This window comes from Chryseobacterium daeguense DSM 19388, assembly GCF_000430825.1.
GTDB classification, from domain to species: Bacteria; Bacteroidota; Bacteroidia; order Flavobacteriales; family Weeksellaceae; genus Chryseobacterium; species Chryseobacterium daeguense.
In genome coordinates this window covers 115344-230686 of the sequence record NZ_AUMT01000002.1, presented here as the reverse complement: position 1 = coordinate 230686, position 115343 = coordinate 115344, and the positions used below count along the sequence as shown (strand labels likewise).

General features: G+C 35.9%; 111 protein-coding genes, 3 tRNA genes and 1 pseudogene (2 of these 115 cut by a window edge). 62 read left to right on the top strand and 53 right to left on the bottom strand.

The window, feature by feature from the left end:
- Nucleotides 1–153, top strand: the end of a protein-coding gene (locus H560_RS0103565) for a DUF5686 family protein (protein ID WP_034752162.1). It extends 2373 nt beyond the left edge of the window; 153 of the gene's 2526 nt are visible here — the last part of the coding sequence; its start codon lies off the left edge, out of view; it ends in the stop codon at nucleotides 151–153.
- Between the two features lie 53 nt (nucleotides 154–206).
- Here the strand turns inward: H560_RS0103565 and H560_RS22900 are convergent, their stop codons facing one another.
- From H560_RS22900 to rplU, 3 genes are all read right to left on the bottom strand, one after another.
- Nucleotides 207–383, bottom strand: coding sequence for a bacteriocin-like protein (locus H560_RS22900; RefSeq protein WP_155844949.1), 177 nt, complete (start codon nucleotides 381–383; stop codon nucleotides 207–209).
- Between the two features lie 125 nt (nucleotides 384–508).
- Nucleotides 509–766, bottom strand: coding sequence for a 50S ribosomal protein L27 (gene rpmA / locus H560_RS0103555; protein WP_002984034.1), 258 nt, complete (start codon nucleotides 764–766; stop codon nucleotides 509–511).
- Between the two features lie 12 nt (nucleotides 767–778).
- Nucleotides 779–1363, bottom strand: a complete 585-nt coding sequence (gene rplU, locus H560_RS22660; RefSeq protein WP_081413918.1) for a 50S ribosomal protein L21 — start codon at nucleotides 1361–1363, stop codon at nucleotides 779–781.
- Between the two features lie 184 nt (nucleotides 1364–1547).
- On the opposite strand from rplU, the gene H560_RS0103545 reads away from it, so the two are divergent.
- A complete protein-coding gene (locus H560_RS0103545; RefSeq protein ID WP_027378759.1) occupies nucleotides 1548–2432 on the top strand; it encodes a neutral zinc metallopeptidase in 885 nt (294 codons plus the stop codon).
- 179 nt (nucleotides 2433–2611) lie between these two features.
- Nucleotides 2612–3709 carry an acyltransferase family protein gene (locus H560_RS0103540; protein ID WP_027378758.1) on the top strand — a complete coding sequence of 366 codons (1098 nt, stop codon included), beginning with the start codon at nucleotides 2612–2614 and terminating at the stop codon, nucleotides 3707–3709.
- Here H560_RS0103540 and H560_RS0103535 read toward each other — a convergent pair.
- Nucleotides 3706–3936 (bottom strand): hypothetical protein, encoded by a 231-nt coding sequence (locus H560_RS0103535; protein WP_155844948.1) that lies wholly within the window; start codon nucleotides 3934–3936, stop codon nucleotides 3706–3708. The two genes, H560_RS0103540 and H560_RS0103535, sit on opposite strands and share 4 nt — an antisense overlap.
- 150 nt (nucleotides 3937–4086) lie before the next feature.
- On the opposite strand from H560_RS0103535, the gene miaE reads away from it, so the two are divergent.
- The 3 genes from miaE to H560_RS0103520 all read left to right on the top strand — a co-directional run bounded on the left by miaE (nucleotide 4087) and on the right by H560_RS0103520 (nucleotide 6917).
- Nucleotides 4087–4668, top strand: a complete 582-nt coding sequence (miaE, locus tag H560_RS0103530; RefSeq protein ID WP_027378756.1) for a tRNA-(ms[2]io[6]A)-hydroxylase — start codon at nucleotides 4087–4089, stop codon at nucleotides 4666–4668.
- Between the two features lie 27 nt (nucleotides 4669–4695).
- Nucleotides 4696–5313: a DUF502 domain-containing protein gene (locus H560_RS0103525; protein ID WP_034752161.1), complete on the top strand. Its 618-nt coding sequence runs from the start codon at nucleotides 4696–4698 to the stop codon at nucleotides 5311–5313.
- A gap of 227 nt (nucleotides 5314–5540) precedes the next feature.
- Nucleotides 5541–6917 (top strand): tryptophanase, encoded by a 1377-nt coding sequence (locus H560_RS0103520; protein ID WP_027378754.1) that lies wholly within the window; start codon nucleotides 5541–5543, stop codon nucleotides 6915–6917.
- Between the two features lie 58 nt (nucleotides 6918–6975).
- Here H560_RS0103520 and H560_RS0103515 read toward each other — a convergent pair whose 3' ends face one another.
- Together H560_RS0103515 and H560_RS0103510 are read right to left on the bottom strand one after the other, a co-directional pair.
- On the bottom strand, nucleotides 6976–8193 hold the full coding sequence (locus H560_RS0103515) for a PQQ-dependent sugar dehydrogenase (protein WP_027378753.1): 1218 nt from the start codon (nucleotides 8191–8193) through the stop codon (nucleotides 6976–6978).
- A 94-nt stretch (nucleotides 8194–8287) separates the two neighbouring features.
- Complete coding sequence (locus H560_RS0103510; RefSeq protein ID WP_027378752.1) at nucleotides 8288–9628, bottom strand: peptide-N-glycosidase F-related protein; 1341 nt, start codon at nucleotides 9626–9628, stop codon at nucleotides 8288–8290.
- A 290-nt stretch (nucleotides 9629–9918) separates the two neighbouring features.
- On the opposite strand from H560_RS0103510, the gene uvrB reads away from it, so the two are divergent.
- Both uvrB and H560_RS0103495 read left to right on the top strand, forming a co-directional pair.
- Entirely contained in the window at nucleotides 9919–11910 is a 1992-nt protein-coding gene (uvrB, locus tag H560_RS0103505; protein WP_027378751.1) for an excinuclease ABC subunit UvrB, read from the top strand.
- Between the two features lie 75 nt (nucleotides 11911–11985).
- Complete coding sequence (locus H560_RS0103495) at nucleotides 11986–12732, top strand: amidohydrolase family protein (RefSeq protein ID WP_027378750.1); 747 nt, start codon at nucleotides 11986–11988, stop codon at nucleotides 12730–12732.
- A gap of 77 nt (nucleotides 12733–12809) precedes the next feature.
- On the opposite strand, the gene H560_RS21040 is transcribed toward H560_RS0103495, so the two are convergent.
- From H560_RS21040 to H560_RS0103475, 4 genes are all read right to left on the bottom strand, one after another.
- Nucleotides 12810–13064, bottom strand: coding sequence for a DUF3820 family protein (locus tag H560_RS21040; protein ID WP_051289146.1), 255 nt, complete (start codon nucleotides 13062–13064; stop codon nucleotides 12810–12812).
- A 13-nt stretch (nucleotides 13065–13077) separates the two neighbouring features.
- Nucleotides 13078–14163, bottom strand: coding sequence for an AI-2E family transporter (locus H560_RS0103485; RefSeq protein WP_027378749.1), 1086 nt, complete (start codon nucleotides 14161–14163; stop codon nucleotides 13078–13080).
- Nucleotides 14163–14897 carry a hypothetical protein gene (locus tag H560_RS0103480; RefSeq protein ID WP_027378748.1) on the bottom strand — a complete coding sequence of 245 codons (735 nt, stop codon included), beginning with the start codon at nucleotides 14895–14897 and terminating at the stop codon, nucleotides 14163–14165. Before H560_RS0103480 ends, H560_RS0103485 begins: the two co-directional genes overlap by 1 nt.
- A 73-nt stretch (nucleotides 14898–14970) precedes the next feature.
- Nucleotides 14971–15693, bottom strand: coding sequence for a hypothetical protein (locus H560_RS0103475; RefSeq protein WP_027378747.1), 723 nt, complete (start codon nucleotides 15691–15693; stop codon nucleotides 14971–14973).
- Nucleotides 15694–15740: 47 nt separating this feature from the next.
- Between H560_RS0103475 and H560_RS0103470 the strand changes: the two genes are divergently transcribed.
- Together H560_RS0103470 and H560_RS0103465 are read left to right on the top strand one after the other, a co-directional pair.
- Nucleotides 15741–16718, top strand: coding sequence for an aminodeoxychorismate synthase component I (locus tag H560_RS0103470; protein ID WP_027378746.1), 978 nt, complete (start codon nucleotides 15741–15743; stop codon nucleotides 16716–16718).
- On the top strand, nucleotides 16702–17328 hold the full coding sequence (locus H560_RS0103465) for an aminotransferase class IV (protein ID WP_027378745.1): 627 nt from the start codon (nucleotides 16702–16704) through the stop codon (nucleotides 17326–17328). Before H560_RS0103470 ends, H560_RS0103465 begins: the two co-directional genes overlap by 17 nt.
- Here H560_RS0103465 and menD read toward each other — a convergent pair whose 3' ends face one another.
- Complete coding sequence (menD, locus tag H560_RS0103460; RefSeq protein WP_027378744.1) at nucleotides 17329–19005, bottom strand: 2-succinyl-5-enolpyruvyl-6-hydroxy-3-cyclohexene-1-carboxylic-acid synthase; 1677 nt, start codon at nucleotides 19003–19005, stop codon at nucleotides 17329–17331. It abuts the gene before it with no gap.
- 86 nt (nucleotides 19006–19091) lie between these two features.
- Here menD and H560_RS0103455 point away from each other — a divergent pair, with 86 nt between their 5' ends.
- Nucleotides 19092–20042, top strand: a complete 951-nt coding sequence (locus H560_RS0103455; RefSeq protein ID WP_027378743.1) for an isopenicillin N synthase family dioxygenase — start codon at nucleotides 19092–19094, stop codon at nucleotides 20040–20042.
- Between the two features lie 34 nt (nucleotides 20043–20076).
- Here the strand turns inward: H560_RS0103455 and H560_RS0103450 are convergent, their stop codons facing one another.
- Nucleotides 20077–20970, bottom strand: a complete 894-nt coding sequence (locus tag H560_RS0103450; protein WP_027378742.1) for a hypothetical protein — start codon at nucleotides 20968–20970, stop codon at nucleotides 20077–20079.
- Between the two features lie 123 nt (nucleotides 20971–21093).
- On the opposite strand from H560_RS0103450, the gene H560_RS23165 reads away from it, so the two are divergent.
- On the top strand, nucleotides 21094–21255 hold the full coding sequence (locus H560_RS23165) for a bacteriocin-like protein (protein ID WP_169725962.1): 162 nt from the start codon (nucleotides 21094–21096) through the stop codon (nucleotides 21253–21255).
- 146 nt (nucleotides 21256–21401) lie between these two features.
- On the opposite strand, the gene H560_RS0103440 is transcribed toward H560_RS23165, so the two are convergent.
- Complete coding sequence (locus H560_RS0103440; RefSeq protein ID WP_027378741.1) at nucleotides 21402–22448, bottom strand: PA0069 family radical SAM protein; 1047 nt, start codon at nucleotides 22446–22448, stop codon at nucleotides 21402–21404.
- Nucleotides 22449–22572: 124 nt separating this feature from the next.
- Nucleotides 22573–22767 (bottom strand): hypothetical protein, encoded by a 195-nt coding sequence (locus tag H560_RS0103435; RefSeq protein WP_027378740.1) that lies wholly within the window; start codon nucleotides 22765–22767, stop codon nucleotides 22573–22575.
- A 171-nt stretch (nucleotides 22768–22938) separates the two neighbouring features.
- Here H560_RS0103435 and H560_RS0103430 point away from each other — a divergent pair, with 171 nt between their 5' ends.
- Nucleotides 22939–23289: a hypothetical protein gene (locus H560_RS0103430; RefSeq protein WP_027378739.1), complete on the top strand. Its 351-nt coding sequence runs from the start codon at nucleotides 22939–22941 to the stop codon at nucleotides 23287–23289.
- Between the two features lie 18 nt (nucleotides 23290–23307).
- Here the strand turns inward: H560_RS0103430 and H560_RS0103425 are convergent, their stop codons facing one another.
- Nucleotides 23308–25986, bottom strand: coding sequence for a hypothetical protein (locus tag H560_RS0103425; RefSeq protein WP_027378738.1), 2679 nt, complete (start codon nucleotides 25984–25986; stop codon nucleotides 23308–23310).
- A gap of 36 nt (nucleotides 25987–26022) precedes the next feature.
- Nucleotides 26023–26820: a DUF2797 domain-containing protein gene (locus H560_RS0103420; RefSeq protein WP_027378737.1), complete on the bottom strand. Its 798-nt coding sequence runs from the start codon at nucleotides 26818–26820 to the stop codon at nucleotides 26023–26025.
- An 89-nt stretch (nucleotides 26821–26909) separates the two neighbouring features.
- Here H560_RS0103420 and H560_RS0103415 point away from each other — a divergent pair, with 89 nt between their 5' ends.
- The 10 genes and pseudogenes from H560_RS0103415 (at nucleotide 26910) to msrA (ending at nucleotide 40518) form a co-directional block, all read left to right on the top strand.
- Nucleotides 26910–27932 carry a GDP-mannose 4,6-dehydratase gene (locus H560_RS0103415; protein ID WP_034752158.1) on the top strand — a complete coding sequence of 341 codons (1023 nt, stop codon included), beginning with the start codon at nucleotides 26910–26912 and terminating at the stop codon, nucleotides 27930–27932.
- Between the two features lie 141 nt (nucleotides 27933–28073).
- A complete protein-coding gene (locus H560_RS0103410) occupies nucleotides 28074–28295 on the top strand; it encodes a DUF2795 domain-containing protein (RefSeq protein WP_002662059.1) in 222 nt (73 codons plus the stop codon).
- A gap of 127 nt (nucleotides 28296–28422) precedes the next feature.
- On the top strand, nucleotides 28423–31497 hold the full coding sequence (secA, locus tag H560_RS0103400) for a preprotein translocase subunit SecA (protein WP_027378735.1): 3075 nt from the start codon (nucleotides 28423–28425) through the stop codon (nucleotides 31495–31497).
- A gap of 151 nt (nucleotides 31498–31648) precedes the next feature.
- Complete coding sequence (locus tag H560_RS21035; RefSeq protein ID WP_051289131.1) at nucleotides 31649–33847, top strand: TonB-dependent siderophore receptor; 2199 nt, start codon at nucleotides 31649–31651, stop codon at nucleotides 33845–33847.
- Nucleotides 33848–33883: 36 nt separating this feature from the next.
- Nucleotides 33884–35092, top strand: a pseudogene (locus tag H560_RS21030) (PepSY-associated TM helix domain-containing protein).
- On the top strand, nucleotides 35089–35841 hold the full coding sequence (locus H560_RS23245; protein ID WP_228372409.1) for a TonB-dependent receptor plug domain-containing protein: 753 nt from the start codon (nucleotides 35089–35091) through the stop codon (nucleotides 35839–35841). The pseudogene H560_RS21030 and the gene H560_RS23245 overlap by 4 nt, the downstream one beginning before the upstream one ends.
- Nucleotides 35842–35856: 15 nt before the next feature.
- Nucleotides 35857–37206 carry a TonB-dependent receptor gene (locus H560_RS23240; RefSeq protein WP_316929356.1) on the top strand — a complete coding sequence of 450 codons (1350 nt, stop codon included), beginning with the start codon at nucleotides 35857–35859 and terminating at the stop codon, nucleotides 37204–37206.
- A gap of 223 nt (nucleotides 37207–37429) precedes the next feature.
- The gene (locus H560_RS0103375) at nucleotides 37430–38641 is read left to right on the top strand and encodes a PepSY-associated TM helix domain-containing protein (RefSeq protein WP_027378734.1); all 1212 of its coding nucleotides are present in this window, start codon (nucleotides 37430–37432) and stop codon (nucleotides 38639–38641) included.
- Between the two features lie 84 nt (nucleotides 38642–38725).
- Nucleotides 38726–39694 (top strand): ROK family protein, encoded by a 969-nt coding sequence (locus H560_RS0103370; RefSeq protein ID WP_027378733.1) that lies wholly within the window; start codon nucleotides 38726–38728, stop codon nucleotides 39692–39694.
- Between the two features lie 269 nt (nucleotides 39695–39963).
- The gene (gene msrA / locus H560_RS0103365; protein WP_027378732.1) at nucleotides 39964–40518 is read left to right on the top strand and encodes a peptide-methionine (S)-S-oxide reductase MsrA; all 555 of its coding nucleotides are present in this window, start codon (nucleotides 39964–39966) and stop codon (nucleotides 40516–40518) included.
- A gap of 146 nt (nucleotides 40519–40664) precedes the next feature.
- Here the strand turns inward: msrA and H560_RS0103360 are convergent, their stop codons facing one another.
- The gene (locus tag H560_RS0103360; RefSeq protein ID WP_027378731.1) at nucleotides 40665–42431 is read right to left on the bottom strand and encodes a RagB/SusD family nutrient uptake outer membrane protein; all 1767 of its coding nucleotides are present in this window, start codon (nucleotides 42429–42431) and stop codon (nucleotides 40665–40667) included.
- A gap of 18 nt (nucleotides 42432–42449) precedes the next feature.
- Nucleotides 42450–45494: a SusC/RagA family TonB-linked outer membrane protein gene (locus H560_RS0103355; protein ID WP_027378730.1), complete on the bottom strand. Its 3045-nt coding sequence runs from the start codon at nucleotides 45492–45494 to the stop codon at nucleotides 42450–42452.
- Nucleotides 45495–45818: 324 nt separating this feature from the next.
- Between H560_RS0103355 and H560_RS0103350 the strand changes: the two genes are divergently transcribed.
- Nucleotides 45819–46886, top strand: a complete 1068-nt coding sequence (locus H560_RS0103350) for a phosphatidylinositol-specific phospholipase C1-like protein (RefSeq protein ID WP_027378729.1) — start codon at nucleotides 45819–45821, stop codon at nucleotides 46884–46886.
- Between the two features lie 193 nt (nucleotides 46887–47079).
- On the opposite strand, the gene H560_RS0103345 is transcribed toward H560_RS0103350, so the two are convergent.
- Entirely contained in the window at nucleotides 47080–48870 is a 1791-nt protein-coding gene (locus tag H560_RS0103345; RefSeq protein WP_027378728.1) for a metallophosphoesterase family protein, read from the bottom strand.
- Between the two features lie 70 nt (nucleotides 48871–48940).
- Nucleotides 48941–49792, bottom strand: a complete 852-nt coding sequence (locus H560_RS0103340; protein ID WP_027378727.1) for a hypothetical protein — start codon at nucleotides 49790–49792, stop codon at nucleotides 48941–48943.
- Between the two features lie 395 nt (nucleotides 49793–50187).
- Here H560_RS0103340 and H560_RS0103335 point away from each other — a divergent pair, with 395 nt between their 5' ends.
- From H560_RS0103335 to H560_RS0103285, 10 genes are all read left to right on the top strand, one after another.
- Nucleotides 50188–50409, top strand: coding sequence for a hypothetical protein (locus H560_RS0103335; protein ID WP_155844947.1), 222 nt, complete (start codon nucleotides 50188–50190; stop codon nucleotides 50407–50409).
- 62 nt (nucleotides 50410–50471) lie between these two features.
- On the top strand, nucleotides 50472–52133 hold the full coding sequence (locus tag H560_RS0103330; RefSeq protein WP_155844946.1) for an ATP-binding protein: 1662 nt from the start codon (nucleotides 50472–50474) through the stop codon (nucleotides 52131–52133).
- Nucleotides 52134–52145: 12 nt separating this feature from the next.
- Nucleotides 52146–52811 (top strand): response regulator, encoded by a 666-nt coding sequence (locus H560_RS0103325; protein ID WP_027378724.1) that lies wholly within the window; start codon nucleotides 52146–52148, stop codon nucleotides 52809–52811.
- Between the two features lie 357 nt (nucleotides 52812–53168).
- Nucleotides 53169–53507, top strand: coding sequence for a YegP family protein (locus tag H560_RS0103315; protein ID WP_027378722.1), 339 nt, complete (start codon nucleotides 53169–53171; stop codon nucleotides 53505–53507).
- 4 nt (nucleotides 53508–53511) lie between these two features.
- Entirely contained in the window at nucleotides 53512–54582 is a 1071-nt protein-coding gene (locus H560_RS0103310; RefSeq protein WP_027378721.1) for a type I restriction endonuclease, read from the top strand.
- Between the two features lie 13 nt (nucleotides 54583–54595).
- Entirely contained in the window at nucleotides 54596–54901 is a 306-nt protein-coding gene (locus H560_RS22895) for a hypothetical protein (protein ID WP_155844945.1), read from the top strand.
- Nucleotides 54902–54930: 29 nt separating this feature from the next.
- Entirely contained in the window at nucleotides 54931–55320 is a 390-nt protein-coding gene (locus H560_RS0103300) for a DUF6804 family protein (RefSeq protein WP_027378720.1), read from the top strand.
- Complete coding sequence (locus H560_RS0103295) at nucleotides 55298–55705, top strand: hypothetical protein (RefSeq protein WP_027378719.1); 408 nt, start codon at nucleotides 55298–55300, stop codon at nucleotides 55703–55705. The genes H560_RS0103300 and H560_RS0103295 overlap by 23 nt, the downstream gene beginning before the upstream one ends.
- 6 nt (nucleotides 55706–55711) lie before the next feature.
- On the top strand, nucleotides 55712–57058 hold the full coding sequence (locus tag H560_RS0103290; RefSeq protein WP_185095848.1) for a beta-carotene 15,15'-monooxygenase: 1347 nt from the start codon (nucleotides 55712–55714) through the stop codon (nucleotides 57056–57058).
- A gap of 7 nt (nucleotides 57059–57065) precedes the next feature.
- The gene (locus H560_RS0103285) at nucleotides 57066–57956 is read left to right on the top strand and encodes a hypothetical protein (RefSeq protein ID WP_027378717.1); all 891 of its coding nucleotides are present in this window, start codon (nucleotides 57066–57068) and stop codon (nucleotides 57954–57956) included.
- A 55-nt stretch (nucleotides 57957–58011) separates the two neighbouring features.
- On the opposite strand, the gene H560_RS0103280 is transcribed toward H560_RS0103285, so the two are convergent.
- The 3 genes from H560_RS0103280 to H560_RS0103270 all read right to left on the bottom strand — a co-directional run bounded on the left by H560_RS0103280 (nucleotide 58012) and on the right by H560_RS0103270 (nucleotide 59902).
- A complete protein-coding gene (locus H560_RS0103280; protein WP_027378716.1) occupies nucleotides 58012–58461 on the bottom strand; it encodes a GNAT family N-acetyltransferase in 450 nt (149 codons plus the stop codon).
- The gene (gene yihA / locus H560_RS0103275) at nucleotides 58454–59077 is read right to left on the bottom strand and encodes a ribosome biogenesis GTP-binding protein YihA/YsxC (RefSeq protein WP_027378715.1); all 624 of its coding nucleotides are present in this window, start codon (nucleotides 59075–59077) and stop codon (nucleotides 58454–58456) included. The genes H560_RS0103280 and yihA overlap by 8 nt, the downstream gene beginning before the upstream one ends.
- Before the next feature lie 63 nt (nucleotides 59078–59140).
- On the bottom strand, nucleotides 59141–59902 hold the full coding sequence (locus H560_RS0103270; protein ID WP_027378714.1) for an alpha/beta fold hydrolase: 762 nt from the start codon (nucleotides 59900–59902) through the stop codon (nucleotides 59141–59143).
- Between the two features lie 272 nt (nucleotides 59903–60174).
- Here H560_RS0103270 and mraZ point away from each other — a divergent pair, with 272 nt between their 5' ends.
- The 18 genes from mraZ (at nucleotide 60175) to H560_RS0103175 (ending at nucleotide 80485) form a co-directional block, all read left to right on the top strand.
- Nucleotides 60175–60633: a division/cell wall cluster transcriptional repressor MraZ gene (mraZ, locus tag H560_RS0103265; protein WP_034752155.1), complete on the top strand. Its 459-nt coding sequence runs from the start codon at nucleotides 60175–60177 to the stop codon at nucleotides 60631–60633.
- Between the two features lie 48 nt (nucleotides 60634–60681).
- A complete protein-coding gene (rsmH, locus tag H560_RS0103260; protein ID WP_027378712.1) occupies nucleotides 60682–61575 on the top strand; it encodes a 16S rRNA (cytosine(1402)-N(4))-methyltransferase RsmH in 894 nt (297 codons plus the stop codon).
- A gap of 68 nt (nucleotides 61576–61643) precedes the next feature.
- Nucleotides 61644–62009: an FtsL-like putative cell division protein gene (locus H560_RS0103255; RefSeq protein ID WP_027378711.1), complete on the top strand. Its 366-nt coding sequence runs from the start codon at nucleotides 61644–61646 to the stop codon at nucleotides 62007–62009.
- Complete coding sequence (locus H560_RS0103250) at nucleotides 61993–63984, top strand: penicillin-binding transpeptidase domain-containing protein (RefSeq protein ID WP_027378710.1); 1992 nt, start codon at nucleotides 61993–61995, stop codon at nucleotides 63982–63984. Before H560_RS0103255 ends, H560_RS0103250 begins: the two co-directional genes overlap by 17 nt.
- A 69-nt stretch (nucleotides 63985–64053) precedes the next feature.
- Nucleotides 64054–65514 carry a UDP-N-acetylmuramoyl-L-alanyl-D-glutamate--2,6-diaminopimelate ligase gene (locus tag H560_RS0103245; RefSeq protein ID WP_027378709.1) on the top strand — a complete coding sequence of 487 codons (1461 nt, stop codon included), beginning with the start codon at nucleotides 64054–64056 and terminating at the stop codon, nucleotides 65512–65514.
- An 88-nt stretch (nucleotides 65515–65602) separates the two neighbouring features.
- Complete coding sequence (gene mraY / locus H560_RS0103240; RefSeq protein ID WP_027378708.1) at nucleotides 65603–66844, top strand: phospho-N-acetylmuramoyl-pentapeptide-transferase; 1242 nt, start codon at nucleotides 65603–65605, stop codon at nucleotides 66842–66844.
- Nucleotides 66845–66936: 92 nt separating this feature from the next.
- On the top strand, nucleotides 66937–68262 hold the full coding sequence (gene murD / locus H560_RS0103235) for a UDP-N-acetylmuramoyl-L-alanine--D-glutamate ligase (protein ID WP_027378707.1): 1326 nt from the start codon (nucleotides 66937–66939) through the stop codon (nucleotides 68260–68262).
- Nucleotides 68263–68344: 82 nt separating this feature from the next.
- Entirely contained in the window at nucleotides 68345–69583 is a 1239-nt protein-coding gene (locus tag H560_RS0103230) for an FtsW/RodA/SpoVE family cell cycle protein (RefSeq protein WP_027378706.1), read from the top strand.
- 12 nt (nucleotides 69584–69595) lie between these two features.
- Nucleotides 69596–69838 (top strand): hypothetical protein, encoded by a 243-nt coding sequence (locus tag H560_RS21020; protein ID WP_034752152.1) that lies wholly within the window; start codon nucleotides 69596–69598, stop codon nucleotides 69836–69838.
- Between the two features lie 11 nt (nucleotides 69839–69849).
- Nucleotides 69850–70974 carry an undecaprenyldiphospho-muramoylpentapeptide beta-N-acetylglucosaminyltransferase gene (gene murG, locus H560_RS0103220; RefSeq protein WP_027378705.1) on the top strand — a complete coding sequence of 375 codons (1125 nt, stop codon included), beginning with the start codon at nucleotides 69850–69852 and terminating at the stop codon, nucleotides 70972–70974.
- A gap of 78 nt (nucleotides 70975–71052) precedes the next feature.
- Nucleotides 71053–72414: a UDP-N-acetylmuramate--L-alanine ligase gene (gene murC, locus H560_RS0103215; RefSeq protein ID WP_027378704.1), complete on the top strand. Its 1362-nt coding sequence runs from the start codon at nucleotides 71053–71055 to the stop codon at nucleotides 72412–72414.
- Nucleotides 72415–72536: 122 nt separating this feature from the next.
- Nucleotides 72537–72800, top strand: coding sequence for a GxxExxY protein (locus H560_RS21015; RefSeq protein ID WP_081413917.1), 264 nt, complete (start codon nucleotides 72537–72539; stop codon nucleotides 72798–72800).
- The gene (locus H560_RS0103205; protein ID WP_027378703.1) at nucleotides 72797–73783 is read left to right on the top strand and encodes a cell division protein FtsQ/DivIB; all 987 of its coding nucleotides are present in this window, start codon (nucleotides 72797–72799) and stop codon (nucleotides 73781–73783) included. Before H560_RS21015 ends, H560_RS0103205 begins: the two co-directional genes overlap by 4 nt.
- A gap of 22 nt (nucleotides 73784–73805) precedes the next feature.
- Complete coding sequence (gene ftsA, locus H560_RS0103200) at nucleotides 73806–75188, top strand: cell division protein FtsA (RefSeq protein ID WP_027378702.1); 1383 nt, start codon at nucleotides 73806–73808, stop codon at nucleotides 75186–75188.
- A gap of 107 nt (nucleotides 75189–75295) precedes the next feature.
- Complete coding sequence (ftsZ, locus tag H560_RS0103195) at nucleotides 75296–77206, top strand: cell division protein FtsZ (protein WP_027378701.1); 1911 nt, start codon at nucleotides 75296–75298, stop codon at nucleotides 77204–77206.
- A gap of 87 nt (nucleotides 77207–77293) precedes the next feature.
- Nucleotides 77294–77740, top strand: coding sequence for a GatB/YqeY domain-containing protein (locus tag H560_RS0103190; RefSeq protein ID WP_027378700.1), 447 nt, complete (start codon nucleotides 77294–77296; stop codon nucleotides 77738–77740).
- 432 nt (nucleotides 77741–78172) lie between these two features.
- A complete protein-coding gene (locus H560_RS0103185; protein ID WP_027378699.1) occupies nucleotides 78173–78583 on the top strand; it encodes a BrxA/BrxB family bacilliredoxin in 411 nt (136 codons plus the stop codon).
- A gap of 387 nt (nucleotides 78584–78970) precedes the next feature.
- Nucleotides 78971–80485, top strand: a complete 1515-nt coding sequence (locus H560_RS0103175; RefSeq protein ID WP_027378697.1) for a GH3 auxin-responsive promoter family protein — start codon at nucleotides 78971–78973, stop codon at nucleotides 80483–80485.
- A 26-nt stretch (nucleotides 80486–80511) separates the two neighbouring features.
- Here the strand turns inward: H560_RS0103175 and H560_RS0103170 are convergent, their stop codons facing one another.
- From H560_RS0103170 to H560_RS0103110, 13 genes are all read right to left on the bottom strand, one after another.
- Complete coding sequence (locus tag H560_RS0103170; protein WP_027378696.1) at nucleotides 80512–80958, bottom strand: hypothetical protein; 447 nt, start codon at nucleotides 80956–80958, stop codon at nucleotides 80512–80514.
- 57 nt (nucleotides 80959–81015) lie between these two features.
- Entirely contained in the window at nucleotides 81016–81366 is a 351-nt protein-coding gene (locus H560_RS0103165) for a hypothetical protein (protein WP_027378695.1), read from the bottom strand.
- A gap of 4 nt (nucleotides 81367–81370) precedes the next feature.
- Nucleotides 81371–82345 (bottom strand): endonuclease/exonuclease/phosphatase family protein, encoded by a 975-nt coding sequence (locus H560_RS0103160; RefSeq protein ID WP_027378694.1) that lies wholly within the window; start codon nucleotides 82343–82345, stop codon nucleotides 81371–81373.
- A gap of 80 nt (nucleotides 82346–82425) precedes the next feature.
- Nucleotides 82426–83415, bottom strand: a complete 990-nt coding sequence (locus H560_RS0103155; RefSeq protein WP_027378693.1) for an endonuclease/exonuclease/phosphatase family protein — start codon at nucleotides 83413–83415, stop codon at nucleotides 82426–82428.
- Between the two features lie 5 nt (nucleotides 83416–83420).
- Nucleotides 83421–84158, bottom strand: coding sequence for a rhomboid family intramembrane serine protease (locus H560_RS0103150; protein WP_027378692.1), 738 nt, complete (start codon nucleotides 84156–84158; stop codon nucleotides 83421–83423).
- Between the two features lie 2 nt (nucleotides 84159–84160).
- Nucleotides 84161–85948, bottom strand: coding sequence for a DNA mismatch repair endonuclease MutL (mutL, locus tag H560_RS0103145; RefSeq protein WP_027378691.1), 1788 nt, complete (start codon nucleotides 85946–85948; stop codon nucleotides 84161–84163).
- Nucleotides 85949–86548: 600 nt separating this feature from the next.
- Nucleotides 86549–87400 (bottom strand): YoaK family protein, encoded by an 852-nt coding sequence (locus H560_RS0103140; RefSeq protein ID WP_027378690.1) that lies wholly within the window; start codon nucleotides 87398–87400, stop codon nucleotides 86549–86551.
- 32 nt (nucleotides 87401–87432) lie between these two features.
- Nucleotides 87433–87927 carry a hypothetical protein gene (locus H560_RS0103135; protein ID WP_027378689.1) on the bottom strand — a complete coding sequence of 165 codons (495 nt, stop codon included), beginning with the start codon at nucleotides 87925–87927 and terminating at the stop codon, nucleotides 87433–87435.
- A gap of 309 nt (nucleotides 87928–88236) precedes the next feature.
- Nucleotides 88237–89640 (bottom strand): sensor histidine kinase, encoded by a 1404-nt coding sequence (locus tag H560_RS0103130; RefSeq protein WP_027378688.1) that lies wholly within the window; start codon nucleotides 89638–89640, stop codon nucleotides 88237–88239.
- A 3-nt stretch (nucleotides 89641–89643) separates the two neighbouring features.
- Nucleotides 89644–90351 carry a response regulator transcription factor gene (locus H560_RS0103125; RefSeq protein ID WP_027378687.1) on the bottom strand — a complete coding sequence of 236 codons (708 nt, stop codon included), beginning with the start codon at nucleotides 90349–90351 and terminating at the stop codon, nucleotides 89644–89646.
- 82 nt (nucleotides 90352–90433) lie between these two features.
- Nucleotides 90434–90919: a GNAT family N-acetyltransferase gene (locus H560_RS0103120; RefSeq protein WP_027378686.1), complete on the bottom strand. Its 486-nt coding sequence runs from the start codon at nucleotides 90917–90919 to the stop codon at nucleotides 90434–90436.
- A 40-nt stretch (nucleotides 90920–90959) separates the two neighbouring features.
- Entirely contained in the window at nucleotides 90960–91325 is a 366-nt protein-coding gene (locus H560_RS0103115) for a hypothetical protein (protein ID WP_027378685.1), read from the bottom strand.
- A 42-nt stretch (nucleotides 91326–91367) separates the two neighbouring features.
- Nucleotides 91368–91730, bottom strand: coding sequence for a hypothetical protein (locus H560_RS0103110; protein WP_027378684.1), 363 nt, complete (start codon nucleotides 91728–91730; stop codon nucleotides 91368–91370).
- A gap of 359 nt (nucleotides 91731–92089) precedes the next feature.
- Between H560_RS0103110 and H560_RS0103105 the strand changes: the two genes are divergently transcribed.
- The 5 genes from H560_RS0103105 to H560_RS22240 all read left to right on the top strand — a co-directional run bounded on the left by H560_RS0103105 (nucleotide 92090) and on the right by H560_RS22240 (nucleotide 94993).
- Nucleotides 92090–92599 carry a hypothetical protein gene (locus H560_RS0103105; RefSeq protein ID WP_027378683.1) on the top strand — a complete coding sequence of 170 codons (510 nt, stop codon included), beginning with the start codon at nucleotides 92090–92092 and terminating at the stop codon, nucleotides 92597–92599.
- A gap of 257 nt (nucleotides 92600–92856) precedes the next feature.
- A complete protein-coding gene (locus H560_RS0103100) occupies nucleotides 92857–93702 on the top strand; it encodes a hypothetical protein (RefSeq protein ID WP_027378682.1) in 846 nt (281 codons plus the stop codon).
- Nucleotides 93654–93920: a DUF6705 family protein gene (locus tag H560_RS21010; RefSeq protein WP_051289127.1), complete on the top strand. Its 267-nt coding sequence runs from the start codon at nucleotides 93654–93656 to the stop codon at nucleotides 93918–93920. The genes H560_RS0103100 and H560_RS21010 overlap by 49 nt, the downstream gene beginning before the upstream one ends.
- Before the next feature lie 53 nt (nucleotides 93921–93973).
- On the top strand, nucleotides 93974–94180 hold the full coding sequence (locus H560_RS23235) for a hypothetical protein (RefSeq protein WP_027378681.1): 207 nt from the start codon (nucleotides 93974–93976) through the stop codon (nucleotides 94178–94180).
- A 54-nt stretch (nucleotides 94181–94234) separates the two neighbouring features.
- Nucleotides 94235–94993, top strand: a complete 759-nt coding sequence (locus H560_RS22240; protein ID WP_051289125.1) for a M23 family metallopeptidase — start codon at nucleotides 94235–94237, stop codon at nucleotides 94991–94993.
- A 108-nt stretch (nucleotides 94994–95101) separates the two neighbouring features.
- On the opposite strand, the gene H560_RS0103080 is transcribed toward H560_RS22240, so the two are convergent.
- From H560_RS0103080 to H560_RS0103070, 3 genes are all read right to left on the bottom strand, one after another.
- A tRNA-Leu gene (locus H560_RS0103080) sits at nucleotides 95102–95185 on the bottom strand.
- A gap of 6 nt (nucleotides 95186–95191) precedes the next feature.
- A tRNA-Gly gene (locus tag H560_RS0103075) sits at nucleotides 95192–95267 on the bottom strand.
- A gap of 8 nt (nucleotides 95268–95275) precedes the next feature.
- Nucleotides 95276–95357, bottom strand: a tRNA-Leu gene (locus H560_RS0103070).
- 176 nt (nucleotides 95358–95533) lie between these two features.
- Between H560_RS0103070 and H560_RS0103065 the strand changes: the two genes are divergently transcribed.
- The 3 genes from H560_RS0103065 to H560_RS0103055 all read left to right on the top strand — a co-directional run bounded on the left by H560_RS0103065 (nucleotide 95534) and on the right by H560_RS0103055 (nucleotide 97506).
- Nucleotides 95534–95911, top strand: coding sequence for a DUF3127 domain-containing protein (locus tag H560_RS0103065; RefSeq protein WP_027378680.1), 378 nt, complete (start codon nucleotides 95534–95536; stop codon nucleotides 95909–95911).
- Between the two features lie 61 nt (nucleotides 95912–95972).
- Entirely contained in the window at nucleotides 95973–96629 is a 657-nt protein-coding gene (aat, locus tag H560_RS0103060) for a leucyl/phenylalanyl-tRNA--protein transferase (protein ID WP_027378679.1), read from the top strand.
- Nucleotides 96616–97506: a DMT family transporter gene (locus H560_RS0103055; RefSeq protein ID WP_027378678.1), complete on the top strand. Its 891-nt coding sequence runs from the start codon at nucleotides 96616–96618 to the stop codon at nucleotides 97504–97506. Before aat ends, H560_RS0103055 begins: the two co-directional genes overlap by 14 nt.
- A 188-nt stretch (nucleotides 97507–97694) precedes the next feature.
- Here the strand turns inward: H560_RS0103055 and H560_RS0103050 are convergent, their stop codons facing one another.
- The 9 genes from H560_RS0103050 to H560_RS0103010 all read right to left on the bottom strand — a co-directional run bounded on the left by H560_RS0103050 (nucleotide 97695) and on the right by H560_RS0103010 (nucleotide 108580).
- On the bottom strand, nucleotides 97695–99083 hold the full coding sequence (locus H560_RS0103050; protein ID WP_027378677.1) for a tetratricopeptide repeat protein: 1389 nt from the start codon (nucleotides 99081–99083) through the stop codon (nucleotides 97695–97697).
- A 125-nt stretch (nucleotides 99084–99208) separates the two neighbouring features.
- Nucleotides 99209–100591 (bottom strand): phosphoglucosamine mutase, encoded by a 1383-nt coding sequence (gene glmM / locus H560_RS0103045; protein ID WP_027378676.1) that lies wholly within the window; start codon nucleotides 100589–100591, stop codon nucleotides 99209–99211.
- A gap of 50 nt (nucleotides 100592–100641) precedes the next feature.
- Nucleotides 100642–101667 (bottom strand): DUF4421 family protein, encoded by a 1026-nt coding sequence (locus H560_RS0103040; protein WP_162143846.1) that lies wholly within the window; start codon nucleotides 101665–101667, stop codon nucleotides 100642–100644.
- A gap of 43 nt (nucleotides 101668–101710) precedes the next feature.
- Nucleotides 101711–101863, bottom strand: coding sequence for a hypothetical protein (locus H560_RS23225; protein WP_228372408.1), 153 nt, complete (start codon nucleotides 101861–101863; stop codon nucleotides 101711–101713).
- The gene (gene feoB / locus H560_RS0103030) at nucleotides 101863–103896 is read right to left on the bottom strand and encodes a ferrous iron transport protein B (RefSeq protein WP_027378674.1); all 2034 of its coding nucleotides are present in this window, start codon (nucleotides 103894–103896) and stop codon (nucleotides 101863–101865) included. The genes H560_RS23225 and feoB overlap by 1 nt, the downstream gene beginning before the upstream one ends.
- Nucleotides 103896–104159: a FeoA family protein gene (locus H560_RS0103025; protein ID WP_034752145.1), complete on the bottom strand. Its 264-nt coding sequence runs from the start codon at nucleotides 104157–104159 to the stop codon at nucleotides 103896–103898. Before H560_RS0103025 ends, feoB begins: the two co-directional genes overlap by 1 nt.
- A 95-nt stretch (nucleotides 104160–104254) precedes the next feature.
- On the bottom strand, nucleotides 104255–104563 hold the full coding sequence (locus H560_RS0103020; RefSeq protein WP_027378672.1) for a hypothetical protein: 309 nt from the start codon (nucleotides 104561–104563) through the stop codon (nucleotides 104255–104257).
- Between the two features lie 229 nt (nucleotides 104564–104792).
- A complete protein-coding gene (locus H560_RS0103015) occupies nucleotides 104793–105698 on the bottom strand; it encodes a GLPGLI family protein (protein WP_027378671.1) in 906 nt (301 codons plus the stop codon).
- A gap of 173 nt (nucleotides 105699–105871) precedes the next feature.
- Entirely contained in the window at nucleotides 105872–108580 is a 2709-nt protein-coding gene (locus H560_RS0103010) for a carboxypeptidase-like regulatory domain-containing protein (RefSeq protein ID WP_027378670.1), read from the bottom strand.
- Between the two features lie 933 nt (nucleotides 108581–109513).
- On the opposite strand from H560_RS0103010, the gene H560_RS0103000 reads away from it, so the two are divergent.
- Complete coding sequence (locus H560_RS0103000) at nucleotides 109514–110395, top strand: cupin-like domain-containing protein (RefSeq protein ID WP_027378669.1); 882 nt, start codon at nucleotides 109514–109516, stop codon at nucleotides 110393–110395.
- A gap of 48 nt (nucleotides 110396–110443) precedes the next feature.
- Here H560_RS0103000 and H560_RS0102995 read toward each other — a convergent pair whose 3' ends face one another.
- Entirely contained in the window at nucleotides 110444–111238 is a 795-nt protein-coding gene (locus H560_RS0102995) for a T9SS-dependent choice-of-anchor J family protein (protein WP_027378668.1), read from the bottom strand.
- Nucleotides 111239–111637: 399 nt separating this feature from the next.
- On the opposite strand from H560_RS0102995, the gene H560_RS22890 reads away from it, so the two are divergent.
- Complete coding sequence (locus H560_RS22890; RefSeq protein WP_155844944.1) at nucleotides 111638–111799, top strand: hypothetical protein; 162 nt, start codon at nucleotides 111638–111640, stop codon at nucleotides 111797–111799.
- 49 nt (nucleotides 111800–111848) lie between these two features.
- Here the strand turns inward: H560_RS22890 and H560_RS0102985 are convergent, their stop codons facing one another.
- The 4 genes from H560_RS0102985 to H560_RS0102970 form a co-directional block, all read right to left on the bottom strand.
- Nucleotides 111849–113573, bottom strand: a complete 1725-nt coding sequence (locus tag H560_RS0102985; protein ID WP_027378667.1) for a M14 family metallopeptidase — start codon at nucleotides 113571–113573, stop codon at nucleotides 111849–111851.
- A gap of 240 nt (nucleotides 113574–113813) precedes the next feature.
- The gene (locus H560_RS0102980) at nucleotides 113814–114035 is read right to left on the bottom strand and encodes a hypothetical protein (RefSeq protein WP_027378666.1); all 222 of its coding nucleotides are present in this window, start codon (nucleotides 114033–114035) and stop codon (nucleotides 113814–113816) included.
- Nucleotides 114032–114574 carry an RNA 2'-phosphotransferase gene (locus tag H560_RS0102975; protein WP_027378665.1) on the bottom strand — a complete coding sequence of 181 codons (543 nt, stop codon included), beginning with the start codon at nucleotides 114572–114574 and terminating at the stop codon, nucleotides 114032–114034. The genes H560_RS0102980 and H560_RS0102975 overlap by 4 nt, the downstream gene beginning before the upstream one ends.
- A gap of 11 nt (nucleotides 114575–114585) precedes the next feature.
- Nucleotides 114586–115343, bottom strand: partial view of an ADP-ribosylglycohydrolase family protein gene (locus H560_RS0102970; protein ID WP_027378664.1) — the 3' portion only. Its footprint extends 184 nt past the window's final position; 758 of the gene's 942 nt are visible here — the last part of the coding sequence; its start codon lies beyond the right edge, outside the window; its stop codon occupies nucleotides 114586–114588.

The following is a 115343-nucleotide window of genomic DNA, read 5'->3' as shown; positions in this document are numbered from 1 at the left end:
CATATCTATTATGAATACGGTGTAGGAATTGAAAATATCGGGATTGGAAACCTTAGAATTTTCAGGGTAGATTTTAACTGGCGCGGGAATTATCTTGACAGACCAGACATCTCAAAATTTGGAATTAAAGCCGGATTCCAGGTTGGCTTTTAAATATAAAATCTCCTTCAGTGAAGGAGATTTTCTTTTGTTGTATTAAACATCCATTAAATATCGCTGCTGCTGCATCCGCCACATATCGGCACCAGAGTCTGCGGACTCAGACATACAGGCCGGCTTTCTGCAGGCAAACTGCAATACCAGTCGCAGGAAATCCCTTCACATTTAAAACCTCCTTTTAAAGTTTTAAGCTCATTTCTTGAAAGTCTTTTTAAATTTTTCATAATAAATAATTTGGATTGATGATATTAATTATAACGAATAAATTTAATGAATATTATTCAAAGCATAAATAGCAAAAAATCCTCAACGAGATGCTGAGGATTTTGATTTTTATAAAACGCTGAAATTATGCGTTCGGTTCTACAGATACGAAAGATCTGTTATTTGCTTTTTTTCTGAAAACTACTTTACCGTCTACTAGAGCAAACAAAGTGTGGTCTTTACCGATTCCCACGTTATCACCTGGGTGGTGCTGAGTTCCTCTTTGTCTAACAATAATGTTTCCGGCGATAGCTTCCTGACCTCCGAAAATTTTCACACCTAATCTTTTAGAGTGAGATTCTCTACCGTTTTTGGAGCTACCAACTCCTTTCTTGTGTGCCATTTTATTAGTGGATTATTTATTTAACGCTTTGAAATTCTCAATATTCTTTACGATAGCTGCATCTACTTCAGCATGAGTAAGAACATTCTTTTCTAATTCTACTTTTACTGCTTTTCCTAAAGTAACAAGAGCTTCTCTGTTTTCTTTAGTCTGAGACAATCCGTTTTTCTTTAAGTGATAGTTCAGTTCGTGATCTTCACCAAAGTTTACCGTTTCGTTATCAGCAAGAACTTCTGCTTTAGTTTCCTTTGCAGTTTCTTTTTTTGCAGCTTTCTTCGGAGCTCCTTCAAAACCTGTAATTCCAGTGATCTGAATTTGAGTCAAAGATTGTCTGTGACCATTTTTTACTTTGTAACCTTTTCTTCTTTTCTTTTTGAAAACGATTACTTTATCAGCTTTTACGTGGTCTAGGATCTCTGCTTCCACAGTGATACCGCTTACAGCTGGGGCGCCTACAGTGATTGAACCGTTTACAGTAAGAAGAACTTTATCAAAAGATACTTTTCCTCCTTTGTCTCCTGCTAAACGGTTTACAAACAACTTCTGGTCTTGCTCAACTTTATATTGAAGCCCTGCTATTTCTACAATTGCAAACATTGTTTATAAATTTTTAGTTATTTCGAGGTGCAAATATAAGAATTATTTTCTAATACACTTACAATCAAACCCATCTTTTTTCAATATTAAAATTTTAACTATGTTTTGAATAATTTCTCACCGTTAAGTGATAATATTTTTCAGATATTTTCCTACCTTCGCTTTCACCTAAAAAATATTTTATATGAGAAACTTTAAATTTCCCCTACTGGCGGGAGCAATTGCTGTACTCACATTATCAGCATGTAACGATGACACTATGGAAAATCCGGCAGCCCCGGAACCACAAACACAGAACGCAAAAATAGACCAGCCGAACGCCCTTGAAAAAGTCTGCTATTATGTAGATCAATACTGGAGCTCCTCTGCTGTGTTAACAACTTCTCTGCAAAATTCCACGGACACCAATTTTATGAACTCTCAAATGACTAAAATTGCAAGCCTGTGGGGAAGAAGTAATCCGACCCTAAGATTTGTAAACGATCCTTCCAACCCGAACTCCACTTACAACGCAATCTCTTACTCTACCGGAAAAATCTATTACGGCTACGCCATTTATTATGATGCAAAAAGTAAAGGCGGGGATATTGTAAATGCAATGATCCTTGCACACGAATATGGACATCAGCTGCAATATATTTTCGGGCTGCCTTCCGTAAGCGAATCTACAGCGAGGCCAAACGAACTGGAAGCAGATGGTTTTGCCGGGTATTACCTGAGAAGACCGAACGGTTACAATCAGACAACCTTTGCACAGATTGCCGCGGCTTATGAGTTTGCACAAAGCATCGGAGATTACCAGACAAACAGCCCGGGACATCACGGAACTCCTCCACAGAGAAGATCTGCAGTCCGTCTGGGATTCCTTCTTGGCCAGTACAGCCTTTCTGCTGCAGATTTTGATTATAACTTTTTCTATTATTATCAAGGTGTTCTTAACGGAACCTATAAAGCAGGTAAAAACTCTAAATATCCTGAAATTGACGCTTATATGAGCCAGTATATTGACGAATTAACAAAAATTCAAAGTGGAGAAATTTCTGCCGATGAGTTTAAAAATCTTAAGTAACATTCATTTTTAGCATATTCAAGAAAGGAGGTAAGCGTGTCTTGCCTCTTTTTTTAGCTGTAAAGGGAGCTTCGAAAACAGCATCAATATTCTAGGGATATTTACTTCCATCATCCATGTTCTAACTTCCATCCAATTTTATCACATAATTTCTTACTTTTGAAAGATATTGATAATTCATGAACAGAGACCTCTACATAGATTTTGCAAAAGGGATGGCCACGCTATCCATTATTTTTATCCATACTGCTTTCTGGTCGGGTCAGTTTTATATTCCGGCAGAAGTCCGGGTATTCTCTCTGGTCTTTGACGTGGCATTGTTTTATGCGTTAAGTGGAATCACCTCAGGTTCTAATATTGAGAAAACATTCTACAGGCTGTTGAAATTACAGATCACCTATATGATTTTTGTAACGTTTTTGTTTTTTCTTGATTACTTTTTCAAAGTTTTTGGGCTAAGCTTTTTCAGTCTCGAATGGCTGCAGCGTTTTTATTCAACATTCGGGTCAAAATATGCAGCTACAAGCATTTCAACTGTTCCGCAATGGGAAAATCTGGGCAACTGGTACCTTCATCAGTATACCAATGCAGACACATTTCCTGTAGTAATGGGAAGTTTCTGGTATCTGAAAGTATATTTTATATTGACGGTATTTGGAGTTTTGATTTTAAGATTCTTTCCGAAACATATCAATTGGTTTATAGGAATCTGCATTGCTTTAACCCTGATATTCAACATCTTTCCACAAATATACCCAACAGGACATGTTGGGTACGTAGCTTTTTATATGGCTATATTTTTAATGGCAAATAGGATGAAGGGCAAAAAAATCCCTTTTAAAATGATTCCTGTTCTGTATGGCGTGGTCGCAGCGGCTTTATTCTGGCTTTTCACCTATTACGGAAACGAGATTTTCTTTAAAATCAATAAAAATAAATTTCCGCCGAAGATTCATTACATCATCTGGTCTCTGTTTTCTCTGGTTACTTTGTTTGTTTTTTACAACAGACTAAAAATTACAAAAGAAAATTTTGTTACCTACATAGGTAAAAATGCGATTTTTTTCTATTTCGCTCAGGGTATAAGCTCTTCTTTGGTATATTTTATCGTAGTTCCTTTAAAAGAAAATATGCCATGGTGGGTTTTAATGATTTTAATCTATTGCATTAATGTCGTTTTGGCCTTCATCATCTCATCATTACTGAAAAAGGTAGATGAAGCCGGCTGGAAAATCCTTGAGTTTTTGAGAACAAAAACCGCCGCGAAAACCAATTAATCGTCTGTTCTTCTGCCGCCTCTTACCAAAAGTGCGATAAGTATCACCAATAAGATACCGCCGCCGATAAGGTACATGGGATCTGCATACCATTCTGTGGTTGTCGTAGTTTTAGTTTCATTAACTACAGTATTTGAATCATCCTGAGCATATAAAAGGATGCCGCTAAATAATGTTAATACAAAAGCAAAAATTCTGGTAAATGTATTTGTTGTAATTGTTTTCATTGTTAATATTTTTAATGTTGCTTTAATACTATCAAAATAAATACCATTGAAGAATTTCATCAAAAACACGAAATAAGAGATTATTTTTTAATGACAAATAAAACTTTCTTACTTATCACAAATTAATTAATTTTACAAAAATTTTAAACTATGTTTAAGTTGAAACTTCCTACCGATCCAAGGTGGGCAAATATTGCGGAAGGAAACATTGAAGAAATTTTAACGGACCACGCCTGGTGTGAGCAGAAAGCTGCAACTAATGCCATCGGCCTTATTACCATGCTTCCGGAATATCCGGAAATCGTGACGGAACTTCTTGCCATTGCGCAGGAAGAGCTGGAGCATTTCCGCCAGGTTCATGAGATCATCAAAAAAAGAGGATACACTTTCGGTCGCACCAGAAAAGATGACTACGTAAATGAACTGGTGAATTTCATCCAGAAAGGAGGCAACAGGGACGACCTCATCGTGGATAAAATGCTTTTTGCCGCCATGATAGAAGCCAGAAGCTGCGAAAGATTTAAAGTATTAACAGAAAACATTCAGGATGAAGAGCTTAAGACTTTTTACAAAGAGCTTATGATTTCTGAGGCTAATCATTATACAACGTTCATTGGTTTTGCAAGACAGCTGGGAGATCCGGAAAAGGTAAATGCGCGTTGGGAAGAATGGCTGGAATATGAAGCAAAAATCATCCAGTCTTATGGAAAAGGACAATCTATCCATGGATAATTTTTTTAAAAAAACAGAATAAAAACAGTGAAAAAACTGACCTTCGAAAATATTGCCAATTTCTTCCTTAAAAACTTTTTTCAAGGGTTGGTCATTATTGGTCCTATCGGGCTTACGCTTTTTGTGATTTATTATATCATTACGTCTATTGATAATATCATCCCGTCTGTAGCAAAGGAAATTCCGGGGCTTGTGTTTATTTCAACCATCTTAATTACGGCACTTTTAGGATTTTTAGGAAATAAATTCGTTGTCGGAAAATTCTTCTTCGATTCCATGGACCGCTTGCTGGAAAAAACTCCGGGCGTAAAACATATTTACACCCCAACTAAAGACGTAATGTCTTCATTTGTGGGCGATAAAAAAAAATTCAACGATCCTGTCTGGGTAAAAACAAATGAAAATCCGGAAATCTGGAGAATCGGTTTTTTAACTCAAAAAGAAATGGCCGATGTGGAAAAGCATAATTATGTTGCGGTTTATCTTCCACACTCTTATGCAATTTCGGGCTGGGTAATTGTTACTGAAGAAAAAAACATCAAACCTGTAGTAGGAATGACGGCGGCTTCTGCAATGAAATTTGCGGTGAGCGGCGGTGTAGCAGGCTTCCATTCAGATGAAAATATATTTAAGGCACCTGAATAATTCTGCTGTTCATGGCTTTATTTACCCAAAGAGACAAAAGACAGTAAAATAGATTATGTCTTTACAACTTTTATGGTTAAAAATAAATTCTTGCCATACATTAAATCAATCCTTTAAATTATTTAATGTTTAAATGTTTTAAATGCTTAAATTTTAAATAATTAAATATGATGAATTTGAATTTATTCAAATAAAAATTTTCTTTACAACAATCTAAAAAAAATATCATGAATTTACCTTACGCGGAACCTTTCCGAATTAAAATGATTGAGGAGATCCGTCAGTCGACAAGAGAAGAAAGAGAACAATGGCTTAAAGAAGCAAACTATAATTTATTTAATCTAAAATCTTCACAGGTTTTTATTGATCTTTTAACAGACTCCGGAACAGGTGCAATGTCCGACAGACAATGGGGAGCCCTGATGATGGGAGACGAAAGCTATGCCGGATCCCGTTCATTTGAGCAGCTGCATCAGACCGTACAAAAGATTACTGGTTTCAAATATCTGTTACCAACACACCAGGGAAGAGCCGCTGAAAATGTTTTATTTTCAGTTTTAGTGAAAGAAGGCGATGTTGTTCCCGGAAATTCTCATTTTGACACCACAAAAGGTCATATCGAGTTCAGAAAAGCACACGCGATCGACTGTACCATAGATGAAGCTTTTGACATCAATGATCTTCACCCTTTCAAAGGGAATATCAACCTTGAAAAATTAGAAGAAGTTTATAAAAGTCATCCGAAAGAAAATATTCCTTTCTGTTTAATTACAATTACTTGTAATTCATCGGGAGGGCAGCCTGTTTCTTTAGAAAACATGAAAGCAGTTAAGGCTCTTTCTGATAAATACGGAGTTCCAGTATTTTTCGATTCTGCAAGATTTGCTGAAAATGCTTATTTCATCAAGAAAAGAGAAGCAGGACAGGAAAACAGAACGATTAAAGAAATCTGTAAAGAAATTTTTTCTTATGGAGACGGGATGACGATGAGCTCTAAAAAAGACGGTCTTGTAAACATCGGTGGTTTTATTGCTTTGAATAACGAAGAAGTGTTCAGAAAAGCATCTAATTTCACCATTATTTACGAAGGTTTCATTACTTATGGAGGTATGGCGGGAAGAGACATGGCTGCTTTGGCTGTTGGTCTGGATGAAGCTACTGAATTTGCTTACCTTGAAAGCAGAATTTCTCAGGTTGAATATCTTGGAAATAAATTAATTGAATACGGAATCCCTGTTCAGAAGCCAATCGGCGGACATGCTGTTTTCATTGATTCATTAAATTTTTTACCAAAAGTTTCCCGTGAAGAATATCCGGCGCAGACTCTGGGACTTGAAATTTATAAAGAAGCAGGAATCAGAACAGTGGAAATCGGAACTTTATTGGCCGACAGAGACCCTGAAACAAGACAAAACCGCTATCCTAAGTTGGAATTGGTACGTCTTGCGATTCCTAGAAGAACATATACCAACAACCACATGGATTATATTGCAGCAGCGATCAAAAACGTTTATGAAAGACGTGACGAAATTGCAAAAGGCTACAAGATCACATGGGAGCCGGATTTGTTGAGACACTTCACGGTTCAGCTGGAAGAAGCTTAAATAAAAGCGAATCGGGCTCAAAACTTCGTTTTGAGCCCGATTCTTAATATACAAAAGACTACTTTTTCGAGATTTTATATAGTCTGCCGCTGTCTGTAACGGCATAAAGATTTCCGTCGCTTCCGTTCAGCACATCACGGAATCTTTCTTTTTCGTCGGTGAGTAAACGTTCTTCACCCACTACTTTATTATCTTTCATAACGATCCTGTTGATGTGTTCACCACTCAGACATCCGATCATTAAATTTCCTTTCCACTCATCAATATTTCCGGTGTAGAAGGTAACTCCACTCGGCGAAATTACAGGATCCCAATAATAAACCGGTTGTTCCGTACCTGCCTTTTGGGTGGTTCCGTTATTAATCTTCTCTCCCGAATATTCAATTCCGTAGGTGACATCTCCCCAACCGTAGTTTTTCCCGGCTTGAATCAAATTAATTTCATCACCACCTCTCGGTCCCATTTCAACATCCCAAAGTGTTCCGTTGGGATCAATCGCCATTCCTTGTGGATTTCTGATGCCATAAGCATAAATTTCAGGTTTAAAACCTGCTTTTCCAATGAAAGGATTGCCCGGAGCCGGCTTACCATCCTTCGTGATCTTTAAAATTTTACCTAAATAATTATCCGTTCGCTGAGCATAAACTCTTGTCTGTTTATCAGATCTTTCACCCGTGCTTACGAATAAATTTCCGTCTTTATCAAACTCCAGCCTGCTTCCGTAGTGTTTGTCGCCGTCGTAAGTAGGTGTTGCCCTAAAGATCACTTTTACATTAGAAATATTTTTTAAATCCTGAGTAAGCGTTCCTTTTGCCACAGCAGTATGATTCCCTTTCTCATAAGGCTCCGAAAAGCTGAAATAAATAATATTATTGGTTTTGAAATCAGGATCAAGGGCTACATCCAGCATTCCGCCTTGCCCTTTTGAATCTACTTTTGGGAAACCTTCAATTTTAGTGATCTGTTTACCGTCCATAGAAACTACATTCATGTGTCCTTTCTTATCTGTGATTAAAAATCTTCCGTCCGGTAAATTGATAATTCCCCAAGGCTTTCCAAGATCCTTGCTTAAAATCTCAACTTTATAAGGTGTTGTCGTTTTTACTGCTTTTATTCTGGTTTGGCCAGCGAAGGCAGGTTTATAATTGGAATTCGGTTCTTTTGTCTCCACACTTCCATCATTTCCGGCCTGCTGAGCATGAGCCGTATTTTTTTTACAGGACGATAAAATCAGGAATAAACTGAGAGCCGGAATATAAAATCGATTGAATTTCATAATAATATGATTAAATGGTTTAAAAAATGAATGGAAAAATAATGCCACAAAAAAAGCACTACAAATTAGTGCTCATTTTATTAAAAAATTTAATCTATTTCTTAATTATTTTATGCTTGAAAGAAGTACCGTCTTCAAAGGTTACCTTTAGAATATAATTCCCCGGTAAAAGTTCACTTATATCTGTTTCTCCGCCTTTAAAAGTTTTCACCAGCCTTCCATCAACGGTGTACATCTCGCTTTCTCTGATTTTTTTCGTAGCTGAAACCTTAAGAAAGTTTGAAGCCGGATTGGGATAAATTTTTACATCTGTAACCGTCATTTCCTGTGTTCCCAAAATATTTGCCGCTTCTCCCTGAAGGTAGACAGACAAAGGAAAATCGCCCTGCTGGCCTACAAACTGTGCATCGGGAACGGTAATTTTAAAAGTATGCACACCAGGATTTAAAGTTCCTACACTTATTTTCCTTATTGGGACTGAGTTTCCGGGGCACCAGTTATTCCATGATGTCCACCATGTCAATGGTTTTGGAGAACTTCCATAAATTCCATTTCCCTGAGTATTGTACTGGCGGAAGGGTTCACAAGAAATCCCTCCTGGCTTGTATGTAAAAACCTGTGCATCATCCAGATATACATAGTGCTGTCTTCTCACATATTCTTCACCTCCGGAATTGGCGCCGTGATTGGAAGTTATTAAATAGAAACTTGCATTGTTAACCGTATTTGTTAATGTAAAATTAAGCAGCCTTACCGTGGTTCCCGGCACATCAGTAGCGTTATAATTATTAAAGCTCTTAAGAGCAGCCATTGTTACAAGAAAATTATTAACAGGTGGAACTGATGAGTCATTATCTGTTGTAAAAGTTAATGTCCCTTTAAAAACATCTTTTCTTCCTGAACATCCTGAAACCTGCGTCTGGGCTGCATACGGAACTCCGAACACAGTAAATTCGATCCAGAAATCATATTGGCTTCTCAGATTCGGATCTTTGAAAATCGCGCCTAAGTTATCAACCTGAAATGTATAAGGTACACTTGTAGGTGAGATGTTTTTATTCATAAATGGAGTTATAAACCTCCCGATCTCCAGCTTTTTTACTGTATTTGTATCGTATGAAGCAGCTCCTTTTGGCGCAAAAGCAAGAAAAACATGAGCTAAACGATCGTAATTGTCACACAATGCTCCAATGGTAACATTCATGGTAACCTGATTTCCAAAGGAATCCAGTTGTGCATCAGTCATTTTTTTTGTGTAGGTGCTGTTACTGAGACGTGTTGCTCCGGGTGGTAAAGGCTCGTTTACAATGGCATCATACATATCATAGAAGACAACTTCTTCATACATGGAAATCGTTGTAGGCGTGAGGGTGTTTTTTCCAAATATGAAAATAAAAAAGCATAAGAAAATAAAGGAAAATAAATTTTTGTTCATATCACTCTTTATTGATTAAAAAGCAAATATATTCAAACAAAATCAAAATAATGCGAGAATTCAACAATAAAACCAATATAAAAATGAGAACTATTTAAATTAAAAGTTGATTTTTTAAATTAAAAAATATCTTTAACTAATGTTTTAATTTTAAGTTAAGTTAGAAAACAGCATAAACTTTACAATAATCTAATAATCAATTAAAAACATTCAATCAGAATTTGAAAAGTTAAATTCTTCAATGTGAGAAATTTCTTTCGTATTTTTGTTTATATAACATACTTTTTTCTATGCAATTCAAACTTCAATCAGAATATAAACCAACCGGGGATCAGCCTCAAGCCATCGAAAAACTCACGCAGGGAATTGAGATTGGTGAGAAATACCAGACTTTGCTGGGGGTTACCGGATCCGGGAAAACATTTACCGTTGCCAATGTTGTCCAAAATGTTCAAAAGCCCACTTTGGTATTGGCTCATAACAAGACGTTGGCAGCTCAGCTTTTTATGGAATTTAAAGAATTCTTTCCAGAAAATGCAGTTGAATATTTTGTGAGTTATTACGATTATTATCAGCCGGAAGCTTATATCGCCACTACCGGAACTTATATTGAAAAAGACCTCAGCATCAATGAAGAGGTTGAAAAATTAAGGCTTTCTGCCACCGCAAGCTTACTTTCCGGAAGAAGGGATGTGTTAATTGTAGCGTCTGTTTCATGTATCTACGGTATCGGAAACCCGAACGAATTTCACAAATCATTAATTTCAATAGGAATTGGCGAAAAGGTGACGCGGACTGCGCTTCTTCATTCTTTAGTTAATGCATTATACTCCAGAACATTAAATGAGTTTCAAAGAGGTACATTCAGGGTAAAAGGAGATGTAATTGATGTATTTCCGGCTTACGCTGACAATGCGGTGAGAATCCAGTTTTTTGGAGATGAAATTGAAAAAATTCAAAGCTTTGATCCTGTTTCGGGAAATGTAACTTCCAATTTTGATCAGATCCAAATTTATCCCGCCAATCTTTTCGTAACATCAAAAGAAACATTGAATGGAGCAATCCGCCATATTCAGGATGACCTGGTGAAGCAGGTTGACTTTTTTAATTCAATTGAAAAACCCCTGGAAGCAAAAAGACTTCAGGAAAGGACTGAGCTTGACCTGGAAATGATCAAAGAATTAGGTTACTGCTCCGGAATTGAGAACTATTCAAGATATCTGGACGGAAGAATGCCTGGTTCAAGACCTTTCTGCCTGATCGATTATTTTCCTAAAGATTTTTTAATGGTAATTGATGAAAGCCATGTTACCGTTCCGCAGGTTCACGCCATGTACGGAGGCGACCGAAGCAGAAAAGAATCTCTGGTAGAATACGGCTTCCGGCTTCCGGCTGCGATGGACAACAGACCTTTGAAATTCGAGGAGTTTGAAGCCATGCAGAATCAGGTAATTTACGTTTCTGCAACACCGGCGGATTATGAGCTTGAAAAGACTGGAGGAACATATATTGAGCAAATTATTCGTCCGACAGGACTTTTGGACCCCATTATTGAAATTAGGCCTACTTTAAATCAAATTGATGATTTAATGGAAGAGATACAAAAAAGATCCGATGTTGATGAAAGGGTTCTAGTGACTACTCTGACCAAGAAAATGGCGGAAGAACTAACTAAGTATTTTACCAAATTCGGTATCAGAACAAGATATATCCACTCAGATGTTGAAACTTTGGAGCGTATCCAGATCATGCAGGACCTTCGTCTCGGGCTTTTTGATGTGCTTATCGGGGTTAATTTATTAAGAGAGGGCCTTGATTTACCGGAAGTTTCGCTTGTAGCCATTTTGGATGCAGACAAAGAAGGAATGCTGAGAAGCAGAAGATCAATGATACAGACTGTAGGCCGTGCCGCAAGGAACATTAACGGAAAAGCCATCATGTACGCTGATAAGATCACTAAATCTATGCAGGCAACTCTTGACGAGACGGAATATCGCCGTGCAAAACAAATGGAATACAATGAGAAGCACGGAATGGTTCCGCAGGCCCTGAATAAAAAGATTTCTGAAAGTCTGGTAGGAAGAAGCAAAGATTTCCCTGATGAAAAATATACTCAGAAAGAAATCCTTCAAAAAGTTGCCGAAGCTAAAGCCAGCTATACCAGCGAAGATATAGAAAAAGTCATCGAACAAAAACAAAAAGAAATGGAAGCCGCCGCTAAAAACCTTGATTTTATTAAGGCTGCTAAGCTAAGGGATGAAATTGCTGCTTTAAGGGATTAGATTTGTGCAAAATTTATGAAAATTTAATTGATGTTATTTTAAAAGAATCTTATATTTATGCTTTAAACATAGATAATGAAAATATTTGATTCACATTTCCACATCATTAATCCTAAGTACCCTCTTGTTGAAAATAACGGATACCTACCTCCGGATTTTACTGCTCAAGATTATATTAATTCTACAGATGAATATAATATTGAAGGCGGCGCAATAGTATCAGGCTCTTTTCAGGCATTTGACCAGGAATACCTTATTGACGCATTAAAAACATTGGGAGATAACTTTTTTGGAGTTGCCAACATTCCTGCGGACATTACGGACACAGAAATACAAAGACTGCACATGGCCAATATTGTAGCGGTTCGTTTTAATGTAAAAAGGGGCGGTTCAGAAAAAATAGAATATATTGAAAAGCTGTCTAACTATCTTTTTGACAAGTTTGGATGGCATACTGAGCTATATATTGACAGTAAAGATCTGAAAAGCCTGAAATCTGTTCTGCAAAATATTCCCAAATTCTCTATTGACCATCTGGGATTATCTAAAGATGGCCTTGAAGATTTATACTTTTGGGTAGAAAAAGGAATAAAGGTAAAGGCTACAGGCTTCGGAAGAATAGATTTTGATCCCATATCTGTTATGAGAAATATTTATAAGATAAATCCTAATGCTCTAATGTTCGGAACAGATCTTCCCTCCACACGCGCAAAAATTCCGTTTTCTGAAGAGCATATAAAAATGGTTACTGATAATTTTTCTGATGCTGAACTCGAAAATATTTTTTATAAAAATGCTTTGAATTGGTATAAAAAAGACTAACATTTACAACTGTTAAAATAAAAAAGAACATATACAATCCAATTTGTATATGTTCTTTTTCATATTAACCTGATCTATTAAAATTTATAAATCTTTGTTTTAGGCTTCTCATAATTTACAGCTCCTCCGCGAATAGGAGTCAGTAAATCCATTAACCCATTTAATTTTATTTCATAAATCGTGGAAAGCTGCATTCCCAGCTTGCCTTTAGGCATCTCTTTCCTGTAAAACCACTCGAGGTAGCTTATGGGTAAGTCCGCAAGAATGGTACCTTCATATTTCCCGAAAGGCATTTTTACTACGCATATTTCTTTTAAAATCTCCGGGTTTATTCCGTCTTCCATTTTATACTATTAAATCTATTTTATTTCCAAGCTCGTCTTTCTTATCCGGGAGCTCAAGTTCCGGAGTATCATCATCAGAAAACTCATTCCTGTAAACCTGAATCAGGAGTAATGTTAAAGAAATGAGAATCGGACCAAAAATAAGCCCCATAAATCCGAATAGGTTCATCCCCATAATAATCCCGAAAATTGTATTTAAAGGATGTACATCTTCCAGTTTTTTCAATAGGGTAAACCTTAAAAGATTATCCGTTAATCCCACAATAACAAGGCAATAAACCGCTAAGCCAAGCCCCGGCCCGGTACTTCCTTCTGCTATCATATAAATACAAATCGGAATATATACTATCGCCGCCCCCACAACAGGAACCATTGATGCCGCAGCCGTTAAAGCAAAAAGCAAAACCGGGCTCGGAGCACCGAATATAAAATATCCGATCATAGCTACAAGACCCTGCCCTAAAGCTACCACAGGGATTCCTATTGCATTGGCCATGATGAGTTTTCTCATTTTTTCGCCGATCAAGGAGACATTTGCTCTTTTTAAAGGCGCAGATGAAGCCAGGATACGCTCAAACAATCTTGGTTTTTCCAACATGAAATAAAGAATAAAATACATGGAAATAACCACCGTAAGGGTATTAAAAGTACCGCTGAGAGCCTTTGTAGAAAGCTGTCCGACCGAGCTTTTCAGCCGGGTCATGTTTTCTTTACTCAGAATATCGAAACCTACTTTAGAATAGATGTAAGAATGAATTTTTTCCAGGAAAATATTGAATTTATCCATATAAGCCTGCGCATTTCCAAGCTTTGCGATTAAGAGATCCGCTATAAAATAAATCGGCAGAATAAGAATAACAAGACTGGCAAGCATCAATAGCAGTGATGAAGCCCAGGGTTTCCAGTTTTTTTCTTCCTGAAGATAAAAGTTATACTTTCTGCAGACTACGTAAATAGTAATCGCCCCCAGAACGGATGGTATAAAAAGGGCAAGATTAAAACAGATTAACCCCGTCAGGATCAAAATAATGGCAAGCAAAGATACCTGCTTTATCTTGACGCTGCTTATTTGCTCATTTCTATTCATTATTTATTATAAATTATTTGTCTTGGTTTTCCTAAAAAAGCACAATAGGATGAATACATTACAGCCAAAATGAATGGAGCCGTTAAAATAACCCCGATGATACAAAGCACTAATCCGGCAAATGAAATTAAAAACCCTACAAGCGTTACAACAAGGAAAAGCCCGTAATTTTCTTTAACGATATTAAATGATTTTCCTAAAGCATCCGTTGCAGAAGCATTTTCAAACAACAAAATCGGGTAACCCAGCATCAGGAAAGGATATACAAACACAATCGGAATAAAGCAAAGTGATAACGCAACAGTAGAAATTATTCCTGAAATAAATGCGTAAATCAGAATATTCACAAAATTCTGTCTGTAGCCAATGAAAAGATCAGAAAATTCTATCGGATTCTTCGTATTGTACTTGTTGATCATAAAAATCAGCCCTACATATAATGGAGTAAGCAAAAGTCCCAGAATACCGGATAAAGTGATATATAATGGAAATCCGGGAGCGTTCCAGTAATTCATCGCGGAATAATCTCCGGAGTCTCTCATCTCCTCAAACATCGCAGCAGAATTCACTCCCGCAATGCTTTGAATAATGGTTCCAAGAATAAGATAAATAATCATTGCCACCACTGCATAAAGAAAAACTCCTTTATACATTTCGAAGGCGTGGGAAATGATAGATCCCGTGTTTCTTTCCGGCACGGAACCCTGCTGATCAAATTCATTAAATTCTGACATGGTGTTTAATTTTTAATGTTGTTCCTATCAAATTTAACTTTTTTTGACCATAAAAACAGTAATCAAAGGAAATTTAACGTTTCTCAGAAAAAATAGTCTTGTACAGCGAATAGATCATAGCATTCCAAAAAGGAAATGTGAAAAGACCACCAATGAAAAATATAGCAAAACCAATATATTTAAATAATACAGATACCATCACACACACCACAATTTCGAGAAAATACATTTTTAATGCTTTGAAATTTAAAGAAATGGATTCGAATATGGTTTTATTCATAAAAAACATAATCGGCGCAACAAACAATGTGGCACAAACCAACACTACAGGAAGTATCACGGTCCTTAAAACCATAATGTACACCATAAACCAGAATAAATAATATCCCAGATATTTAAAAAAATTAAAGCCGTTGTACCCAACAAACAAATCCCCCAGACGAATTTCTTCATTTAAATCAATCTTTCTGAAAATCTGAAAAAATCCAAGGTTCAAAGGATATAAAAAAACCAGCGTTCCCAAAAAGGCATAGCTGAAATATTGCGAATTTTCCGACTGTCCCAATTCATTCGCTTTCGCCAGATACGCCTGCGTACTCACTTTGAAAGCTTCCATCAATTCCTGCTGCTGCTCAAGGATTCCATATCGGGAAGCAAAGAAAAATATAGAAGTAAAAAATATAGCGAAATAAATGATCGAAAATATTAATTGATACATCAGCGTTTTGTTCCAGTAGAAAAATGCCTGCTTCAGTATAAAATCTAGTCCCGGTTTCTGTGGATATTTGTTCTGCATTGAAAATATTTTGTGCAAAAGTAATCATCAATAAGTATTTTTGTCGAATGTTTTCAGTGAATCATCAAAAATTTATGGAAATGGACGAACTTTCGGTCCAGAGTACACCTTTTTTTTTCATTATAGACTTCCTTTCGGAAAAAGTAGAGATATTTAAAGAAGTGGAAATTAAAAAATCAGGCTTATTAATTGATTTTCAAAACTTTTCAACCCCGAAAACACAGCACAAATTATCCAAAAATATTGAATGGAAGTCATATCCTGAAACATTGGAAAGCTTTAAGCTGGGATTTAATCATGTTCAGAAAAATATTCGTCTTGGAAATTCATATTTGGTAAATTATACAAGAAAAACAAGAATTGAGACTAATTTAACACTCGAAGAAATATTTTATCATTCTACTGCGAAATATAAGGTTTTATATAAAGATTTTTTCGTATTTTTTTCTCCTGAAACTTTTGTAAAGATCATTGACGGGAAAATTCTTACTTATCCCATGAAAGGTACTATTGACGCCTCAGTGGAAAATGCCCCGGAAATTTTGAAGAATGATAAAAAAGAAAAAGCAGAACACTACACCGTTGTAGATCTGCTCCGGAATGATCTCAGCATGGTGGCAGACGATGTGAGGGTGGATAAATTCCAGCACATTGATTTCATCAAAACACAGCAAAAAGATTTGTATGCCATGAGCTCTGAAATTTCAGGAACTTTAAAGCCTGAATTTGACGGGAAATTAGGAAGCATTATGAAAAAACTGCTTCCTGCCGGTTCTATTTTAGGAGCTCCGAAACCAAAAACTTTAGAAATCATTTTAGAATCAGAAGGGTTCGAAAGAGGGTATTACACAGGCGTTTGCGGTTGGTTTGACGGTAAAAATCTGGATAGCTGCGTAATGATCCGCTTTATTGAAAAAGAAGGTGACGAGCTTTATTTTAAAAGTGGCGGCGGAATTACACACATGAGCAGGTTAGAAGACGAGTATCAGGAAATGAAAAACAAAATCTATGTCCCAATTCATTGAAAGCATTAAGGTAGAAGATCAGGAAATTTATTTATTGGAATTTCACCAAAAACGTGTAGATCAGACTTTCGCCCATTTTGGGAAAGAAGGGTCGATTGACCTTGCAAAAGTTTATAAACATCTGGAACATGATGAGGATGGCCTTTTCAAATTAAGAATTGTGTATGACCTAGATAAAAAAGTCCGCACACAGATGATTCCTTATGCTATTCCGGAAATTCATGATTTTCAATTGGTTGAGAATAACAACTTCGACTATTCCTTTAAATTTGAAGACCGGAAAGAGCTTGAAAAAATGAAGATGAAATCCAAAGCTGAAGAAATCATTATCATTAAAAATAATCATATTACAGACACTTCTTTTTCCAATCTTTTATTCCTGAAAGATAAAGACTGGTTTACCCCAAACTCTTACCTTTTGAATGGAGTCCAGCGACAAAATCTTTTAAAGCGCAAAGAAATTAAAGAAACAGAGATCACCTTGCAAAACATTAAGCAATTTTCTCATTTTCAAATCATTAACGCTTTAAATGATTTTGATGAAAACTTCATTTATCCTATTGAAAAGATTATCAATCTTCCCGGAAATGAAGAATATCTTGATCTGTAATTATTCTTTCATAAATTCAAAATAGGATTTCAGCACGTCTGCACTGTTCTTTCCGTAGGTATTGACTTCCAGTATTTTAGGTTGAGAATCTGCATTGAAGAAATTTTCCAGTACACGGTCCAGCGTAGGCTCATCCTCCACTTTTGTGTAGGAAAATCCAAAGTGCTTAGCCAGATGTTCTGCATTTTTCTTATGCTTTGTTGCTATAAATTCGTCCAGTGTATTTGGATTTGCATTTCCAGGTCCCGGAATTATTTTAAAAATATTTCCTTCCCCGTTATTAAAGATCATAATCCTTACAAACGGCGGAATGTACTGATTCCATAGTCCGTTGATATCGTAAAGAAAACTCAGATCACCTGTAATTAAAAGTGTAGGATTGGCATTTTTTATCGCAAAGCCCATTGCTGTGGATGTAGACCCGTCAATTCCGGAAGTTCCTCTGTTGCAATATATTTTTCTTTTACCATAATCAAATAACTGGGCATATCTTATAGCCGAACTGTTACTGAAATGGATATTGTAATTTTCAGGAATCATCTGGGAGCTTTTATTAAAAAAGTAAAAATCAGAAAATTCAACTGTATTTAAAAACTGTTCATGCTTTGCATCTTTTTTATCACGCAGAACATCCCAGAGGTTATAATATGGTTTGGGTTCTAGACTAATGAATTTCAACAACTTAGAAAAGAAAACTTCAGGTTTGATTTCAAGCTTTTCTGTTAAGGCAAAATAGGTATCAGGCTGCCATACTTCATCTAGGTGCCAGTGTTGTTTTGGAGCAGCATTTCTTAAAAACTGCTTCACTTTTTTTGACACCACATTCTGCCCTATAGTAATCAGTAAATCAGGAGCATAAGTCTTATAATCTTCTTCTGTGAAATTGTAAATATAGCGGTCAATATGCCTGAAGAATTTTTCGTGATAAACATTTGAGTTTGCCTCGCTCAGCACTACAACTGAATGATTTTTAACCAATTGAGTCAGCTGGCTTTCAAGCTCAGGACTATGATCCCTGGTTCCTACCAAGATCATGATCCTTTGGGAAGTATTCCAGTCTGCAACTAAATTTGAAGGAATTTCATATTCTTTGTGCTGAATGGCCGTTTCCACGTCAGGGAATGTTGGCAGTTCTGAAACAAGCTCATACAAAGGTTCTTCCAATGGAATATTGATATGAACCGGGCCCTGCTTTTCAATACAAAGCTCAATGGCTTTTTTAATGATGTCAAAATTAGTATCCTCCGCATTTTCTTTACCGTCTTCCAGCAGTTGAAAATCGCCATAGGAATGCTGATGAAAAAGATTATTCTGCCTGATGGTTTGTCCGTCAAAAATATCCACATAATCCGTTGGCCTGTCGGCTGTTAATATCAATAACGGAATATTAGAATAGAAAGCTTCAGTGATTGCAGGGTAATAATTAGCAGAAGCAGAACCGCTTGTACAGGTAATAGCAACCGGCTTTTTTTCGCTCATCGCCATTCCCATCCCAACAAAAGCTGCACTTCTTTCATCTACAATACTATAGGAATTAAATATACCCGCCATTTCCGAAAAATGAATCGCTAAAGGAGCATTTCTGGACCCGGGTGAAATAATAATGTCTGAAATCCCATATTGCTGAAGAAGATGTGCAAGTATCTGAATACTTCTCTTAGAAGAATATTTTTTCATGACACAAATTTAATTTATAAATACTTAACACAAAAAAGAATTTAATCTAAAAAATAGTAAATTAGCAATTCGTTAAATTTCTAAAAATGGATAAAATACCTAGTGTAGACCTGCGTGATTTCCTTTCGGGTGACCCGGAACGCAAACAGAAATTTGTAAATGAAATCGGAAAAGCTTATGAAGAAATTGGTTTTGTTGCCTTAAAAGGCCATTTTCTTGATGACAAATTAGTAGATGAATTGTATGGAGAGGTGAAAAACTTTTTTGAATTACCTACGGAAACGAAACAGAAGTATGAGATTCCCGGTATTGGCGGACAGCGAGGCTATGTAGGCTTCGGAAAAGAAACCGCAAAAGGCTTTAAGAAAGGTGATCTGAAGGAGTTTTGGCATTTCGGGCAGTATGTGTCTGATGATTCCAAATACAAAAGCGAATATCCTGACAATGTGATCGTGGAAGAGCTTCCAAAATTCAATGAAGTGGGTAAAGAAGCTTATAAAATGCTTGAGAAAACAGGGCAATATGTCTTAAGAGCTTTAGCTTTGTATCTTGGCCTTGATGAATTTTATTTTGATGATAAAATCGCCGAAGGAAACTCTATTTTAAGACCCATCCATTATCCGCCCATTACTGAAGAGCCGAATGATGCAGTGAGAGCCGCCGCACACGGAGACATCAATCTTATTACCTTATTAATGGGTTCTCAGGGCAAAGGTCTTCAGGTTCAGAATCATAAAGGTGAATGGATAGATGCTATTGCAGAGCCGGATGAGCTGATGATAAATGTGGGAGATATGCTTTCCAGACATACCAATAATAAATTGAAATCTACAATTCACAGAGTGGTTAATCCACCAAGAGAATTGTGGGGAACTTCACGATATTCAATTCCTTTTTTCATGCACCCGGTAAGTTCAATGTCATTGAATGCCCTTGAAAACTGTGTAGATGAAAACCATCCGAAACTGTATGAAGATACTACAGCCGGCGAGTTTTTACATGAAAGATTGATTGAGCTGGGATTAATTAAAAAATAATAAATAATGAAGCCAGGTTTTATGCCTGGTTTTTTTATGGCTTTGCATGAAATTTTTCTGTTAAGATCCTTTTAAACTTTTCCGCTCTTACTTCATCCTTCTTATTAATGTAAAAATTATAAGAATTTCTAAAGTATTCTTCCTGACATTTAAACGGCAAATACTGATTTATTTCATCATCATCAGTATGTTCTACGATTTCATACCTTGGAAGCTTGATATGAAGAGTTTTGCTATGTTGCGAAAATCTCCTGATGATCTCATATTCATCCCATGAATTACAATTATAAGAAGCTATATCCTTTTTAAAATATTTTTCATAATAATATTTCATCAGCTCTTTTTCTGTTTCACCGATTTTCATCCCGTTAAAGCTTACAAAGACCGTAAAAAACCATCGTTTTTTAGCCGCTTTTTCAATTTCTTTAAAATGATTGTCATTTCTTCCTGATGGTGAATTGTTTAACCTTTCCACTTTAGCCAGAACATTTCCTAATGCTAATTCTGAGGCACGTATAAATCCATTTGGATCATTCTTCTGATAAAATTTTTGATATTCAGGTATTTTTAAAGTTAGTTCATGCCAAAAGCCTGCGTAATTATATTCATGTAAATGATCTTTATCTCCCAGAAACTTAATTGAATCTTTTGCAAGGATTATATCGAGACTCTGGTCAGGGTCCAAAAATATTGGAATATCCCTGTTTAATTTTTCATTGTTTTTATTGAATATGGAAATACTTTTTAATCCTTTTGCAATAATTTTTTTCTTTTGATTACCCGCAACTTCTATTTTCTCCTGAGCATATTTAACTTGAACAGGGCTGCTATTTTTATTATCAACCGTTATTTGCTGAGCGGGGCAAAAACATGAAAATGAAATAAAAAATATCCTAATAATTATTTTGAGATTCTCATAGTTTATCATGTGTATAAACTTACTACTTTTCTCTTAAAAATAAATTTTTCATTAAAAATATACCACGCTTGTTTGACTTATTATTTTTTTTGATTATCTTTACTTTAGTATCAAATTTTTAACTAAAACAATATGAAAAATTTAAAAAAACTAAGCAAAAACCAATTAAAAAGCATTAAAGGAGCGGGAGGAATTAAACTTCCGGAACCGGAATTTTGCATGTACGCTTGCGGAAATGTAGTAATTTGTGCAGCTTGCAGCGATGATTTCAAATGTCCGGATGATTCTATGTAAAAAAATCATTTCTTGAAACTATATGAAACCGTTCCTTTTTAGGGCGGTTTTTTTTCAATATTCTCGGATTTTTTCAGATTTTTTTCATCAAATAACCACATACCCTTCACACGATCATCTGCGAAAGTCTATAAATGGTCATAAAATCAATCAAATAATCTCAATTGCTGATCTTTTGCTCCTGTAAAATTACTTGTCGTCAGTTTCGGAAATTCTTTGCCATCGAAAAACTTTTTTCTCCCGATTTTAAAAGTATTGTGAATCATTTCTGCAATATTTCCTTCTCCTTTCTGGCGGTTAAAATACCTTTTCTCACCCAGCTTTCCGCCTCGCATGGATCGGATTAAGTTCAAGACTTTCTGAGCGCGGTCCGGAAAAGCAGATTCAATCCATTTTACAAAAACAGTCTCTACCGTGTCATTTAACCTCACCAAAGTATATCCAAAGCTCTGAGCACCGGCTTCAGAAATTTCTTTTAAAATATTTAAAGGCTCATCACTGTTTAATCCCGGAATAATGGGCGCCACCATTACATTGACAGGGATTCCGTTTTGTGACAGGATTTCTACAGCTTTCAGCTTATTTTTTGCCGAGCTTGTACGGGGCTCCATTTTTCTTCTGAGATCTTCGTTAATCGTAGGAATGCTCAGTGAAACGGAAACCAGATTCTGCTCTGCCATAGGCTTCAGAATATCAATATCCCTCAATACCAAAGCATTTTTTGTGAGAACATTTACCGGGTGTCTGTAATCAAGGCAAACCTGCAGCATTTTTCTTGTAATTTCAAACTGCCGTTCAGCAGGCTGATAGCAATCCGTATTTCCGGACAGTAAAATAGGGCCCGGTTTGTAGCCTCTTTTCTGGAAAAATTTTTCTAATAATTCCGGGGCATTTTTTTTAACCATGATCTTTCTTTCAAAATCAATTCCCGCACTGTATCCCCAATATTCATGCGTAGGTCTTGCGAAACAATACGAACAGCCATGTTCGCAGCCCTGGTATGGATTCATGGAATATTCCATCGGCAAATCTTCGCTTTTTACCTGATTAACAATGGTTTTCGGGAAGACCTCCGTAAAGGATGTTTTCACAGTTTCGAAATCTTCATCTTCCGGCTCATAGGTATAACGGTCGAAACGGTTGATAACATTTCGCTGAGCTCCCTGACCTTTTATGATATTTTCGTTCTGCATTTCTGCTGTAAAATTAGAATGGAATTTTTTGAAAATAATGAGTTTTAACACTAAAGTTTTCCACAAAAAAATCCAACACTTTCAAAAGTGCCGGATTTAAACATAATTAAAATATATTTTTTTACTACTTCAGCGCGTAAAATTCTATGCCGTGAAATTCATCGTCATAGTTTTTTTCATCAAAGTGTCTGTGATAATCCGAATAGGTATCACTGTATTTTTTGTCTTTTTTATCTAAAATTTTTTTTATTCCTATGATACTTAAAACCGCCAAAAGGCCAACTCCTCCTGCCAGTAATACTCCAACTTCTTTTTTCATATTTAGTCCGATTTATGCTAAACTCAATACAAAAAGCATACCTATCCCAATTTCAGCAATTATAAATTTTGTTAACATTAATCTGCATTCTTCCAAAAATAATATTCGTTAATCAAATAACTTTAATTATCAAATGGTTTAATTCTTGTAGTATTTAACAAAAATATTATTATGGAAAGTACAGGAAACATAGACAAAATGACCACGCTAAGCCAGGTGATGACCAGACTGGCACAAAGAGGCATCCATAGGGAGTTTAGAATGAATGAAAACTGTGAAGTGAAGTTTGAAAACTCAGAAAAAATATACCAGCCTTCAGAATTGACCATCTTAAAAACTTACCGTTTTGAAGGACCAAGCAGCCCGGATGACAATGCTGTTCTGTATGTAGTAAAAGATAATGAAGGAAACCATGGAATGATCATAGATTCTTACGGTGCAGAAAGTAATTATCCGAAAGAATTTGATAATTTCCTGAGAGAAATCCCTATTCTGGAAAGCGACGAATTTGATTTTGATTAATATAAATAAAGCCTGCAGCTACTCAGCTTCAGGCTTTTCTTTTTTACGGAAAACACCCTTCAGAAAACCTTTCTTTTCTTTTTCCTGCCCTGCAGGTTTTGTTTCTTTATGATCCGGGCTTTTCCTAATTTCCCTGCCTATTTCTTTTACAGATTCTTTCATTCCGCTCACTGATTTTTTTACATCTTTCACAGTAGAAATGGTATTATTGACTGTTTTTTTTGCCTTATCAATGTTGATCCCGATCAGCGTTTTCTTTAATCCCTGTTCGATTCCTTTCCAGAAAAGATTAAAGAATGACTTTGTAGGATCTCTTTCCACATCTTCGATTATCACATCCTGAGGCAGTCTGCCCGAATTTGATTTTACCAGCAGATTTGCAACCGCAGACAAAAATCCTTTCTTTTCTTCGTTATTTTTATCAAGAATTGAAACTTTAAGATCTTTATGTCTCAGATTAAACCGCCCGCGCAAACCCTTTGGATTTCCATTAAAATTAAAAAGCATCTCCTGGATAGTTCCGGTAGCTGTTACATGAAGGTAAGGCCTCATGAAGGGGTTAATTCCCGCAGCAGGAAGGTTCAATGTTCTCCCTGAAATATTGAAAATATCCCGTTGGTCAGCCACATCAAAATTCCAGTTGACAGCCAATGGCGCAAGATTCATGAATGAGCAATTGATTTTTATATCAACTCTTGTTGGTTTCCCTTTTGTTTTGGCTGAATTTAAATTTTTAACATTCATATTAAAGTTGCCAAACGTCAGTTTTCCCGGACCGTCACTTTGCGGCGTATCTTCTTCATATACCAGTTTTGAATTTTTTAAATCAAGATTATTAACAATCAGGGGTATCTTAATAGAACGGAGCATTCTTGAGTACAAAGGCTTTTCTTTGGGATCATCTTTCGGGATTTTACTTCTGAAAATATTCGCATCGGCGGACTGGATGGTAACGTTGGAAGCATTGATGGACTTATTTTGAGAAAACAGGTCCCAGTTTCCGTCTGCTGTGATCTGATTGGCCGTAATATCATATAAATCCCTTTCCACGGGAATCATTTTGATAAATTGCGCTCTGGAAACCAAAGGCTTCATTGCAAAGCTATTAATCTGCACTTTATTTTTGTTAAGCTTTAAAAGCCCGACTGTCATACTGTAAAACTGAGTTCTGTAGGCAAAATTTTTAGTGGTCAGGAAGTAATTTCCGACTTTCAGCGTATGCCCGTAACCATCCGGCTTGGATTTGTATTCCACATTATTAATGGTAGCATTCAGTTCATTGAAGGTAAGCGGCTCGCTGTCTTTATCATAGGTCACATTTGAGTTTTTAAGGCTCACTTTACGGACAAGTATAAGCTCTACATTATTTTTCCTGCGAACCCTGTTTGCTATTTTAGGGCCAATTTTTAAGGAGCCCCGCACCTGATCAACAATTACGTCTTTAATATCAAGATTCAGTCTTCTGTCAATAAATTCAAACTTATTAATATTGAAAGCCACAAGATTGGCCTGCAGATTCATGGCCCGTCTTCCGGGATCAGCAGTATTCGGGGTAATGGAAACATTTTTCAGTTCACCGCTGTTCTGATTCAGGGCAATATCTTCTATCTGATAATTCTGATGATTTGAAAACAGAACATCCTGCCCGGAAAACTGGAAGCTTTTGTATCCCACCGGGATAACCTCTTCTCTTGTTTTTTTATCAAATTTTAGCTTATTAACATCCAGGCTAAGGTTTTTCGCAAATAACAGCTTGTTACCATTTGGTTTAATAATCTGAACCATCGCATTTTTCATCTTCACATCCTCAAGGTTAAGCTCAAAATCCGTTGGCTTTTTGACTTTCACCGGAACAGCATCCGTGTTGTAAATGAGCAAATTAGGACGTTCAAAATAAGCATTTCCAAGAGAAACGATATTTTTTTTCAGAGTTACATCCTTGAATTCCATTTTAGGAATCCCGAACTGATAAAGCTTTGTTCTTTTAGGATAAAATCTTTTAAGCTGATCAATAGACAGTAATGGGATCAATTGAAAATTTTCAACTTCCATGTGTCCGCCTGAAGTTTTTATCGAACTGATCTTCAATGCATAAACATCATCCGGGCGAACAAAAAAATTGCTTCCTTTAATGTCATATTTATCAAAAACCACAGGAAGCTGATTCTCTACAGACTCTTCTGTCATCTGCAGGTTTTCCACAAAAAGATTAAGATCCTGAACCGAAAGAAATTTCTGCTTCGTATGTCTGAAAATACTTATTTGGCCATCATTAATCCTGATATTCTTAAATAAAACCGGATTTCTTTTTTTGCCGGTTTTATTATCCACCGGTTTTGCAAGCGTAATATTTAAATTGGGTTTTGACAACAGCAAATCTGACGAATTGATCTGCTTATTGAAAATCGCGTCATAAATTCCGAAACGGCTCAGCTTTAATGTATCAACCGTTCCCTGAAGACCAATAACATTGTTATTTTTGGGATTTTTGCTGTTAACAGAAATTCCTGTGGAAAAAATATTCCCGGACAAAAGATCAACCTCAAGAAGTTTGTAGGAGACCTTATAATCCGTATTATTTTTAATATAGTTAGGAAGCTGGGTTTTAAGCCAGATATTCAGTCCGAAATTTGCCAATAAAATAATCACCAACAAAATCCCAAGACCAACCGCAAACTTTTTAACCCATTTTTTCATATTTGTGATTTTTATCAATACCTCTTAAATATATGGTTAATTTTTTACATTCAACTCAATAACATACCCCTCATGCCCTCTTACGTTAATAAATTCCCCGCCATCAAAACCAAGATACTGCCCTTTAATACCCGTAAGCTTTCCTGTAAACTCCGGTCTTTTATCCAACGTAAAAGATGTCACCTTTTCCGGCTTCTCAAAAGGATAATCGAATCTCCACAGATTTTCTCCTTCGCTGTAGAACTTTTGAAAATCCTGAGGAAAATATTCTTTTATTTTTCTTTGAAAATCAGCCAGGTCAATATCATCTTCCAAATCATCCTGAAGCATTTTCTTCCAGCTTGTTTTATCCGGAACATGCTGTTTGAGAGCTACTTCTATCATTCCTGCTTCATACCTGTTTTCTGTCCTTGCAATCGGCAATGCGAAAGTAGCGCCCTGATCAATCCATCTTGTAGGAATTTGGGTATTTCTTGTAACCCCCACTTTTACTTCGCCGGTGTAAGCCAGATAAACCGTATGAGGCTGCAGCTGAATTTCTTTTTCCACTTCAAGATTTCTTTCCGCCACACCAAGATGCGCTGTGGAAAGTTCCGGACGGATGATGGTATCACTTGCGTACGGGCTCTCAAAAAAACATTTTTTACAGAAGCCCATTCTGTAAATTGGCTTGCTTTCCTGGCAGTTCACACACTGGAATCCTGTATGTTTTATGGTAAGCTCTTTTCCGAAAAGCTCATTCATGTGGATAAGGTCGCCTGAAAGATTAAGATAATATTGGATCGGCTCGTCATTGAAGCTCGTCATTTTTAAAATTTGCCCTTGAAACTGCATATTAATTTTAGTTAACTTTTTTAAGTAAATTTAATGATTATATTTTTCAAAAAGTAATTTTATATTTTTGTATCCATAAAAAGACACGGATGAATTATCTTGTAACAGGAGGAAGCGGATTTATTGGTTCTCATTTGGTAGAACAATTATTAAAAAAAGGACATTCTGTCATAAACATTGACAACTTTGATGATTTCTATAATTATCAGATAAAAATTACAAATACTTTAGAGTCAATTGGCAAAAATTCGGATTTTGAGTTTTCTGAAAAGGAGAAAGATATCCATTATTTAATTTCTTTATCAAAATCAGATCATTATACGCTTTATTATCAGGATATCCGGGATAAAATCGGGTTGGAAGAAATCTTTAAAAATCATAAAATTGATTTAATCATCCATCTTGCCGCGCTGGCCGGTGTCCGCCCGTCTATTGAAAGACCTTTGGAATACGAGGAAGTGAACGTCCGCGGAACCATGAATCTTTGGGAATTATGTAAAGATTTCAAGGTTAAAAAATTCGTTTGTGCGTCATCATCAAGTGTTTATGGCAACAATGAAAAAATTCCTTTTGCTGAAACAGATAATGTTGACAATCCCATCTCCCCGTATGCTGCCACGAAAAAATGCGGTGAAATATTAGGCCATGTTTACCATGATCTGTATAAGATTGATATGATTCAATTGAGATTTTTTACAGTGTACGGACCGCGGCAAAGGCCGGATCTTGCCATTCATAAATTCGCAAAACTGATCTCTGACAACCAGGAAATCCCTTTCTACGGAGACGGAAATACAGCAAGAGATTACACCTATATCGATGACATCATAGACGGAATCACGAAATCTATTAGTTATCTGGAAAATAATTCGGATGTGTATGAAATTATAAACTTGGGAGAAAGCCAGGTCATCAATCTTAATGAAATGCTTTCCACTATAGAAAATGAATTGGGAAAATCTGCCATCCGGAAAAATCTGCCATTGCAGCCCGGAGATGTCCAGAAAACCAATGCAGATATTACAAAAGCCCGGACATTAATAGGCTATAAACCTGACACAAACTTCCAAAATGGCATAAAAAAATTTGTGGAATGGTTTTTGAGAAAATGACCTCAAGTATCTTACAGAATACTGCTCTAATGGTTTCTGTATCGTACAGTGAATAAAAATTAATAAAAAGAATTGAAAATCAGGTGTAAAAAAGCATATAATATAAGCTATTTTTATACTTTTGCAAAAAATTAGAAAATTATGTACTGGACATTAGAATTAGCTTCATACTTAAGTGACGCACCTTGGCCAATGACAAAAGCAGAGCTTATTGATTACGCAATCAGAACTGGTGCACCTATGGAAGTTGTAGAAAACCTTCAGGCCATCGAAGATGAAGGGGAAATTTATGAATCTATTGAAGAGGTTTGGAGTGATTATCCAACGGATGAAGACTTCCTTTGGAACGAAGACGAATATTAATTAAAGCATTAAGCTTTAGGCAATAGGCTTAAAGCTTTTTTGCCCTTTTTAAATATCAATTTTTGCGCAATAAGCGTATTAGTAAAACGCTTAAAGTATATCACTTTAAGCATAAAGCAAAAAATTTATGAGTTTTTTAAACAAAGTTCTTAAAGGGTTTTTGGGAGACAAGAAAGCGCAGGACCTAAAAGAAGTAAAAAAAGTTGTAACAAAAATCAAAGCTGTTGAACCAAACATTCAGCAATTGTCTGATGATGGTTTAAGAGAGAAAACTGCTGAGTTTAAAGAAAATATTAAATCTGCAACCAGCAAAATCACAGCTCAAATAGAACAGATACAGGAGCAGATCAAGAATTCAACAAACGTTGATGAAAAAGAAGCTCTTTTCTCAAAAATTGAATCTCTTAAAAAAGAATCTTACGAAATCGAAGAAAAAGTTCTTCTCCAAATTCTTCCTGAAGTTTTTGCCTTGGTAAAAGAAACAGCAAGAAGATGGGCACAGAACGGAGAAATCCGTGTTACAGCAACTGACTGGGACAGACAACTGGCTGCTTCGGGTAAAGATTTCTTAGAAATTCAGGGAGATCAGGCTGTTTGGAAAAACTCATGGGATGCTGCCGGAACACCTGTAAACTGGGACATGGTACACTACGATGTACAGTTTATCGGAGGGGTAATTCTTCACAGTGGTAAAATTGCCGAAATGGCGACCGGTGAAGGTAAAACTCTTGTAGGTACGCTTCCAATTTTCTTAAATGCTCTTCCCGGAAGAGGTGTTCACGTAGTAACAGTGAACGACTACCTTGCCAAAAGAGACTCGGCGTGGATGGGGCCATTGTACCAATTCCACGGAATGAGCATCGATTGTATCGATAATCACCAACCGAACTCAGACGGAAGAAGAAAAGCATACAACTCAGATATCACTTACGGAACGAATAACGAATTCGGGTTCGATTATCTGAGAGATAACATGGTAACTTCACCTTCAGAACTGGTACAAAGAGAATTAAACTTTGCTATCGTGGATGAGGTGGATTCCGTATTGGTAGATGACGCAAGAACACCGTTAATTATTTCCGGACCGGTTCCTCAGGGAGACAGACAGGAATTTGATGTTCTGAAGCCTTCTATCGACAGAATCGTTGAAGTTCAGAAAAAAACTGTTTCCACGATCTTTAATGAAGCTAAAAAATTAATAGCTGCAGGAAACACAAAAGAAGGAGGATTCAAATTGCTTCAGGCATACAGAGGTCTTCCTAAAAACAGACAATTAATCAAATTCTTATCGGAAAGCGGAAACCGTGCATTGCTTCAGAAAGTTGAGGCTCAGTATATGCAGGACAACAACCGTGATATGCCGATTGTAGATAAAGATCTTTATTTCGTAATCGAGGAAAAAAACAATCAGGTTGATTTAACAGACAAAGGTGTTGAATACATGTCTCAAGGAAACTCTGACCCAAATTTCTTCGTTCTTCCGGACATAGGAACTGAAATCGCAGAATTAGATGCTAAAAATTTATCTAAAGAAGAAGAATTTGAAGCTAAAGAAAAATTATTCTCAGAATTCGCCGAAAAGTCTGAAAGAGTTCACACGATGAGCCAGCTATTGAAAGCATATACATTATTCGAAAAAGATGATGAATATGTGGTAATTGATGGTGAAGTAAAAATCGTTGATGAGCAGACAGGCCGTATCATGGAAGGAAGACGTTATTCGGACGGCCTTCACCAGGCGATTGAAGCAAAAGAGAATGTAAAAATCGAAGCGGCGACACAGACTTTTGCAACCATTACCCTTCAGAACTACTTCCGTATGTACAACAAGCTTGCGGGGATGACGGGTACGGCAGAAACAGAAGCAGGCGAGCTTTGGGAAATCTACAAATTAGACGTAGTGGTAATTCCTACCAACCGCCCGATCTTAAGACATGACAAACAGGATTTAGTTTTCAAAACTAACCGTGAAAAATATAACGCAGTAATTGAAGAAATCGAAAAATTAACAGCAGCAAGAAGACCTGTTCTTGTAGGTACAACTTCTGTTGAAATTTCTCAGTTACTATCAAAAGCGCTTCAATTAAGAAAAATCCCTCACCAGGTTCTTAACGCGAAACTTCACAAAAAAGAAGCAGAGATTGTTGCCGGAGCAGGACAGCCGGGAGTTGTAACTATTGCAACTAACATGGCAGGTCGTGGTACCGACATTAAGCTTTCTAAAGAAGTAAAAGAAGCGGGAGGTCTGGCAATTATCGGTACAGAAAGACACGATTCAAGACGTGTTGACAGACAGTTGAGAGGTAGAGCAGGACGTCAGGGAGACCCTGGAAGCTCCCAGTTCTACGTATCTTTGGAAGATAACCTGATGCGTTTGTTCGGTTCTGAAAGAATCGCTAAAATGATGGACAGAATGGGTCATAAAGAAGGTGAAGTGATTCAGCACTCTATGATTTCTAAATCTATCGAAAGAGCTCAGAAAAAAGTAGAGGAAAATAACTTCGGAACAAGAAAAAGACTTCTTGAATATGATGACGTTATGAACAAGCAGCGTGACGTAATTTATAAGAGAAGAAAGAATGCTTTATTCGGAGATCACCTGAAGTATGACATCGCGAATATGATTTTTGATGTTGCCAATTCAATTGTAAATAAGGGGAAAGCAACAGGAAGCTATAAAGATTTCGAATATGAAATCATTAAAACTTTCACTATGGAATCTCCTGTTTCTGAGAATGATTTCAAGAATAAAACTGTTCAGGATTTAACGAACATTTTATTCAAAGCAGCCCAGGAAGATTACCAGATGAAGCTGAACTTATTGAAAGAAAAATCCTTCCCTATTATTGAGAATGTATATCAGAATCAGGGTTCAATGTTTAAAATGATCCAGGTTCCTTTCACAGACGGTCACAAAACAATGACCATTGTTGCTGATCTTAAGGAAGCTTATGATACAAAATGTGAAAGCTTAGTAAATGATTTCGAAAAGAACATCACATTATCTATCATTGATGAAAACTGGAAGCTTCACCTTCGTGAAATGGACGACTTGAGAAGATCTTCTCAGGGAGCTGTTTATGAGCAAAAAGATCCGCTGGTAATTTATAAGCAGGAATCTTTCCACTTATTCAGTGAAATGATCGATAAACTGAACAAAGAAATTATTTCATTCTTATACAAAGGAGAAATTCCGGCTTAAGAATAAAATTAATAATAATTTAAAAAACCGTTACAATACTGCTTGTAGCGGTTTTTTATTATTCGATGTATATTGAATTCATGACAAATATCAATCCTGTAATTTATTTAGAATAATTAAAAACAATATATTTGCAAAAAATTTGAGTTTCATGAAAAATGTACTGATCTGTGCCTCCTTGTTAGGTTCTATGCTGACTTTCGCGCAGGAAAAAGATTCTATAAAAGCAAATGATATTGAAGAAGTAATTGTAAGTGGAAAATACTACAAAAAGTATGTTGAAAAGGAAGGTTCTTCTTCAATGCGTCTTGATGAAGCATTGATAAAAATTCCTCAAAATGTTTCCATTATTACAAACAGAGCTTTAGAAGACCAGCAGGTAACTACATTGAGCGACGGTGTTCTAAGAAACGTAGCCGGAGCACAAAGGCTGGAGCACTGGGGTGATATGTACACAAGAGTGAATATGAGAGGTTCCAGAGCAGCAGCTTTCATGAACGGAGTAAACGTAACTTCAAACTGGGGACCGCTAAGTGAAGATATGTCTTTTGTGGATCACATTGAATTTATTAAAGGGCCGTCCGGCTTCTTAATGTCAAACGGTGAGCCGAGCGGTATCTACAATATTGTAACGAAAAAACCTACCGGACAATCTTTGAATGGTTCCGCAAGAGTAACGCTTGGAAGCTTCAATATGTACAGAGGAGAAACAGATATTGATACCAAAATTACAGATAAAGTTGCTTTCAGATTAAATTTGATGGCTCAGAATAAAAAGAGCTTCAGAGATTATGAATTTAATGACAGATATATCATCAATCCTTCATTAAAAGTAAATCTTACTGATAAAACAACCTTAACAGCAGAATATATCTATCAAAAGGCAAAAATGTCCGAAGTAGGTTCCGCCTATGTATTCAGCTACGAAGGTTATGCAAACAAACCGGCATCATACACAGCTACAGATCCCGGCATTGAACCAACAAATGTAGATAACAACACTGTAAACGTAAATCTACAACATAAATTCAATGAAAATTGGAAACTAACTTCTCAATTAACGTATGTGAATGAATACACAATGGGAAGCAATCTTTGGCCAAGCGGTTTTGTAGGCAACTATATGATCCGTCGTTTAGGATATTGGGAAGCGGATAACACAATGAAATTCGGTCAGATTTTCCTAAATGGTTATGCAAAAACCGGAGTTGTTTCACATAAAATATTAGCTGGGTTAGATTTAGGAAGCAAAAAATATATGGCAGACTGGAGCCAGGGGTATAATCTTGATAAATTTAATGCGACTGATGATTACTCTCTTGCACCGGATTATAATTACTGGTATAATTTAAACACCAATAATTATGATATTAATGGCAATGGAGCTTATTATGGGCCTAATAATTCAGCAGCATATATCCCTTTTGACAAAACAAAACCGCTTTCTGTAAGAGCGGGAGTAGGAAGCACAATTGAACAAAACTACACTGGCTTATACTTACAGGATGAATTAGGGTTTCTTGATGATAAATTAAGATTAACACTTGCTGCTCGTTATACAAACGTAAAAGAAAATAATTACGGAACAAAATCAGAAGCCGATAAAATAACTCCACGTGTGGGTATCAGTTATTCAGTTGATGAAAGTATGTCTGTTTATGGTTTATATGATCAGTCATTCGTTCCGCAAGCCGCAATTTTCAGAGATGGAAGCACTGTAAAGCCAATTACCGGAAACAACATTGAAATTGGTGTAAAGAAAGACTGGTTTGGAGGAAAATGGAATACAACGGTTTCAGCATATAATATCGTAAAAAATAATGCTACAGTAAACGATCCAACCAATACTCCAAGCGAACAATTCTCAATTTTACTTGGAAAAACAAGAGTACAGGGAGTAGAATTTGACCTTAAAGGAGAAATTACAAGAGGATTCAATGCAATTTTCAATTATGCCTTCACAGAAAACAAAGTTACGGAATCCAATGATCCTGTAAATAATCCTGTAGGCATGAGAGTTCCCGGATATGCTAAACATACTGCAAACGGGTGGTTAAACTATACCTTTACAGAAGGTACCCTTGAAGGATTCGGGCTTTCATTTGGAGGATCTTACCTTGCAGACAGAAGTACATGGGCTTGGGCAAATACTGGTACACAGAAGGATTTGGATGATTATGTAAAGTTCGACGCCGGTCTTTCATGGGAAAATACAAAGTTCAGAGTTGGCCTTAATGTATTCAATGTGTTCAACAGATATTTATACTCAGGTTCACCTTACGGAGCATACTACTATTACCAGGCAGAAGCGCCAAGAAATTTCAGACTTTCAATAGGATATAAATTTTAAATAATAAAAGCTGGTCTTCACGACCGGCTTTTTGACATGAGGAAAAAACACCATCATAAGAGAAAACCTTCATTTACAAAAAAATGGTCTGCCAAACTGCACTTGTGGTTTGGCTTATCCATTGGTTTGATTGTTTTCATTGTCTCTTTAACGGGAACGATGTATGTTTTCAAGGATGAAATTCAAAATGTTCTGAGAAAAGATGCTATTTATGTAAAAGCTGAAACGATTACGCAGAATCCTCTTCCCATTGAAGTTTTGAAAGAAAAGGTTTCTTTGGAAATCAATGAAAAATATCCTTTGAGTTCAGTAGAAATACCTTTAGACAGAAACAAATCTTACGAATTTCTCTATTACGAAAAGAATAAAAAAGCCTGGAATTATTTTGATGATGTTAAAATCAACAAATTAATTTACGTAAATCCCTACAACGGTCAGGTTCTTGGAATTTATAACGAAAAATATGATCTTTTCCCTATTCTGAAAGCCATCCACTGGAGCTGACTGTTAAAAGCTGACTGGGGAAAATATGTGGTCGGAATTCCGGTGGTTTTATTCATTATTATGCTGATAACAGGCATTATTCTTTGGTGGCCGAAAAATAAAAAAGCAGGAAAAGGACGATTTTCTTTCGATTGGAAAAATGTAAAAACCTGGAAGCGCAAGAATTATGATCTTCATAACGTGTTAGGATTTTACGCTTCGTTTATTGCTTTGTTATTGAGCTTATCAGGAATTTACTTCGCTTATCCCTGGGTGAAAAATGCTTTCAACATAGCACTTTCCGGATCACCAGAGCCGCCGAAAGAAAAAGAAGTAAAATCTCCCGACTCTTTACTGGTAAAAAACAATCAGGTTTTTGATTTAACTGCTCAGGAAACAAAAAAATTATATGCCGGAGCTTCAAGTTTCAGAATCCCGCTAAACGGAAAAAATAAAAAAGGAAAAGAATTAAAGAATATTCCTGTCACTGTTTACGGTGAAGAAGGAAAATTTGCAATAAGAAATCAGGTCGTTTTTGATAAATATTCAGGAAAATTATTATCAAATAAACCTCATCACGAACTTAACAATGCAGAAAAATATGCCAATGCCAATTATGATATCCACACCGGATCCTATTTCGGGATTGTGGGAAAAATCATTTGGTTTCTTGCCGGTTTAGTATGCACATCACTGCCCGTAACGGGATTTATAATATGGTTGGGAAAAAAGAAGAAAAAAGGAATTAAAACACTAAAATGAAGAAAATTATACTATCTGCAGCTACATTAGCCGCTATTACAACGTTTGCACAGCAAAAAGATTCTGTACAGGTAAAAGATGTAGATGAAGTCGTACTTACGGCATCCAGAAAAAAAGAAAGCATCAAAGAAATACCAAGTTCCGTAACAATTGTCGGCCAAAAACAAATTCAGTCACAATTAACCGTGAATTCGGATATTACAAGCATTTTACAATACACAGTACCGAGTTTGGCAACAAGCTCGGGCCAGACTTCCAATACCGGACAGACCCTGAGAGGCCGCCAGGTTTTGGTTTTGATTGACGGAATTCCGCAGTCTACCCCATTTCGAAACGGAGCCAGAGACTTAAGAACAATAGATCCATCGGTAATCGAAAGAATTGAAGTTATAAAAGGTGCTTCCTCCATTTACGGAAATGGTGCAGACGGTGGAATTATCAATTATATCACAAGGAAAAGCAGTTCTGATAAAAAAATCTCCGGAATTTCCCAGGTTGGACTTACGGGGCAGCCTTACGGTGGAACGCTGGGCTTCAGGGCGAGTCAGCTTCTTTCAGGCAAAATCACAAAAAATTTCGATTATGTAGCTTCATTTGCTTATGAAAAAACAGGGTATATGAAAGATGCAGACGGTGTGAACCTTAGCCCTACCTACAGCACCGCAAAAATGAATAACTACAACGGAATGCTGAAGTTAGGCTACAACATTAATGATAATCAAAGAATTGAAGCATCTTACATTGGCTAAGCATCAAAATCTGATCTGAATTTAGGCTTAAAAACAGGAAAATACGGAATCACCCCCACAATCGGAGAGGGCGAAAGCAAAAATCTGGAGACAACTCCACAGGGGACTCCAAGAAACCACAATGTAAAACTAAGCTATGATAATAAAAATATCTGGAAAGGAACTTCATTAAACGTAAACCTTTATATGCAGGATTTCAGAACGGTTTACGGCTATAGTGATACCTTCCTAAACGGCGGACAGTCCAATGTTATTTCAAAAAAATACGGGGCCAGAGCCAACTTTGACACGCAACTTTGGAACGCTCAGAATTCGCAGGCGGAAATCATCTATGGAGTGGATGTTTTAAATGATCAAACCGTTCAAAAGCTGGAAGACGGCCGTTACTGGACGCCGGATATGGATATGACGAATATTGCACCTTTTGCTTTAGTTAAAATCGATTTATTAAAGAAATTAACCATCAAGGGAGGCCTTCGTTATGAAAACATGAAAGTGAAAGTCGGAGATTTCAATACTCTTTCAACTATTAAAAACGACGGAACATTTACACAAAGTATTTTCGTAAAAGGTGGTGATCTTGAATATAATGCCTGGGTAGGAAATATCGGTATCCGTTATAACATTAACCCGATGATCAATATTTTCGGGAGCTTTTCGCAGGCTTATTCCATCAATGAACTGGGAAGAATCCTCAGAACCTCAACTTCCGACACCATTACCAACCTTGAAACCAAGCCAATTATCGTTAATAACTACGAGCTGGGAGCAACAGGAAACATTACAAAATGGCTGAACTATGAAGTCACTTCTTATGTAAGCACTTCAAAATTAGGAGCGACTTTCATCCAGAGTCCGGATAGAGCACTTACCATTCAGAGAGCACCGGAAGTGGTTTACGGAGTGGAAGGATTTTTACATTTCAGCCCTACAAGATGGATCAATTTCGGGGGAAGCTACAGCTGGATTGAAGGCATCACTTCTCCAAAGGACGACGGCGATTACTCAACAAAGATCAACAACAGCAGAATTTCTGCACCGAAAGTTCTAGCCTATGTTCAGGTGAGACCTACTCAAAATTTATCCGTAGGGCTTGATATGCTTCATGCTTTTGGGCAGGACAGATTCCAGCCGAATTCAAAAACAGGATTGTTCGCCTACGGAGAAGGGAGGGTTCCGGAATACACGGTTTTCAACTTTAAATCCAGCTATGATGTCACTAAAAACTGGAAAGTTTCTTTAGGTATTGAAAACGTTTTCAACAAAATGTATCAGCCGGCAATAGCATGGTGGGCTGCAAGAGACAGTGATTTAACAAACTCTTTGGGAATGAGAGGAACTTTCATAGTTGAATATCAATTTTAAAAATTAATTACAGCTGCTAAACCTTCAAGGTTTTGAAAACCTTGAAGATTTAATTTTAACATCCAAAATATTCTCAACTTATACATGAATCCTTGTCAAGGTTTAAAACTTTGACAAGGATGAACAGGATGACAATTGCAGTTAAAAATTTGTAAAAAATTAATTATTTATAAATATTCTAAATAAAATTTAAACGCTTATCTTTGCCGAACTTAAGGAAAACATGAGAAAAAAGCATCATCATAAGAAAAAACCAAGCGCATTTAAGAAGTGGACAGGGAAACTGCATTTGTGGTTTGGCCTTGGTATAGGATTTTTGATCTTCATCATCTCCATTACCGGAGCTTTGTATGTTTTTAAGGACGAGGTAGAAAATTTTACCCGTAAAGATGTCATCTATCATAACGAACAAAATATCGATCAAAAGCAGGTACTTCCTATCCGTGTTTTGGAAAAGGCCGTTGTAAATCAGGTGAAGGAGAAATACCCGGTTCACTGGGTGAATATTCCGATGGATAAGAAAATGTCTTATCTTTTTTATTGGTATGAACACGATATAAAAGGTTGGAATTATTTCGATGAATTCCCAATTTATAAAGTTGCTTATGTCAATCCATACAACGGAAAAGTTTTGAGAACTTATGATGAGAAAAACGGCTTTTTCCAGATTGTAAAAATGATCCACTGGAGCTATCTTCTTAAACAGTCCTGGGGAACGTATCTTGTGGGAATCCCGGTGATTATCTTTGTCATCATGCTTATTTCCGGGATTATTCTTTGGTGGCCGAAAAATAGAGCAGCCAGAAAACAGCGTTTCTCTTTCAAATGGGAAAATGTAAAAAGCTGGAAAAGAAAAAATTACGACCTTCACAATGTTTTAGGTTTTTATGCTTCTATTTTTGCTTTAATCTTTTCATTAACAGGGTTATTCTATGCATTTTTTGCCGTTCAGGCTGCATTTTACTTCATTTTTTCCGGAGGAAGCACGCAGTATCCTGATTTTTCAATGATTAAAACAAAAGCTCCGATTGAATTAAGAACAGAAGGAACTTTAGATAAAATCAGCAATACCGTTAAGGCAAAATATCCGGATTCTTTCGGCTTCTCGATTGATCTTGGTCATGAGCATATGGATGATCATGAGCACCCGAATTTTGAGGTTTATGTGAAGCACTTATCATATTCTTACCACAAAAGCAGCAGCCTTATTTTTGATGAAAATTCCGGTGAACTGCTTCATACCCACGATATGAAAGATAAAAATTTCGGCGAAAAAACAGTTGGAGCCAACTATGATATCCACGTAGGATCTATTTTAGGCCTTCCTACAAAGATTATCGCCTTCATTGTAAGTCTTATATGTGCCTCATTACCAGTCACTGGCTTTATGATATGGTGGGGAAGAAGAAAAAAGAAAACCGTAAAAACTGTCTGAAAAAAAATTTCAATAAATCTTTAGTTCATAATCCATTAATACAATCTTTTTTATAATTTTAACCTTTTAGAATTAAAAATAGAAATGTCATTAATCGATTTATCAAAAAACGTTGCCTTAGGAATTGACATAGGCGGTACGAATACGAAATTTGGAGTTGTAAACCACCGGGGTGAGGTTCTTGAAAAAGGAAATCTGCGTACAGATGCTTACGAAACAATCGAAGAGTATATTGATGCGTTGTATGAAAATATTTATCCTTTAATAGAAAGGCACAGTAAAGAAAGAACTTTTGACGGAATCGGGATTGGCGCTCCTAATGGCAACTATTATAAAGGAACCATAGAGCAGGCTCCCAACCTTCCATGGAAAGGTGTAATTCCTTTTGGGGAACTGATGACCAAGAAGTTTAATCTTCCTGTTACCGTGACCAACGATGCCAATGCAGCGGCTTTTGGTGAAATGCTTTTCGGGGCAGCTCGCGGAATGAAAGATTTCATTATGATTACCCTGGGAACAGGCGTAGGAAGCGGGATTGTTGCAAGCGGAAAACTGATCTACGGTCATGACGGATTTGCAGGAGAACTGGGACACACAATTGTAAAACCAGGCGGAAGAAAACATTGGAGCACAGGTTCAGAAGGAAGTCTTGAAGCTTACGCATCAGCAACGGGAATCGCCATCACGGCAAAGAAAATGAGAGCAGAATTCCCGGAATCTATGCTAAGTCAGTTTCCTGAAGAAGCCATCAATTCTAAAACCGTACATGAATGTGCATTAAAAGGAGATCCTATCTCTATTGAGGTTTTCCGATATACCGGACAAAAATTAGGAGAAGCTTTGGCCAATTTTGTCATGTTTTCATCTCCGGAAGCTATTCTTTTATTCGGCGGTGTAATTAAGGCCGGAGATTTTATTTTAAAGCCAACAAAACTTCACATGGAAAGAAACCTTCTTCCTATTTTCAGAAATAAAGTGAAATTGGTTTTCAGTGAGCTGGACGAAGCAGATGCTGCTATTTTAGGAGCAAGTGCTTTGGTTTGGGAAAAGTAATTGAAGACTATTTAAATGATATTGAGCATCCTTTTTGAGGGTGCTTTTTGTTTTTAGTTTTAACCGCAGATTTCACGGATTTGCACAGATGTTTGCGCATTATATTTAAAATTAAATTATTTAAAACAATTTGTATCATCTATCATCACAATTTGCGTTTAGAAGAGTTTATAGAGCATTATTTGAAAAAGTTTTTCCTATTTTTGATTAGTTTTTTTCCTTTGTATTTTTGAACAGGAAAATATTCAAACACAATAATTAAACTTAGAATGGATAACAATAATTTAGAACAAATCACTTTTGGAGGCGGATGTTTTTGGTGTGTGGAAAGCTGTTTTAATATGCTGAAAGGAGTACAATCTGCCATTTCAGGATATTCCGGAGGGCATAAAGATAACCCGACGTATGAGGAAGTCTGCACAGGTGAAACCGGTCACGCAGAAGTGGTACAGATCACTTACGATCCTGCTGTTATTTCTTATGAACAACTGATGGATGTCTTCTTTTTCCTTCACGATCCTACTCAACTAAACAGACAGGGAAATGACATCGGAACACAATACCGTTCCGTGATTTACTATAAAGATGATGCTGAAAAGGTAAAAGCCGAAGCAGCGATTAAGGCATCCCAGGAATCAGGAAGATGGGCGGGAACTTATGTGACAGAAGTAACGAAATTCGAGAAATTCTGGCCTGCAGAACAGTATCACCAGGGATATTATAATGAAAATCCGACACAGCCGTATTGCAGCGCAGTAGTAGGCCCTAAAATTCAGAAATTTAAAAAGCATTTCGGAGAATTGGGAATGTTGAATGAGGAATAACGTTAAATCTTTTAAGTTTTGGCTAAAGCCAGATTGATTTATAATTCTAAAAAACGGGCTAAAGCCCGTTCCTATTGATAAAAAACAAAAGCGAAGAGACAAATCTCCTCGCTTTTTTGTTTGCAAAAATAATAGAAAAAACTATTCTAATATCCCGGATTTTGGGTAAAATCTTTCGATGCATCAATGGTTGCCTGAGGAATCGGGAAAATCCTTCTGTAAGGCTGGGAAGCTGGTTTTGCAGTTCCCGGAAGGTCAAACTTTCCGAACCTGATCATCGCCTTTCTTCTGTACATTTCCCAATATAATTCAAATCCGGATTCTCTGAACAATGTATTGGCATCAAGAGAAGCCAGTGCAACGCCAGCAGTATTGCCTTTTAAAGCATCATTTGTTCTGCTTGTTCTTAATTTATTAACATCATTCAGGGCTTCGCCTACATTTCCGCTTCTGAAATACGCTTCCGCTCTCATCATGTAGATCGTTCCTAATCTGTACAATGGCACATCCATTCCGCTTGTCCCGTTATTTCCTAATCCCGGATCGAATTCAAACTTGAAATTTCTTACCCCTCTGTTGATCTGAGCCTGTGTAAATACTGCTTCCGATGGATTATCAAAATTCAGTTCAGGAGTAAAATCTGCGGCAAGAGTGGTATTTTTCTCGGTAAATAATTTATATACTTTAATTCTTCCGTCCGGAGTCATATCAAAGTTTCCGTTTGCAAGAATTTTCGGACCGTATTGCTGCCCGACCTGCAATCCTCTGTTAAAATGGAACCACGGTTTTCCTGTTCCTTCCACTTTGCTTGTTGAAGGTACGCTTACATCCGTTCCGTCATTTCTGAACCACGTTCCGTCTTCATACTGATACGTTCTCTGGAAACGAGGATCATCGTGGTTTCCGTTCCATGAATAATAGAATTCCGGAGTAACACAGTTGGCATTTGTACCTCTGTTGTCAGGTGACGGCTTTTGGATTCTTTCCATTGACATATAGGCCAAATCATTATCCGAACCTTTGTCTGAATTCGCGATTTTTTTCTGGACAACGGTAAAGATCATCTCTTTACTTGTATGGTTATTGATGTCAAAATTGTGGAAGTAATTTGACTCTAAGCTGAAATTCGGATTATTAATCAACATATTAGAATATTCGATTACCTTATCCATATCCGTTCCGCTTCCTGTTACCGCTGGTTCTAAAAAGTTGAAATTACTTGCCGTTTTATTCTTTAGAACTGCTCTGTTCAGATACATATCTGCTAAAAGTGCATACGCTGCCTGTTTTGTAAATCTTCCGGCGTGTGTATTTTGGGTTTTGATATCCGCTAAATTCGGGATAAGCCCTTCCACCTCTTTGATCAGATCATCAATTGTAGTTTCCGCTTTTCTGATCCGGATCGGAGCATTGATGTTATCAGGATCTCTGTAAGGAGCCTGGCCAAACAAATCAATTGTTGAATAGGTATAAAAAGCCAATAAACCTTTTGCTTCCGCTAAAAACAATGCTTTATTGGGTGCCGTGCTTTTGTTCGCACTTGCTATCGCCGTTAAAGACTTTGTAATCCCGAAGTTCAGCTGATTCCATGTATTTTTCACTACATCACTGTTGGCATCCCAGGTAAATTCGTGCATAGCTCTCCATTTTCCACCGTCTCCCCAGTCACTGCCTCTTGTAGGCAAAATTGCTTCGTCTGTAGAATATTCCTGTAAGGCAAAAACACTTCCGTGGTCTACAAATGTCCCTTCGCCAAGCTGGCTGTAAGCCGCAGCCAAAGCTGCTTCCGGATCTGCAACTTCAGAACCCAACACCTCATCAATTACTTTTTCATCCAGGTTTGTACAGCCGGTCAAAGCCAGTACACTGATGGATAAAACAATCTTAATACTATTTAAAAATTTATATTGCATGATTTCTTTTAGCTTAAATTAAAATTTAACAGTTGCTCCCAAAATGAAAGTTTTCGCAGACGGATAGGTCGTGTAATCTATTCCCAAAGATTGGTTCCCTCCTACCTGCTTGTTGGTATCTACAAGCGGATCGTAGCCTGTATAGCTGGTAATTGTAAATAAATTCTGTGCACTTACGTAAAGGTTGATGCTTTTCAGGAATTTCAATTGATTGATGTCAAAAGTATATCCTAACCTTACATTATTCAGACGAAGAAAATCTGATTTTTCAAGATATAAAGAAGATAATTGCGGCTGGTTCGTGAAGCTTGCCCCCGAATCATAGAAGCTTTTCAATACGTTCCTGTCTGATGCTAAGTTATTGATATTTAAATCCAAAGCCGTATTATTTACCAGATAACCTCCCGTTTGCCCGATGAAAGAAAATGAAAAATCAAACTTCTTGTATTTCATGTAAGAATTGATCCCGAAAGTGAAATTCGGAATTGCCCCTTCGAAAATCTTTCTGTCGTTCTGGTCTATTCTTCCGTCTGTGTTCAGGTCTTCGTAAATGTATTTTCCGTTGGAATCCACTCCCAGATAGTTGTACATAAAGAAAGATCCTGCTTCGTAACCATTTCTGTAAATATTGGCTGTAACGCCTGAAAGTCCCGGCCCGGAAACCTCTCCTGAATAAATAGCTGAAACCGGAAGGTCCTTCACTTCGTTATTTACCGTAGCTCCGTTAACATCAAAATTCCATGTGAAATTTTCGTTTTTAATGATTTCTGAACCTAAAGAGAATTCAAACCCTTTATTCACTATCTGTGCATCTACATTTCTCCAGACTGTGCTTGTAGGGCTCAACGGACTTGAAGGAATATTCAAAATCGGATCTTTGGTTGTTTTGTGATAATATTCCAATGATCCGTATAATTTGTTTTTCAGTAAACTAAAGTCAGCACCGATGTTGGTCTGCTCTACAACTTCCCATTTAAGGTCAGGATTTACGGTTCTGTTGATAGAAACTCCGTTAATCAAATTTAAGTTATCATATAAATAATATCCCGCAGCCTGCGTAAGTGAAGAACTCGCCTGTGTAATTTTATTCGGAACTTCCTGGTTACCTGTTTGTCCCCAGCTTCCCCTTAATTTTAATTCATTCACGAATTGAGAATCACTCAGAAAGTTTTCGTTGGAAATCGTCCATCCTACTGCAACAGATGGGAAATAACCGTATTTGTTGTTCTTTCCGAAACGGGTGGAACCGTCTGCTCTCAATGAAGCCGTTAATAAATATTTTTTATCAAAATTATAATTTACCCTTCCGAAATACGATTGCAATTCATTTTCCTGAGCATATCCCGCTCCCGGCACAAATGCCGTTCCTGAGTATCCAGGATTAATGTCCGGTGCAATTCCCGCTCCCTGAGCTGCAATATCTTTCACTCCAAAATACGTTCCCGTAGTTTTAAATTTCTGGTAAGAGAAACCTCCTAATGCACTGAAATTATGCCTGTTTATATTAAAATCATAGGTTAAATAATGTTCTAAAAGTACATTATAAGAATCAAGATTAGCCTGAACATACATTCCTTTTGGAGTTCTGTCCGTCAGATTGGGATACATTGTTGTATTTCTTTCAGACATGGTTTTATCGATCCCTAAATTGAATTTATACTGTAATCCCGGTAAGATTCTCAACGTGGCTTCTGTATTCCCCAACACTCTGAAAGTATTGGTTTTATCATTATAAACACTTAATAAATACAAAGGATTGTAATGCGCGTTCATATTGAAATTGGTAAAATTCCCGTTTTCATCGTACACAGAACGTGTAGGATTGGCCATTAATGCATGGATAATCACCTGGCCGTCTGAGCCTGCATTTCCACCATTTGGAATTCCTGTTTCTTTGATGTCACTCGCCGTAAGATTTAGTTTAATCTTTAATCTTTTATTGTCGAAGAAAGATTCTTCTGCGTTCAAACGGGCTGTTGTTCTTTTGAAACCGCTGTTTAAAACAATTCCGTCCTGATCCATGTGGGAAAGGGATGCAAAATAATTTCCCGTTTCTGTAGATTTTGAGAAGGAAACCGAGTGGTTTGAAGAAACAGCATTTCTGTAAATTTCATCCTGCCAGTCGGTATTTCCACCGTGGTCGTATAACTTGTTGATTCCTGCATTTCTATATTCATCGGCAGTCATTAAATCTAATTTTTTAATAACAGAAGAAAAACCTAAGTAGGTATCATACGTAAACATCGGTTCTCCTTTCTTTCCTCTTTTTGTAGTCACTAAAACAACCCCGTTTGAACCTCTCGCTCCATAAATAGCAGCGGCAGAAGCATCTTTCAGAACAGTAATAGATTCGATATCACTTGTATTTAAAAAGTTCAGCGGATTTTTTGCCTGTACATTTCCTAAACCTACATTCGGGGACTGTGCGCTTACGGCGTCATTACTTAGCAGAACTCCGTCTACAACAAATAAAGGTGTACTTCCGCTTCTGATGGAACCGATACCCCTGATGGAAACATTCACGCCCGCTCCCGGTTCACCGCTCGACTGGACGATGCGGACACCCGCGATTTTCCCCTGCATTAGGTTATCCACGGAAATGTTCATTCCTTCTTTAAAGTTTTCTGCCTTCAACTGGCTTACAGCACCCGTTAAATCAGATTTTTTCTGAGCACCATAACCTACTAAGGTAACCTCTTCAATAGACGTTCTTTCTTTATTAGATTTTAAATTGACAGCAACTGAAGTACTGGAAATTTTTACCCTCTGCTCTCCATATCCTTCATAAGAAATGGATAATGTCTGCCCGATATTCGCGGAAATTGTAAAATTCCCTGAAGCGTCTGTTTTTGTCGTTTCTCCGGTTTCCAGCACCGTAATTGTAGCTCCTTCAATAGCTGAGCCATCCTGATCCGTTACATTTCCGGTGATCGTTTCATTCACATGAGACAAAACAGAATAGCCTGCCGTAAATTCTTCTGCATGAGCCTGATTGGCAACCAGGAAAATCAATGCGATCGGAATTAGTTTTTTAAACTTAAAAAAATTAATTTTGTGGTACATATCATTAAGTAAAGTAATTGAATGACGTTACTTGCTTAATAAAAAGCCGCTGTTGTTCCCGCAACAGTGGTTTTTATTTGGCCGTCGTTAGTTTTTATTTCGGCATACAAAGTAAAAGGATCTACCACAAAATCAGTTTAACATAATATTATCTTAAAATCAATAAAATATAAATATCTCTTTTTGAGAAAATAATACATTGTTATGAATCAAATACTTACATTTAGTCTTTTTTTCTCATTTACATAAGTTTAAAAAACACTTAACATAATATATAAACTCTCTTGACGCAGGACTCCTAATTTCGCATACAAATTTGAAATAATGAAAAAGGCAGTTTTCTTAGGTTTGTATTTATCATCAATAAACTTTTTCTGGTCGCAGTCTCAGAATTTGAATGATTTAAAAATTAATGAAATTCAGGTAATTGGTTCTCACAATTCTTATAAAAAGGCGATTCTTCCAGAAGTTTACAGCTATTTATCTAAAAAAGATTCTCTCAACTTTCTTCCGAGGATACAATATGAACATATTCCGATTCCTGAGCAGCTGAATATTGGATTAAGAAATCTTGAAATTGACGTTTACGCAGACAGCAAAGGTGGAAAATATGCCCATCCGAAAATTTTAGACCTTGTAAAAACCACACAGCCCTTCGATCCGGAAGGGAAAATGAAAAAACCGGGTTATAAAATGATTCATATTACGGATATAGATTATCAAACCCAATATTATACGCTGGAAGACTGCCTGAAAGATTTAAAAAAATGGTCTGATGCCCATCCTGACCACGATCCCGTTTTTATTACGCTTGAACCGAAAGACGGAAAAGCCAATCAATTCGGAACCGAGCCGGAGCATTATACTTCAAAACTTTTTGATGATCTGGATAATGAGTTGAAAAAATATTTAGGGAAAAATAAAATTATCACTCCGGACGATATCAGAGAAAATTATTCATCTTTAAATGAAGCTGCCTTAATCAAAAACTGGCCTAAAGTAAAGGACGTCAAAGGTAAATTCCTTTTTGTATTGGATAACAACAGTGAAAACAGAGATTTATACATGAAAGATCATCCTTCTTTGAAAGGAAGAATGATTTTCACAAACTCAGCACCCGGAACCCCTGAATCTGCCGTTTTATTTATGAATGATCCAAGCCCTAAAATTGCAGAACTGGTAAAACAGGGCTACATTATCAGAACAAGAGCCGATGCAGATACGATGGAAGCGAGAAAAGAGGATTATTCGAGGTTTGAAAAGGCTAAAGAAAGCGGTGCGCAGATTATTACCACAGATTATTATCAACCGAGTAAATTATTTAAGTCAAACTATAAAATTAGTTTTGACAATAATACTTACGAAAGAAAAAACCCTGTGAACGGAAAATAGAACATTTTTTACAATTAGATTTATAATGGAAAGGCTGTCAGATTGTTGATGGTCTTTTCTGTTGTTTTAAACACTAATCTCACTAATTTTTCACTAATATAGATTTTCACAGATAATTGCGTATATTTTTCTCTTTTCATAAAATTAAAGCATAAACATCTGTGAAGATCTGTGCAATCTGTGGGAAAGTAAATCAAAGTCTACTAATCTCCCGCTTCTTCAAATCTATTTCGAAATGATCCGTCGGATCTGCGTTAGAAAGCAAAGAAAGAACTTTGAAAACAGATTTTAACTGCAAAGTGAACGGATCTCTAGACTGATTTTCATGATATTGTTTTTCTAATATTTGATATTGCTGTAATCTTTCTTTCGGAATATCTGTTTTCGCCAATTCATCCGCAGATTGAAATTTATACAAATCCAGCAAAAGATCTTCAAAATTCCATTTTTTAAAACCTTCTGGGTTGATGTTTTTTTCTTTTAATTGATTTTTATTTAAAATTAACAGCAACAAATCTTCACCATTCAATTTTTCTGCTTTTTCAACGAAATCTTTCGGCCAATCATTAGGAATCATTCTCAGACGAACTAATTCTTTCAAATGAAACAGCATAAAATCATGATAAGACTTTGATTTCAGAATATCTTTATTCCAAAGGGCTTTATTTTTATCATTCTTCAAGGTTTCATATTCTTTTTCATACAAAGGAAATAATTCATCAAAATCAGGAACATCATTTAAAACTTCCGTTTTTACTTCCATTTTTTCAGGTGAATGAATGGTAAGAATTTTATATGCGGGAAGATAAGCCGCCAGCGAAGGAACCTGTATATTCACCAACATTTTATCTCCAAATTTCCTGATTCCCGTATCATTTATGTGCATGTGCCCGGCAAAATGAACCTGCAATCCCGCTTCTGCAAATGCCTTTGCTACTTCTTCTTCAGGAACTCTTTCCAGCTGCCATTTTTTTTGACCTAATAAATTTTTAATCTCATCCGTTGCACCATCATTGAAATCAATCATCGGGTAATGGGTGAAGGCAATAACAGTTTTTCCGTTGATTTTGGCTTCCTGCATAATTTTTTTCACCCAATCTATCAGATGCTTTTTATTGGTCATCACATTATTGTACCCAGTGCTTGCACCTTTATAATTTGAAGGATTGTTGGGATTTTCATTTATATTTTTCGGAATGTATGTATTTCCGTCGATGGCAATCATCCAGATTCCTTTTACGGGTTCTGCCACATAACTTAAATCGGGGACAGAAAAGCCTTTTGCAACTTCATACATTCTTTTGGAATAATCGGCGCTTTGTAAGGCTTTATTGTAGGAATAATTTTTAACAGAACTAAAATTAAAAGGAGTACTCCAAAAAAGATTCTCTTTTTTCGGATAAAACCCGAAATCTTTTAATTCATTTAAAATTTCAAGATATCCGGACTCCGCAATGTCTTTTGTGATGATTTGATTTTTTATCTTTCCGAGATTTTCTTTACTGTAAATCCCAATCGGATTGCCGTCCTGTCCGAGAAAATCATTTTTTCCGGCATCCTGATGAAACGGTCCGACCGGGTCATGATTTCCGGTCGTGATATAAAAATCGATTCCGTATTTTGTGTGGTATTTTTCTAAAATTTTGTGTAATCCGCGAATATTGTACGCCTGTCCGTCATCCGAAAAATCACCGGGCATAGCAACAATTTTAATTCCTTTTTTAGCAATATCATCCAGCGCTTTCAGCAATGCAAAATAGTTTTCATTAAAAATTCTTGTGGAATGCAACTGCGAATCCATTGTTCTCAGAATCGTCGGTTTTCCGGTTTTGGGATTGATAATTCCTTTAAAATTATTATCCGAAAAACTTCCGTACAAATCCTGAAAATGTACATCGGAAAGAAAGGCAATCTGAACCGGTTTTTGCTGAGCCGAAAACAGTGAAAACGTAAACAGCAACAATGAGAATATTCCTTTATTCATCTTAAAAAAGAACGAAATTAAGAGAATATATGATGAATTGGTTTAATTAAATTTTAAATGATTGTGAAGATTACTCTGCTACTAATGAATCCGTATTGGGTCCGGCATATTTTGTAATGATAAAGTCAGTTGATTTTCTAAGCTCTCTGCCGTTATCGGGATCAACTCCATCTGCTGTAAAGAATTGCACATCTCCATTATATTTTGAATACCAGGTTCTTCCAACAGAATTCTCAACTGTCATAGTGTCTTTTCTTGTGATTCTTTTGAAGTGCTTTACTTTATAGAGATCAATTGCAACCACATTAAATTCCGGACCTACATCCGTACTATTAGTAGGAATGTACATTTCACCATCCCAATACATATATTTTTTATCTGTATCTGGTTTCCCCCATAATGTTAGCATTGAAGGAGTTGTAGAATTTTGTGAATTACTTTTAGTATTTGGAAAAACAACACCGCCAGTAACAAATAATAATACAAAAGCCATTTCTAATATCCCCACTCCATTTTTCTTAATGAAGTCAGGCATTTTGAAATGCTGCTCATTGGTAATATTAATGATTAGTTTAGAAAATTTTTCTGACATGGATTCTTCATCTTCATCAACACTTATTTTCACCGTTGTTTTATTGAGTTTTTCATCTTTTTTAACAAATGTTCTGGAGAAATCTGCAAAATCTCTGTAACCAAGATATTTGCTGAGCTTATTAAGAGTATCCGGATCAGGATTAATCTCTTTTTTTATTCCCAATACAAAAGCATCATAATATCTTACAAAAGTTCTTTCATTCAGAAAAATTTTGTGTGTTTCCAGATGCACATTTAAGTATGATGCAAGACCATTCTTCGATGTTTTTCCTGATTCATCTTCTGCTTGTCTAAATACTTCATTGATTAGTAGTTTTATTTTGGACATAATTAGTTTTTTTAAGGGTATTACAAAATACTTGATTTTCTACCGTGTCGCATTACGGGTTTCCGTAAAGCAATTCCTGCCCATTTTTTGTGTCCATCGATGTCCATGTTTTGTCTAACACATGCGTCACTCTTTGTCGCATCTTTGCTTCAGAAATCAGTGATAAACAAACAATTAAAACAACCGACAAAAACAAATTTACAAAACTGATTTCAAATATCACCAGATAAAACGGAAGAAAACTCCGGGTTGGGAAGCAGATGTTTCTCTTCCGTTTTTGAAGGTTCACTTCCCAAAAAATTTAAGAAGCGCTTCGAAATTTTAACTGTGTACAGCTCACGATAAATACTTCGTGAGAGGAAGAAAAACAATTTCAACTTCAAAATTTTTAAACAATGTTACAATTAATATTGATGCTATTGGGAATAGCATTCGGACACAATAATGCAAATACATCATCATGCAATAATAACAATCAGAATCAGGTAACTACATTAGACGACGGGCCAAGCGATCCAGGAACAGGAATAGATCCGGGAACGGGAACCGGCGGAGATGGAGGAACAGGTGGAAATACAGGGCAAACACCCCCACCGTTTATTCCTACAAATCCATAATAATTAAAAGGGCAGATTGTATAATCTGTCCTTTTTCTTACCTTGCAAGCAAAACTAATCTCATGAAACGCTTACTATTAATTATCTTATTGATGGCTTTATTCTCCTGTAAAAAAGAGAACAATATAAAGCCAACTATTACAACCAATGTTTATTACGAAAAGGCTATAGAGTATCGAGAAAAGAAAGTTTCCGATTCAGCTTTTTATTATTTTAATTTAGCAAAGAACACTTTTTTGACAAATAAAGATTCATTAGGCGTTTCAAGGGCATTGGCAAATATGGCTATTATACAGTCCGATAGAGGAGATTATTATGGAGGCATCGAAACTTCATTAAGATCAAATAGATTTCTTAAAAATAAAAGAGAAAATGATTCTATTGTTAAGCTTGTTCTTGCGTCTAATTATAACAATTTAGCTATTTCTTCTTCCAATCTTAAGAATTTTGATAGCGCTATCTCATATTATAATACAGCTTTGAAATACGTAAATGTTGAGCGAAGCAGATTTATCTACTACAATAATATTGGAGATGCGTTAATTAGTAAAAAAGATTTTACCAATGCAAAGAAATACCTTAGCCTTGCCCTAGCTTCGCAGGACAGCATCGATTATGCTAGAGCACTTAATAATTTAGCTAAAGCAAAATTTCTAGAAAGTAAGAATTATGACCCATTACCTCAATTGTTTAAAGCTTTACAAATAAGAAGAAATCAACATGACAGTTGGGGTGAAAACTCAAGTTATGCAACATTAGCAGATTATTTCTATAATAAAGATCAGAATACTTCTTTAATGTATGCTAAAATGATGCTCGAAAAAGCAGTACAAAATAAAAGTGCAGATGACCAACTTGAAGCATTACAAAAAATAATCATTCTTGATAAAAATGATTACTTAAAAAACTTTTTAAAATTCCAATCAATAAATGATAGTATGCTAACAGCACGAAATAAAGACAAAGATCAATTTGCTGTTTTCCGCTATGATATAGATGTAAAAACGGCAGAAAATGAACTGCTAAAAGTTGTTGCAGCAGAGAGTAAAAATAGAACTTTAATTCTTTTAATTGTTCTAATTCTTGCGATTATCACTATTATCTGGTACAACAGAAGACAAAAAAGACTCAAACAAGAAAAAGAGCTCGAGATAAAAAACACCCAGCTTAAAATATCGAAGAAAGTTCATGATGTGGTAGCCAACGGAATTTACCAGGTAATGACAAAGATTGAAAATCAGGAGCATTTTGATAAGGATAAAGCTCTGGATGATCTGGAATTTGTGTATGAAAAATCCAGAGATATTTCCTACGAAAAAACTGAAACCAACGTTGATGAAAAAAATTTTAGTGAAAAAATTTCAGAGCTGATCGGTTCATTCAACAATGATAATGTCAACACTTATCTTGCCGGAAACGGCGAAAATACATGGAAAGGATTAAAAGAATTAACACAGGAAGAAGTTTATCAAATCGTCCGCGAGCTGCTTGTCAACATGAAAAAGCATAGCAGGGCAGACCGTGTGGGTTTCAGGTTTGAACGGGAAAACAAACTCATCAGAATCTTTTATACTGACAACGGAATTGGGATTTCCGGGGACGTAATTTATAAAAATGGACTGTCTTCTACGGTTTCCCGTATAGAAACTATTAAAGGAGAAATTATTTTTGACACTAAAATCGAAAAAGGACTGAAGATCAATATTTCATTTCCTGTTTCTTAAAAAACTAAAAGAATGTTCAAAAAAATTTTAATCGCCGAAGACCACGAAAGTATTAATATTTCTGTGCAGAAAACATTGGAGGAACTCAACATTCCGAATGTTGACTATGTGTATTACTGTGATGACGCGCTGGCAAAAATCCAGAAATCTATCCGCGAAAATGAGCCTTATGACCTTTTGATTACCGATCTTTATTATGAAGAGGACCATCGGAAACAAAACATAAAAGACGGCCGGGAATTAATTCAGAAAATAAGGGAAATCCAATCCGCACTGAAAGTCATTGTTTTTTCTGCCGAACACAAATCAGGAATTATAGATTCTCTTTTCAAAGAATATCACATCAACGGATATGTTCGGAAGGCACGAAACGATTCAAAGGAGTTAAAAAAATCAATCGCATCTGTTTATATTAATGAAAATTATTTATCCCTTGATTTAAAGCAGGAAATGAAAAAACTTAACCGCTATGAGTTTTCCGCTTATGATATTACGTTAATTTCTCTTCTCTCCAAAGGAATTTTGCAGAAAAATATACCTTTTCATCTTCAGGAGAAGAATATTAAGCCCTATAGCTTAAGCAGCGTTGAAAAAAAATTAAACAGCTTAAAAGAAGATCTTGAAGTGACCAGCAATGAGCAGTTAGTAGCCTTCTGTAAAGATATTGGGATTATTTAAAAATAAATTTTCCATTCTTATTTTATTATAACCTTTCAAAAAATTTTGAAAGGTTTTTTATTTTTTGCTGGTTTTACGGTTTCCCGTAAGGATTGGTTATGAAAGGGTTATACTTTTGGAGTGTTAAAAGAAAAAATTAAATGCTATGAAAAAGTATTATGTAAACAAAAAAGCGCAAAGTAATGGAGATCATGAAGTGCATGACGAATATTGTATTTTTCTACCAAACACTGAGAATAGAAAATACTTGGGTCAATTCTCATCCTGCAGTGATGCAGTGAAAGAAGCTAAAAAGGATTATAAACAATCGAACGGCTGCAAAACATGTTCAAATGAGTGTCACACAAAATAACAACCATGGGAAAATTTGTAATTACTCAAAGAATCAATAATGAGTATCAATTTAATTTAAAATCCGGAAACGGTGAAATTATTTTAACCCGTGAAGGCTATGTTCAAAAAGCTTCCTGTCACAAAGGAATTGAATCCGTGAGAATGAATTCTCAGGACGATTCCAGATACGACAGAAGGGTTGCCATAAATGGTAAAAATTATTTTGTTTTGAAAGCCAGGAATGGTGAAATCATCGGAAAAAGCCAATATTTCAGTTCCAAAACAGCAATGGAGAATGGAATTCATTCCGTAAAATCTAATGCTCCACTAGCAGAAATTGTTGACGAAACCCTAAAAAATTAAAACAATGGATCTTAAAATTAAACTTGAGCAGTTACACCAAAAAGTGGTAGGCTTAAAAGATCAGATTACCACTGAAGAGGCAACGAAAAATGCTTTTGTAATGCCTTTCATACAAATTTTAGGATATGATATTTTTAATCCCACAGAAGTTGTTCCTGAACATGTCTGTGACATTGGAACAAAAAAAGGCGAAAAGGTAGATTACGTGATCAAAAATAATGACGAACCTATTTTTATCATCGAATGCAAGCACTGGAAAGAAAGTGCAGATGCTCATAACTCCCAGCTTCACAGGTATTATCATGTTTCTAAAACAAGATTCGGTGTTCTTACTAATGGTATCGTTTATAATTTCTATACCGATCTTGAAAAACCGAATATTATGGACGAAAAACCATTTTTCACAATTAATATTGAAGACTTAAAAGACAGCTCTATCAAAATTCTGGAAAGCTTTACCAAGAAAGATTATAATCTGGAAAGTATCCTGGATTCCGCAGAAGCATTAAAATACATCAAAGCTATCAGAAAAGAATTCGAAAAAGAAATCGAAAACCCATCTGATGAATTGGTAAAGCTTTTGGTAAACCGCTTTTTTGAAAAACCCTTAACAGCAAACCGGATGGTTTCTTTTAAAGAATATGCAAAGAAAGCATTAATAACCTCTATTAATGAATCCATCAGTTTCAGGCTCAAATCTGCATTAAGCATTAATGAGCAGATTGAAAAGCGGGAAGATGACGTAAAAGCCTCACAACCTATTGACGAAAACAATGATTCTAAAATCGTAACCACGGAAGAAGAATTAGAAGGATTCCAGATTGTAAAAGCTATTCTGAGAGAAAAAATTCCTTCTGCAAGGATTGCTTACAGAGATACTCTGTCCTATTTTGGGATTTTATTGGATGACAACAACAGAAAACCACTTTGCAGACTACATTTTAACACCTCAAATAAATATCTGGAAACCTTTCATAACGGTAAAGAATCGGGAGAAAAAGTGCTGTTGAATAACCTTGATGAAATCTATAATTTCAGAAATCAGCTTCATCAGACTTTAGAAAACTATAATTAATAAATAATCAACCATGAAAAAACTACTATTTGCAAGTCTATTAAGTTTAGGCGTATTACTACCAGCTACTATTTCAGCTTCAACGAACAATACCGCTTCTACCACAGAGCTTTCAACAAAAAAACCAAAGAAAAGCAAAGGTAAAAAACACAGAAAAAGCAAAAGAAGCAAATCCAGAAGTTCACGATCACATTCCAGAAGTAAAGGATGTACTTACAATGGTCATGAACTTATTGTTGGCCCAAGAGGTGGATGTTACTATTATTCAGGAAACAGTAAAGAATATGTAGACAGATCCTACTGTTTAGGATGTAATTAAACCTAAAGCCCGACTAAAAACTAATAATCATGAAATACCTCATCATCATAGCGGCATTGCTGTGCTTTATCGGCATTTTCGAGCTGCCTTACGGTTACTATACTTTCCTGAGGATTATAGTCTCCTTTATGGCTTTAGTTATCATTGTCAATGAATTTCGAAGCAGAAGCTTTTGGTTTATTGCCTTTTTATTAATCTTAATCCTATTCAATCCTGTCTTTCCGGTTTATCTTTATTTAAAACCGATTTGGATTATAGCAGATATTATTGTCGGGCTTTTATTCTTATACTATTTCTACACTTTAATCCCCAAAAAGAAACCAAAAGAACCCGAAACCATTGATATCAAACATCAGGAAATCTCCAAAACAAGAGACCGAATAATCAATAAAAACTATGGAAACAACAATAATCCCTGAAAATCTTAAAGCCCATTTTTTAAGACTTTATCAAATGGCTATCTGTGATGAAGATTTTAGCCCGCTTGAGCTCAAAATGCTTTATAAAACAGCCGAAGAAAGAGGAATTTCCGCAAAAAATCTGGACGAAATTCTTCTCAATCCCATCAATTCAAAACCTTTAATTCCACAAACCATTGAAGAAAAAGTAGAATCTCTTTTTGATCTCACCGTAATGATCTGGGCAGATGGCGTGGTTTCAGAAAATGAATATTCAGCACTACAAAAATATGTGGCTATGTTTGATTTCCTGGAAGAAAATGTAAAAGATATTGCCGATTATTTTATCGAGGCCGTAAAACAGGGAAAAACTAAAACAGATATTCTTAATGACTTAAAAAATTAATTAATCATGAATGCAATGACCAATAACCTAAAAACCCTTTTCAGACTAAAGCCGGTTCCCATCGAAGAGCCTAAAGACGAACCCATAAGATTTGAAACAGAACCGGATGCGGAATCTACTGAAGAAAGCAGAAAAAGATCTTATCATGAAAACGGCTATAGAGACAGCTCCAGGAACAGTGGAAATCATACCGCATTGTCAATTTGTCTTGATGCCATTTATTCAAAATTTCAAAACGAAGAAAAACAGCTCGGTGAAAAGCAGAATAAGCTAAAAGAGCCTTACCTTAACGAACAGAAAAACAAGGAAACAGAGATAAAAGGCCTTACCGTTTCTTTGGATAATAAAGAAGACCAGCTAAAAAACATTGGGGATGATATAGCAACCGTTCAGGATACCATTGAAAAGATAAAATTTGAAATCAATGATCTTCCAAGGAATCCCGAAACTTATAATGTAAAAGCCACAAAAGGTGCTTCCACAAAGTTTTGGATTGGTTTAATTATTTTGATACCAATTAGCTTATACCTTTTTACATTTTATATTTCGACTTCATACTCAGCTTTTTTTAAAAGCTTTGATGCCAACGGAAATATTATACAAAGCGTTCTGGATGCACAGGCTTTCAACAAGGCTTGGGCCGAAGGTCCTCTGGAAGGGGCATTCGTGACTCTTATTCCTTTCGTATTTTTGGGTTTGGGATATCTTATCCATATGTTTGGAGAAAACAAAAGCTTCGTTAATTATTCTAAAGTAGCGCTCCTTTTTATGATAACTTTTATGTTTGATGCTATTCTTGCCTATGAAATAGAATCAAAATTATACGAATTAAATAAAACTTTCAACTCCCCTCCTTTTGATCTTTCTATTGCTTTTACAAAGAATCAGTTTTGGGGAATTATTTTCGCCGGGTTCATTGTGTATATCATCTGGGGCCTTGTTTTTGATTTTGTGATGAAAGAGCACAGAGAAAAAGATAAAATTAAGCATGAGCAGTCGAAAAGGCAAAAAGATATTTTGGTCTACCAGGAAAAAATTCAGGACCTCGAAAAACAGAAAGAAGAGGTTAGAAACAGTATAGGAAGCATCAAGGAGCTCATTGCAAAAGCAAAAGGCAGAATAGAAGAGCTCCAGAACATCATCGATGGAACAATAATTCCCACCAAAGATTATCAACTGCATGCTTCCGAATATATGCAGGGCTGGATTACTTTCGTTAATGAAAAGCTTGCGGTGTCCCATCCTGTCAAGCAAGACATTATAGAAGAATGTAAAAAGCAGTACATCTACAACCTGAACAAGGTAGGCGCTAATTCCGACAGTCAGAACTCCGTATATATGTCAATCTTATAAAAACACCATGAAAAAAATATTATATTTCTTAATGGCTTCCGCGATTTTTATCCAATGTGGCAAACCTGCGGAAAAAACAGCGGAGGCAACTGTACCGCACAGCTCTTCCAGTTCAAAAAATCTGAACATCAGTATATTGATTGATCTTTCAGACAGAATTGATCCGGAAAAAAACGCAAATCCCACCATGGAATTTTTCCAGCGAGATATTGAATATATAAAATCTATTGACAAAGGTTTTTTAGACCATATCAAAACTAAAAAAGTGATCCAGCTTAATGATCAGATGCAGGTTTTCTTCAATCCGGAACCATCTGATCCTAAAATGAATGAGCTCACGAAAGAGCTCAGGGTTTCTTTTGATAAAAATACTACGAAGGACAATATTGATCTGGTTGATAAAAAATATTCAACCTTACCATCACAGATCTATCAGTCGGCAATCAGGGACAATCAGTATATTGGTTCTGATATCTGGGAATTCTTCAAAAATAAAGTGAAAGATTATTGTATAAAAGACAACCACAGAAATATCCTTTTTATTTTAACAGACGGCTACATTTATCATAAAGATTCAAAAATTTCCGAGGGCAAAAAGACATCTTTTCTCACACCGGAGCTAATCAAATCATTAAAGCTTAATTCTTCTGATTTTAAAGCAAAAATAAATGATAACGCTTTAGGGTTTATTAAAGCAAATGATGATCTGGAAAATCTTGAAGTGATTGTTTTGGGTATTAACCCCGCAAAAGGCAATCCTTTCGAAGGCGATATCATCAAAGAATACTGGGAAAATTGGTTTAAAGAAATGAAAATCAAACATTATCAGATAAAATCTGCTGATCTGCCGTCCAACCTTGAACCTATTATTTTAAAAGCCATTTCCGGTAATAAATAAAAACACTCAACATATTTATCTACAAAAAAGCGAAGAATTAATTTCTTCGCTTTCTTTATTTTCTAACCATTTCCGTGTGCGGAATATCATCTTCCAGGTATTTTTTGCCGGTATCTGTAAATCCGAAATCAGAATAAAATTTCAGCAGATAATCCTGCGCAGAAATCCTTATTTCAGGGGTATGAAAACGATTTTCTATGGTTTCTACAGCATATTGTATCAACTGTTTCCCCAAGCTCCTGCCTCTTGCTGCTTCTGTTGTCAGCACCCTTCCGATGGAAGTTTCATCATATTTTATTCCTTTATCAAAAACCCTGCAGTACGCCAGAACTTCCCCGTTTTCTTCTGCCCAGATATGAATTGCTTTTTGGTCATAATTATCCAGATCCGGATATGGACAATTCTGCTCTATCACAAAAACATCGATTCTTGCTTTTAAAAAAGAATACAATTCCGGAACAGTAAGCTCTTCAAAGGTTTTAATTTTCCAAACAATATTACTCATCGAAGCTTACACTGTTTTTAATTAAAAAATCATTGGTTTTTTCTATAAAGTTCAGGATTTCATCTCCTCCCTCTTTCTTTTCAGCTGATGTTACATATAATTCCGGAAGATCTTCCCAGGTTTTGTGAAGCTCCGTTTTATAATCTTCCACATTTTTGACCACAGCATTGGGCTTCAGTTTATCAGCTTTTGTAAAAACAATAGAAAACGGAACACCACTTTCCCCGCACCATTGTATAAATTCCAGATCAATTGTCTGCGGCTTATGCCTTACATCTACCAAAACAAAAAGATTCACCAGATTTCTTCTGTTTAAAATATAATTGGTGATCAGCTTTTCGAAATCCTTTCTAAGGGATTTTGAAACCTTGGCGTATCCGTAGCCCGGCAAATCCGTGAGATACCATTGTTCATTCACCAAAAAATGGTTGATAAGCTGCGTTTTACCCGGAGTCTGTGAGGTTTTAGCCAAATCTTTATGATTCATCATCGCGTTGATCAATGATGATTTCCCCACATTAGACCTTCCGATAAAAGCATATTCCGGCATGTTCGGTTCCGGGCAGTCCTGCCATTTCCCGCTGCTCTTGACAAACGTTGCTGTTTTAATAACCATTTTTTGAGTATTTTTTAGAAAAACAAACCATTAAGAAGCTCTTAATGGTCATTTATATTTAATTTAAACTTTATCTTTTATCCAGCTGTAAAGAATTTCATTGAATTCATCTGGCTTTTCCATCATCGCTGCGTGACCACATCTGTCGATCCAGAATAAATCTGAATTCGGGATGAACTTGTGCATGTCTTCTGCCACTTCAGGAGGGGTTACATTGTCTTGTCTTCCCCAGATCAGGCACGTGGGTGTTTTAATCTTAGGAAGATCGTGAAGCATATTGTGCTTAATGGCGCTTCTTGCAAGCATTACGGTTTTTATTCCCTTCATTCTGTCATTTACAACAGAAAAAACCTCTTCTACAAGATCTTCGGTAGCCACACTTGGATCATAAAAAACCTCTTCGGTTTTCTTTCTGATATAAGAACGGTCGTTTTTTCTCGGAAAACTGTCTCCGAAAGTTCTTTCGTATAAACCTGAGCTTCCTGTAAGGACAAGATTTTTAACCAGATCCGGTCTTGCAAGGGTCAGGATAAGCCCAATATGTCCCCCCATCGAGTTTCCTACAATGGAAACAGGACTTTCGATATGGCTCTCTATAAATTTGATAATATATTTTGCTAGAGTCGTAAGATTGGTATTGAGTACCGGCAAATCGTAGATTGGCAACTGAGGAACATATACTTTGAAACCTCTGTCTGAAAAAAAATCCACCATCTTATCGAAATTACTCAAACCACCCATTAAACCGTGCAACAGTACCAACGGATGACCTTCTCCCGCCTCTACAAAGGTATATTTCTTTTCTTTTTTTGTACTAAATATCATATAATGCCTTAATAAAGCCTTGCAAAAATACAAATTAAACCTCAAAAATATTTTGATTACCCTAATTTAAAATAAAAATAATATACCAGACTGCTTTTTCCTGACTTTTTTAAATGGTTATTTAATATGGACTGAATAATACATTGTGCAACTAATTTTAATTCAACCAATTAACACGCTGTTATTCAATCTTTGATAAAACTTATTAACATTAAGGCAAAAAGTGGGAAAAAGTGGGAAACTTTGGAAATTATTATATAAATTTGTCCCAAATGAAAAATTTCATTGGAACATATGAGTGCAAAATAGACGACAAAGGCCGTTTAAAAGTTCCTTCATCTTTGATAAAACAGATGGAAAACTTTGACGATAAGGCTTTTGTAGTTAAAAGATCCGTGTTCCAACCCTGCCTGGAAGTCTACCCTATGAATGCATGGGATAAAGTGATGGGCAAAATTAATAAACTAAACAGATTCATAAAAAAGAATGCTGATTTCATTAGAATGTTTACGGCAGGAGTAAAAACAGTGGAGCTGGATAATGCAGGAAGATTACAGATTTCGAAAGATCTCACTCATTTTGCAAATCTTCAGAAAGATATTGTGATTACAAGCGCAGGAGAATTGTTCGAAATTTGGGACAAAGAGGCTTATGAAAAGGTAATTTCCATCAATGAAGAAGATTTTGCCAGCCTTGCCGAAGATGTGATGGGCACTTTCGATGAAGAATAACGCGCGATTTTAAATTAATAAAAGAGCGAGAAAAAACACAACTTAAACATGTATCATAACCCCGTTTTGTTGAAGCAGAGTGTAGATGATTTGGTGACGAATCCAGACGGAATATATGTAGACTGCACTTTTGGTGGCGGTGGCCATTCAAGGGAGATTTTGAGCAGGCTTTCAGATAAAGGGAGGTTGTTCAGCTTTGATCAGGATTTAGATGCTCTTAAAAATACAATTGATGACCCGAGATTTACATTAATCAATCAGAATTTCAGGTTCCTGGAAAATTCATTGCTAATGTATGGAATTTCTCAGATTGACGGTGTTTTAGCAGACTTGGGAGTCTCTTCTCACCAGTTTGATGAAGCAGACAGAGGGTTTTCCACAAGAAGCAATGCACCTTTGGATATGAGGATGAATGTTATGCAGGGGCTTGATGCAAAAAGGGTGATCAATGATTATGATGAAGAGCAGCTGGCGGATATTTTTTATTATTATGGTGAACTGAGAGAAGCAAGAAAATTAGCGCGGGACATCGTTCATCACAGAAAAACAAAAAGCATTGAAACTACGGAAAATCTGAAAAAATTGTTCAATTATCTTCCTCCGCATAAAGTGAATAAGTTTTATGCCCAGTTGTTCCAGGCCATCAGAATCGAGGTAAATCAGGAGCTTGAAGTGTTAAAGGAAATGCTGGTTCAGGCTTATAATGTTTTAAAACCTGGAGGCAGGCTGGTGGTAATTTCTTACCATTCCCTGGAAGACAGGCTGGTAAAAAGATTTTTGAAAAACGGAATGTTTGAAGGTGAACCCGAAAGAGACATTTACGGAAATTATAAAAAAGCATTCGAGCTGGTAAAGAGTAAAGCAATCATTCCTGATGACAAGGAAATTGAAGAAAACTCAAGAGCCAGAAGTGCTAAGATGAGAACAGGAATAAAAGTATAGTTTTTGGTTGATAGTTGTTAGTTTTTAGATCTGACAACAAGCAACAAACAACCACCAACAAAAAACAAATGGCAAAAAGAACAACATATCGCCCTCAGAAGAAGCTTACTTTTATAGATATTATAAAAGGAAATTTCCTGAATCGTGATGAGATCAAAGTACATTACAAGTATTTTCTCTTGTTGTTTGTTTTAATGATGGCCATGATTTACAGTAACCATCTGGTTAATAAAAAAATTAAAATCGTTAACGCTTTAAAAGAAGAAACGGAAGAATATAAATCCCGAAACGCTTACGCACAAAGTAAGCTGATCAAAGTAAAAATGGAATCTCAACTGGGGAAAGAAGTGGCCAAGGATTCATTAATGACCCTGGAAAACCATCCTCATAAACTGCTAATAAAACTGGACAGTACAGATGCAAAAGCAAAATGAATACGATAACAAGCGTAAGAAAACATTACGTTGGGGCTACCTCTTTGCAGTGGTAGCTTTGTGCGTGTTTGTCCTGTTTCTGACCAGAATTGTGATTCTTCAAAACACTAATGTCCAGGAAATTAAGGACGATTACATTAATAAAAACTATCGTGAAGCCACACTGAAGGCTGCCCGCGGAAATCTTTTCGCTTCGGATGGCTCTATTCTGGCCACTACGGTAATGCGTTACGATATTTATCTGGATTTCAAAACGATGAAAGATACTGTTTACACCAACAATATTGGTGCTTTAACAGATTCTTTAAGCAAAATGTTCGGAAAATCAAGAGGAGAATTCAGAAAGAAGTTTGACGAGCAGAGAAAAAAGAAAAACCAGTATTATACTTTGGTAAAAGGGCTGGATTTCGACCAATATGACAGAATCCGCAAATTCCCGATCTTTAAAAGGGGTAAAAACAAAGGCGGTTTCATTGTTGACAGAAATTATAAGCGGGAACTGGCCACCTCTGAAATCGGGGCAGGAACTATCGGAATGGATAACGGAGTTTACAGCTCCGGACTTGAAGGTGCTTTCTCAAAATATTTAAGAGGAACAGACGGAAAAAGATTAGAGCAGAGAATCAACTCATCTCAATGGAAACCAATTGATTACTGGAAGGTTCAGGAACCGGTTGACGGAGAAGATGTATACACTACATTAGACCTTAGAATTCAGGATATTGCACATTCGGCTTTAGAAAAACAGCTGATTAATTTTGAAGCAAAGCACGGAACCGTGATTGTCATGGAAGTGGAAACCGGAAAGGTACGTGCGATGGTTAATCTAAGAAGAACCGATGAGGGCGAATATGAAGATTCTTACAATTATGCCTTAAAAGATAATATCGAACCGGGATCAACTTTTAAAACAATTTCCCTGCTGGCGGCAATGGATGATGGGTTCATCGATGAAAATACAACTGTAAATGTTGGAAACGGAGTCTGGGTATATGCAAAACAAAGGATTTCTGACGGCCACGGTGGCGGAACGTACGATATCAGCGATGTTTTAGCAAAATCAAGCAACGTAGGAACGGCAAAATTAATCACAAAATATTATGCCGATAAGCCACAGATTTTTCTTGATCATTTAAAAAGATGGAAATTATTTGATAAAATGAACATCGAGCTACCGGGAATCACAAAACCGAAAATCGTAACACCGGAAAATAAAAGATGGAACGCTGCTACACTGGCATCAATTGCCTACGGATATTCATCAAACATCAATTTATTACAACTGACAACGTTCTACAACGGTGTTGCGAATCGAGGAAAAATGCTTAAGCCTTTATTCATCGATAAAATTATGAAGGATGGAAAGGTAATGTACAGTGCAAAACCTGAAGTAATTGTTAAAAAAATGGCTTCCGAAAAGGCAATTAAAATGATGACCAGTGCCTTGACAAAAGCCGTAGAAAAAGGAACAGGAAAAAGCATTTTCACTCCGAATCTAAAAATGGCAGGAAAAACAGGAACCGCAAGATTTGAATACTGGCTTCCTGGTCCCATGAAGTATCGGGCATCTTTTGCAGGCTTCTATCCTGCTGATAATCCGAAGTTTACATGCTACGTGATGATCAGCGAACCAAATACTGCAAAAGGATTTTACGGAGGAACAGTTTCCGCGCCGGTGTTTAAGGAAATTGCAGGAAAAACATTCCTGAAAACACCACAAAATATTGAAAAAGAAATGCTTGTAGACAAAAAGGTAAACCTTAATAAAATGGTTGAGCCTAATGTAAAAATAGCAGTAAATAATAAGCAGATGCCAAGCGTAGTAGGATTAATCGGGAAAAACGTAATCCCGCAATTGGAAAATCTGGGCTACCGTGTCGACTATAAAGGAGTGGGAAGAATAAAAGAACAGTTCCCGCTGGAAGGCACCACGATAAGTAAAAATCAGAGAATTTATTTGTCTCTGCAGAATTAAACTAGAGAACCCGAAGGGTTCAATATCAATAGCCATAAGTAAAACTTGTGGAGCAGAAAAAGAAAAAGAATGCAATTAATTGAATTATTAAAAAGAATTCCGGTTTTAGAAATTCATGGCGATGACAGCCGTGAGGTTTCAGAATTGGTTTTCGACAGCAGAAAGGTTACGGAAGGCTCCTTGTATATCGCAATGAAAGGAACGGTTGTGGATGGACATTCATTTATTGCATCTTCAGTGGAAAAAGGCACAGTAGCAATCGTCTGTGAAGAATTTCCGGAAAATTTAAATGATAACGTTACTTACATTAAAGTAAAAGATTCATCTAAAGCTTTAGGACAATTAGCCTCTAATTTCTACGGAAATCCTTCTGAAAAATTAAAACTGATCGGAGTTACAGGAACCAACGGAAAAACGTCTGTTTCCACTCTTCTTTTTGATGTATTTAAAAACTTGGGCTACGATTCTGCTTTACTTTCTACCGTTGAAATCAGAATCGGAGAAAAGGTAATTCCTGCAACACATACAACCCCGGACGTGATTACCATTAACAAAATTTTGGCGCAGGCTGTTGAAGAGGGCTGTGATTTCGCTTTCATGGAAGTGAGCTCGCACGGAATTGCTCAAAACAGAATTGAAGGGCTTCATTTTAAAATCGCAGGTTTTACCAACCTTACCCATGATCATTTAGATTATCATAAAACCTTCGATGAATATTTAAAAACGAAGAAAAGATTTTTTGATCAGCTGGAAGATACAGCCGTTGCCATCACCAACGTAGATGATAAAAACGGAAATGTCATGCTTCAAAACACAAAAGCTGCGAAAAGGTCTTATGCTTTGAAAACCATGGCAGATTTTCACGGAAGATTACTGGAAGTTGATTTCAACGGAATGCTTTTGAATTTCAACGGAAAAGAATTCTGGACAACATTGACCGGAAAATTCAATGTTTACAATCTTTTATTGGTGTTCGGAATTGCTTCTGAGCTTGGTTTTGAACAGGATGAAATTTTACAGGCCATCAGTCAGCTGAAAAGAGTTTCCGGAAGGTTTGAGACCTTCAAATCCGATGGCGGAATTTTCTTCATCGTAGATTATGCGCATACTCCTGATGCTTTGGAAAACATCTTGGACAGCATCAATGACATCAGAACAAAAAACGAAAGATTAATCACAGTTTTCGGATGCGGAGGTGACAGAGATCACTCAAAAAGACCTGAAATGGGAAATATTGCCACGAAAAAGTCTACACTGGCAATTATAACTTCGGACAACCCAAGAACGGAAGATCCGGCAGCGATTATAAAAGAAATTGAAGCAGGCGTTGAACCTCAGAACTTCAGCAAATACACTTCAATTCCGGATAGAAAAGAAGCCATAAAAATGGCGATAAAGTTTGCAGAACCTAAGGATATTGTTCTCGTAGCCGGCAAAGGACACGAAACCTATCAGGAGATTAATGGTGTGAAACATCATTTTGACGACAAAGAAACGATCAATGAGCTTTGGAAATTAATGAGTAAGTAAAAATAAATTAAAAATTTAGAAATTCAGAGATTAAGACATTACGAATTTCTAAATAGCTTAATTTCTTAATCTTTAAATTAAATAGGAAATGTTATACTATCTATACGAATATTTAACAAGCCACGGAATCCACATACCCGGATTGGGAATGTTGAAGTACATCTCTTTCCGAGCTGGGATCGCGGTGCTTTTCTCATTAACGATTGCTCTTATTTTTGGAAAAAGAATTATCAACTATCTGAGAGCCAAACAAATGGGAGAACTAGTCCGTGATCTGGGGTTAGACGGGCAAAAGCAAAAAGAAGGAACTCCTACCATGGGAGGTCTTATCATCATCATTGCTACTCTGATTCCTGTGCTCCTGTTTACGAGAATTACCAATGTGTATATTGTGCTTCTCATTGTTTCGGTTATCTGGATGGGAGCCATCGGTTTTCTGGATGATTATTTAAAGAAAATCAAAAAAAATAAAGACGGATTAAGTGGTAAATTCAAGATTGTAGGACAGGTCGGTTTAGGGTTAATTGTCGGAGTTACAATGTATTTTCACCCTGACATTACCGTTAAAAGAAAATATGCAGATGCAAAAGTGGTGAACAGAAATAATGTTGAGCAGAATTTTATGCCTACAGAAAAAATTACCGTTTCTACTGTCCCTTTTGCTAAAAATAACGAGTTTGACTACAGTGGAATCCTTTTCTGGATGAACGATAAAGATGCACATGAATGGGCTTGGATTGTTTTTATCCCGATTGTAATTTTCATTGTAACGGCTGTTTCAAACGGAGCGAATATCACAGACGGGATTGACGGGCTTGCGGCAGGGACAAGCACAGTCATCTTATTGACGCTTGGCTTGTTTGCCTACTTGTCCGGAAATATCATTTTCGCTGATTATCTGAACATTATGTTCCTTCCAAACATGGGTGAAACCACCATATTTGTGGTCGCAATGGTGGGTGCAGTGATCGGATTTTTCTGGTATAATACCTATCCGGCACAGGTTTTCATGGGAGATACAGGGAGTTTAATGCTGGGTGGTGTAATTGCTGTGTTGGCGATTATTTTAAGAAAAGAATTGCTGATCCCCGTTTTATGCGGAATATTTTTAATAGAAAACCTGTCTGTAGTGCTGCAGGTAATTGTATTTAAATATAGAAAAAGAAAATTCGGGCTGGAATATGCTCAAAACAATAGATTATTCAGAATGTCACCATTACACCATCATTATCAGAAGGGCGGTTTTCATGAAAGCAAAATCGTCAACAGAATGATAATCATAGGGGTTATGTTGGCAATTATATGTCTTATTACATTAAAAATGAGATAAAAAATAGGATTAAAAATTCAGAAATTTAGAGATTAATAAATTACGATCTCTACTGAATTTCTTAATCTCTAAATCTTTTAATTTTTATTAATATGAAAATAGTTGTTTTAGGAGGTGGTGAAAGTGGTTGCGGAGCTGCTTATTTGGCTAAAAAACAAGGTTTGGAAGTTTTTCTTTCAGACAAAGGAGCCATTAAGGATAACTATAAGCAGTTTCTTACAGATAATGAAATAGATTTTGAAGAAGGAAACCACGATGAAGAAAGAATCCTCAATGCAGAATGGATTGTGAAAAGTCCGGGAATCCCGAAGAAAGCAGATATTATTAATAAAATTCATGAGAAAGGAATCAGGCTTTCTTCTGAAATAGAATTTGCTTCAGAATTTACGAATGCAAAGATTATCGCAATCACAGGAAGCAACGGGAAAACAACTACAACTTCATTAATCTATTATATTTTAAAAAATGACGGATTAAATGTAGGTCTGGGAGGAAACATCGGTTACAGCTTTGCAAAGCAGGTTGCTGATGAAAACTATGAATATTATGTATTAGAGGTTAGCTCTTTCCAGTTAGATGATATTCAAAACTTTAGACCCTATATTTCTTTATTGTTGAATTTGTCTCAGGATCATCTGGATCAGTATAATTACAATTATGAAGAATATGCTCTGGCGAAATTCCGAATAGCTGAAAATCAGGAAAATGACAATTTCTTTATCTACAATAAAGATGATGAAATGAGTAAAAACATCCTTGAAAAGCTGGAAATCAAAGCGAAAATGATTCCTTTTTCAACAAAAGTAAAATTGTCCGAAGGAGGTTTTATTAATGAAGATAAAATTGAGGTAAAATTAAAAGATGATTTTTCCATGAAAATTGAAGAATTATCGCTCTTAGGAAACCACAATGTTGCCAATAGCCTTGCCGCATCAATTGCGGGTAAAATATTGGAAATCAACAATGAAAGCATTAGAAATTCACTAATGACTTTCCAGGCGGTGGAGCACCGACTGGAGTTTGTAACAGAAATTGACGGCGTAAAATACATCAATGACAGTAAAGCTACCAACGTAAACGCAACGTATTACGCTCTGGAAAGCATGAAAACACCAACAGTCTGGATTGTAGGCGGCCTGGATAAAGGAAATGACTACACTGAGATTGAGGATTTAGTTAAAAAGAAAGTAAAAGCAATTGTCTGCTTAGGAATTGATAACCATAAGATTATTGATTTCTTTAAAGATAAAAAGGAGTTTATTTATGATACCTCAAGCATGGAAGATGCAGTGAAGATTTCAAAATCACTCGCAAAGAATGGTGATACGGTTTTATTGTCGCCATGCTGTGCAAGCTTTGATTTATTCAAAAGCTATGAAGACAGGGGAAAACAGTTTAAGGAGCAGGTATTAAAATAATTGTAAAAAGTAGTAATGTATTAACGTATTAATGACCTTTTTATCATGAATACATTGTACATCAATACATGAATACAAAAGTATGAACGAACAAGACACAGACAGCAGATTTGAATTTCTGAAGGGCGATAAAGTACTTTGGATGGTCATTCTTGTGATCTCCATTTTCTCTATTTTCCCTGTATATTCTGCAAGTTCAAACCTGGAATATATTGTTAATAACGGGACCACAACGGGTCACGTAATGAAGCATATGTTCTTTGTACTGCTGGGTCTGGCAATTATGAGAATAGTGGGAACCGTAAAATATGAATATATCGGAAAGCTCAGCAGCATTTTGCTTGGCTTAATGGTTATTTTACTGGTTATCACCATGTTTACCGGCCAGACAATAGATGGTGCGAGTGCTTCCAGATGGTTGAAAATTCCGGGTACACCAATCTCTTTTCAGCCTTCCTCCTTTGCTTTTTTAATGCTGGTTATTTACCTGTGTCGTTATTTAACCAAGAAAATAACACGGGAAAGGCTTCCGATTGAGAACATTATGTACATTTTCGGGCCTATTTTACTTGTTTTTGTATTGGTGGCGAAGGATAATGGTTCTACGGCTTTAATGATCCTGATGGTTTCAGTTATTGTTTTGGTTATCGGGCAGTTACACTGGAAGTATATTGCGGGATTCATTTCTGCTTCATTTATTGCGATTGTTATGTTCTTACTGATCGCTTTAAATACCAATTTAATTGGCGGAAACCGTGTTCATACATGGATGAGCCGTATTGAAACATTTACGTCAAGCAAAGCAAAAACAGCCGATGTAGATGATGAAAGTGTAAAAGCCAAAAATTATCAGGTAATGCAGGCAAAAGCAGCCATTGTTCATGGTGGAATTACCGGAATGGGACCTGGAAAAAGTGCATTGAAACAAATGCTGCCACAATCTGCATCCGACTTTATTTTTGCCGTAATAGTTGAAGAATATGGCGTAATAGGCGCCGCTTTCCTGATAAGTTTATATTTAATAATGATTATTCGGATTGTAATGATAGCCAGTAAGATGCCTGCTTTTTTCGGCTCCCTGCTCGTTCTCAGTCTCGGTGTGATGATTTTTATACAACTCTCTGTAAATATTGCCGTTGCAGTAAATCTGATTCCGGTAACCGGACAGCCGCTGCCATTGATAAGCTATGGCGGAACATCAATGCTGGTAACATATTTGCAGTTGGGGATTATTTTAAATATAAGCTCAAGAATTCAGATTTACGATGAAGAAGGAATGGGAAAAAAACAAAGCGTAGCCGAAATTAACGATATCGCTTAAAACCATAACAAAATGGAAATAAAATTAATAAGATTCATTAACAACAAAAGTTTAGAAGACTTGTCGATATTTGATATCGACGAACAGATGATCAATTTTTTGAAATCTTATAATTTAGAATCTACAGAAATTATTGAGCTTAATGATTCTGTTTATAATGTTGGAGAAATCTCAATAAAACTAATTGAAGATAAAATTGAGGCTTGGGTATATGTCGATTTTATTGACTTACTTGAGAATTTACCGACAGCATAATATTTAATAAAATGAGCAAAAAACTAAAAATATTATTATCAGGCGGCGGTACAGGAGGTCATATCTTCCCGGCCATTGCTATTGCAGACGAAATCAAAAAAAGATTTCCTGATGCAGAGTTTTTGTTCATTGGGGCCAACGGCAAAATGGAAATGGAAAAAGTTCCGCAGGCCGGCTATAAGATTGAAGGGATCGACATTGCCGGAATCGACCGAGGAAATATGTTGTCAAATTTAGGTTTGCCTTTTAAAATCTTAAAAAGTTTATCTAAATCTAAAAAGATCATTAAAAATTTCGCTCCGGATTTTGCGGTTGGAACAGGTGGTTTTGCAAGCGGGCCGGCCTTGTACGAAGCCAGCAAGCTGGGAATTCCTATTTTTATTCAAGAGCAGAATGCACATGCAGGGGTAACGAATAAAATTTTAAGTAAAAAAGCAAAAGCCGTATTCACAGCCTATCCGAAAGTGGAAGGTTTTCCGGCTGAAAAAATAAAGTTTCTGGGTAACCCGATTCGTTCAAGTATCGTTTCAGGAATGCAGGAAACAGCTCAGGCAAAAGAAAAAATGGGTCTGGATAAAGATAAACTGACAATTTTATCTGTTGGTGGATCTTTAGGCTCAAGAACATTGAATAACGGCTGGAAAGAAAATATAGATAAGCTAAAAGAAAAAGGCTATCAATTGATCTGGCAAACCGGAAAACTGGATTATGAAGAAATTGTTGGAAGCCAAAATAGCGAAGCTAAAAAAACTTCCGACACCCAACTTCCATCATCCATTCAAATAAAAGAATTCATCAAAGACATGGAAACAGCTTATTCTGCGGCCGATGTCATTGTTTCAAGGGCGGGAGCCATTGCCATTTCAGAGCTGGCGGTAGCGCAGAAACCCGTTTTACTGGTGCCTTTCCCTTTTGCGGCGGAAGATCATCAAACAAAAAACGCCATGAATCTGGTGGAAAAAAACGCAGCCAGAATGGTAAAAGACTCTGAAATGCAGGAAAAATTCTGGAATACACTTTCAGAAATCTGCGAAAATGAAAGTGTGAGAAAAGAAATGTCTGAAAATCTTAAATATTTTGCCAAGCCAAATGCGGCAAAAGAGATTGTGGATGAGATTTTTAAAATAATAAAGTAGGATTAAAAAATTTAGAGATTAAGATATTTTCAAATCTCTAAATACCTTAATTACTTAATCTTTTAATTTTAAATATAAATGAACAATTTAGAAACATATCAAAATTTTTACTTCGTTGGAATCGGAGGTATCGGAATGAGTGCTTTGGCGCGTTATTTCCATGCTTCGGGCAAGAAAGTTTTGGGCTATGATAAAACCAACACAAAGTTGACAACGGCTTTAATGAACGAAGGAATTGATATTGTTTTTGAAGACGTTATTGACGGAAGAATTACTTCGCTTCAAAAGGAAGAGACTTTGGTAATCTATACTCCGGCGATTAAAAAACTGGGGATTTTAGATTATTTTAATGAAAATCAGTTTGAAGTATTAAAACGTGCAAAAGTTTTAGGTTTAATCACTGAAAATACAGACTGTATTGCAGTTGCGGGAACTCACGGAAAGACAACAACCTCTACATTAGTTGCTCATTTGTGTAAAGAAGCAGATTTGCCATTCTCATGTTTCTTAGGAGGAATCTCTGAGAATTTCAAATCGAATTTCCTTTACAACGGCTCGCAATATTCTGTTGTGGAAGCAGATGAGTATGACAGAAGTTTCCTGAACCTGTCTCCGGATTGGGCGGTTATCACTTCTACAGATGCAGATCATTTGGATATTTATGGGGATAAAAATACCATTGAAGAAGGTTTCAGACAATTTGCAGCATTAGTTCCGGAAGATAAACAGCTTTTTGTAAGAAAAGGAATTGAAATCGGAAGACCTCATCTTACGTATGCAGTAAACGAAGTGGCTGATTATTACTCAGATAACCTTCGAATGGAAAATGATAAAATCTACTTTGATTTTCATACTCCAACTGAAACAATAACAGATTTTATCTGGGAAATTCCGGGAATTCACAATGTGGAAAATGCTACGGTTGCACTGGCAATTTTAAGCAATCTTGGAGTGAGTTTCGAAACTCTGAAAAAAGCGATTGCCAACTTTAAAGGTATTAAAAGAAGATATACCAAACACAGATACGAAAACGGTAAAATTTACATCGATGATTATGCTCACCATCCCACAGAAATTAATGCGGTGATGAGCTCGATTCGAACATTTTACCCTGAAAAAAAACTATTGGTGGCATTCCAGCCTCATCTTTTCAGCAGAACAAGAGATTTTGCAGACGGATTTGCCGAAAGCCTTAGCCAGGCCGATGAATTGATTTTACTAGATATCTATCCTGCAAGAGAGCTTCAGGAAAATTTTGAAGGAATTACTTCAAGCTGGTTATTAGACAAAGTTGTATTAGATAAAAAGGAAGTCTCAACATTAGATGAAGCTTTCAATAAAATAAAAGAAAAAGATTTTGACATACTTCTTACAGTAGGAGCAGGAAATATTGATACGCTGTATGATCCTATTTGTGAGTGGATGAAAAATGACTTATAAATAAATTAACGCAACGAACGCAACGAAAATTTATAAATGCTGCATATTTTTCTGTTCGCAAAGGCGTTTCACTCAGCAAATGATAGCTGAAAATATCATTTCAGAGTAATTAAAAACACAATATGACAGAAAATGAAATATCAAATATAGTTGTTTTTGATGCAGGAATGAAAGTGCATCGTAAACTTGGGATAGGACTTTATGAAAATGTTTATGAGCAATGCCTGATTTACGAATTGAGAAATACCGGGCTAAGTATTGAGAGTCAAAAAGATATTAGCGTAAATTATGAGGGATTGATAATTGAAAAAGCATTCAGAGTAGATTTATTGATTGAAAATAAAGCTTTTGCGAGCATTGCGTTAAAAAGTTTAAAAACAAAATGAAAAATAAATACAGAATATTAAAAATTGCCATCACAGTAATCATTCTAGGATTTCTGTTGAGTTTCTCTTTGAAGAAATTCAGCGGTCAGAAGATTACGGACAATAAAATTTCTGTAAAAATGAATGAAAAAACTCCGGTGTATTTCATTGATGAGAAAGATATCCGTGAGATTGTAAAAAAAGAGAATCCTTCAGGTAAAGTAGGAGACCTTAATATCCCGGCACTGGAAAAGAAAATTAATAACCTTCCGGCAGTTGACAGTGCGAATGTTTATTTAAACCTAAATGGAAAACTCAACTTAGACATTAAGCAAAGAGTTCCGGTTTTCAGGTTAAATAAGGAAGGAAGAGATTTTTATGTAGATGAAAAAGGAGTAGAATTTCCAATTTCAAAAACATATTCACACCCCTGCATACTGGTGACAGGAAATGTGAAAAAAGAGGAATATGAAAAGCTGGCCGAGCTGGTGGAGAAAATTGATAAAGATGATTTCAGCAAAAAATATTTTATCGGGATTTCTAAAGACAATGGAGACTATAATCTTCTGACCAGCGAAGGAAATTATAAAGTTGAGCTTGGAGATCTGGATAATATTGATTTTAAAGTAAAAGGATTTAAAACTTTTGTGGAAAAATATCTTGTGTTTCAGGATCCACAGAAATACAGCATGGTTTCTGTAAAATATCAGAACCAGATTGTAACCACTTTAAACCCGTATTTTAAAGAAAATGACAGCATTTTAAAGGCCGGAAACAAAGAATTGGCGAAAGTCCCAGCTCCGGTATTTGTCAAAAAAACAGCCGCAGTCAAAACAAAAACGGCCGAGGCGAAAAAAGAAACTAAAACTAAAAAACCAGTCTCAACTTCAGTAAAACCGAAGGAAAGCAAACCAAAGGCAACAGCCAGAAAGGAAACTAAAAAAACAGAGAAGAAACCTACGGCATCAAAACCGAAGACAAAAGCAAAAGTTAAAATAGAATAAAAAATCAAATCGATATAATCAAATGGAAAATCAAGAGTATTCAGTAGGTCTGGACATCGGGACAACGAAGATTGTCGCGATTGTCGGAAGGAGGAATGCACACGGGAAAATAGAAGTTCTCGGTGTTGGGAAGGCTAAGAGTCTTGGTGTTCACAAAGGTATTGTGAATAATATATCGCAAACCATTAATTCAATCAAAGCTGCCGTGTCAGAAGCACAGTCCAGCGCTGGAGTTCCTATCCGTAAAGTAACGGTGGGGATTGCCGGGAAACACATCCGTTCCCTGCAGCACTCCGATTATATTATGCGTGAACATCCGGATAAATTCATTACAGATGATGACATTGAAGCATTGAAAGATCAGGTCAAGAAGCTGGTCATGCTTCCCGGTGAAGAAATTATCCATGTACTTCCACAAGAATATAAAGTGGATTCCGAAGGTGAAATTCAGGAGCCTGTAGGAATGCACGGAAAACGTTTAGAAGCTAACTTCCACGTGGTTGTAGGCCAGATGGGCAGCATCCGAAACATTGCAAGATGTGTTCGTGAAGCAGGTTTGGAAATGGAAGCGCTTACTTTAGAGCCATTAGCATCTTCAGAAGCTGTTCTTACGAAAGAAGAAAAAGAAGCCGGTGTAGCTATTGTAGACATCGGTGGGGGAACCACGGATATTGCTATTTTCAAAGACAATATTATCCGTCATACCTGTGTAATTCCTTATGGAGGCGGAATTATTACCGAAGATATTAAAGAAGGCTGTTCAATTATTGAAAAGCATGCCGAGCAATTAAAGGTTAAGTTCGGTTCTGCAGTTCCTGAATTGGAGAAAGACAGCACGTATGTTACCATTCCGGGGCTTCACGGCAGACCGGATAAAGAAATTTCATTAAAAACCCTGGCACAGATTATCAACGCCAGAGTAGAAGAAATTCTTGAAATGGTAAATACCGAATTAAAAGCTTACGGAGCCTTCGAGCAAAAGAAAAAACTGATTGCAGGAATTGTTTTAACGGGGGGTGGATCAAATCTGAAGCACCTTAGACAGCTTGCTAATTATACAACAGGTTTCGACAGCAGGATTGGCTTTGCAAATGAATATATTGCGAACGATAAAAATCAATATCTTAAAGGTCCGGAATTTGCGACTTCTATTGGATTATTAATGGAAAGTTTAAAAATCAGGGACAAAAAACAGAATGTTGAAATAGAAGAACCTGTTCAGGAACAAGCCCAGTCCCAGCCAAAAGCTGAAACGGCAGCAGCCCCGGTTGAGAATGTTCAGCAGGCAGAGACCGTTCAGCATCAGGAAACAGCAAGCGAACAGCAACAAAAAAGAGCGGCAAAACTCACTTTCGGGCAGTCGCTGATGGAAAAAGTAAAAAAATTCTTTGAAGAAGTAGAATAAAATATAAATGATAAAAGATCAGTGATAGTTGATGATTATTAAATCTATTACATGAAATAAAATCATTAATCACGCTTATCAATTATGAATTATTAAAAGAACTAATTATGGAAAATATAGGTACACAAGGATTTTCATTTGATTTGCCAAAAGGAAATTCATCGATCATCAAAGTAATCGGTGTAGGAGGCGGCGGAAACAATGCCCTGAAGCACATGTACGAAAAAGGGATTCACGGGGTAGACTTCGTGATTTGTAACACAGATGCTCAAACTTTAGATAATAACCCTGTTGCCAACAAGGTACAGCTAGGTACATCCATCACGGAAGGGCTGGGCGCAGGTGCAGACCCGGAAGTAGGAGAAAAATCCGCTATCGAAAGCATTGAAGACATTAAAGCAGCGATGGGGCAAAATACCAAAATGGTTTTCATCACTGCCGGAATGGGCGGTGGTACGGGAACAGGTGCCGCTCCGGTAATTGCTAAAGTAGCCAAAGACATGGGTATTCTTACGGTAGGTATCGTAACAGTTCCTTTCAGCTTTGAAGGTAAAAGAAGACTTGAGCAGGCAGAAAATGGACTTGACAAGCTAAGAAATAATGTTGACTCATTAATTGTCATCAATAATGATAAATTAAGACAGCAATTCGGGAACCTTGGGTTCAAGCAGGGGTTCTCTAAGGCCGATGAAGTTTTGACCAACGCTGCAAAAGGTATGGCGGAAGTTATTACAGGTTACTTTGATGTAAACATTGACTTTAGAGATGCTAAATCTGTACTTCAGAATTCCGGAACGGCATTGATGTCTACTGGCGTGGCTTCAGGTGAAAACAAAGCCGAAGAAGCGGTAAGGAAAGCCCTTGATTCCCCATTATTGAATGATAATAAGATTACAGGCGCTAAAAATGTACTGTTATTGATCAGAAGCGGTGTAGAAGAGGTTACGATGGACGAAATCGGTATCATTATGGATCATATCCAAAAAGAAGCGGGAAATACTGCGGATATCATTTTCGGGGTTGGAGCTGATGAAGAATTGGGCGACTCTGTGAGCGTTCTTGTAATTGCAACCGGATTTTCCAATGACAATAAAAAATTTTCGGGACCTACTGAAAAGATCAAAATAAGCTTAAATGACAGTTTCGACAGCCCAAAGGAATCACCCTTTAAAACAAGAGAAGAAAGAGAAATAACTTCCGATAATAATCATGATTTTGGAGGGAAAAACCTTTTCAGGCTGGATGATGAAGACAATGATGCTCCACAGTTCAGTTCTTCAGCTGTTGAAAAAAAAATGATTATTGAGGAGGAGGAAATAAAAACAGAAATAAAATTCTTTGATAAAGAGGAGGATACGCTGGACAATCCGGCTCAGAGCTGGAGAAACGAAGAGCAGGAAGAATCTTTCAACTTGTTTTCTTTAGACGAAGCAGAGGACCCGAATGATCTGGAAATTGAATCTTTTAAATTTGATTTTGAGACTAAAAAAGAGGAACCACAGTCCAATGCTGTTAAAAGTTCTTTTTCGGAAGAAAAACCTGTAGAATTCAGCTTTTTTGTAAATGAGCCCGTTAAAAGCGAGCCAAAAACTGATTTCGGACAGCCAAAAGCAGAGTTTACAACCTCTAATGGGGTGAACCAGCTTACGGAAGAACCTCTACAGAAAGTAGAGCACTTCTTTCAGCATTTAAAAGAAGAGCCTATAGTAGAACCTAAGCCGTCTGTTGAAGAAAAAACGGAAGCTCCGAAAACAGCTGAATCAGAATTTACGTTCGTGAATAAGACCGTGGATCAGGACAGAGTAATGGAACGCAGAAATAAGTTAAAAGAATTCAACTCCCGTTACCAAAACTTTGACAGCTCAAGTGAGTTCGAATCTGTGCCTGCATTCAAGAGAAAAAACATTTCTCTGGACGGATCTAATGCTTCAGACCAGAATATCAATACTTATCTGTCTGATAACGACGGAAACATGCAGATCAGAGAAAACAGATTTTTGAATAAGGATGTAGACTAAAATAAATGTATTAATGATTTTCATTGCTTACTTACATAGTTAATCTTTAATACATTAATACGTTTTACGTTAATACAAATTAAAATTATGAGTTTAGAAAATACAATAAACGAAGCCATAAAAACAGCGATGAGAGCTAAAGACAAAGTTGCTTTGGACTCTCTTCGGGCTGTAAAATCTCAGATATTACTGCTGAAAACAGAAGCTATTGGTGCAGAAGTATCAGCAGAGCAGGAAATTGCTATTCTTCAGAGAATGGTAAAACAACGTAAGGATTCTTATGATCAGTTTACTGCGCAGGGAAGAAATGACCTTGCGGAAGTGGAAGAGGCGCAGATGAAAATCATAGAGCAATTCTTACCAAAACAGCTTTCCGCAGAAGAGCTGGAAGCAGAAATGAAAAACATTATCGCTGAAACCGGCGCCGAATCCATGAAAGATTTAGGGAAAGTAATGGGAGTAGCATCAAAAACATTAGCCGGGAAATCTGACGGAAAAAGTATCTCCGAGATGGCTAAAAAGCTACTTTCTTAGTTGCTTGTTGATAATTTCCAGTTAATAGCCACATCAACAACTAGCAACCGGGAACCAATCACCGTCAACTATTTTACAAGGATATTCAACCTTTGCATATCGATTTGATTAAAGAAGCCCGAGACGTAACGTTTCGGGCTTCATTTATTTTCCTGATAATGTGCTCAATTTAAAATTATTTATTCAATAAATTAAACTGATTATTAACATTGAGGGAAGTGTGTAAATGTTTTTTCATGGTCATTGTTTTTCAGAATCATTTCAAATTTAATAAAAATTATCAAATATTGATTAATTTAATTTGTTAAAATCAAAATATTTTTAAATAATCGACATACGATCTTTATCAATTTCAAAAAGCACTGATAGTTTTTATATATTGAAGAAAAGTAAAGAATTGTTTAACTTTGCAACAGACTTAAAAACAAAAATATGTATCCACAAGATTTAGTAATGCCTATGAAGGCTGAACTTACAGATAAAGGTTTCGAAGATCTGACAACTCCAAGTCAGGTAGAAGAAGCATTAAAACAATCAGGAACTACTCTATTGGTAATCAATTCCGTGTGCGGATGTGCGGCTGGAGCGGCAAGACCGGGTGTTGTATATTCTTTGACAGGAGATAAAAAACCTGATCATCTTACAACTGTTTTCGCAGGTTTTGATACTGAAGCCGTAGTAGAGGCAAGAAAGCATTTAGCTCCATTCCCTCCCAGCTCACCTTGTGTGGCTCTTTTCAAGGATGGAGAACTGGTACATATACTGGAAAGACACCACATTGAAGGAAACCCTGCAGGGGCAATCGCTGCAAACCTTCAGGCTGCTTACGATGAGTATTGCTAAGAAACAATCAATTTTAAATAGAAAACCGTTACATTTTGTAGCGGTTTTTTTTGTTTTTGATCACCATTGCATTTATTATTATTTTGGAGCTATTTCCGGCTTTTCGCACTCGCTCATTCTTGGTTTCGGCGGCTTCGCCGCCGAAACCAAGAATGAGCTCAAACAAATGCTTCAATCCGGGCTAGGGTTGCAGACATTTCCTTTAACTTTTGAAAAAAGCTTGCTTTTATACTCAGCCTATTAGATTTGTACCGGATGGCAAGCCTATTTAAATATTCCAAAAACAAATTAATTCAGATTTTAAGAAAAAAGTGATAAAGAGTTTTAATTTTTATTTAACACAACAAAAAATTCTCTGAAAATCCAATTATTATTATATTTGTTGTAATGGCAACGAAGGCACTTTTCAATACTGTGGTCAATTGGTTTATCCGCCAAAGGATAGACCAGATTCAGAATTTTATGGATCATCCTATTGAAACACAGAAAGGTATATTATTTTCCCAGCTGTTTCACGCCGAAGACACGGAATACGGCAAGAAATATGGTTTTAATTCCATTTCAAGTTATCAGGACTTTAAGAACAAAGTTCCGGTAGTTACCTATGAAGAAATGGAGCCTTATATCGAAAGAGCGAGACAGGGGCACAAAGATGTAAGCTGGCCGGGCTATATCAAGCATTTTGCGAAATCATCGGGAACCACCAATGCCAAGAGCAAATTTATTCCCATTTCTACGGAAAGCCTGGAATATTGCCACATGAAAGCAGGGAAGGATATGGTTTCTATCTATGCCAATAACCATCCGGACAATCAGCTTTTTACTAATAAAAACCTGCGTTTGGGGGGCAGCTCCGAACTTTATGCTGATTTTAACACGAAATTTGGAGATTTATCCGCTATTTTAATTGATAATCTTCCTTTTTGGGTGGAAATTACCACTACTCCAAGCAAAAAAGTCTCTTTAATGGGCGAATGGGAAAGCAAGCTGAAAGCCATTACATCCGAAGTAAAGAATGAAGATGTAGGAAGTATTTTAGGCGTTCCAAGTTGGATGATGGTTCTTTTACAGAGGGTTTTAAAGGAAACTGATGTTAAAAATATATCAGAATTGTGGCCCAACCTGGAAGTGTTCTTTCATGGTGGTATTAGTTTTAAACCATACAGGGAGCAGTATAAAAGTATCATTGGTAAAAACATCAATTATTACGAAATTTATAACGCTTCAGAAGGCTTTTTTGGAATCCAGGACAGGTCAGACAGTGATGAAATGCTGCTGATGCTGGATTATGGAATCTTTTATGAATTTATTCCGATGGATCAGTTCCATTTTTCCAATCCGAAGGTGGTAAGCCTTGAGGATGTTGAGATCGGAAAGAATTACGCAATGGTTATAACTACCAATGGCGGTCTATGGAGATATTTAATTGGAGATACGGTTATTTTTACATCCGTTAATCCTTTCAGAATAAAAATTACGGGGAGAACGAAACATTATATCAATGCTTTTGGAGAAGAGCTGATGATTACTAATGTAGAATCTGCCCTTTCAAAAGCTTGTGAAGAAACCGGGGCCTGCGTGACGGATTTCACCGGAGCCCCCGTTTTCATGAAGCAGAATGAAAGCGGTGCCCATGAGTGGATTTTTGAATTCAGCAGAAAACCAGATGATCTGGATCGTTTTGTGAATGCATTTGACCAGCATTTGAAGGCTGTAAATTCAGATTATGAAGCAAAACGCTACAATAATATTACACTGAAAAAGCCAATTGTACATATTGCAAAGGAAAAGCTCTTTTATCAGTGGCTGGAATCCAAAGGTAAGCTTGGCGGGCAAAATAAAGTCCCAAGATTGAGCAACGACAGAGAATATATTGATCCTTTATTAGAACTAAATAAATAAACCGCAGAATAACTGCGGTTTTCTTTTTATTTGCTTAAATCTTCCTTTAATTTTTTAGCGGCTTCTTCCACTTTAGAAGCTCCTTTTTTGGCGGCTTCTTTTGCATCCTGCCCTACATCCTGAGCACCCTGCTTGATATCTTTACCTACTTTATTGGCTTCGGTTTTAATGTCCTGCCCTGCTTTATGAAGATCTGTTTTTGTTTTGTCGGCTGTTTCATCGATCTGATCTTTCGCTTTTTGAGCTGCAATATCTATTTTGTTTCCTGCTTCGTCAATTTTTGTCTGGGCATTTTCTTTTGCCTGATTAATTTTTGAAGTATCTACAACCGCCAGTCCGTTTTCGGAAACAGTGGTGGTAGTGGTGGTAACAGAACCGTCAGGATTCTCAACCTTTTCGGTTTTTGTAGTTGATTTTGTGCATGATACAACCAAAGTCGCGATCATGAATGCTGATAAAATGTTTTTTTTCATACTTGTTGATCTATTATTTTTTTAAAAACGTAATTAAGCTTTAAATAGTATTTTTGATTAATCTGCAACAGGAGCCGGCGGCTCAGGAGTCTGCTTTTTATTATCCTCTTTTCCTTTTTTCTCTTCCTCAGCCTTCTTTTTGTTTTCTTTTTCAAGCTCTTCCTTCAGTTTCTTTTCTTCTTCCTGCAGCCTTAAAGCCTCTTTTACAGAATCCTGATATTTCTGGGAAGACATCCTGATCTGGCGGACAACATCTATAGAAGTTGCTCCTGCGGAAAATGAATCTACCGCTGCAGTATCATAACTGGCTTTTGCACTGTCTGAAGGATAAAAATCAGCAGGCTCCTTTTTGGAGCAGGAAAGTATAAAAACTGATATAATAAAAGCCGTAAAAAATAAATTTTTCATGGAACTAATTTAGCAGAAATTCTGCAATTACAGGATAGTGATCTGATAATTGTACAGACTGATCTACTTTATAGCTTAGCGGAATGATAGATTTTGAACTAAAAATATAATCTATCCTTAAAGGAACCTTATAGTCATGAAAGCTTGAAGAGCTCCCGTTTCCTGTCGTAAGAAATGCATCCTGAAGATCTTTTCCAAGATTATAATATTCATAAGAATTCGGAACAGAATTAAAATCACCTGCCAGAATCACCGGATATGGTGAAAGATCTACGGCTTTTCTTATTTTTTTTATTTGATCTTCATGTGCTTTGAATGTGGGAATCATGTGCGCAAGCAGCGTATTGATTTTGCCGCCCTGCTTGCTCAGCCCGTCATATTTAAGCATTGATTTGTGAAGCCTGAAAGGTTCCAGATAAACGTTGATAATTCTAACGATTTTTCCATTGATGTCTACATCAGCGTAGAAAGAATTTCCTCTGGATTTATCTGTGATAAGCTCTTCCTGCCTCACTATTTTATGCTTTGTTTTTAAGATTACGGAAGGGTATTTTACCATATCATGGGTCAGGGCACGGTTGGTATCTTTTTCCTGAACAAGAATAATATCTGCATCCTGATCACGGATATATTTTTTTACTTTTCCCCACCCGAAATCGCCATATTTTACGTTAAATGTGATGACTTTAATATCTCTTACTGATTTTAAATTTTCAGTTTTGGGTGAGAAATTGACCCACCTTCTGATCGGGTTATAAAACAACAAAATTCCTAACGCAAAAGCAATGGCAATCTTTTGTCTTTTTGCAATCCAAACCAGCGTTAAAAGGATATAAACTGATATTAAATAAGGAAAACCCAGTGAAAGTAAGTTAAGTTTACCCGCAATATTAGGCGGAATCCATGCGTTTCCTAAGGTACACAGGAGTAAAACAGCTACAGTAATATGGATAAATAACAATATCTGACGAGACTTCATGAAAACGGTATAAAAACACCTATATTTTCATCAAAAATCCAGCCAACAAGAAAAATGTTAACTTTTTTTATGATTTAAATTTATAATTTAAAAACCGCGACAACGGGATAATGATCAGAAAGTTTCACAGAACGGTCTACTTTATAGCTCACCGGCTGTATTGTTTTTGAAGTAAAAATATAATCAATTCTTATCGGGAATTTGTAATCGTGAAAGCTTGTTGCACTGCCTTTTCCAGCTACTACAAAGGCATCCTGAAGATCTTCCACCAAATGATAATATTCATAAGAATTGGGAACCGAGTTAAAATCTCCGGCGAGAATAACAGGGTAAGGTGAATTTTCTATGCTGTTTCTTACCGATACTATTTGCTCCTGATGCATCTTGAAAGTAGGAATCAGTCTTTTAACAATATTTTTGATTTTCCGTTCATCTTCTTCGCTGCTGCCTTCCAGCTTTACCATGCTTTTTTCAAACTTAAAAGGCTGAAGATACAAATTGATAAACCGGTAAATTTTGCCTTTTATTTCAATATCTGTTTGTGTTGCGTAAGCATTGTTGTAAAAATAATCACTGTTAATCAGCTGTTTCTGATCAATGATCTTATATTTTGTAAAAATGGAAATTATCGGACCTTTCGGGCCTTCTTCCAATCCTTCAAAATGATATTCCTTATTTCCTCCATATTCTTGCAGCAAAACAACATCTGCATTCTGTCCATTAACATAAGATTCTATATTTTTTACTCCAAAACCCCCATTTTTAGCATTAAAGGAAACAATTTTCAAGTCCGAAGCCTCCTCCTTTTTCATTGAATAATTTACCCATCTAATGGTAGAATTGAAGAACAATAATCCCAATGCTAAAAAAATAAAAGCTCTTTTTTTCCAGTTGAAAATCCAGAAAAAAGTCAGTAAAATATAAGCAATTATTAAAACGGGAAACCCCAAAGAAAGTAAATTAAACCAAGGGAAAATCTTTGGCGGAACATAAGCATTCATCAGCATCCCGCATAAAAGCAGGAAAATCCATAAATGCAGGATCAAAAGTATGAGACGAACGACTTTCACGGAAATTAATTAAATCTGTAAATATGCTTTCTCCAGCTTCTGGCTAAAAGCCAGCCAACTAAAGCCCCTCCAACGTGTGCTAAATGGGCAATTCCTCCCGCATTTCCGGATACACCCAGCCAGATTGAAACTAAAATAACAACTGGCATCAAATATTTTACCTTCATTGGGATAGGAATAAACATCATGGCAATTTTTGCATCAGGATATAATGTTGCAAATGCTGCTACAACCCCGAAAATAGCACCAGATGCTCCTACCATTGGTGTTCTTAATACAGCATAAAGCTTTTGTGACAATTCTTGCCCTTCCGGTGTAGTTGCACTAATGTTCAGGTTTCCGGAGTACCCGATCGCTGCTTTAGGATAGATTTCAGAAGCATTTAATCCCAAACTTTCCAGGCCGGAAATAATTTGCTGAACTTCAATAAAATTCCAAAGATTAAATAAGAAAAAAGCTCCCAAACCACTGGCGAAATAAAGGATCAAATATCTCTTTTCACCCAATGACTGCTCCAAAATAGGCCCGAAACTCCACAAAGTCAACATATTAAATAAAATATGCATAAATCCGCCGTGCATAAACATGTGCGTAATAATCTGCCATGATTTAAAATTAGGCGAGAAAGGATAAAATCCTGAAAGCGAATTATATAACTGAGGAAATGCAAAATTAGCTATCAAAAAAACGATAACATTTATAATGATAATATTTCTAGTAATTGGCGGTATATTATTAAACATCTCTAAAACTTATTTTTAAAATCATTAAAAGGAACCTCAAAGAAGCATCTTTTTCCGTTCGGTAAAAATTCCGGGAAGCCTAATGCCGTGAAATCCTTGATCAGCTGTTCCGCATCTTTTTTATAGATAAAATCAAACCTGGATTTAGACTGCATTTTACTCCACTGATTCTGATAGTATTGCAGGAATTCTTCTTCCGTTTTGTATTCCAGAATTTCAAAAAGATTTTCCAGGAATTTCATGACCTGTGTTTCTTTCAATCCTTCGGGAACGGCGTCAATTCTCAGTACACTTTCATGGGCTATACTCATTTCAAAGCCTAATTCCGGAAGGTATTTTTTTATGGATTTGTATTTATTCTTTTCAATCTCATTCATGTGGTATTCCAAAGAGAACAGCAGTGAATGACTGTTTGTAGTTCCTTTTTTCACCGATTTTGTATTTTCAGAAACCACCAGCCTGTGCATTCTTCCAAGATCCAGCATCAGGGTTCTGTCGCCTTTATTGAAAAGCCAGTAGCCATTTGGAAGCCTCATCAGGTCTTCGTCAAAGTCTTCGTCTTCAAATAAATTGATCTTCGAAGGTTCTGCTGCGATATTCTGATGATACATTTCTGCAAGATTCTGTATTTCAGCCTGCTTTACACCTCTTTCCTCCAGAAATGGATTATAGTCTTTATCTACAATAATTTCCGGCATCTTTACAAATCCGCTCCCTCCGCCATTGCTTTTGCTTGGGAACGTTTTCTGCATAATCTCGTCCAGCTGCGGATCTCTTTCAAAATCAAGGCTTGGGGCAACATTGTAAATTCCCAGAGACCTTTTAATAGTGGAACGAAGCAGGGCAAAAATCAAATGTTCATCTTCAAATTTAACTTCCGTTTTTTGAGGATGGATATTAACATCAATCTTCTCCGGATCCAGCTCCAGATAAAGGAAAAACGTAGGAATATAACCCGGCAAAAGCAAGCCTTCAAATGCCTCCTGAACCGCTTTATTGAAATACGGACTTTTAAAATACCTTCCGTTGACAAAAAGAAACTGCTCTCCTCTTGTTTTCTTGGCACCTTCCGGTTTTGCAACAAATCCGTGAAGCTTACACCAGATAATATCTTCTTTAATAGGAATTAACTGAGGCTGCAGCTTCCTTCCGAAAATATCCACAATACGCTGCATCTGGCTTCCTTTTCTCAGCCTGAAAACAGCTTCATCATCATGAAACAAAGAAAATTCAAGATTTTCATGGGCCAGTGCAACCCGCTGAAATTCATCTATAACATGTCTGAATTCGATATTATTATTCTTAAGGAACTTTCTTCTTGCAGGAACGTTGTAAAATAAGTTTTTAACCAAAAAATTAGACCCGTCTGCTGTCTGAATAGGATCCTGAAACTGAAAAACTCCGCCTTCAATGTAGATATTCGTTCCTATGGTTGCATCTTTCTGCTTTGTTCTTAATTCAACCTGGGAAACAGCAGCAATGGAAGCCAGTGCTTCACCACGAAAACCTTTTGTAGCAATTTTAAAAATATCTTCCGTTCCTTTGATTTTGGATGTGGCATGTCTTTCAAACGCCATTCTTGCATCAGTTTCAGACATTCCCTTTCCGTCATCCACCACCTGGATCAGATTTTTTCCGGCGTCTCTTACGATCAATTCTATCTTAGCCGCATCAGCATCTATGGCATTTTCCAAAAGTTCTTTCACAATGGACGCAGGACGCTGCACCACCTCCCCCGCCGCAATTTGGTTGGCCACATGATCCGGTAAAAGCTGAATAATATCTGACATAAAAAACGTAAATCAACTTACAAAAATAGTTAAATGAAAATGGAAATAAAAATATAAAATATATTATTCTGTTCTGATGAATTTAGCTTTAATTATTTTACAGCTTGGCTTAAAAATAATGGTTTTATTAAAAAAACAAACCTGTACAAGCGTTTTATAAATTTTCTGCTTCGTATTAAAATTATATTAAAACAACGATTAACATATTAAAATTTAAACGAAATATATAGAGTTAACAAAAAATTAAAACACAAACAAATTTTATTTTCGTAATAACTATTAACCAAATCACAAATGCATTTATCTTTTCCCCTCGTTGGCTTACACATATTTTCGTGTTTAAAAGTATCTTTTTTAAAAGTTTCCCTTTCGCCATTTACATTACAATAACAATATGAGAAAGATTAAAAAAACTGGAAAAATTAGCAATGAGCAGTCCAATTACTCAAAACTAAGTTCTATAAAATAACAACCCCCGCTTCGGAATATGGAAGCGGAGGGTTGTTTCACAGCTAGTTTACACAAAATTAATACTGATATTTATATCACTTATTTAACATTTATATTCAATTTTTTTTAATTTAAACATAAAATCGAAGCTTAATCTTCAAATACAAGTGTTCTCTTTTTCTCTCTTTTTCCTTTTACCTCAGCTTTAATTTCAGGAATTCCATGAATTTTATCGTATAAATAAGCCATAATATTCGGCTTTTTATAAATTTTACTGTATCTGTACTGCGTATGGAAGTGTCTGATATGGATTTTATAGGCATCATACCCGATGACAACCAGCAGACAAACACTTATCACATAGAAAACTCTGAATTCCAGGTAATAATAAGTTAACCCAGAGAAGACCGCTCCCAAAACATAGGCCGCCATAATGCTTGATAAAAGCTTGGCTCTTCCTACCAATTCCCCGTTTTTTCTGAATTTTTTCTGGGTAAACATAGAAAATAAGATACCAAGGTCAGTAGTAGTACCCGTAAGGTGGGTGGTTTTCACGGAAAAGTTTGAAATACTTGCCGTTAAACCATTCTGCAAACCGGTTGCAAACAACATTAATGCCACCAGATACTGGGTTTCTTCCAATGTTTTCTGGTAATAAAACTGTCCGTAAACTCCTACAAACAATAAGCATAAGATTTCCAGAACCAAAGGCATTGCATGCGCAAAATATTTACTTTTTTTATTAAAGGTGATCACAATAAAATTGGATACGAAACCTCCGAAAAAGAACAGGAAAATCCATGCCCCCACTACGGCAACCTGCGACCAGTTTCCTTTGCTGATCTCTGCTGCCAGAATAGCGTAATGTCCCGTCACGTTTGACGTAAAAGAAAGAAAAATCAGTAGAGATGCTATATTTATAGTACCCGCCGTGAAGGCAGTCAGCGTCCCCAATCTGATGTTGTCTCCCAACGTTCTGCTGTTACTATAATTCCTTAACATTTTTAAAAATTTTTTAGAGTGTTGTGTTATTTTTAGGCTTCTACAAAAATCTCGGCAAGTCTTCCTTTTTCCGGAAGGCTCTCGCGAACCTCAACAGATATTTCCTGAGATTGCAGATCTTTGCATTTTTTGATGTATGGAATTAAATCGAACTTACCTTTTCCTTTACTTTTAATAGATGAAGAGTAATAAGCTTCCTCAATGTTTTCCGCTTTTACATAATTGTTGAAAGTCCTCTGGAAGCTGCCCGTGAAGATATCGCAGACAATTCTTTTGATCAGGTGCGGATATTTATTTTTGATAATTTCGTACGCTTCGCAGAATTCTACTGGTCTCAGCTTATTGAATATCGTGCTTTTTGTGTTAAATAAAAGATCCCTGATAGAATCTCCCGTATCATATCCCGAAACCAAAAGAATATTGTATTGATTCTGGTCTTCCGATGTATCTTTTTCTCTTAATACTTTTTTTAGAATGTTTAAAGATTCCAGAGAATAATCCGTGGCTATTAAAATCGTCTTGGTCATATTTTTAAGATTTAGGTTCGTATTATCTTTTTTTGATGATACAAATCTATATTGACCAAATTAGAAGGCTTTTGGAATAGAATTAAAATGTGATTAAAGAGATTAAAATGAGATTAGAAAGTCGTTAAGGATGGTTAATATCAGAATCCGAAAGTTATTAAAAGGCCTATATATATTACAAAAAATGCTTCGCCTGCTTCGCGCTCAGTATGACATCCCTAATACTAACTAATTGATATTGTCTAACCCGAATTTTAGTCGAATAATATTAAAATGTCATGTTAAGCCTGTAGAATTATCCCAATTAATCTAACTTTCTACTGCCTGTGTACTATAAAAATTCGGGAAGCGCAGCTGTACCGTTGTTCCCTGGTTTTCGTGGGAGCTTACAATCAATTCTCCCTGATGCATTCGGACTATATTTCTGGCGAGCGGAAGGCCGATTCCGTATCCTTCATAATTTTTTGTATTGGAAGCCCGGAAAAAGGGATCGTAAATTTTATTCATTTCTTCCTGGGGAATTCCTATCCCGGTATCTTTTACGATAATGTAAACATCGGTATCCGTCGCCCCAAGTGAAACTTTAACCTGCTGGAAATTAGAGTATTTACAACCGTTTTGGATAATATTTGTTACGGCCAGATGCAGTAACTGCTCGTTACCCTGTACTTTTAATTTCTTCGGATTGTCCGGAAGCATGCTTATATCCAGGTAAATATTATTCCTGGAATCTATTCTTCGTAATGTCTCGATAACATCCCACAAAAGCTGGTCAATACGTACTTTATTCATTTTCTGGATTTTTCCGTCGAAACCAGTTTGGGCAATCATTAACAATGCTTTTATTTTCCGGTCCAGTTTTTCGGCTTCATCAAGGATAATCCCCAGTGTTTCCTTGTATTCTTCATTTGTCCGGCTGATGGAAAGCGCTACGTCTGCTTCACCCATAATAGAGGTAAGCGGTGTTCTCAGCTCATGGGAAACATTTCCGATCAGATGATTTTGGGTTTCAAAAGAGGTTTCAATGCGGTTCAGCATTCCGTTGAACGTATCTACCAATTCATTTAATTCCTTATTATCCGGCTGAGGCTCAAGTCTTAAGTGAAGATTTTCGGAGCTTATTTCCTTTACTTTTCCTGTAATCTTTAAAATAGGTTTAAATAAAGTTTTAGACAAATAAAAAGAGAAAATCATACTAAAGAAAAGCGAAAGTACGATACAAGTGATCAAAGTTCTTTTCAGGAAGCCCAAATAATAAACCACATAATGATTTTTGGCGGAAGCAATAGCGATATAATCTTTATCATCATGCTTGAAAGTCTGCCCTATGTAGTAAAACTCTTTATCATTGTAATTGGCTTCGCCATTTTTCACAATACTTTTGAAAAAATAATCCGGAATATGAACTTCGTGGGAAATTTTTTTATAATTGGAGTCTGAAGGAACAGCAAATACATAATCGCGCTCCATCGGAAGCTCTTCATCATTGATGCTGTTCAGGATATAATTTTCCGGCAGGTCAAGATCATCTTTACTTTTTTCAATCTGAACAATGGTTGCGGTACGGATTTTTAATAATTCATAAAACCTCTGATGGGAAAAGTTGACAATTGAAAAGTACACCAACCCACTGAACAGCAAGATGATGGCTGTAAAAACCAACATCAGAAGCACCATCGTTTTGGTCTGATTTGTAACAACTTTATTAAACATATTTTAAGGTTTTTTCAACACATAGCCCATCCCAATCACCGTGTGAATCAATTTATTATCGTCCTGATTATCCAACTTTTTCCTTAAATAATTCACATATACATCCACCACATTGGTTCCCAGCTCGTAATTTACACCCCAGACTGCATCCAGAATTTCCGCCCGGGAAATCACTTTTTCAGGATTGTTAAGGAAATACAATAGCAGTTTATACTCCGTGGAAGTAAGGGAAATTTCTTCGCCGGCGCGGGTAACTTTTTTAGTGTAATCATTTAAAATCAAATCTGAAAACTGGAAAATATATTCATTATCAATTTCAGGTTCAATAATCTCCGGGGAATTTCCATTATTACTCCTCCTTAGCAAAGACTTTACACGAGCCACTAACTCAATGAACTTAAATGGTTTAACTAAATAATCATCACCACCGCTTTCTAACCCGAGAACAATATTTTCTGAAGTTCCCAGCGCCGTCAAAAATAAAATAGGAACATGCTGATTGGTTTTCCTGATCTCTTTACAGACATCCAAGCCATTCATTTCCGGCAGCATAATATCCAAAATCACCAGATCAAAATCATTGGCCTGCACCAATTGTACCCCTGTACGGCCGTCAAAGGCCACGGAAACTTCGTACCCGTTTTCCTGAAGCCCTTTTTTAATGAAGGATACTACACTGGTTTCGTCTTCGATGAGGATAATTTTTTTCATTGAAATAAGGAATTTTACAAAAATATAAAATTTCAGCTGAAACTAAGACGATCTGAGAGCGGTAAGAATGTATGTGCTTATTTTACTTATCAAAGTTTAAAACCATCTTCGTGTCACATCGCTCATAAGGTGAGTCCGTTACACAAATATGTTCAAAGCCCAGCTTTTCATAAAGCCTTATGGCAGGAACAAGTGAAGAATTTGTTTCAAGAAATATACTTTGAGCATTCATTTCTTTTGCCTTTTCAATCAAAGCCCGCCCAATCAGATATCCTATCTTTTTTCCCTGCGCCTTTGGGCTTACAGCCATTTTTGCAAGCTCAAATGTGAGAGGATTTCCGGAAGATTTTATAAGAGCACAGGTTCCTACTGCTTCATCATTCAAAATCGCAAAAACAATATATCCTCCTTTATCCAAAATATATTCCTGAGGATAATCCAGCATTTTATAATCACTTTCTTCCATTTTGAAAAACTTAGTGATCCATTCTTCGTTCAGGCTTCTGAAATCTTGCTTGAATTTTGTGTCGTAGCTGATTATTTTTACTTCATGAGTATTGTTGTTCATCTTTTTATAATTTTTAAATCCTGTTTTTGATCATTTTTCCTTAATTTCTCAATGTAGGAAGAAAGCTTTCCCCAGGAATTCCCAGTGCAAAATGTGTGACGTCTTTTCCTGCTACAGTCCCGAATATCCTGTCAATAAGATCTTCATGAGAATTTTTGATTCCGAAACTTTCATTTTTGTGACGGAAGGAAGAGCCAGCTTTCTCTGTGAAATCTAGCTTACAAAATATCCGTATTTCGGGCGCGATTCTTCCAAAAAAAACTTTCCAGCTCCATGTAGGCCTGCTACATTGTAGAGCTTCCGGGCGCTTCTCAGAAGACAGCCTGTCCTTAAACTGTAGCGTCTCACATTTGATTTGCCCTGTAACAGATTTTGCGATTTTCAGGTATAGAACATCTTTGGGCATAAAGATCTGTTTTTAAGTAAATTTACAATAATAATAAAACGGTTACTCATTGAGCCAGTCAATCATTTGAAGAATGCTGCTTTCCAGCTGTTCCGGATTTCTGAAGTTTTCTGATTTTTTCGTTTTAAAATAATCATTAGCTTGTCTTAAGAAGTCATTTCTTTCCTGTTCGTTTAAGCTTTCTTTTTCATATATTTCAAAATCTATTTTTCCGCTTTTCAGGACAAGATTGGCGAATGCGATGGCCTCATTTTTCTTTTTTATCATTAAAAATGGAATTCCGAAGTTTTCATTGATCTTATTTAATTTAAATTTCAGAAGAAAAATATTTTTGAGCTCTAAAATATCTGATGCATAGACTTCAGCATAGCCAAGCTGATTCTGGTTTAGAAGTGTTGTTTCCATAATATCTGCTTTACTCAAGCAAATGTATAGACTATTACATGTAAGGTACAGATACAGAAGTTTGTATTTTTAGGGGTACAGAAAGGTAAATTTGAAAGATAAAATTAATGGGTACAAAACAAAACCCTCCGTAATAAAATTACAGAGGGTTTTTAGTACCCTAGGCGGGTCTTTCTGGTTTGTTGGGTTCTTAGCGGTACCTCTCTAACGGACTGACCTTTGCTTCATGCCTTTTGTATTTATACATAATAGTATGAGAAAGACATTTTTTATTTTCAAATGCGACAGGTTTTGTCGCTCTCCATGCGTAGCTTTGGATTATAACACTAGCTAGTAAAATATTTTATAATTTTATCAAAATGACAACAAATCAAACATTAATGACAAAAAAAATTAACTTAATTAAAATCTTAATGCTTTTTGTGTGGACTGCTTTTATTCTCAGTGGATGCAGACAAGAGCTTTTAAAAGATGACGAAGAAAAATTTGACCCTAATGTATCTAAATTTCAAGTGGTTAAACTTTCTGAAATTCCTAATGTTACTAAATATATTAGAAGAAAGACTGGAAGGAACGATTTAAAAATTTTTGTGAAATCAAAAAATAATGCTTTGGGAAAAACAAGCATTGATTTTGCCAATTTGGAAAGTTCTATTATTTTAAAAAAAACAGAAAATGAAATTTCCTATTATGTCTTCAATATCATTAATTATGGGGACGAAAAAACAATCTATAACTTTGAAGTAAAAGAAATAGATAGAGAGATTGTAAGTGATAAAGTTCTCGAATACGCATCTGATATTCCTTCGGAGAGGATCCATATGAAGTTCTTCGAAACTTCACTGGAACTGTCACAGCATATAGCTTAGATGGAAAAGTAATTGCAGAAACAGGATTTATAGGCGGAGAAAATCCTTGCCCTCCTACTAATCCTCCTTCATCTGGAAATCCTCCGGGCGGAGGGACTACTCTTCCTCCAGAGGGAGGCTATCCAAGTTTTCCTACTTATCCAAGTTTTCCATCATTTCCCGGTTCACCCGGGGGAGGAAGCTCTGGAGGAGGAAGCACTACCCAGCCTAGCGAAGGGTGTGATAATCCTGACTCCTATGTTCTCACAAGTGTTGTAATGGATTATGGTGATGGTACAGGCTTAGGAGAGTATATCAATGATTGTGGATGGGTGATGTACAAAAAAGTTGCTTACCTTTCTGCAAATGCTAATAAATCTTTTTCTAAAATTACATCACCTTGTGATGATGGGTCAGGAATAATTGTTTTGCCTTATCCAATAAAAAATGCAACTCCATGTGATAGAGTAAAAGCCATTTCAAATGAAAAAACTTTTAAAGATAATATCACTGCTCTTGAAGGAATGACAGGTTATGATAGTGAAAGAGGATATAGAATGGGCTATCCTCTTCCTAATACTAGCCAAACAGGTATTCAAAATCAATTTCTCCAAAATATGCCCGGAACAAGGCAAGTTGAACTTAAGGCTTTTAGTAATACCTATGCTATATTACACACTCATTACGATGGTTTGTACCCTATTTTTTCTCCTGATGATATTATATTTTTTAATAATTGGTTACTATGGGCAAAATCATGGAATGATATTCCTACTAACATTCCAAAAATTGACTTAAAGAACTTAACTTTAGTAGTTGTTACAAGCTATGGAAATTATATCCTTAAATTTGACGGCACAAATGTTGTGAGTTTACCTACATATTCCCAACAAGAATTAGAGCAACTTAATAAAGACTATATAGATGCTTTGGATAAGTCACACACAAACGGTAATTTCAATAATGAAAAATTAGAAAAAGAGTTTTTAAAATTTGTTGGAAATAAGATGAATATGGCTGGGCTTAAGCTTTTTAAAAGGGAAAATGATGGTTTTATTCCTCGCAAGAATATCCTTTGGACTATAAGGATGATGTTCCCAATGGAGCATATTACAAAGATTTAAATAATGAGCTAGACAAATATGTTGGCTTATGGAAAGGGAATTGGAACGGAAAAACAGTTTATCTCGAATTAAAAAAAGTAAAAACATTTAGCTCTGGAAATAATTCTTATTATCGAGATCGAATACTTGGAGAAAGAAAAATAATTTCTGCAACAGGTAGCGTAGAAATTGATAGATTTCAAATTTTGATTATCAAAATCCTGAATTTTGGGGCTTAACTACTAACTTACAAAATCCTACTCAAAAAAGTTTAATATTTTTCATGAAAAATATGTGTAATAAAAAAGCACAATTAAACATAACTGATTTTACTAATTTAATAGATATTAACACAGGGCAATTAGTTCCACAAATGACTTTACATTTTGAATATTTACCAAGTATTTATGATGAAAATTGCATTCATAATGCTTATGTAAATCAGCATGGAGACTTTCCAATAAATTTCCCTAAAGATATTGTACTAACAAAACAATAATATTAATTTAACCCTCAAAATAGTATTTGAGGGTTTTTTATTTTTATTAAGGATATGTATAAGATTTTGATTTCAATTTTGTTATTTTCAAACATATTTGTGCTTTCACAAAATAGGCTTAGCATCTATGATCCTATCCGGGAAGATACCATTTTCTATTACTTGGAAAATGATAAGATTTTTAAATGCTTTGCGAAAAAAAATATAGGAAAAACAGACAAATGCGAAATAAGAGAAGAGATACTTCCTAATACTCAAGAATATAAAACATGGTTTCGATTCCTCAAGTGTAGAGAGACAAAATCTCCGCTGTACTACAAAAACTATGCTTATGAATTGCCATATAGAACGGGAAAATATCATAAAGTTATACAAGGCTATAATGGAGACTTTAGCCATTATGGGAAAAATGCAATTGATTTTGAAATGCCCATAGGTTCTGAAGTTTTGGCTTCAAGGGGCGGAATTGTAGTTAAAATTGTAAAAAATTATAATCAGGGGTGCTCCTCTCAAGAATGCGCAAAGTATGGAAATTATATTTCAATCTTACATGAAGATGGGACTCGGGCTGAATACTATCATTTAAAACATAATGGAGCTACAGTAAAAGTAGGTGAAAAGGTTGAAAAAGGATATCTGATAGGTTACAGTGGAAATACTGGATGGAGTAGTGTTCCCCATCTGCATTTTGTTTGTTATAGTCCTCCATGTTTCGGAATGTTGGGAGAAACAATCAAAACGCTTTTTAGAACAGGAGACGGCAAGAGAGTTGAATATTTGCAAGAAGGAAAAAGCTATTTAAAAAACTATTAAATAAAAAAGTTTCTGGCAAAAAAGTTTAAAATTCGGCAATTTGTTGGCAAAAACAAAACAAAAAAGGCTTAAAATATTGATTAACAATAAATTAAGCCTTCTTGAAAGTACCCCAGGCGGGACTTGAACCCGCACGCCAAAAGAGGCACAGGATTTTAAGTCCTGCGTGTCTACCAGTTCCACCACCAGGGCATGGAGTGGAGCGAAAAACGGGATTCGAACCCGCGACCCCAACCTTGGCAAGGTTGTGCTCTACCAGCTGAGCTATTTTCGCAAAACGTGTGCGGATGAAGGGACTCGAACCCCCACGCCTCTCGGCACCAGATCCTAAGTCTGGCGTGGCTACCAATTACACCACATCCGCGTGTTTATTAAGTTTTATTTTAAAGAGCTTGTTTCGTTTTTGTGAGTGCAAATATAGGACAATTTTCTTTAGTTGCAAGCCTTTTCAGAAAAAAAGTGCAAAATTTTTATTTTTTTTTCCGCGACACCATTTATTACATTTCATTTTATTACTTTTACATCGTTAATAATTATGATATGGAATTACAAGGAACGGTAAAGAAACTTTTTGAAACTCAAACATTTGCAAGCGGATTTCAGAAGAGAGAAATGGTTATTCTGACGCAGGAGCAGTATCCGCAGCCTATAAACATAGAATTTTTGTCTGATAAGATCAATTTATTAGATAATCTTTCAGAAGGTGAAAATGTAAAGGTGGGAATTAACATCAGAGGAAGAGAATGGGTATCTCCACAGGGAGAAACTAAATATTTCAACTCTATTACAGGCTGGAGAGTAGAGAAAGTTTTCGATAACGGATCGGAACCTACACAGGCTGCACCTTCTCAATCTTCATCACCGGTTTCAAATGAAAATCCGTTTGCCGGAGACGAAGACGATGATTTACCTTTTTAATTAAAGAATACTATCAGATAATAATCCTGCTTTTACAAAGTGGGATTTTTTTTCCTTAAAAATGGTTCGATTAGACGAAAATGAGATATCATTTCCCGATCCTGAAATTTATGACGGGCACGAAGGGCTGATTGCCTTCGGAGGAGACCTTTCCATAGAAAGAATCTGGTTTGCCTATCAGCTGGGGATTTTTCCGTGGTATAATCCAGGGGAAGAGATTCTGTGGTGGTGTCCAGACCCCAGGTTTGTTTTGTATCCGAAAGAGCTGAAAGTTTCAAAATCTATGAGGAAAATACTTGACAGGAATGTTTTTACCTTTTCTGAGAATAAAAATTTCAGGGAAGTCATCAAAAACTGTCAACAGGTAACCCGGAAAGGGCAAACCGGAACCTGGCTTTCTGATGAACTGATGGAATCTTTTATACAACTTCATAAATATGGCCTGGCAAAAAGCATCGAAGTATGGCAGAATGAAGAGCTTGTCGGAGGCTTTTACGGACTTCAGGTAGGAAATGTTTTCTGTGGCGAAAGTATGTTTACTAAGGTAAACAATGCTTCTAAGGCAGGATTTATTCATTTTGTGGAAAGTCATAAAAATAAGATTAAACTTATTGACTGCCAGTCGCATACAGAACACCTGGAAAGCCTTGGAGCAAGGATGATTCCGAAAAAAGAATTTTTAAAAATTTTACATAAGAAAAAAAATGAACGCAAATAATGAGAAATGGATTCTTCTGATTGTTTTAAGCATCATCTGGGGATCATCTTTTATCTTGATAAAAAAATCCCTGGAGCATTTCAATCCTTATCAGGTAGGAGCTTTGCGGGTTTTGATTGCAGGAATTATTTTGCTGCCGATTGCGATTTCAAAATATAAATTATTTCCTAAAAAACATCTGAAATGGCTGCTTTTAGCCGCTTTTACAGGTAACTTCATTCCCATGTTCTTATTTCCTATTGCGGAAACTGAGGTAAGCAGCAGCATTGCAGGAATTATCAACTCCATGATGCCTATTTTTGTAATTATTGTAGGCGCTTTAGCATGGAAATTTGAAACTACAAAACAGCAGATGGTGGGGACGTTGATTAGTTTTACTGGCGTTTGTTTACTGGCTTTCGGAGGAGATGGTGAGGGCGGAAAATTTAAACTGATTCCGATTTTATTGTTATTATTGGCCACTTTATGCTATGCAATAAGCACTACAACCGTAAAATCTAAACTAATGGAGGTTTCATCTACGGTTTTATCAGCTTTCGTTTTCTCTTTCGTTTTATTTTTTCCTTCATTGATTTCTTTAAGCTTTACCGGATTTTTTTCAACGTTTAGCTTTAGTAAAGATAATATGTTGGGATTGATGTTTGTGAGCTTATTATCCATTTTCGGGACAGGGTTGGCTATGATGATGAATTATCGTCTATTAAAGGTATCTTCACCGCTTTTTGCTTCTACAGTTACTTTATTGATGCCGATTGTAGCGATTATCTGGGGAGTCCTGGACGGTGAAAAACTTTCGGTTTTACAATTTGTGGGAGCAAGCATTATTATTGCAGGGTTAATATTTTTGAGAACAAAACCGAATGTTATTAATAAATAATTGAGTTCGAAAAAGAGACGGGAAGCTGGAAGAGAGAGGCTGGAAGTTACTTTCGGACCTTTTTAATAGAGTTTTTTTAAATTATTAAACTATAAAAAATAATCCTGCAGTTTATCGCTGCAGGATTTTTATCTAAATTGATTAGTTGATATCGAAGCGGCTGTAAATCTCAGCTTCATCATCAGGTCTTAGCCTTCAGAATTTTTCTTCCTAACCTTTGCTTTCGCTTTCTTCACCTCATCTTTAATGAAAGGATATTTTTTCTGCATATCCGAAACCAATGAAGGGTCCAGCTCCAGTGCTTTTAATAAAGTTTCTTTGCCTTTTTCCTGATCCTTCAGGTTAAAGTAGCAGTTGCTCAGCTGATAGAATAATTCTGCCCTGTGATGCGCTTTTACGGCTTTATTCAAAACCAGAATCGCTTCTTCGTACTCACCCAAAAGCATCAATACTTCTGAATAAGCATACCAGTTGTAGAATCTCGTAGGCTCAGCGTCCACCAGCTTTTTCAGGCAAGTAAGACTCTCTTCAAACTTCCCTGAATCAATGAATAAAAATGCTAATCTTTTCTGGTAATCAAGGTTATTTTCATTCAGATGGGTGGCTTCTCTTGCGAAGTGTAACGCTTCTGTCATTCCGCCCATTTCCTCGTAAAGGTAAGACTGCTCCATCATAGACAGGTAAAACTGCGGGTCTTCCCTTAACGATTTCTGAAATGCATTTAAAGCTACAATAGGCTGCTTTAAAGCTTTATAGCAAAGTCCGATTTTATAAAATGTAAATGCCTTCGTGTATTCCAGCTCCAGCATTTCCTCGTAAACTTCTATTGCTTTTTTATATTGGCCCAATGCTTCGTAGCATGCTGCTTTATTTGCATAAACGCCAACAGAGCTTGAGTTGATCGCCAGTAAGTAATCATATCCTTTTATGGCTTCCTCATAATTTTTTCTGTTGAAATAAAACTGCCCGTATTCAAACCATGCTACCTCAGAATAAGCAAATTCATCCAAGTATTCATTTAGAAAGGCAATTGCCTCCTCGTTCTTATTCAGATCTGCAAAGCAAATCATACAGTTCTCCAACGCATAATCATCCGTAGGGTCTTCTTTAAGCGCTTTTCTGTAATGTTTAAGAGCGTTAAAAGGATCTCCGAGATTTACATATTCATCTGCAATAAAATTGTGAAGAAAATTCTCTTCTTCACCAAGTGTCAAGGCTTTTTTGCAAATGTCTATTGATTTTCTGGGATTTCCTAAATTCGAATAATACTTCGCATAGCAAACCAAAAAGTCTGTATTTTCCATAGAAGAACCTTTCAGCTCATCGATAAGCTCTTTTGCCGTATTATAATCTTCCCATTCCAGAAGAATTTCAAGCTTTTTGATCTTGATATCCAGGGAATTGGGATGAAGCTTCAGACCATAATTAACAGCAGTATCTGCATAATTAAAGTCGCCGAGCTCCAGATAATAAACAATAATGTCTTCTAACTCTTCTGTATCAAAGTAGAATTCATCATTATTTTCCATCATTTCCTCGAACTTTTTTACAAGTTCATTTCCAAAATATTCTTCCAATATAAAACAGTTTTAAGATTTAAGACTTGAGATATGAGATATACAAATACTCGGTTCTGAAAATCTTAGTACTATAAATTTAATAATAATTACGATTAAAATGATGAAAGAGATGTTAAATTTTATTAAATCAAACTATTGATTTTGGCTATCATTTCATCACCTAATCTGTCGGCCTCTTCCTGAGATTTAGCCTCTGTATAAATCCTGATAATGGGCTCTGTATTAGACTTTCTAAGATGCACCCAATTATTTTCAAAATCTATTTTAACGCCGTCTACGGTAGAAACCTCTTCATTTTGATACTCTTTTTCCATTTTAGTTAAAAGGGCATCTACATCAATCTCCGGAGTAAGCTCAATTTTCTTTTTGCCCATGAAATAACTTGGGTATCCGGCTCTCAGCTCAGAAACCGTTTTATTTTCTTTAGCCAGATGCGTTAAAAACAAAGCCACACCTACCAAAGAATCTCTTCCGTAATGAAGATCAGGATAGATAATTCCACCATTTCCTTCCCCTCCAATCACTGCATTTTTCTCTTTCATTAAAGTAACTACATTTACTTCTCCTACTGCACTCGCAAAATACTCTGAGTTGTGGGTCTGCGCCACATCTCTCAATGCACGGCTTGAGGAAAGGTTTGAAATGGCTGCACCATTCTTATTTTTCAATAAATAATCTGCAACGGCTACCAATGTATATTCTTCCCCGAACATTTCACCTTTTTCGTCAATCAAAGCTAATCTGTCCACGTCCGGATCTACAACAACCCCAAAGTCTGCCCCTTCTTTTTTCACCAATTCACAAATGTCTCCCAAATGCTCCTTCAATGGCTCAGGATTGTGCGGAAAATGACCTGTAGGTTCGCAATACAATTTTACCGTTTCACAACCAAGCTTGTCCAGTAACATTGGAATTGCAATACCTCCCGTAGAATTTACAGCATCTAAAACCACTTTGAATTTTTTAGCTTTAATAGCTTCTGCATCTACCATCGGCAGGTCAAGAATCTGTTGGATATGAATATCTAAAGCATCATCCCTGGTTTCATATTTCCCTAAATCATCCACTTCCGCATAATTGAAGTCTTCGCTTTCAGCCAAAGCAAGAACTTCTGCCCCATTTTCCCCGCTGATGAACTCTCCTTTATCGTTTAATAATTTTAACGCATTCCATTGTTTTGGATTGTGAGAAGCGGTCAAAATAATTCCGCCGTCTGCCTTCAGCTCCGGAACCATTATTTCAACAGTCGGGGTAGTAGAAAGTCCTAAATCAACCACGTTGATCCCCAGTCCCTGCAATGTTGCCGTAACGAGAGAAGAAACCATCTGTCCGGAGATTCTTGCGTCTCTTCCGATAACAAGCGTTAAATCTTTTTTATTTTTATTATTCTGAAGCCATGTTCCGAATGCAGAAGCAAATTTTACCACATCAAGCGGTGTCAGGTTATCATTTACTTTTCCTCCAATTGTTCCTCTTATTCCTGAAATAGATTTGATTAGCGACATTAATGTATCTGTTTTTTGGTTTTGCTTAAATAAAATTTTTGCAAAGATACTTATAAAATAGGAACCTTATTTTTAATTTTATCATAAGTATTCTTTACGGCTTTGGGCGGTGCAAAACGATAACCGATGTAGATCAGGCCATACACATTATTGTTGTGAAGTGTTGATTCTGAATCTTCTTTATAATTATAAGATGTATAATTCAGCTTACCTCCGAATAAAAACCTGTCTGTATTGTACCCGATGTGAATTCCGCCGCCGAAATTATGGGTAAAATATTTATTATTTTCTTTTTCGGACTTTCCTCCGTCTGGCATATCTTCCTGATAACCTGACCATTTTCCACCAATTCCTGCAAATGCAAATGGTGAAAAATTAATTTTATCCGTAATCAGCCAATTGTAATAATAGGCCAGATTAAGCCCCAGGTTAAACTGTGTTTCCTTACTTTTTAAATCATCTACTTTATTTCTAAAATAAGTAAGATCATAATCTAAAGACGGCACCAGGCTTCCATTGCTCTCTTTTTGCCATTCTCTTTGATAATAAATCCCTTCCAAAGAAAAATCTTTATTGAAAGAATATGCAGTAGTTCCGCCAAAACGCTGAATCCTAAGTTCAGGAAACTGTATATAAGGATCTCTTCCTTCCTGCCAGTCCGGGTCTATATCTCCCATATTTTTAAGGTAAAACCCTTTCATGTTTTTGTAAGACAAAGTCTGGATAAATTTTCCGGGAAAAAGCCTTATTTTAAAATCTGTATAAGAGCTTTTTCCTTTTAGATTATTATCATTATTCCCGGGGATGAAACTGGGCGCAAAACCTAAAGATAAACTTATAATCCTGTAATCTACAGAAAAAGACATATTGGTATTGCTGTTTAAAGAGATTTTTGTTTTATAGCTTTGCCCTTCTTCTTTTGAGCTTAAGACAAAATCTTCAATATTCGTATCAAAATTTACGCGGACCATTATCTGATCTTCGTAAGAGATAATTTTTGTAGAATCTGCTTTCTGTCCTTTGATTCCTACACAGGAAAGCAATAAAAGAAAGAAGAATTTTATGTTTCCATTCATTTGCATTTATTTTGAATGAAATTACAAAAAAAATTAAATAAAATTAAGAACATCCGCAATCTTTGTCGCAGTTGGTTCTTTTTGAGCTGAATTTTTTCGGTGCGAAATTTTTCTTTAATACTTTGAATAAAGAATAACAAGCGAACGCAACAACCAGTGCAACAATTACATATTGAAATATTAATGAAGAATCCATTATTTTAAAATCTGATATGCTATCATGGACACAAAATATGCCAAACCCGTCATCATTACAACCTGTAAGCCAGTCCATTTCCAGCTTTTGGTTTCTCTGTAGACTACTGCAAGCGTAGAAACACACTGCATTGCAAACGCGTAAAACAAAAGTACCGAAACACCCGTAGCAAAGCTAAAAACTTTTTCTCCGTCTGGTTTTACATCTCGTCTCATTTTATCGATCACTTTCACTTCAGGGGCATCATCTTCCAGGCTGTACAGCGTAGACATTGTTCCTACGAACACTTCTCTCGCTACAAAACTCGTCAAAATTCCCACTCCCATCTTCCAGTCGTACCCAAGTGGTTCTATTACCGGCTCGATTCCTTTACCCATTTTTGCCAGATAAGAATGATCAAGCTCAACATTGGTAGCTACAAACTGATCAGGCTTTTGTTTTGGCCCGAAATAGCTCAAAAACCAGATAATGATGCTTACAAAGAAAATAATTTTACCCGCTCCCGTAATGAAATCCCAAACTTTACCTAAAACCATTTTGAAATCATATCCGAAAAGTGGTTTTTTATATGTTGGAAGGTCCATCACCAGATAGGTCTTACCTTTATTTTTTATAAATCTTTTAAGAATTGCCGCAGAAAGTAGCGCTACTATAAAACCAAGCAGATACATCCCCATCAAGACTAAAGCTTTATATTTAATTCCTAAAAACGTACCATCCGAGATAATTAATCCGATAATAATGCTGTACACCGGAAGCCTCGCCGAACACGTCATAAAAGGAGTTACCAGAATGGTCAGCAACCTCTCTTTTAAATTTTCAATATTTCTTGTTGAAATCACTGCCGGGATTGCACAGGCCGTTCCTGAAACCAGCGGCACAATACTTTTCCCGTTTAATCCGAAAGGCCTTAAAAGCCTGTCCATCAAGAAAACAACCCTTGCCATATATCCCGAATCCTCAAGTAAATAAAGGAAATACAACAGAATCCCAATTTGTGGTGCAAAAACTACAATTCCACCAATTCCCGGGACGATTCCATTTGAAATTAATGAATTTATGGGTCCTTCAGGTAAATGTTCACTCGTGAAAGCTGCCGTCCATGAAAACAGATCATCGATCCAGTTCATAGGATATTCTGCAAGGAAGAAAACACTCTGGAAAATAATCAGTAAGATTAATAAAAAAACTACGTAGCCCCAGAATTTATGAACTAAAACCTTATCCAGTTTCTCAGTCAATAATTCTTTGAACTGCGGTTTTTTTGAAATGACATTGGATAAAATCTTATCAACGTTCTGATATCTTCTTACCGTTTCCTGAACCTGTAATCTTTTCGGAACCAGACTTTTGGAATCCGGCTCATTCATTAAGCCGATAATGGATTCTATTCTGCCCAGATCTGTTCCAAGAGAAAGGCTCATCCATGCTTTATATTCATTATCAAACCCTTTATGAGAGGCTAATTTTTGAATAAAATCTTTATGTTCATTCGGAGTTTCGAAGGATAGTTTTTCTGTTTTTACAAACCGGTTGTTTAAAACCGCTTCTTTAATTTCATCAATTCCGACCTGCTCTTTTGCATTGGTCTGAATGATGGTAATTCCTAATGCTTCCGAAAATTTTTGAATATCAATATGAATTCCTCTTCTTTCCGCCTGATCTATCTGATTGACCACCAAGATCATCGGCACTCCCAAATCCTGAATCTGCTGTAATAAAAGAAGTCCTCTTTTTAAGCTTAATGCTTCAAGAATATAGATCACCCCGGCATAATCCTGCTGATTATCAATAAGAAATTTGGAAAAAATAGCTTCATCCTCAGAGCTTGGATAGATACTGTAGGAACCCGGCAGATCTATTATCTCAACCTCCTCATTTTTAAACGTATAATGCCCGGAATGGCTTGCTACGGTAACGCCGGCATAGTTTCCGGTTTTCTGCTTTTTGTTGCAAAGCGCATTGAAAACCGTTGATTTCCCCACATTAGGATTTCCTACTAAAAGGACTTGTTTTTTCTGAGTTCCCCGCATTAATTCAATTCTTCAACAATAATAAAATTCCCTTCCTCCTCGCGAAGTGCAATACGGCTTTTTTCATCTCCAAACTCCACGTACATCGGCCCATTGAAGGGCGCCTGGTACAAAATCCTGAAAGAGGTTTCCGGAAGAAGCCCCATTTCTATGATCTTATTTGGCATTCTAAGATGGTCATTATCATAGCCCAGTATCTTCCCTGTTTTGTTTTTAGGGAATCTGCTCAATGTATGTAAATCCTTATCTTTCAAAGCCTCCATTTTTGTTTTGCAAATATACGCTATTTAAATTTAATCTAAATAAGAAAGGTTCAGAGAGATTACTTTCTGAACCTTTTTCTTATATTTAATTATTATTAAACTCCTCCAAAAGAAGCTAAACAGCTAGCTGTTGCAACTGCTTCTATAAAACCACTTTCAGTAGGTATTCCCATTGACAAATACATTAGAGAAAGTGACATTGAGTTATTAAATACACATTGTTGAAAAGGACTTTGAACTGGTTTTAGCATAATTTTTATTTGACTCTTTTCTTCTTTAATGTTTTTTTTAGTAACTAAAAAATTGTCTTCTTTTGATAAATTCTTTTTAAACTTAGGCTCTTCTGTTTTGGCAAATACAATTGTAGTTGACATCAATAATGATGCGATAATAGTTTTTTTCATTATAAATATTCTATATTGTTATATCTAACAAAACTAGCAAAGTTTTAATAAAAATCAAACTATCGTGAACTATTTTTTAAAATTATAGGAACATTTCCTTTTTTTAGTTGAAAAAGAAATAATTTTTTAACTTCTACAATAATCCTACTAAATATTAATCATAAAAATCAACCCAAACACATGTCTGTATTTGGGTTGATTTAAAATATAAATTAGTTGATATGAATGCTTACTTTTTCTTTTTTTCAGACATTTCTGATTTTTCAATTGGGTTATCATTAGATCCAAAAAAATCCTTAACTTGTTTTTCCATTTTTTTCATGAAATCTCCAACTGTTCCATTTGTTCCCGGCATTGGTCTGTTCATATTCTCTGGTGTCATATATGGGCGTGATTCTGCAAAAGGGTCAGCTTTATAGTTATCATATGATTTTTGAAATTTTTCTTTATTTACTAGAGTAATTGTATTACTCATCATTCCCATTTTAGCATTAATTTTGTCTGCGTAAGATAATTCTTCATAATCATCTATTTTTTTATTTCCATTCAGTTGCCAAGAATAATTTTTTTCAGAATCTTCAATTTTAACAATTAAACCAGGAAGGCCATAAAATTTATATGGTCCATCTTGAAATGGAATATCTGTACTAAACCAAGCTATCCAATTTCTTCCTCCAAATTCCGTAGTTGCTTTTTGTGTGTTATATTCACCAATTTTTTGTTTCTCTGGTAAAATCTTCCAATTTAATTTAACTACATCTTCATATGCGAAAAGATTCCTGCTAATTCTGTCAACGTATTGAATTTTCATATCCGGATAAGACTTAATAATCTTATATGAAAATTTAGGCCACTTTATTAGTTTAGACATATCCTTAAAAGATTTTGTCTTTTCCATTTCTTCTATTTGAACTTTAATTATAGAATCTTGCGCAGGCATTGTATAATCCTGATAAATAGATTTTTTAGGAGTAATATCTAAAATTGTCATTACCTTATCCAATTTTGCAGAATCTTTCTTCGGTTTAAAAGTTAATTCATAAAAGAATCGGTTGGCCGTTTCTTTCGAATCTTTGTCCTGAGCGCTTACAAAAGCAAAAAGAGCGATAAAAAATATTGAAAATAGCTTTTTCATTTTTAAGGAAGTTTATTAATTAGTTAGTGGTTTCTAACTTTTGTTACATCTCTTTTTATTTTTATTTTAAATATTTTTAATTGTGTTTGAGATGGGAAACTTGAAGATTAGAATTTAAAGCTAATTATACTATTAAAAAAACCAACCTTTTTTAGGGTTGGCTTTTTTAATTTTTATTTAAAGTTGAATTTTACGGTGAACATGACCTGGCTTGGGCGAAGCTGGATTCTTGTGTATGTGGTTGATCCAAACTGACCGTCTAAATTATATGTTTCAAAAACTCTTCGGTTAGCAACATTCATCCATTTTAACTCAAAGTCGATTTTCTTTTTTGCCCATGTAAACTGATAAGAAATATCATAAAAAGGGTTGTTATACTTATTGTTTCCATTAGATGTATTTACCTGATCCCAATTGAATCCAATGGTATGATTTTCAATTGGATAAAAGAAAAGTGCTAAATTGTGATTATACCCTTTATTAATTCCCAACTCTCCACCTCGGCTATCTTGTTTTGTTCTTGAAAAGCTCATATTGTAATCTAAGCTCATCCAGCTGAAATAGGTGTTGTTGAATTTGAAGCCGTATGTTTGGGCATTATTTTTATTTTTAAATTCCTGATCATCTAAGAAAGCATCTGAAACTGAAGTTGTATTTCCGTAGCTAATTGAAGCATTGGTTTTAAATTTAGGGAAGTATTTACCAATCTCGGCACTGAATCTATTGCTTTTTGAATGGTTTTCCTGATCTCTGTACTGCATTAATGTAAATCCTGTAGATGGATCCAGAATTGGTGAGCTTAAAAGGTTTCTTTTGCTGTCACTTAACGAGTAGTTAACATTAAAGAATAGATTATTCAATGGATTTCTATATTCGATTCTTGCCCCTCCGCTTGTAGTTGTTGTTTGTGGTATCGGGTTTTTAGGGTCCATTACATTAAATCCTGTAGGTGACAATAGCATGTATCCTGCATAAGCCGTCTGAATGTCACCGAAATTATTACTGATATTTCCGTTTACACTTGCTTTCCAGAAAGAAGCAAATGTATACTGCGCAAAAATATTTGGTGTAAATGTCGTTCTGTTTAAAGTTTTAGAAACACCTCTTAAATCATCTTCAGCCTTAATATTATTAAAATTAACAGGGAAATTTGCAAATAAACTCCAATTCTCTGATTTATAATTTACACCAACAGACGCATTAGGATTAATTTCGGTAAATTTTAAATTGTTTTCATAAGCGGGACTGTTGAAATCTGGCTGTATATCGCCAGGATTTAATGGAACTGCTAATCCATCAAAGTTTGTATTTAGCTGATCTGATGAAAAATCAAATCCAACTTGTGGAGTAAATGTCCAGCCTTTTGTGGAAAAACTAATATTTGCAGAATGAGAAGTGTCTAAAGTTTTAAGTCTGAACCTTTGTTCTGCAATTGAACCCGGTGCAAAATTAATTCTGTCAATTGTATTTTCGTTTACTTTAAAAGGAATTAGTAAATAACTAGCCGGAGAAACCTGAAGAGTTTGGTTATCATCCTGATAGCTGATATAAGATTTCAGGTTTACCATCTTTTCTTTCCATGGAATAATAGTACTCAATGAGTTTTGGAATGATGAAGTTGGCGACTGTACTGATTCATTTCCTATTCTTGCATCTCTTTCTACATAAGCTCTGTCACCGTTCCAGAACTGGCTAAAACTTGTTGTATTTTTAAAGAAGCCCTTCTTTGCATTTTTAGTAAAAATTAATTCACCTTTTATTTTATCCGTATAAAAATTATTTCTTACGCTATTAATTACTTTAGATCCGTTTAAATAAATTGTCTCTCTATAATCTTCCCTTTCAACGGCATTATTGGTATAATTAGCGTTTGCTTTTAATTCCCATTCTTTTTTCTTGTCAATATTTGTAAGGTAATTAGCTGATAGGTAATGAACATTATTCATTAAATATCTTTTTACGGGAGTATTTGGTGTACTAGCATTTTCCACATTAAGCCAGTCATTCTGTGAGGCATTTATTCTTCTCCCTTCCCATCCGCTTCCAAAAGCTAAAATATTTCCTTCATTTTCCACCTGTTCCCCTACATTATTGGTTTTATAATTAACTACCCACTGACTTTTCTGCCCGAAAAACATGGGGGTTAATTTTATATTCCATAAAAAAGGATCCAATCCTACTCCTACTTCACCGCGGCCGGTCATGGTAACCGAATTTTTCAGCTTGATATTGATGGCTGCCTGGTCAGAAGGCACTTTATCCTGAAGAATCTTTACAGGCTGGTGATTTTCCAGTACCTCTACCTTTTGTACGGCATCTTTCGGAAGCGAGTTGTTGATGGTTCCATACCCTCCTTCCATAAGGTCTTTTCCGTTTACATAGAATTTATTGATGGCATTTCCCTGATAGAGAATTGTTCCGTCTGTGTTTACTTCAATGCCGGGTATTTTCTTCATTACATCTGCCAGAGTCCTGTCACTTTTACTGTCGAAGGCTTTCAGATCGTATGCAATAGTGTCACCTCTGGCGGTGATAAGTTTTGTTTTTAGCTGAACTTCTTTGATTTCCGTAGCTTCGGCCTGCAGTTTAAAATCCAGATTCTGGTCGTTATTGGCTATTTGCTTTGTTATGGGTCTTTGGTTGAAAGCTTTTACTTTCATATCCACATTAGGTTCTGCAGAAGTAAAGCTTACTTTATATTCTCCCTTTGAATTTGTAATTGCATAGGTCAGGATAGCATCTTTACCAGGCTCCTCCACCGTCACACTTGCACTTGGTATGGCAACCCCGTCTTCATCCGTGATTTTTCCTGAAACTGTTTTTTGGGCAAAAGACAGTACTGAGAAAAAAATCATAAGGAATAAAGAAATTTTCTTTTTCATAATTTATTATTTGCTTAATTAGTTATAGGTTATAGCTTTTTTGTTACACTTTTATAAAGATAGATTTTAAACAAGAAAGTTAAAGCCAATATTATAACTACAAATATAGTTATATTTTTTTATTATCCGTAGCTCTTATTTTTTTGTAATAATATTTCACATTTTATAGAAAAAAATTCTATGTTATTTAGAGTTTAAAGCGTTTTGAGGGCGAAAATAAATTTTTGTCCGTTTTAATTATTATATATTTTCTTTAACTTTTATTTTTGTAAAATATTTCACTCATCATGAGACTTATTTATTATTCTCTTCTGTTTATGATTATTAAATCTAACAGATTTAAGGATAATAGAGTTTTTTTCATCTAAATATTTGTGTTTTTAAGCCCTGATTTTTCAGGGTTTTTTTAGCTTTATACAGCGATTATATTTGCAAGCACTTATATTCAGAAAAGCAAACACAAGGTGAACAAATCACGTCCTGTTGAAAAATTACAATTGATAATACCCAATAAAACAGGCTATTGAAGATTAATTTGTAAAAAAATAAAAAAATTTTAAAATTTTTTTTGACAATAAATCATTCAATAAAAATGGAAATTTAATTTTTTATTTGAAGCATAATTTTTTATTTAGATAAAATTTTAAAAACCAACCTCAAAATGCCGATATTTTATCCTCTTTTCAGCAATTTTGTAATTAAAATAAATGTTTTATCTTCGCTTCAGAATGAATTTTTATTCAATCAATTTGTGTTTTTGCCCTGTGAATTCTTTTGCAGGGTATTTTCTTTTCAGCAGGTCAACATTAGCCTTATTTTCCATATTTTATTTAGTCTAAATAGTTAAAATTGATTTGTATCATAGATTAAAAAAAGCTTAAACTTGTTAACATATATATTTATTTAATAATTTTGTAACATAAATTTTTAAAGATGGGAATTAACTTAAAGCCGATAGATGTTGTAGATGATATTACTCAACAGGAATTCATCGAAAAGTATCTGAAGCCAAGAAAGCCTGTTGTAATTAAAAACATGGCAAAAAAATGGCCTGCGTACCAGAAATGGACAATGGAATACATGAAGGAAGTGGTAGGAGATGTAGAAGTTCCGTTGTATGACAGCTCCAAGGCAGATCCGGCCGCTCCCATAAATACCCCCACTGCAAAAATGCAGTTCAAAGATTATATAGACCTCATCCAAAGAGAGCCTACCGATCTCAGGATTTTCTTTTTTGATCCTATAAAACAGGCAAAAAAACTATTGGAAGATTATATTTCTCCAAAAGATCTGATGGGTGGCTTCTTAGATAAATATCCTTCTATGTTTTTCGGGGGGAAAGGTTCTGTAACCTTCCTTCATTATGATATTGATATGGCACACATCTTCCATACCCACTTCAACGGCAGGAAGCACATCCTTCTTTTTGATTATAAATGGAAAGAGAGACTATACCAAATCCCTTATGCAACGTATGCTTTGGAGGATTATGATATAGAAAACCCGGATTTTACAAAGTTTCCGGCATTGGATGGCGTAGAAGGAATTGAATGCTTCCTGGAGCACGGAGATACCTTATTTATGCCGACGGGATGGTGGCACTGGATGAAGTATCTGGACGGAAGCTTCTCCATTTCTTTGAGGGCTTGGGACAAATCCTGGGCAGTGAAAGCACATTCTTTATGGAATCTTACGGTACAGCGCAAATTTGATGACATTATGAAGAAAAACTTCAAGAAAAAGTATATGGACTGGAAAGAAAAAGTAGCTGTAAAAAGAGCAGAAATGGCCTTAAAAAAAGGCTTACCAAAATAAAAAAGAGACGTTTCAGTTTAGAAACGTCTCTTTTTTTATAAGCAAAATTTATCTTTTAATTATTTTATGGGTTCTTTCTTCATTTCCTTCCTTAAATTTCACAATGTAAGATCCTTTTGTTAACTGCTGAACATTGATTTTTACATTTTCAGAATTTCCTGGAACCTGCAGCTGAAGTCTTCCGGACAGGTCATAAACTTTTATATCTGAAATTTTGTTTTTACTTTCAATATTCAAAACATCTGCAACAGGATTAGGATAGATTTTCGCTTCTTTTTTGCTGATTTCCGTTGTTGCCAGCGCACCACTTGATGTTACCTTAAAATCATCAATTCCTACAAACCACTGATCCGTAGTAGAAGAATAGAAAGCAATATAAATCGTTTGTCCTGCATAAGCAGATAAATCGTAAGTATATTGTGTCCAGGTGCCACCTGGCGGGGTTATGTCTGCTGCCAGAGTGGTGGTAAATGCAGAAACTGCCGGAGTTGTTGTAGAAATTTTTACGCTAAACTTCTCGGTGTAAAAGCTCGCAGCATTTATAGCCCAAAAACTAAGCTTATCAGAAACTCCCGGGGTCACTGTAATTGCAGGCGATATCGCATAATCATCATGGGCGGTTGTAGAAAATTCTATTCCCAGAAAAGCTGATCCGGAATATGGGAAAACTTCGTATGTGGCATCATAGTATGTCCATCTATCCCATGTATTCTCAGGGTCTCCGCCATTAGAGACAGTCCAGTCTGAAGGCATTGAAGCACCATCAAAACTTTGTGTGTACTGTGCAGATAAAACCGCAGGCAATAATCCTAAAACTATTGCTAATCGATTAATTTGTTTCATATTTGTTGAATTTTATTGTACGCAAATTATCAACATCAAAAAACAAAAACAAATAAAGAAGGCTCAATAATAAATTTTTAAAATCATCTTAAAAAAACTTTTTTCAATAATATTTCTCCAAATAATTATATATAAAGTCTTTTTTGTAAATTATTCTAAAAAGAGGAGATGACTTTACTACATTTTCACAGTTAAAATTATTCTATTGTTTTATAGTTTAATAAAAATTTTTCCCCTCTGCCTTTATCTTTGACTGGCAGTTAAATTATTGCTGCTTTAAAAACTGTTGATTACCCATAGACAAAAAATAAATTTTACATACCACATCATTGCTTTTATCAACTAAAACGGTACACTTTTAGATTAGATGAATTTAACACACACAAAAAAATATTACATATGAATTCATCTACACAATCAGAAAACATCAATTCTCATTTTAACAGAGAAGTTGAACGTCAAAAAGCCATTAAAGCGCTTGAAAAAGCAAAAAGCATTAAAAGAAAAGTTGTTTTTCTGCCACAGGGAGCAACAGGAAATGTCAACTACAATAATTTTTAATTGAAAATAAAATAAGCTGCAGTTAGCAGCTTATTTTTTATGTTGATAGTTACAAAATTCTGTAAACAGGATACTGTCTAAAGGTCTTTTCTTCGAAGTAAGGAGAATGTCTGTATATCCAGTCCAGCTGGGCGTTTCCATCGTCTGCAAAATTTTTATCGCTTGTTTTTTTCGCTTCAAATTTTTGCTTTAAATCATTATCTTTCTTTAGCAGCTCTGCTGCCGTATCTTCAAAAATATAAGCTGAATAATATTCTTTCTGTGCTAAGATTCCGTCAAAGAAATTCCAGTTGAAAAATGAGTCTAAGGCTTCAGGTTCAAGGGTTTCTATGATATATTTTACGCCGTCCTGATGGGTAGGAATCAGATAATCTCCTGCAGAGAAAGTCAGTTTTTTACTTGATTTGTCAACAGTCGTTTCAAAATGAAGATAATGACCTTCGTATGGGTTTTTAACCGTTTTAAAATCATTAATTTTATAAGATTCTACTGTAATAGCACTGTCTTTCTGCATCGTTTTCATCTGAATTTTATTTCTTCTCAATTCTTCAATGACACGATACTGTGATTGCGGAACCACATAATATTTTGGGATCGTAATATAGCCCGTAGGAACGGCCGTTGTAAATAATTTTATTTTTTTGGTAAAAGGTTTATTTCTGTCATAATACAATCTCGGTTTTCCGGAAATTTCACTTGGCTTATATTTTCCCTCGAATCCTTTAAAATCCATGGTAGAATATTTTGTGGAATCTATTTTCCAACGGATTCCATATTGTTTTCCGGCTTGGTATTGCTTCAAATTTTCTACTCGAAGCTGTTTTATCTTCTTATAATCTTTATCTAAATTCTGAAGGTTCACGAACATATATTTATACGTTGCGTCCACCCTTTTGTCATAAGGTTTCAACATATGCGTTTCAGGAACGGTTCCCAAAGAATTAAAAAGCGATGTATATCCTGTAGAATATCTCGGTGAATCTTCGAACGAAGCAAATCCTACCTCAGGAACATCCCCATGAATATTAACATAAGGCGTGCTTTCGTAACCAAGCTCCTTTAAATCTTCAAGGTTTTTTGTCTGATAACTGTTATAAAAATACTCTCCCAAAACAGTTCCCAAACGTTCTTTAAAGGTAGAAATATAAGTGAAGGTATATTGATAATCAGCTCCGTTACTTACATGATTATCAATAAAAACATCCGGTTTCAGCCATTGATAGATTTCCTGAAAACTTCTGGCGTTTTTTGTGTCAGATTTAATAAAATCCCTGTTTAAATCATAATTTCTTGCATTTCCCCGAAAGCCATATTGCTCAGGACCGTTTTGATTGGCCCTGGAAAATGAGCCCCGATTCAGCATTCCGCTCACATTGTAGGCTGAAATAGCTGCCACAATAAAATTCTGCGGAGTTTTGATTTTTTTCGTCGCCAGATCGCGCATCAGCATCATCGTAGCATCAATTCCGTCCGGTTCACCGGGATGAATGCCATTATTGATGAAGAGAACTGCTTTTTCTTTTCTTATTTTTTCTATATCTTTTTCGGGAAAAGGATTATAAATGACCACATATATTGGTTTTCCGTTATCATCTTGTCCTTTTTTCAGGTATTGAATCGTGTTAAAATTTTTAGCCAAATCCTCATAATATGCATTCATCTCATCATAGTTTGCCGTCTGATTTCCATTTCCTTTCTCAAAAGGAGTCTGAAATTGGGTTTGAGAATATGCAAAAGATGTAAAGAGAGAAAATAAAAGATATTTCAGTTTCATGGAAGTGCTATTTCGAGCTTCAAAATTACTTAAAGTTTAGGAAACTGATTATTATTTTTAACACAAAGGCCGCAAAGGTTTATTTAAAGTTGTTCTGTATATTTTTGTTCGCAAAGGCGTTTCACTCAGCGAAGAAATTAATGCAGAAGCTTGTCCTTCTGACGAAGGAAGAAACTCAAAGATAAAATAGTTCAGGACTTTTGAATCCGCCATGAATGTCGCCTATTGCTAATGTTCTTTTCATTTTCTGCCCGTTTGTATGACATATTTTTTTATATAATTCGGACAAGAATTAAAAATTTTTTCAACATCTACCAATCTACAGTTTTTTTTATCAGTAATAAAACGTGCAATATATGCAGCAGGAATATCCTCCCCGAACAATTCATTAACTCTTTGTTCTAAACTATCTGTTTCCAAAGAAAAGTCTTTTACTTTTTGTTCAAATTCTTTAAATGTCATCTCAAAATATATTTTGCATCCACAAAATCTGTGAGCCAGACGTTATTGTCAGAAAGATAAAATTCTATTCCATCTGCAAACATTTTTCCTGCTTCAACGATCAGAATAACCGGTTTTCCGTGGCGCATTCCAACTTTGGTTGCGGTTTCTTTGTCCTGACTTAAATGAACATGCTGCCGATTTCTCTTTTCAATTCCTTTTTCTAAAATAGAATCAATATTCGTTTGAGCCGTTCCATGATAGAGAAATTCCGGTGGCTGTTGTGGTTTTAAAGCCAGATCAATCTCAATAGAATGTCCCTGATTTGCTCTGATTCTTGTTTTATCTTCATTAAAAATAAAGCGTTTTTTATCATTGGTTTCCACAATTTCATCCAACTCCTCAAAGGTAAAGCCCTGAGAATCGTTGGTAGATTTTGCAATTAACTCTTCAACATCTGCCCATCCGTTTTCATCCAAATTCAAACCAATGAGTTCAGGATGATGCCTGAGAACATAGCTCAGGAATTTGCTTGTTTTTTTCTTTTGTTGTTCGTTCATGGTATTTGTTTTCATTTCATTAGTTTTTTTTCTAATTTACTACATAAGTTTTCAATATTTTCTTTTCTTGCCAACGCCGCAATCCATTCTTCGGGAATATTTTCAAAGCCATAATAAATTCCGGCAATTCCTCCTGTGATAGCTCCGGTTGTATCAGTGGCTTCTCCCAGGTTAACTGCTTTTAACACTGCTTCGGAGTATGTTTCAGAATTTAGAAAGCACCATAGTGAAGCTTCTAAACTGTTGAGAACGTAGCCTCCAGAGCTAATTGTATCTTCGTGATAATCTGAAATATCATCCTTTAAAACCCTATCAAAAAGCTGAATTTCTTTTGGGTTAAAACCTTGAATTTCTGCAAATTCCAAAGCTGCTTTTTGAGTATGATGATAAGCCTGTTCTTTATCTTTTCCTTTTATTAATTCAACTGCAAAAATCACATAGATAAAACATGCAAAGACAGAACGAAAATGCCCATGCGTAATGGATGAAACTTCTTTTACAGTTTGATATAACATCTCAATATTTTCTTCATCTTTAAGATAAAAAGCTAGGGGAAGAGTTCTCATTAAAGAACCGTTCCCATTATCTTCTTCAAAAATATTTCCTGAAAATCTGGCACTTTCACCTTTAATTAATCTTGCAATTGAATGTCTTGTTGTTCCGCCAATATCGAAAAGTCTTCCATGAGCCGTCCAATGTCCATATTTTACCCATTTCACAAAACTCTCTCCAATTTTTTCTAAATCATATCCTTTACTTAATTGTTCTG

Bases quoted from the DNA above. Each gene is read 5' to 3' on its own strand.
- H560_RS0103105 (WP_027378683.1), top strand. From the start codon at position 92,090: ATGACAACAAATCAAACATTAATGACAAAAAAAATTAACTTAATTAAA.
- H560_RS0102995 (WP_027378668.1), bottom strand. From the start codon at position 111,238: ATGAAACAAATTAATCGATTAGCAATAGTTTTAGGATTATTGCCTGCG.
- H560_RS21020 (WP_034752152.1), top strand. From the start codon at position 69,596: ATGGAAATAAAATTAATAAGATTCATTAACAACAAAAGTTTAGAAGAC.
- H560_RS0103270 (WP_027378714.1), bottom strand. From the start codon at position 59,902: ATGATATTTAGTACAAAAAAAGAAAAGAAATATACCTTTGTAGAGGCG.
- H560_RS22895 (WP_155844945.1), top strand. From the start codon at position 54,596: ATGAAAAAACTACTATTTGCAAGTCTATTAAGTTTAGGCGTATTACTA.
- H560_RS0103480 (WP_027378748.1), bottom strand. From the start codon at position 14,897: ATGTCAGAATTTAATGAATTTGATCAGCAGGGTTCCGTGCCGGAAAGA.
- H560_RS21035 (WP_051289131.1), top strand. From the start codon at position 31,649: ATGAAAAATGTACTGATCTGTGCCTCCTTGTTAGGTTCTATGCTGACT.
- glmM (WP_027378676.1), bottom strand. From the start codon at position 100,591: ATGTCGCTAATCAAATCTATTTCAGGAATAAGAGGAACAATTGGAGGA.
- H560_RS22890 (WP_155844944.1), top strand. From the start codon at position 111,638: ATGAATTCATCTACACAATCAGAAAACATCAATTCTCATTTTAACAGA.
- rpmA (WP_002984034.1), bottom strand. From the start codon at position 766: ATGGCACACAAGAAAGGAGTTGGTAGCTCCAAAAACGGTAGAGAATCT.
- H560_RS0103325 (WP_027378724.1), top strand. From the start codon at position 52,146: ATGTTCAAAAAAATTTTAATCGCCGAAGACCACGAAAGTATTAATATT.
- yihA (WP_027378715.1), bottom strand. From the start codon at position 59,077: ATGGTTATTAAAACAGCAACGTTTGTCAAGAGCAGCGGGAAATGGCAG.
- H560_RS0103170 (WP_027378696.1), bottom strand. From the start codon at position 80,958: ATGAAAAAAAACATTTTATCAGCATTCATGATCGCGACTTTGGTTGTA.
- H560_RS0103330 (WP_155844946.1), top strand. From the start codon at position 50,472: ATGAAACGCTTACTATTAATTATCTTATTGATGGCTTTATTCTCCTGT.
- H560_RS0103280 (WP_027378716.1), bottom strand. From the start codon at position 58,461: ATGAGTAATATTGTTTGGAAAATTAAAACCTTTGAAGAGCTTACTGTT.
- H560_RS0103255 (WP_027378711.1), top strand. From the start codon at position 61,644: ATGGCAAAAAGAACAACATATCGCCCTCAGAAGAAGCTTACTTTTATA.
- H560_RS0103415 (WP_034752158.1), top strand. From the start codon at position 26,910: ATGAATTATCTTGTAACAGGAGGAAGCGGATTTATTGGTTCTCATTTG.
- H560_RS0103230 (WP_027378706.1), top strand. From the start codon at position 68,345: ATGAACGAACAAGACACAGACAGCAGATTTGAATTTCTGAAGGGCGAT.
- H560_RS0103165 (WP_027378695.1), bottom strand. From the start codon at position 81,366: ATGAAAAATTTATTTTTTACGGCTTTTATTATATCAGTTTTTATACTT.
- H560_RS0103430 (WP_027378739.1), top strand. From the start codon at position 22,939: ATGGAAAGTACAGGAAACATAGACAAAATGACCACGCTAAGCCAGGTG.
- H560_RS0103140 (WP_027378690.1), bottom strand. From the start codon at position 87,400: ATGTTAAGGAATTATAGTAACAGCAGAACGTTGGGAGACAACATCAGA.
- rplU (WP_081413918.1), bottom strand. From the start codon at position 1,363: ATGTTTGCAATTGTAGAAATAGCAGGGCTTCAATATAAAGTTGAGCAA.
- H560_RS0103175 (WP_027378697.1), top strand. From the start codon at position 78,971: ATGGCAACGAAGGCACTTTTCAATACTGTGGTCAATTGGTTTATCCGC.
- H560_RS0103150 (WP_027378692.1), bottom strand. From the start codon at position 84,158: ATGTTTAATAATATACCGCCAATTACTAGAAATATTATCATTATAAAT.
- H560_RS0103315 (WP_027378722.1), top strand. From the start codon at position 53,169: ATGGGAAAATTTGTAATTACTCAAAGAATCAATAATGAGTATCAATTT.
- H560_RS0103135 (WP_027378689.1), bottom strand. From the start codon at position 87,927: ATGACCAAGACGATTTTAATAGCCACGGATTATTCTCTGGAATCTTTA.
- H560_RS0103440 (WP_027378741.1), bottom strand. From the start codon at position 22,448: ATGCAGAACGAAAATATCATAAAAGGTCAGGGAGCTCAGCGAAATGTT.
- murD (WP_027378707.1), top strand. From the start codon at position 66,937: ATGAAAATAGTTGTTTTAGGAGGTGGTGAAAGTGGTTGCGGAGCTGCT.
- H560_RS0103190 (WP_027378700.1), top strand. From the start codon at position 77,294: ATGAGTTTAGAAAATACAATAAACGAAGCCATAAAAACAGCGATGAGA.
- H560_RS0103370 (WP_027378733.1), top strand. From the start codon at position 38,726: ATGTCATTAATCGATTTATCAAAAAACGTTGCCTTAGGAATTGACATA.
- H560_RS0103100 (WP_027378682.1), top strand. From the start codon at position 92,857: ATGGATTATGGTGATGGTACAGGCTTAGGAGAGTATATCAATGATTGT.
- H560_RS0103025 (WP_034752145.1), bottom strand. From the start codon at position 104,159: ATGGAGGCTTTGAAAGATAAGGATTTACATACATTGAGCAGATTCCCT.
- H560_RS0103290 (WP_185095848.1), top strand. From the start codon at position 55,712: ATGAATGCAATGACCAATAACCTAAAAACCCTTTTCAGACTAAAGCCG.
- H560_RS0103485 (WP_027378749.1), bottom strand. From the start codon at position 14,163: ATGAATAGAAATGAGCAAATAAGCAGCGTCAAGATAAAGCAGGTATCT.
- H560_RS23235 (WP_027378681.1), top strand. From the start codon at position 93,974: ATGTGTAATAAAAAAGCACAATTAAACATAACTGATTTTACTAATTTA.
- ftsZ (WP_027378701.1), top strand. From the start codon at position 75,296: ATGGAAAATATAGGTACACAAGGATTTTCATTTGATTTGCCAAAAGGA.
- H560_RS0103205 (WP_027378703.1), top strand. From the start codon at position 72,797: ATGAAAAATAAATACAGAATATTAAAAATTGCCATCACAGTAATCATT.
- H560_RS0103520 (WP_027378754.1), top strand. From the start codon at position 5,541: ATGAATTTACCTTACGCGGAACCTTTCCGAATTAAAATGATTGAGGAG.
- H560_RS0103375 (WP_027378734.1), top strand. From the start codon at position 37,430: ATGAGAAAAAAGCATCATCATAAGAAAAAACCAAGCGCATTTAAGAAG.
- H560_RS21015 (WP_081413917.1), top strand. From the start codon at position 72,537: ATGACAGAAAATGAAATATCAAATATAGTTGTTTTTGATGCAGGAATG.
- H560_RS0103435 (WP_027378740.1), bottom strand. From the start codon at position 22,767: ATGAAAAAAGAAGTTGGAGTATTACTGGCAGGAGGAGTTGGCCTTTTG.
- H560_RS0103055 (WP_027378678.1), top strand. From the start codon at position 96,616: ATGAACGCAAATAATGAGAAATGGATTCTTCTGATTGTTTTAAGCATC.
- H560_RS0103015 (WP_027378671.1), bottom strand. From the start codon at position 105,698: ATGAAAAAGCTATTTTCAATATTTTTTATCGCTCTTTTTGCTTTTGTA.
- H560_RS0103355 (WP_027378730.1), bottom strand. From the start codon at position 45,494: ATGTACCACAAAATTAATTTTTTTAAGTTTAAAAAACTAATTCCGATC.
- miaE (WP_027378756.1), top strand. From the start codon at position 4,087: ATGTTTAAGTTGAAACTTCCTACCGATCCAAGGTGGGCAAATATTGCG.
- H560_RS0103425 (WP_027378738.1), bottom strand. From the start codon at position 25,986: ATGAAAAAATGGGTTAAAAAGTTTGCGGTTGGTCTTGGGATTTTGTTG.
- murG (WP_027378705.1), top strand. From the start codon at position 69,850: ATGAGCAAAAAACTAAAAATATTATTATCAGGCGGCGGTACAGGAGGT.
- H560_RS0103535 (WP_155844948.1), bottom strand. From the start codon at position 3,936: ATGAAAACAATTACAACAAATACATTTACCAGAATTTTTGCTTTTGTA.
- H560_RS22900 (WP_155844949.1), bottom strand. From the start codon at position 383: ATGAAAAATTTAAAAAGACTTTCAAGAAATGAGCTTAAAACTTTAAAA.
- H560_RS0103450 (WP_027378742.1), bottom strand. From the start codon at position 20,970: ATGATAAACTATGAGAATCTCAAAATAATTATTAGGATATTTTTTATT.
- ftsA (WP_027378702.1), top strand. From the start codon at position 73,806: ATGGAAAATCAAGAGTATTCAGTAGGTCTGGACATCGGGACAACGAAG.
- H560_RS0103335 (WP_155844947.1), top strand. From the start codon at position 50,188: ATGTTACAATTAATATTGATGCTATTGGGAATAGCATTCGGACACAAT.
- murC (WP_027378704.1), top strand. From the start codon at position 71,053: ATGAACAATTTAGAAACATATCAAAATTTTTACTTCGTTGGAATCGGA.
- H560_RS0103455 (WP_027378743.1), top strand. From the start codon at position 19,092: ATGGATAAAATACCTAGTGTAGACCTGCGTGATTTCCTTTCGGGTGAC.
- menD (WP_027378744.1), bottom strand. From the start codon at position 19,005: ATGAAAAAATATTCTTCTAAGAGAAGTATTCAGATACTTGCACATCTT.
- H560_RS23245 (WP_228372409.1), top strand. From the start codon at position 35,089: ATGAAGAAAATTATACTATCTGCAGCTACATTAGCCGCTATTACAACG.
- H560_RS0102980 (WP_027378666.1), bottom strand. From the start codon at position 114,035: ATGACATTTAAAGAATTTGAACAAAAAGTAAAAGACTTTTCTTTGGAA.
- H560_RS0103130 (WP_027378688.1), bottom strand. From the start codon at position 89,640: ATGTTTAATAAAGTTGTTACAAATCAGACCAAAACGATGGTGCTTCTG.
- H560_RS23165 (WP_169725962.1), top strand. From the start codon at position 21,094: ATGAAAAATTTAAAAAAACTAAGCAAAAACCAATTAAAAAGCATTAAA.
- H560_RS0103515 (WP_027378753.1), bottom strand. From the start codon at position 8,193: ATGAAATTCAATCGATTTTATATTCCGGCTCTCAGTTTATTCCTGATT.
- mraZ (WP_034752155.1), top strand. From the start codon at position 60,175: ATGAAAAATTTCATTGGAACATATGAGTGCAAAATAGACGACAAAGGC.
- mraY (WP_027378708.1), top strand. From the start codon at position 65,603: ATGTTATACTATCTATACGAATATTTAACAAGCCACGGAATCCACATA.
- H560_RS0103540 (WP_027378758.1), top strand. From the start codon at position 2,612: ATGAACAGAGACCTCTACATAGATTTTGCAAAAGGGATGGCCACGCTA.
- H560_RS0102985 (WP_027378667.1), bottom strand. From the start codon at position 113,573: ATGAAACTGAAATATCTTTTATTTTCTCTCTTTACATCTTTTGCATAT.
- H560_RS0103410 (WP_002662059.1), top strand. From the start codon at position 28,074: ATGTACTGGACATTAGAATTAGCTTCATACTTAAGTGACGCACCTTGG.
- H560_RS0103010 (WP_027378670.1), bottom strand. From the start codon at position 108,580: ATGAAAAAGAAAATTTCTTTATTCCTTATGATTTTTTTCTCAGTACTG.
- H560_RS0103285 (WP_027378717.1), top strand. From the start codon at position 57,066: ATGAAAAAAATATTATATTTCTTAATGGCTTCCGCGATTTTTATCCAA.
- H560_RS23225 (WP_228372408.1), bottom strand. From the start codon at position 101,863: ATGGATTCTTCATTAATATTTCAATATGTAATTGTTGCACTGGTTGTT.
- H560_RS0103420 (WP_027378737.1), bottom strand. From the start codon at position 26,820: ATGCAGTTTCAAGGGCAAATTTTAAAAATGACGAGCTTCAATGACGAG.
- rsmH (WP_027378712.1), top strand. From the start codon at position 60,682: ATGTATCATAACCCCGTTTTGTTGAAGCAGAGTGTAGATGATTTGGTG.
- H560_RS0103360 (WP_027378731.1), bottom strand. From the start codon at position 42,431: ATGCAATATAAATTTTTAAATAGTATTAAGATTGTTTTATCCATCAGT.
- H560_RS0103295 (WP_027378719.1), top strand. From the start codon at position 55,298: ATGGAAACAACAATAATCCCTGAAAATCTTAAAGCCCATTTTTTAAGA.
- H560_RS0103470 (WP_027378746.1), top strand. From the start codon at position 15,741: ATGTTTTCAGTGAATCATCAAAAATTTATGGAAATGGACGAACTTTCG.
- H560_RS0103545 (WP_027378759.1), top strand. From the start codon at position 1,548: ATGAGAAACTTTAAATTTCCCCTACTGGCGGGAGCAATTGCTGTACTC.
- H560_RS0103340 (WP_027378727.1), bottom strand. From the start codon at position 49,792: ATGTCCAAAATAAAACTACTAATCAATGAAGTATTTAGACAAGCAGAA.
- H560_RS0102975 (WP_027378665.1), bottom strand. From the start codon at position 114,574: ATGAACGAACAACAAAAGAAAAAAACAAGCAAATTCCTGAGCTATGTT.
- H560_RS0103300 (WP_027378720.1), top strand. From the start codon at position 54,931: ATGAAATACCTCATCATCATAGCGGCATTGCTGTGCTTTATCGGCATT.
- H560_RS0103160 (WP_027378694.1), bottom strand. From the start codon at position 82,345: ATGAAGTCTCGTCAGATATTGTTATTTATCCATATTACTGTAGCTGTT.
- H560_RS0103040 (WP_162143846.1), bottom strand. From the start codon at position 101,667: ATGAATGGAAACATAAAATTCTTCTTTCTTTTATTGCTTTCCTGTGTA.
- H560_RS0103065 (WP_027378680.1), top strand. From the start codon at position 95,534: ATGGAATTACAAGGAACGGTAAAGAAACTTTTTGAAACTCAAACATTT.
- H560_RS0103000 (WP_027378669.1), top strand. From the start codon at position 109,514: ATGGGAATTAACTTAAAGCCGATAGATGTTGTAGATGATATTACTCAA.
- aat (WP_027378679.1), top strand. From the start codon at position 95,973: ATGGTTCGATTAGACGAAAATGAGATATCATTTCCCGATCCTGAAATT.
- H560_RS0103020 (WP_027378672.1), bottom strand. From the start codon at position 104,563: ATGAAAAAAACTATTATCGCATCATTATTGATGTCAACTACAATTGTA.
- H560_RS0103345 (WP_027378728.1), bottom strand. From the start codon at position 48,870: ATGAATAAAGGAATATTCTCATTGTTGCTGTTTACGTTTTCACTGTTT.
- H560_RS0103120 (WP_027378686.1), bottom strand. From the start codon at position 90,919: ATGAACAACAATACTCATGAAGTAAAAATAATCAGCTACGACACAAAA.
- H560_RS0103350 (WP_027378729.1), top strand. From the start codon at position 45,819: ATGAAAAAGGCAGTTTTCTTAGGTTTGTATTTATCATCAATAAACTTT.
- H560_RS0103465 (WP_027378745.1), top strand. From the start codon at position 16,702: ATGTCCCAATTCATTGAAAGCATTAAGGTAGAAGATCAGGAAATTTAT.
- H560_RS0103495 (WP_027378750.1), top strand. From the start codon at position 11,986: ATGAAAATATTTGATTCACATTTCCACATCATTAATCCTAAGTACCCT.
- msrA (WP_027378732.1), top strand. From the start codon at position 39,964: ATGGATAACAATAATTTAGAACAAATCACTTTTGGAGGCGGATGTTTT.
- feoB (WP_027378674.1), bottom strand. From the start codon at position 103,896: ATGCGGGGAACTCAGAAAAAACAAGTCCTTTTAGTAGGAAATCCTAAT.
- H560_RS0103245 (WP_027378709.1), top strand. From the start codon at position 64,054: ATGCAATTAATTGAATTATTAAAAAGAATTCCGGTTTTAGAAATTCAT.
- H560_RS0103250 (WP_027378710.1), top strand. From the start codon at position 61,993: ATGCAAAAGCAAAATGAATACGATAACAAGCGTAAGAAAACATTACGT.
- H560_RS0103125 (WP_027378687.1), bottom strand. From the start codon at position 90,351: ATGAAAAAAATTATCCTCATCGAAGACGAAACCAGTGTAGTATCCTTC.
- secA (WP_027378735.1), top strand. From the start codon at position 28,423: ATGAGTTTTTTAAACAAAGTTCTTAAAGGGTTTTTGGGAGACAAGAAA.
- H560_RS0103185 (WP_027378699.1), top strand. From the start codon at position 78,173: ATGTATCCACAAGATTTAGTAATGCCTATGAAGGCTGAACTTACAGAT.
- H560_RS22240 (WP_051289125.1), top strand. From the start codon at position 94,235: ATGTATAAGATTTTGATTTCAATTTTGTTATTTTCAAACATATTTGTG.
- uvrB (WP_027378751.1), top strand. From the start codon at position 9,919: ATGCAATTCAAACTTCAATCAGAATATAAACCAACCGGGGATCAGCCT.
- mutL (WP_027378691.1), bottom strand. From the start codon at position 85,948: ATGTCAGATATTATTCAGCTTTTACCGGATCATGTGGCCAACCAAATT.
- H560_RS0103510 (WP_027378752.1), bottom strand. From the start codon at position 9,628: ATGAACAAAAATTTATTTTCCTTTATTTTCTTATGCTTTTTTATTTTC.
- H560_RS0103475 (WP_027378747.1), bottom strand. From the start codon at position 15,693: ATGCAGAACAAATATCCACAGAAACCGGGACTAGATTTTATACTGAAG.
- H560_RS0103310 (WP_027378721.1), top strand. From the start codon at position 53,512: ATGGATCTTAAAATTAAACTTGAGCAGTTACACCAAAAAGTGGTAGGC.
- H560_RS0103115 (WP_027378685.1), bottom strand. From the start codon at position 91,325: ATGCCCAAAGATGTTCTATACCTGAAAATCGCAAAATCTGTTACAGGG.
- H560_RS0103110 (WP_027378684.1), bottom strand. From the start codon at position 91,730: ATGGAAACAACACTTCTAAACCAGAATCAGCTTGGCTATGCTGAAGTC.